The organism is Streptomyces sp. NPDC046900 (genome assembly GCF_040644975.1).
Taxonomy (GTDB): Bacteria; Actinomycetota; Actinomycetes; order Streptomycetales; family Streptomycetaceae; genus Streptomyces.
Map to the genome: position 1 here is coordinate 1 of NZ_JBEYXD010000028.1, position 102320 is coordinate 102320.

Here is a 102320-nt window from a genome sequence, read left to right on the forward strand (position 1 = left end):
TCAAGGAACGGACGCTTCCTTCGTACTCACCCTCTCGGGCTTTCCTCCGGGCGCTTCCCTTCGGTGTTTCCGACTCTATCAGATCTTTTTCTCGACCCGATTTCCTCGGTTGCTTTCCGGCCTTTCGGCCTTCCGCCTTTGTTGACTTTATCAGATCCCTTGGTTCTCTTCGGACCTGACCCCCTGTCAACCGGGGGTGTCTTCCTGGCCGTTGGCCGTTCCGACGTCCCAAACCTTAGCGGATCCCTCCGGCGATTCCCAATCGAGGTGAATCGACCGGCGCAAAGTCGCCATGACCCAGCGGAATCGAAATTCGGACACGCCGAAATTGATCCCGTTGCGAGATCGTGCTGGTTGGTTTGGTTGCCGCTGCTGCGGCGGAGGTGGCCCCGAGGACCGTTACGGCCTCGTGGCAACTCGAAGAACTTTACGGATCGAGCAAGGGGCAGTCAACCCCTCATCGCAAGATTTTTTCGAGCCTCTGCGACTGCACCCGTCCCCGCCAAGGAGCGGTCTCATGCCACAGCGGCTGCATAACCGTACGATACGGACATTCCGGTGTCAATCCGGCGTCTCGATGAGTCCCTGAATGGGTGAGTGCCCCGGCTCGTCTCAGTCGAGGTCCGTGAGCCTGCCGCCGGCGTCCGGCTGGGCGTGCTCCACCCGGCGGAGCAGCCGGGTCAGGGCCTCGCCGAGGATGGTGCGCTCCTCCGGAGAGAGGTCCTGCAGGAGGTCCTCCTCGAAACCGGAGGCCAGGCGCATCGCCTCCAGCCACTTCTCGCGGCCGTCGGCGGTCAGCTCCACGATCACGCGGACCCGGTTGGCTTCGTCGCGCTCACGGGTGACGAGCCCTTCGCTCACCATGCGGTCGATGCGGTGGGTCATCGCGGCCGGCGTCAGGCCGAGCCGCTTGGCGAGCTCACTCGGGCCCATGCGGTAGGGGGCGCCGGAGAGGACGAGCGCCTTGAGGACCTCCCACTCGGCGTTGCTGATGCCGAGTGCCGCGGTCTGGCGTCCGTAGGCGACGTGCATCCGGCGGTTGAGCCGGGACAGCGCAGAGACGATCTTCTCGACCTGGGGGTCCAAGCCCTGGAACTCGCGCTGGTAGGCGGCGATCTGTTCGTCGAGAGTCGGCTCGCTGCAGCCGGGGTTGTCGCCCATGGCCGCAGTATGGCACGCGGCCCCTTGGCGTCGAAGTCCTTCGAGGTGTATTGTTTAGATCCTAACTTTAGCTTCGAAGTCTTCAGGGCTAATCGCTTTCAGGATTAAGACGTACAGGTCGGTCCTGGGCGTGCCCTCTACTCAAGGCAGGTGAACGTGACCAGGGCGACGGGCGCGGCGATGCGCCGGATCCATGTGGGCAACGCGCTCAGCGCGTTCGGCCTCGGCTTCACCGTCCCGTATCTGTACGTCTACGTGGCGCAGGTGCGGGCTCTCGGTGCCATGACGGCGGGTCTCGTGCTCGCCGTCTTCGCCGTGGCCGCGCTCGTGGTGCTGCCGTTCGCCGGGCGGGCCATCGTCCGGCGCGGTCCGCTTCCGGTGCTGATCGCCGCCCTGATCACCGCCGCGGTCGGCGCGATGAGCCTGGGACTGGCCGGCAGCGCGGTGAGCGTGCTGGCGTCGGCGGCCGTACTGGGCGCCGGACAGGCCGTCATGCAGCCCGCGCTGGCCACGATGATCGTGGACTGCTCCACCGCGACGACCCGGTCGCGGGACTTCGCCATGCAGTTCTTCCTGCAGAACCTCGGCCTCGGGATCGGCGGTCTGATCGGCGGCCATCTCGTCGACGCCGAGCGCGCCGCCTCCTTCACGCTGCTGTTCTCGATCGAGGCCGCGATGTTCCTGCTGCTCGTCGTGATCATGGCGACGGTACGCCTGCCCCACGCGCCGAACGTCGGGACCGCCGCGCCGGCGTCCGGCCGGGCGAGCTGGAAGCAGCTGCTGGGCAACCGGGCCATGGTTCAGCTGTGCGTGCTGGGCTTCGTGCTGTTCTTCGCCTGCTACGGGCAGTTCGAGTCGGGGCTGAGCGCCTACGGCGTCGTGGCGGCCGGTATCTCGACGTCGGCGCTGGGTACGGCACTGGCGGCGAACACGATGATGATCGTGGTGGCGCAGTTCGCGGTGCTGAAGTTCGTGGAGCGGCGGAGGCGGTCCCGGGTGATCGCGGCCGTGGGTCTCATCTGGGCCGTCGCGTGGGCCGCCGCCGCGTTCGCGGGGCTGGGCCACGGCAGCCAGAGCATGGCCACGGCAGTGTTCGTCTCGACGTACGCGCTGTTCGGGCTCGGTGAGGCGATGCTGTCGCCCACGCTCGCGCCGCTGGTCGCCGATCTCGCGCCGACGGGTATGGCCGGCCAGTACAACTCGGCGTTCGCCCTGGTGAAGCAGCTCGCCCTGGCCGTGGGCCCCGCCGTGGGCGGTCCGCTGGCCGCGTCGCTGCCCGCGCCGTACGTGGTGACGTTCCTGCTGTGCTCGCTGGGCATCACCTTCCTGGCGATCCGGCTCGGACGCCGGCTCACGCCCGCCCAGGACCAGGCGTCGTCCGCGCGGAGCCTGGTGGTGGCACAGGGCGGTGCGTCGATGGAGCCCGTCGCGACGCACGCCTGACCGCACGGCGCCCAGATCGCCGGACGGGCCGGTCTTCCGCCCGTCCGGCGCTCACTCGTTCAGCCCGCGCCCCGCGGCAGCGCGAACTCGCACCACACCGCTTTCCCGCCCCCGGGCGTGCGCCGCGATCCCCAGTTGGAGGCGATGGTCGCCACGATGGCGATGCCTCGCCCTGCCTCGTCCGCCGGCTCCGCGCGGCGGCGGCGCGGCAGGCTGTCGTCGCCGTCCGTCACCTCGATGATCAGGCGCCGGTCCGTGCGCCTGAGGCGCAGCCTCATCGGCGGGATGCCGTGTTGCAAGGAGTTGGCGACCAGCTCGCTTGCCGCCAGGACGCCGAGATCGTGCAGATCCGTGGGGAACCGCCAGCTCGTCAGCACACCCGAGGCGAAGGCACGCGCGCGTGGAGCCGCCTCCACTCCGCCGAGCAGTTCCAGCGCGGCATTGCGGAAGAGGTCGCCGTCGGAGCCTGTACGCGCCGGGTGCTGGAGGACCAGGACCGCCACGTCGTCGTCGTGGCCCGCTGTGACGCCCGCCGAGCGCAGCAGGCGGTCGCAGATCACCTGGGGCGTGCCCGTGGCGCCTGCGAGCGCGCTCTCCAGGGACTCGATGCCCTCGTCGAGGTCGGCGTCCCGGCGTTCGACCAGACCGTCCGTGTAGAGGACGGCCGTGGAGCCGGGACCGAGCGGCACCGAGCCCGACGTGTGCATCCAGCCGCCGGTGCCGAGCGGCGGACCGGTGGGTTCGTCGGCGCGCAGGACCGCTCCGCTCTCGTCGCGGACGAGGATCGGCAGGTGGCCCGCCGACGCGTACACCAGCCGGCCCTCGTTCGGATCGTGGATGGCGTACACGCAGGTCGCGATCTGGTTGGCGTCGATCTCCGCGGCCAGGCCGTCGAGGAGCTGGAGCACCTCGTGCGGAGGCAGGTCCAGCCGGGCGTAGGCGCGCACGGCCGTGCGCAACTGGCCCATCACGGCCGCCGCGCGGACGCCTCTGCCCATCACGTCGCCGATCACCAGCGCCGTGCGGCCGCCGCCGAGGGTGATGACGTCGTACCAGTCGCCGCCGACCGCGGCCTCCGTACCGCCCGGCTGGTAGGTGGCGGCGATGCGCAGGTCGTCGGGCTGTTCCAGCTCCTGCGGCAGCAGGGAGCGCTGGAGGGTCACGGCGGTCTCGCGCTGCTCGCGCTCGCTGGCGCGCAGCCGTTCGGCGGCCTCGGCGTGGTCGGTGACGTCGGCGGCGAAGACGAGCACGCCTCTGGCCTTGTCGCCGGGCACGTCCACCGGGGTGCACGTGAACGTGTACGAACGGCCGTCGGCCGCCTTGCGGGACTTGACCGTACGCGGCTTGGAACTGCGCAGCACCTGGTCCAGGAGCGGCAGGAGGCCGAGTTCGTCCAGCTCGGGCAGCGCCTCACGGGCGGCTCCGCCGACCGGCCGGGGTCCGAAGGCCGCCGCATAGGCGTTGTTGACGTACGCGATGCGATGGTCGGGACCGTGCACCAGTGCGACGAGGGCCGGGATGCGGTCGATGACCTCGCGCACCGGAAGCCCGTCGACGGCGGGTACGCCCGGCATGCCGTCGGTGAGCCGCTCGACGCGGGCAGCGGGCACGGAGCCCTCCTCCCGCCGGTCCTGAGCGACCGCCTGCTCGGTCCGCGCTGCTGCGCGGCGCTGCGTTCCGGGGAGCCGGGCGCTCCAGCGGGTGAAGTTCACCGATTCCTTGCCTCGTCGTTGTCGTCGCCGACCGGCTCCGGACCGGGTCGGGGGTCCGGGGCCTGCCCCCGGGGGTACGGCACAGTGGGGAAAGCCTGGTGGAATGCGTCCGGGCGAGGGTCGGCCCGCCCTGGGTCGTGGACCAGTCTGTCCGAACAGACCGACATCCGTCAGACGTCGGTCCCTTCGGCCGAGTTCCTCGGTCCGGTCAGAACGACTCCTTCGGGTCACCAGAATGCTTTCCACCGGCCGCCAGTTCGAACTCCGCACGGGGATGTTCGAGTGAACCGAGGGAGACAATCTCCCTCTTGAAGAGCCCGGCCAGCGTCCATTCGGCCAGTACCCGCGCCTTGCGGTTGAAGGTGGGCACCCTGCTGAGGTGGTACACGCGGTGCATGAGCCACGCAGGATAGCCCTTCAGCTTGCGCCCGTAGACGTGTGCGACACCCTTGTGCAGCCCCAGGGACGCGACCGAACCGACGTATTTGTGCGCATACGGCTCCAGGGCCTGGTCACGCATGGCGCGCACGATGTTGTCGGCGAGCACCCTGGCCTGGCGCACCGCGTGCTGCGCGTTGGGGGCGGTCTCCTTGCCGGGCTCCGCGGCGGTGACGTCGGGAACGGCGGCCGCGTCCCCCGCCGCCCACGCGTGCGTGACGCCATCCACGGTCAGCTCCGGGGTGCACTTCAGACGACCGCGCCCGTTCAGGGGGAGATCGGTGGCCGCGAGGATCGGGTGCGGTTTCACGCCGGCGGTCCACACGACGGTGCGCGTCGGGAAGCGCGCGCCGTCCGACAGCACGGCCACCCGGTCGGCGCACGACTCGAGGCGTGTTTCGAGGCGTACGTCGATGTTGCGGCGACGCAGTTCCGTCACCGTGTAGCGGCCCATCTCCTCACCGACCTCGGGGAGGATGCGGCCGGTGGCCTCCACAAGGATCCACTTCATGTCCTCGGGCTTCACGTTGTGGTAGTAGCGCGCCGCATAGCGGGCCATGTCCTCCAGCTCGCCGAGCGCCTCCACGCCGGCGAAACCGCCGCCCACGAAGACGAAGGTGAGGGCCGCGTCGCGAATCGCGGGGTCGCGGGTGGAGGAGGCGATGTCCATCTGTTCGATGACGTGGTTGCGCAGGCCGATGGCCTCCTCGACGGTCTTGAAGCCGATGCCGTACTCGGCGAGACCGGGGACCGGGAGCGTGCGCGAGATGGAGCCGGGGGCGAGGACGAGTTCGTCGTACGACAGCTGCTCCGTCTGCCCCGTCTCCTCGGTGGCGAGCGTGGCGACGGTGGCGGTGCGCTTGGCGTGGTCGACGGCCATGGCCTCGCCGATGACCACATGGCAGCCTTCCAGGACCCGGCGCAACGGGACGACCACATGGCGCGGCGAGATGGCGCCGGCGGCGGCCTCGGGCAGAAACGGCTGGTAGGTCATGTACGGATCGGGCGAGACCACCACGATCTCCGCCTCGCCCCGCGCGAGTTCCGTCTTCAGTCTCCGCTGCAGGCGCAGGGCCGTGTACAGACCGACGTAGCCACCGCCGACGATGAGGATGCGCACACACTTCGGGAGGTCGGGGGGCGTCCCCCGATGGATTGCAGCCGTCACCATCCCATGACGCACCCGACTCTTGAGTTTGTCCACAGCCCCAGCAAATTGTGTGACCGGACGACGGAGCCAGGCAGAGTTGGCCGAATTACCCGAGTGCGGAGAAGAACCGCAGGTCAGCGGGTGGGGGCGGGGTGAACTTAGGGGGCGCAACCGGGACGTAACCGCCCCGTACTCCGATCGGGGGGCGCTCCGTGCGGAACCTGCCCCTTCTGAATTGACCCCTGCTCAACTATGTTCGTGTCGACGGAGTGTAGGGGGGATGCACTCGAGGGGTCCGCGACGGGCGGATCCGCTCACGTACGACGCCTGTTCCGTACGCTCCGGCTTCCAATGGCGGGGAGAGTCTCCGGGGGGAGACGTCATTACCGGGGGATCGCTTATGCATATTCAGGACTCTCATTGGTCGTCCGCGTCCGCCGTCGCATCGGCGGGCGTGGTGAGCGCGACGGGGAACGGACGCGGGGACAGTTCGCGGACGACGCCGTTGCGCGTGGACGCACAGCGCAATCTGGAGCACGTACTGCGCGCGGCGCGCGAGGTGTTCGGCGAGCTGGGGTACGGCGCGCCGATGGAGGACGTGGCGCGGCGCGCCAGGGTCGGCGTCGGCACGGTGTACCGGCGCTTCCCGAGCAAGGACGTCCTGGTGCGGCGGATAGCCGAGGAGGAGACCTCCCGGCTGACCGACCAGGCCAGGGCGGCGCTCGGCCAGGAGGACGAGCCGTGGTCGGCGCTCGCGCGCTTCCTGCGGACGTCGGTGGCGTCGGGTGCGGGGCGGCTGCTGCCGCCGCAAGTGCTCAAGGTGAGGGTCCTCGAAGAGGACGCCCAGGGGACGGACGAGCTGCGGGTTCCGCTGCAGCGCTCCCAGGCCACCGAGCTGCGGCTCGTCGAGCAGCAGCCGGAGCCGGACGACGCGGGTGCGGCGACGCTGCTGGAGGTCGTCGGACAGCTCGTGGAGCGGGCCCGCACGGCGGGTGAGCTCCGGGCGGACGTCACCGTCTCGGATGTGCTGCTGGTGATCGCGACGGCGGCGCCGTCACTGCCGGACGCCGTCCAGCAGGCGGCGGCCTCGGCGCGGCTGCTCGACATCCTCCTGGACGGCCTGCGGTCCCGTCCGGCGTAAGGCGGACGGGGTGGAGGTGCCGGGGCCGCTCCGGCGACGGCCTCCGATGCGCGGGCGGGGCAGTACGCGGCCCGTGTGACGAGGTGTGGCTCCGACACGACGGCTGCCGGGCATACGGGCGGCCGGAGGCCGGGTCCGTCTGCCGGACGTCGTGACGGCCCTCGCCGTCCGTTCCGCTGATCTGCTGTGTGCGGCGCCCGCGTTGGCCGCTCCCCGGTCGGAGTACCGGTGGGGCGGCCGCGCGGGAGGCCGCGCCGGCGAGTGGCTCGGTACGGGTCCTTCCGGGAGCGAGGCGCGGCATGCGGCGGCGAGGCTCACGGCCGGGGCCGGGTCGCGGCTCAGCCGCCAGGAGGACGGAGCCGGCTCACTCCGTGGCTGCCCGCGCCAGCTCCCGCAGGACATCGTCCGTGGTGAACGCCGCACCCTTGGCGCGTTCGGCGCCGAACCGGGCCGGTCCCAGGGCCTCCAGGGCCGCGGCCTGCGTGCGCTCGGCCCGGGTCCGCTCGGGTTCGGGACGTACGGACGCTCCGCGCCAGTGGTCGGCCGTGCCGAACAGCCGGACCGCGCAGGAGTGCGCGCCCATGCTGCCCAGAACATTGGCCGCCATCTCCAGCAGCCCCGCCGTCACCGACTCCGCGCACCCGCTCACCAGGGCCTGGCGCAGCCCCTCGGCCAGCTTGGGCAGTCCGGACCGCGGCCCGGACTCGGCGATGGTCACGAGCGCGTCCACGCCGTTCAGCGCGGCGGTGAACTGCGGCGGCGGTGTGCCCCGCGCTGCCTCCCCCCGCGCCTGTTCACACCAGTCCCGCGCCCGGGCGGTCTCCTCGTCGTCCAGCGCCATGTGCGCACGCAGCAGGGACACGAACGCGCGGGCGTCCTGCACGCCGTACCGGTCGGCCGCGTCGGTCGCCTCGTCCAGTGCCGTGGACGCGTCCGCCCGCTTCCCCTCGCGATAGGTGATCTCGCCGAGCCGGGCCAGCAGGAACGGTGTCTCCGCGTACGCCCCCACCTCGTGGGCGAGCCGCAGCGCCTCCTCGTACTCGCCCTTCGCCTCCTCGAAGGCGCCCCGTCCCATCGACGCCTCCGCGGCCGCGCTGCACACCTGGGCGCGCATCCAGCGGTCGCCGACGCGGCGGCTGATCACCCGGAGCTCGGCGATGTCGTCGTTCACGCCGTGCAGACCGCCCGCGGAGTCGACGAGGACATGCGTGCGAAGCATGAGCGCGACGCCGGTCTCCCAGTCGCCGCCGTATGTGCGGCAGTTGGCCAGGGTGGCGTTCATGGCGTGCCGGACGTCGTACGACTCGCCCAGGTAGTAGACGGTCAGCGGCCAGACGATGCCGGGCAGGCAGGCCGCGTCGGCGCCGCCCCGCTCGAACCAAGCCCGTACCCGGGCGACGTACCGCTGCGACCGCTCGTCCCGCATCGAGTCCGCCGGCCGTGACTCGCTGAGCAGGAACATGTGCAGCAGCCGCAGCTTCATCCGCAGCGGGTGGAGAGGATGCCGCTCCTCGGCGTCGCTGTCGGCGAGGAACGCGTGGACCGGATCGACCGCGCCGAGCTCTTCGAAGACGTCGGCGACCGGACGCGCCGTGGAGGTGGAGCCATGCGTACGGAGACGGGGCTCGGCGGCGGAACCGGCCGCCACCGGCAGGGGCGTGGCACGGTCGTGTGCTGTCCTGGCGTCCAGGGCCGCTGCCAGGCGCAGCACGAGGTCCGTCCATTCGGTGCCCTCGCGGCGGAAGTTGCGCAGCCACCAGAACCAGCCGGTGGCGAGGGCGATGGCCCCGGCCTCCGCCTCGTCACCCGCGACGATCGAACGGTGCAGCCCGGCCCGGATGTTGTCGAGTTCCGTCTCCAGGCGTCCGATCCAGGGCAGTTGCTCGGCGGAGCGCAGCTTGGGGTCGGCCTCCTCGACGAGCGACCGCACCCAGGCCCGGTGCCGGCGCTCGGCCGCGGCACGCAGCTCGGGGTCCTCCGCGGCCCGCTCGGTGGCGTACTCGTGGATCGTCTCCAGCATGCGGTAGCGCATGCCGGCGCTCCCGTCGCCTTCGTAGGGGGTCGCGACGATCAGGGACTTGTCGACGAGCGACCCGATGAGCTCCGCGGCGGGCCCGGTGCACACCGCCTCGGCCGCGGCGAGGTCCCAGCCGCCGGCGAAGACGGAGACCTCGCGCAGCACATTGCGCTCGCGCTCGTCGAGCAGGTCCCAGGACCAGTCGACGACCGCGCGCAGGGTCTGCTGGCGGGGCAGCACCGTACGGCTCCCGGAGGTGAGGAGCCGGAAGCGGTCGTCGAGGCGGTCGGCGATCTGCCGGGGGGTCAGCACCCGGAGGCGGGCGGCGGCCAGTTCGATGGCCAGCGGGAGTCCGTCGAGACGGCGGCAGATCTCGTCGACGGCCGCCTGGTCGTGGACGGCGCGCGTGTCGGGGCGCACGGCGGCCGCGCGCTCCAGGAAGAGCCGGCGCGCGGGGTCGGGCGGCAGGGGCTCGACGGGGCGGACGGCCTCGCCGGGCACGCCGAGGGGTTCGCGGCTGGTGGCGAGGATCGTGAGCCCGGGGCAGTGCGTGAGGAGGGTCTCCGCCAGCTCGGCCGCGGCGTCGATGACGTGCTCGCAGTTGTCGAGTATCAGGAGTTCGCTGCGTGGTGCGCAGTACTCGATCAGCAGGGCGACCGGGTCGTCCTGCGACATCGCCATCTCGTTGGTGATCAGCACGGTCTCGCGCAGGCCGAGGGCGCTGACCACAGCGGCGGGGACCGCCTCCGGCCGGTCGAGCGGGGCCAGCTCCGCCAGCCACGCCTGAGGCAGCCCGGCGGCGGCCTCCTCGGCCAGACGGGTCTTCCCGGAGCCGCCCGGTCCGGTGAGGGTGACGAGGCGGGCCGTGCGCACATCGGAGCGGATGGCGTCGAGTTCGGGTTCCCGGCCGACGAAGGAGTTCAGGCGGGGACGGAGGTTGCCGGTGCGGACGGCACGGGAGCCCGCCGGAGAGGGGCCGCTACGCGCGGGCGACGGCGTGGACGTGGACGGCTGCTGGGACAGCAACTCGGCATGAAGGGCCTGCAGTTCCGTCCCCGGATCGGTTCCCAGTCCCTCCGCGAGCGCGCGGCGCACGCTCTCGTACGCCGCCAGTGCCTCGGCACCGCGGCCCGTGGCCCGCAGGGCTCGTATGAGGAGGGCGTGCAGGGGTTCGTCGTACGGATGGGCGGCGGTCAGTTCCGTCAGCTCGGGCACGACGTCGGGGGCGCGGCCCAGGCACAGGTCGGCCTCGACGCGGGCACGGGTCGCCGTCAGGCGGAGAGCCTCGGGACGGGCCGCGGCACCGCGGTCCGCGAGGTCGGCGAGAGCGGGACCGTGCCACAGGGCGAGGGCCTCGCGCAGATCGCGGGCTGCTGTGTCCGCCTCACCGCGGGCGAGGGCCGAGGTGCCGCGCTGGACGAGGTCCTCGAAGACGAACAGGTCCACGGCCTCGCGGTCGGCGACGAGCCGGTAGCCGCCCGGCTCCGAGCCGACGGCCTCCCGGCCCACGGCGCGGCGGAGCCGTCCGACTAGGGCCTGGAGGGCGGCCGGTGCGTCGAGCGGCGGGTCGTCGGCCCAGACCTCGTCGATCAGGGTGCCGCGGGCGGTGGTGCGGCCGGGGCGCAGGGCGAGCGCGGTGAGCAGGGTGCGGACACGGGGGCCGCCGAGGGGTACGGGGACTCCCCGTTCGTCCTCGGCTTGGGCGACGCCCAGAATCCTGTACCGCACCGGCCCATTCTCCCTGGGACGGCGGTACGAGGCACACGGTTTCCACGGCGAGCCGCAGGGCGGCCGGCGGACGGCGTAGCCAGGTACTCCGACGACGCGGCTGGGGGCCGCACCAGGCACTGCTCGATCGTGGGCCCACGCCCCGCCTCGACGCGCACCCCCGCGGCGGGCCAGCCACTGGGACCACCCGAGCCCGGGCCCGGCCGTCCCGACGACGCGGCGAGGCGCCACGCCGGCAACCGCCCGGGGCTTGGCCTGCGCCCGCCCTCAAGGCGCGGCCCTGTGGACAGATGCCATCCGAGCGCTCCGAGAACACCAGGGCACCACACCACCCGGCTGCCCCACCGACGAGTCAAAGCACCCCGCCCGACCGTCGCCCTACGCCCCCGCCCCCAACGCACGCCCCTGTGGCGAGATGCCCGCCGGGACCGCGCGGGCCCTGGCCGGGGTGCCTGTCCAGCAGGTGCCTCGGCGGGCCAGCAGGCGGCGCAGCCACAGTTCCAGGGAGACCAGGTCCGCGAGCCCGTCCAGAGGGAGCGGCTCGCCGTCCGCGGCGGCGCGGACCGCCTTGCGGACCACGCGCGCCTCCACCAGTCCCGCCTCCGCCAGCAGCGGTGTGGCGAACAGGGCCGTCAGGGAGTCGGCGGACACGCGCAGGCCCGTGCGGGCCGCCGCCGAGGACGCGTGCGAGGGGGCGCCCCAGCCGGGCGGCAGACCGCGGACGCCCGCGCCCTCGAGGACGGTGCGCAGAATCGCCGCCCGCGCTCCCGGCTGCACCCGCAGGGCCTCAGGAAGCGCCCGGCAGGCGCGGACGACCTGGTTGTCGAGGAACGGCGTGTGCAGCCGCTGGGAGCGGATCTCGACGGCCTGTTCCAGCACCCGTAGATCCGCCGCGTGTCTCGCCAGCGCGGCACGCGCGCGGAAATCGCCCGGCCGCTGCCCGGGCCCCACCCCCGTCCGAACTGCGGCTCCTTGCAGGCGAACCGATACTTCAGCCAGGGCCTCACCGGTCAGCCAGCGCGCCGCCGGCCCAGGTCTCGCCCAGGTGAGCGCGGCGAGCGAGGCGCCCACGGCGCCCCCCGGCTCGTCGAACCGCCGCTCCATCAGCCGGTCGGCGAGTGAGTCGACCCCGGCCCGGTACGGCGTGCGGGCCAGCTTCCGTGCCGCGCCGTACACGCGCGCGGGGACCATCACCGAGCCGTCCGCCTTCGTCAACGCGGCCACGGGGCGCACGAGATGGCGCCGCTTGCGGTCCATCAGCAGGTCCGCGAGCCGGGCCGGGTGCGCGTCGAGGACCTGGCGTGCGCCGTAGCCCGTGAAGTGGTCGGCGCTGCCGGCGGCCAGCCGGGCGCGGTGCCTGACCGCCGTCACCAGGGACGGGCCTGGTTCGTCCGTCAGCGGCCCCTCCAGGTCGGCGTAGGGGAGCACTTCCTCGCCGCCGGTGACCACGACGTGGTGCAGGCGGGGGTTGGCCGCCAGCGTGCCGGCCCGCTCGAGCTCGGCCTCGCGGCCCCTGACGGCAAGGTCGTTGAAGGTGACCGCCAGCAGGCGCTCGCCCGCGCCGGTGCCGTGCCCGAGGACCGTGCCGGGCATCCCTGGCAGCCCGGCCGCGAGCAGCGCCAGCGTGCCGGAGGCGGGTCCGCCGGAGAGGTCGGCGCCGATCCCGGGGACCGGCACCCCGCGCGCGGCACGGCGTTCCGCCGGCCCCATGCCGGGGACGGGCCCGGGGTCGATGTCGGTGCCCGGGACGTGCCGAGGGGCCGCCAGCCGAGCGCGTACGGCGTCGACGAGGGCGTCGCGCACCGCGTCCACCGCGGCGGCCGGATCCGCGGGGGGCGCCGCCACCGCGAGCGAGGCGACCGGCTCGTACCCGGCGATCTCACGCGATCCCGCGCGCAGGATGAGCGCGTGGCCCGGCGGGATGCGCCGGACGCCGTCGTACGGGGTCGAGTCGTGCACCGCGGCCGGGACCTCGGGGGCGGCGAGGAGGGCCGCCAGGTGCCCGAAGTCCAGGTTGGCCTCGATGAGGTCCGCGAGGGGGAGCGCCGCGGTCGCGTACGCCGTGCCGCCCGCCCATGGGGTGTAGAACACCGGCCGTGCGCCCGCGAGGTCGCCGCACACCGTGATCCTGCGCCCCACCTGTACCACGGCGGTGTAGCCGCCGGACCAGGCGGTCAGATGGCGAAGGGCGCCTCCCCGGGCGGCGAACAGGCTGAGGCGCAGCTCTTCGTCGGAGGCACCGCACGTGCCGAGAACCGCGATCCGGGTCTGTGCGTCGGCCTTCACGACGCGCACCTCGTCGGGACGCCAGTCGCCGACCACCCACAGCGGATCGGGGTCTCCCCACAGGAGTTGGGAGCCCACCGGGTGCAAGGTCTCGCCGTCGTATCCGGCGGCGCCGGGCTCGGCGACGCCCGCGGCGGTGCTGCTCCATCCCACCAACCACCGCATCGACGCCTCCACAGGCTGTGGACAACCAGTGCACCGCAGGAACGCGTCCATGCTGCCACGAAGAGTGCCTGGAGGAGGGGGTCTGCCACGGCTTGCGCGCCCCGGAATGCGCCCTTGCGGAAACTTCCGCGAGCCGGTGAACTCCCGCTGCGGACACCGTGGTCGGACGGAGGACATCGGGTAGGAACGACGTGAATGCGCCCCCGAAACGCTCCCTGAAAACGCCCTTCGCGCCCCCAAGAGCAGTGGTAGGAGGCTTGATCGCCCCTGAGAACCAGGGTCGCTTTTCAGCCAAATCGACTGTGTGAGAGCAGCGTTGCGCACGCTCCGTACAGGCCTCCCGCAACGCACAGTCCGGGAGGCGGAGTTCGCCTCCCGGACCGGTCCGCCGCCCGCGGGGATGGAGGCGGCGGTATCCCCCAGCCCACTGGATCCAGTACAGCGGGCCGACCCACGCAGAGCCCATGGAACCGCCGTCCCGGTGGCCGGAGTAGAGCGCACGGACGGGCGCACAGCCACACGCCGGTAGCACGCCGCAACCCTCCGTGCTGAGGTGCGGACCACAATCCCGCCATCCGGATTTAAGCCCCTTAACGCTTGGGATGTGGCGAACTACGCTGGGTTTACGAATGCCGCGCGGTTATGCCATCGCCGCGGCAGCCGTCTGTGTCGAGGGGTGGCGCATGTCCAGGGAGCAACGCGGGCCGAACGAAAAACTCGGCGCCGTTCTCGCCCTCGCGGGAATCAGCAACGCGGGCCTCGCCCGGCGCGTCAACGACCTTGGCGCCCAGCGCGGTCTGACTCTTCGCTACGACAAGACCTCGGTGGCGCGCTGGGTGTCGAAGGGCATGGTGCCGCAGGGCGCCGCGCCGCACCTCATCGCCGCGGCCATCGGCCAGAAGCTCGGCCGCCCCGTACCGCTCCACGAGATCGGTCTGGCGGACGCGGATCCCGCACCGGAAGTGGGCCTGGCCTTCCCCCGGGACGTAGGACAGGCGGTGAAGTCGGCGACGGAGCTGTACCGCCTCGACCTCGCCGGGCGCCGGGCCGGCGGCGGCATCTGGCAGTCGCTGGCCGGATCCTTCGCGGTGAGCGCCTATGCGACCCCTGCTTCCCGCTGGCTGATAACCCCGGCCGACAGCTCGGTGGCGCGCGATCCCGGCCCCGGCGAGGGGTCCGGCGCACCGCTGAAGGTCGGCCACAGCGATGTCCAGAAGCTCCGCGAGGCCGCCGAGGACGCGAGGCGCTGGGACTCCAAGTACGGGGGTGGCGACTGGCGCTCCTCGATGGTGCCCGAGTGCTTACGGGTGGAGGCGGCACCGCTGCTGCTCGGCTCGTACTCGGACGAGGTGGGCCGGGCGCTGTTCGGGGCGAGCGCGGAACTGACCCGGCTGGCCGGGTGGATGGCGTTCGACACCGGGCAGCAGGAGGCCGCCCAGCGCTACTACATCCAGGCGCTGCGCCTCGCGCGCGCGGCCGCCGACGTGCCCCTCGGGGGCTATGTCCTGGCGTCCATGTCGCTCCAGGCGACCTACCGCGGCTTCGGCGACGAGGGTGTCGACCTCGCCCAGGCCGCTCTCGAGCGCAACCGCGGTCTGGCCACGGCGCGCACCATGAGCTTCTTCCGTCTCGTCGAGGCACGGGCGCACGCGCGCGCGGGCGACGCCCAGGCGGCCGGCGCGGCCCTGAAGGCCGCGGAGGGCTGGCTGGAGCGGGCCCGCGAGGGCGACAACGACCCGACGTGGCTCGGCTTCTACTCCTACGACCGTTTCGCGGCCGACGCCGCCGAGTGCTACCGGGACCTCAAGGCACCCCGTCAGGTCCGCCGCTTCACCGAGCAGGCCCTCTCCCGGCCGACGGAGGAGTTCGTCCGTTCCCACGGGCTGCGCCTGGTCGTGTCGGCGGTCGCCGAGCTGGAGTCCGGCAACCTGGACGCGGCGTGTGAGCAGGGGGTGCGTGCGGTGGAGGTCGCCGGGCGCATATCGTCGGCGCGAACCACGGAGTACGTGCGCGACCTGCTGCACCGGCTCGAGCCGTACGGCGACGAACCGCGCGTGGCGGAGCTGCGGGAGCGGGCACGGCCGCTGCTGATGGCCCCCGCCTGAGTCCGCCCGCGCGCATCGCCGGGCGTCTCCCGGGTTTGAGGGCATTGTCAGTGGCGCAGTGCACTATCGAAGACCGGGAGGTGAAGCAGGTGCGGGAGATCGCCTATGACTGCGACGTGCTGGTGATCGGAGGCGGAATCGTCGGCCTGTCGACGGCCTATGCGATCACACGTGCCGCTCCGGGCACGCGGGTGACGGTCCTGGAGAAGGAGCCGGGCCCGGCCCGCCACCAGACGGGGCGCAACAGCGGGGTCATCCACAGCGGGATCTACTACCGCCCCGGCTCCCTCAAGGCGCAGTACGCGGTGCGGGGCGCCGCCGAGATGGTCAAGTTCTGCGCGGAGTACGACATCGCGCACGCCGTGACGGGCAAGCTGATCGTCGCCACCGAGCGGGAGGAGCTACCGCGTCTGCACGGACTGATCCAGCGCGGCCGGGAGAACGGCATTCCGGTGCGGGAGCTGGGCGCCGCCCAGATCTCGGAGTACGAGCCGGAGGTGCAGGGCCTTGCGGCCATCCATGTGGGCACGACCGGGATCTGCGACTACGTGGCGGTCGCCCGGCAGCTGGGCGAGGCGTCGGGGGCGGAGATCCGGTACGGCGCGCAGGTGGTGCAGATCGACCGGCGCCCTTCCCTCGGGGTCGCGGCGCGCACAGACGACGGAACGGTCCTTCGCGCACGCGTTCTGGTCAACTGCGCCGGGCTGCACTGTGACGAGGTGGCCCGGCTGACCGGTGACGACCCGGGCATGCGCATCGTGCCCTTCCGGGGCGAGTACTACACGCTGCGGCGGCCCGAGCTGGTGCGCGGCCTGGTGTACCCGGTGCCGGACCCGGCGTTTCCGTTCCTCGGGGTGCATCTGACACGCGGGATCGACGGAGAGGTGCACATCGGGCCGAACGCGGTGCCTGCGCTGGCGCGCGAGGGGTACGGCTGGGGGGTCGTGCAGCCGCGGGAGCTGGGCGGGACGGTGGCCTGGCCGGGCGCGTGGCGGATGGCCAGGCGGCACTGGCGCTACGGGGCGGGGGAGCTGCGGCGGTCGGTGTCGAAGGCGGCGTTCACCCGGGCCGTGCGCAGACTGCTGCCGGGTGTCGGCGAGGACGACCTCGTACGGACCGCGGCCGGGGTGCGGGCGCAGGCCGTGCTGCGGGACGGGACGCTGGTGGACGACTTCCTGATCCGTGAGGGCGCGCGGACGGTCCATGTGCTGAACGCTCCGTCGCCCGCCGCCACCGCTTCGCTGCCGATCGGCCGGGAGGTGGCACGGCGGGTGCTGGCCGGGCTGGACCAGGGGTGAGCCGCCCGGCGCCGAGCCCGGACGGCGGTCCGGTTCACGGGCCCGTGCTCGCGGGTGCCGCCACGGCGCCCACGCCTGCCCTCATGTGCACCGGACGGCACGATCGCCCGCGGCCGTGGACGGACTCGACCGACCGGGCCGCATCGGCCCGTAAAATTGGTCCCACTGTGTCTGAGTCCATCGACTTCGCTTCCGAAGACCACCACGTCATCGCCCCCTGCGGACCTCTCACCCCTGCCGCCGGAGCGTCCCCTCGGCCTGCCCGGGCCAAGGGCGAGCCGCGCTTCCCCGACGGGCCGATGGCCGATCCGGCCGGGTCGCACTTCGAGCGCCGGATCCGCAGTTTCCAGCCACGGCGCAGCCGGGTGACGGCCGGGCAGGCGGACGCGCTGCAGCGGTTGTGGCCCGCTTGGGGGCTGGACATCGACGGGCAGCGGATCGTCGATCTCGCGGAGCTGTTCGGGAACACGAACCCCGTCGTGCTCGAGATCGGCTTCGGCATGGGCGAGGCCACCGCGCGGATGGCCGCGGCGGACCCGGCCACCAACATCCTGGCCGTCGACGTGCACACCCCCGGCCAGGGCAACCTGCTGAGTCTCGCCGACCGAGGCGGGCTGACCAACGTCCGGGTGGGCAACGGCGACGCGATCATCCTGCTTCGCGAGATGCTGGCGCCCGCCTCGCTCGACGGGCTGCGCGTCTACTTCCCCGACCCCTGGCCCAAGAAGCGCCACCACAAGCGGCGCCTCATCCAGCCCGAGTTCCTCGCACTCGCCGCCACCCGCCTCAGGCCCGGCGGGCTGGTGCACTGTGCGACGGACTGGGAACCGTACGCCGAACAAATGCTCGAGGAACTCACCGCACATCCGGAGTTCGAGAACACACAGCCCGACGGCGGTTTCGCGCCCCGTCCCGACTTCCGGCCGCTGACCCGTTTCGAGGGCCAGGGGCTGGACAAGGGTCATGTGGTGAACGACCTGCTCTTCCGGCGTGTACAGCACCGGGACCAGCCTTCCGCGGGCGACTGAGCCGCGGGCCCCTCACCAGGCCCCGTCGCGGGCGGCGCCCCTTCCTCGTTAGGGTCGATGCCGTGGCCACGTTTCCCCCGTACCCGTCGCATCCGGCCGGCGACTCCGGTGGAGGCACCCTGGGGCCCCCGCACTGGTGGCAGAGGCGGTGGGTGCGCTACGGCGCGTCGATCACACTGCTGACGCTCTCCGGGCTCGTCATCCTCGCCCTCGTACGGGAGCAGACCGGCACCAAGGGCTTCCTGGTGGGGCTGGGCCTCGCGGTGCTGCCCGTGCCCCTGCTCGTGGCCGCGTTCCGCTGGCTCGACCGGGTCGAACCAGGGCCGTGGCGCAATCTGCTCTTCGCCTTCGCCTGGGGCGCGTGCGCGGCCGCGCTCATCGCGATCGTCGCGAACAGCTTCGCGACCAAATGGATAGCGACCGCCACCGCCGACCCGCACGGCGCCGACACCCTCGGTGCGACCGTCATAGCGCCCGTCGTCGAGGAGTCCGCGAAGGCCGCGGCCGTGCTGCTGGTCTTCCTCTTCCGCAGACGGGACTTCACCGGGATCGTCGACGGCGTGGTGATCGCCGGGGTCACCGCGACCGGCTTCGCCTTCACCGAGAACATCCTCTACCTGGGCACCGCCTTCGGCACGGACGAGCTGAGCGGGCAGCGGGGGCTCGCGTCCGTGACCGCCGCGACCTTCTTCGTCCGCGTGGTGATGTCCCCCTTCGCCCATCCCCTGTTCACCGTGCTCACCGGCATCGGCTTCGGCATCGCCGCCCTCACCTCGGAGCGCAAGCAGCTGCGCCGGGTCCTGCTGCCGCTGATCGGGCTGCTGCTCGCGATGGGCATGCACGCCATGTGGAACGGGTCCTCGGCATTCGGCGACTACGGGTTCTTCGCGGTCTACGCGTCGTTCATGGTGCCCGCGTTCGCGCTGCTGACCTGGCTGGTCGTCTGGACGCGGCAGCGGGAGCTGCGGACCGTGCGGGAGGAGCTGCCGGTGTACGCGGTCACCGGCTGGCTGGGCCCGGTGGAACCGTTCGTCCTCGGCTCGATGCGGGCCCGGCGGCTGGCCCGGGAGTACGCACGCCACCACTTCGGGAAGCCCGCGGCACGTTCGGTGGCGCGGTACGAGGCGTACGCCACCTCGCTCGCGTTCCTGCGCCACCGGGGCCGCCGGGGCCGGGCCGACGCCGATTTCGTCGTACGGGAACGGGAACTGCTGGACGAGCTGTGGGCGCGGCGGTCGGTGGCACGGCCGGCGCTCGCGTACGCCGCGCGGGCCACGACACCGGTGGCCCCGCCGGTGGTGACACCGCAGGTCCCACCGATCTACGGGTACGCCCCGGCGTACTGGCCGGGGCCCTACGGTCCGGCGGCGCCGTATCCCACCTACAACCCGTACCGCTCGTAGCGGTCGCGGAAGGCTCGGCGCCGCCGGACCCGCGGGGACGACGGGGGAGGCGGGCGGCCCTTACGCCGACGCCACCGTCAGCTTCGCCGCCTCGTCGTCCGTCAGCGTCAGGTCCCCCACCGCCAGCAGGGCCGGCAGCTGTTCCAGCGTGCGGGCGGAGGCGATCGGGGCCGCCACCGTCGGCCGGCCCGCGAGCCACGCCAGGGCCACCGTCGCGATCTCCGCGCCCCGCTCCTGCGCGACCTCGTCCAGGGCCGCCAGCACGCGCAGTCCTCGCTCCGACTTCAGGTACTCGCCGGCCCGCCCCGCACGCGCCGAGTCCACCGTCGTACCCGGCCGGTACTTGCCGGTCAGGAATCCGGCCGCGAGGGAGTAGTACGGGACGGCCGCGAGACCGGCGCGGGAGGCGACGCCCTCCAGCGCACCCTCGTACGTGTCGCGCGAGACCAGGTTGTAGTGCGGCTGCAGTGCCACGTACCGCGCGAGGTTCTCGCGGTCGGAGAGGTCGAGGGACTCCTGGAGGCGTTCGGGGGAGATGTTCGAGGCGGCGATGGCACGCACCTTGCCCGCCTTCACCAGCTCGTCCAGTGCGCCGATGATCTCCTCCACGGGCACCTCGGGCTGGTCGAAGTGCGTGTAGTAGAGGTCGATGTAGTCCGTGTCCAGACGGCGCAGGGACGCGTCGGCCGCCGCCCTGATGTTGGCGGCGCGCAGGCCCTGGTACTCCGGGTGCTGGCTGACCTTGGTGGCGATGACGACGTCCGAGCGGTTGCCGCGCGCCTTGACCCACTTGCCGATGATGGTCTCCGACTCGCCGCCCTTGTTGCCCGGGGCGAAGGCCGAGTAGGAGTCAGCGGTGTCGACGAAGTTGCCGCCCGCCGCCGCATAGGCGTCGAGCACCGCGAAGGACTGGGCCTCGTCGGCGGTCCAGCCGAAGACGTTGCCACCGAGAGAGAGCGGGAAGACCTCGAGGTCGGAGGAACCGAGCTTGCGAAGAGAAGTCATGCTCAATGCCAACGCCCGTACCGGACGGGCGCCTTCCGGAACCGCCGCAAAATTCGCGTAAACAACCGGATCGACGTATTCCGACCCGGGACGACCACGACCGGCAGTCCTGACGTGGGGGGGGTTACGTCAGGACTGCCGGAGCCGGGGAGGGAGGGCCGCGGAGGGCCCGCCCGAACCGTCAGGGGTTGAGACCCCTGCTCTGCAGCCATGCCATCGGGTCGATCGCGTCGCCGCCGCCCGGGTGGACCTCCAGGTGCAGGTGCGGCCCGGTCACGTTGCCCGTCGCGCCCACGCGGCCGATGACATCGCCCGTGGCGACCTTCTGGCCCGCGCTGACGTTGATCGACGACTGGTGGCAGAACCACAGCTGCGTGCCGTCGTCGAGGGTCAGGATCGTGCGGTAGCCGTACGATCCGGCCCAGCCGGCCTCCGTGATGGTGCCGCTGTGGATCGCCTTGATGAGCGTGCCCGTGGGAGCGGCGAAGTCGAGGCCCGTGTGGTACCCGGAGGACCACATGGCGCCGGCGTCACCGAAGCGGGAGGTGAGGGTGTAGGAGGAGGTCGGCAGCGTGAACTGCTTGGCCAGTTCCGCCAGCCGTTCCGCCTCGGCCTTCTTCTTGGCCTCTTCCGCGGCCTTCTGCTTGTCCGCGGCGGCCTTCGCAGCCGCGTCCTCCTGCGCCTTCTTGGCCGCGGCGGCGGCCTTCTGCGCGGCGGCGTCCTCGGCGGCCCGGGCGGCCTCGACGGCGACCCGGTCCTGTTGGGCCTCGGCCTGCTGGATGATCCGGGTGCGCAGCGCCTCACCCGCGTCCTTGGTGCCCGCGGCGGCGTCGGCGGTGGAGACACCCGCGGTGCTCAGAGGAGTGGCGGAGCCCTTGGGGGCGGCGGTGTCCTGGCCGATGAGGGCCTTGGCCGATTCGGTGACCGAGGAGAGGTCCGGCATGGATATGGACACCGGCGGTTTGCCGGTCTGCGCGGTGGCCATGCCGCCCGCGCCGACGGCGGCCATCACACCGACGCCCAGAACGGTGGAGCTGCGTGCGAGTCCTCCTCCGCGCTGCTTGCCGACGCGGTGCCGGCCGCGGACCGGACGGAGGGACTCCTCAGTGGGGTTCCACTCCTCCCAGGAGCCCTCCTCGGCGCCGGGTGCGAACCCGAACGTCTGAGTGGCGTTGGGAGCGGACGAGGTGCTCTGGGCAGGCGGGTTGGACGCCACGTGGGCGCACTCCTTTCCTTCCGTCTCGCCTACCGGGTTAGCTGACGGGTTCGGAGAGGAAGGTCTCCTACGCGCGTATACCGGCCGCGCTTCCGCGGCGGTATCCGCCCGATTCACCCCAAGTTGATGGTTCCCCGGTTCCCTTGCGGGATTCGGCATGCGCACGGAGCCGCCTCTTGTGACGGCTGGGACGACCGCGCTGCGTTATCGAACGTTAATAGACGCGGAGCCCGGATTCCAAGCTGTTGAACAGATCCTTGACGTACTTGGCCAGGACTTTCATGCCATGACCGACCCAAAACGGGCGAGTTGACCACGCCTCATGCGCCTCACAAGTGTTGACGGTGTATCAGTTGTTATGCGCAGGGGCACCGCTCGACCACCGAGCGTCACCCGTCAAGGGCGCTCGGGCCGGCGCACGGCCAGCAGGGCCATGTCGTCGGTGGCGCGGCAGCCGGTGTGGCGGGCGACCTCCTCGGTGGCCGCGGCCAGCAGTGCGCCGGGGCCGGGGAAGACGCGGCCGGCGAGCCGGGCGGCGGGATCGTAGAACTCGCCGTGCGCGTCCCGTGCCTCCGAGACGCCGTCGGTGTAGAGCAGCAGCGTCGCCCCGGGTGGGAACTCCCACTCCTCACTGCGGTCGGGCCAGACCCCGAGGTCTCCCATGCCGAGCGGCAGCGCCGGCTCACGGGCCTCCAGTACCCGCACCGTGCCGTCCGGGAGCAGAAGGAGGGGCGCGGGGTGGCCGCGGTTGACGATCCGGACGACCCCGCCGCCGTGCGGGATCTCGGCGAGGACCGCGGTGGTGAACCCCTCGCACGCGTCGAGTCCGTCCCGCCGGGTGCCCTCGCGCGACAGCGCCCGCTCCAGACGCTGGGCGACCGCCTCCGGGGTCGACTCCTGCTCGGCGGCCTCCCTGAAGGCGCCGATGACCACGGCGACCGCGGCCACGGCTCCCATGCCCTTGCCCCGCACGTCGCCGACCACGAGCCGTACCCCGTGCGGGGAGTCCTGCACGGCGTACAGGTCGCCGCCGATGAAGGCCCCGGCCTGCGCGGCCTCGTACCGGGCCGCGACGTCCAGCCCGCCGGTCCGTGGGGCCGGCTCGGGCAGCACGGCACGCTGGACGGCCTCGGCGATCCCCCGGGCGGAGGCGAGGCGTTCGTTCTTGCGCCGGACGAGCAGGTTGATGAGGACCGCCAGGACGGCGACGGTCACGACGGTGCCCATCTCGGTGACCACGTCGGGCCGCCCGGGAAGGCCGGACCTGAGGTGGACGGCGAGGACGGCGAGCACCGCGGCCACGCCGGTGAGCACCGTGCCGCGCAGCGTGTAGAGCGGCGCGGCGACGAGCGGCGCGGCGGTGAACAACGGGCCGGCCGTGACATCCGACGGGGCGAGGAAGTCGTAGCCGGTCCCGACGGCGATGAGCAGGGCGGGCAGGGCGCTCAGGAACGCACGCGCGCAGAAGAAACGACGGTTCTCGCGCTCGGCACGACGCGATGACGGGGCGTCCCCGGCACCGGCGGCCGGCACGGGTTCGCCGGACGGTCGGCCGCCGGGCTGGTCGTGGTCGTCGTACGACTCCTCGAGCCACAGCGGGCCTGCTTGCTGCACCACGCGTCCAGGCTTCACGGAAGGGGAGCGAAGGGCGACCCCTGTGGGCCGGCCGGGGTATGGACCGGGAGCGAACCGGTGGCCACGCGTCGGGCGGAGGAACCACCGAGGGCCGGAGCCCTTTCGGACTCCGGCCCTCGGCCATCAGTAGCGGGGACAGGATTTGAACCTGCGACCTCTGGGTTATGAGCCCAGCGAGCTACCGAGCTGCTCCACCCCGCGTCGGTGATACCAGTGTAAGCCATACGCGCGACGTGAAGCGCACGGGTTTACGCCCACGCGCTTTCACCAGGTCATTCCGGCCCGTCCACGCAGTCGTGGCAGGTGTCTCAGGGGCGGGTCGAGGGGGACAGCAGATGCGCGTTCGGGGCCTTCGCCAGGTCCTCGTACTGCGGCAGGAGCACCACGTCCGCCCCGGCCTCCGTCAGCACGGCGGTCCCGTCGGCCGCCTGCACGAACGTGTCCGGCTCACGCCAGGCGGTGACCACGCGCCGCACCCCGGCGTCCAGGATCAGCCGGGCGCACGGCGCGGGCCGGGAGGCGCGGCGGGCGCACGGTTCCAGGCTGCTGTACACCGTGGCGTCCGCGAGCCGCGGATCGGCGGGGTCCAGCTTCGCCAGGGCCGCCTCCTCGGCGTGGACCACGGGGTCGCCGCCCTCGCGGGAGTGCCCGCGCGCCAGCTCCGTACCGTCGGCCGCGACGACCACCGCTCCCACGCTGAAGGCCGTGCGGGACGGCGGGCACTGCGCGGCGAGCTCGCAGGCCGTCTCGAGCCAGCGCCGGTCCGCGGCGGAGGCGAGCGCGCCGGTGCCGGGCGCCGTGGGCACGTACCGCAGCAGCACGACGTCCCCGACCGGCCGCGTCTCCACCAGCCGCATCCGCCCCGGCGGGTAGGCGCCCGGCCCGAACATCCGCGGTGCGCCCGGTTCGCCCACGAACAGCGGAGCGACGACGAGCTGCAACTCGTCCGCGAGACCCTGCCGCAGCAGCTGGGTGTGCACGCGCCCGCCGCCCTCGACCATCAGCCGCCGTACGCCCTTGACGTCCCCGAGATGAGCGAGCACCGCGCGCCAGTCCACGTCCGGCCCCAGAGCGACCACCTCCACGTTCGCCGGCAGCAGCCCACGCAGCCGCTCGGCGCCCGAGTCCGTCGTGTAGACGGCCTTCTCGCCGCCCGTGTGCCAGAAGAGTGCGTCCGGGTCCAGGGCACCGGACGCGCTCACCGTGACCTTCAGCGGGTACTCCGGCAGCCCTGCGGCGACCCGGGCCGCGCGTCGCTCGTCGGAGTAGACCAGCAGCCGCGGGTTGTCCGTGCGCAACGTGCCCGCGCCGACGAGTATGGCGTCGCTGGCCGCCCGCACCTCGTCGACCCGGTCGAAGTCCTCCGGTCCGGACAGCAGGAGCCGCTGGGGGCCGGTGTCGTCCAGGAAGCCGTCGAGGGAGACGGCCGCGGACAACAGGACGTAGGGGTGGGCCATGGATTGCGCTCCGGTGGTCGGGATCCGGTGGTTCCGGGTCGAGGGTCGAGGTCCGGCGGAACCGGGGGCGGGATGTGTGGTTCAACTTTTAAACAATAACTACACTGGCGGCATGACGACCCGCTGGCTCACCCCCGAGGAGATGCGCGCCTGGCGCGCGTACCTCGCCGCGTCGTGGCTCCTGGAGGACACGATCGACCGGCAACTCCAGCAGGAGGCCGGCATGCCGCACCTGTACTACTCCGTCCTGGCCAACCTCTCCGACGCACCCGGCCACCAGATGCGGATGACCGACCTCGCCGAGACGCTGAAGATCACACGCAGCCGGCTGACGTACGCGGTCACCCGCCTCGAGAAGGACGGCTCGGTCCGCAGGGAGGGCTGCCCCACGGACAAGCGCGGCAGCACCGCGGTCCTGACGGACGCCGGCATGGCTCTCCTGGAGCGTACGGCGCCGGGCCACGTCGAGACGGTACGGGCAGCCGTGTTCGACCAGCTCACGCCCGAGCAGGTGGCACAGCTGGAGGCGATCTGCACCCGGATCACCGACACGCTCCAGGGCGACGACGAGCAGTCGCCGTGCGGCGGAGTGCCCTGGCGCCGGCGTTCGTCCACGGCGTGAAGCCCAGCCACTCACCGAGGCGCTGAACCACCGGTCCGAAGGCCCGCGGGCCTGGAGTCGCGGATCCGAGCAGGTCCGAATCATGGCCGGCCCCGCAGGCCCGAAACAGGTTGCTTGAATTTTGAAGCACGACTAGAGTCTGCCGACGAGGTTGTGTTTCAAATCTGAAGCATGGGGTGCACCCTCCGCACCCGACCCGCAGGACCGGAGAAGGACGACAGACATGCGCGAGCTTGGCGAAGGCACCGTCCCCAGCGACAGCAGCAACCCGACCGACGTCCCCGCCGCCACGGTGCGCACCCGCGTGACGGTCCCGCTGCGCTTCGGCGACGGTTACACGGTCACCGCCGACCTCGTCACCTTCCACGGCCTCGTCGACGGCATGGAACACGTGGCCGTGATCCTCGGCAAACCCCCGGCCGACCGGCCCCCGCTGGTGCGGCTGCACTCCGAGTGCCTGACCGGCGACGTCTTCGGCTCGGCGCGCTGCGACTGCGGCCCCCAGCTGCGGGAGGCCGTGGAGCGCATCGCCGACCAGGGCGGCATCCTGCTCTACCTCCGCCAGGAGGGCCGGGGCATCGGGCTGTACAACAAGCTCGACGCCTACGCCCTCCAGGACCAGGGCCTGGACACCTACGAGGCCAACGCCGCGCTCGGTCTGCCGGAGGACGCCCGCGACTACACGGCCGCAGCGCAGATGCTCCGCGCCCTCGGCGTCGACGCCCTGGACCTGCTCTCCAACAACCCCGACAAGGCGGCCCAGCTGCGTTCCCACGGCCTCACGGTCACCCACCACGTCCCGACGGGCGTCTTCACCACGGCGCACAACGTCCGCTATCTCCGCGCGAAGGTGGTGCACACCCAGCACACCCTGCCCCTCACGGAGCTGACCGCGGGCTGACGCCGGTGCCATGAGCCCGCGTCGGGGTCGATACGCCCACGGGTGGGCCGGGTTCATGCACGTGCCGTCGAACGAGTCGAACAGGCTCGTGCCGGGCGCGTACGGCAGGGAGCCCGACGGCCGTCCGCCGTGCATGAGCGCCCGCGCCCAGCCGGTCAGCCGGTCAGCCGGTCAGCCGGTCAGCCGGTCAGCCGGAGACTCCGACAACGGCCGAGCCCCCAGCTCTGAATGCCTCTGAGCTGGGGGCTCTTGGGTAGGCCCTGTGGGACTCGAACCCACAACCAATGGATTAAAAGTCCACTGCTCTGCCAATTGAGCTAAGGGCCCACGCGATGTTGCCTCCCTGAGCATAGCCGGAGGAGGCCGGGACTCCGATCGGGTATCGGTGACCCGGCCACACCGGCGGCCGAGATCCTGCGGATGGCCCCGCCCGTCCGCCGCGTCCCTAGGGGTCCACCACCTCCACCGTTCCAGTCCTCGCCGCCTCCCGCGCGCGGGTGCGCTCGTGGTGCGGATTCAGGAACCAGTGCCGGGCCGACGCCAACCACCAGGTCGCCGCGAAACCGAGCACCACCAGGACAGCCACCGGTGCGTAGTTGAAGGTCTCCCAGGTGACCGGGGAGACCTGCGGGAGCATGAAGAGAACCGTGATCACCCCGACCCACACCACCGAGACCACCCCGATCACCTGCGACCAGCGTCCCAGGTGCCACGGCCCGCGTTCGAACGCCTCGCCCTTGCGCACCCGCAGCAGGGTCGGGACGACGTAGGCGACGTACAGTCCGATCACGGCGATCGAGGTGACCGCCGCGTAGGCCGTGTAGTTGATCAGGTACGGCAGGCCGAGGACCAGAGCGCCCAGCGCGGCGAGCCACACGGCGGCCACGGGGGTGCGGGTGCGCGGGCTGACCGTGTGCCACACATGCGAGAACGGCAGCGCGCCGTCGCGCGAAAAGGCGTAGATCATCCGGCTGTTGGCCGTCACCGACGCCATGCCGCAGAACAGCTGGGCCCCGACCACCACGAGCAGCAGCAGCTTGCCCGCGGTCGCGCCGAGAGCGTCCAGCAGGATCTGAGCGGGCGGCGCGCCGGTCGGTGAGGCGAGCTCCTTGTCGTACGACTGGATGGCGAAGGTGAAGCCGAGCAGCAGCACGAAGCCGGCGATCCAGGAGGTCCAGATGGACCGGACGATGCCCCTCGGGCCCGCCGTCGACGCGTCGTGGGTCTCCTCCGTCATATGGGCGGAGGCGTCGTAGCCGGTGAAGGTGTACTGGGCCATCAGCAGACCCAGCAGGACGACGTAGACCCCGCCGCCCCAGCCCGTGTTGTTCACGAACTTGGTGAACACGAAGGACGCCGACTGATGGTGGTCCGGTACGAACGCCAGTGCGCCGACGATCACCGCGACGCCCAGCACGTGCCACCACACGCTGACGTTGTTGAGGAAGGCGACGATGCGCACGCCGAAGGTGTTCAGCAGGCCGTGCAGGAACAGGATGGCCGCGAAGAGCAGAACCGTGCGGCCTGGGGTGATCTCGAAGCCGAACTGGAGATTGAGGTAGGCGCCGAGGAAGGACGCGGCCCCGAAGTCGATGCCCGCCGTCACCGCCACCTGGCCCAGCACGTTGAACCAGCCCGTGAACCAGGCCCAGGCCGCCGCCGAGCGCGGAGGCGCGAGGCGGTGGGCCCAGAAGTACAGGCCCGCGGAGGTCGGGTACGCCGAGCAGATTTCGGCCATGGACAGCCCGACGAACAGGGTCATCAGGCCGACGGCGACCCAGCCCCAGGTCATCACGGCCGGGCCGCCCGTGTTCATGCCGAACAGGTACAGGGTCAGACAGCCCGAGAGAACCGAGATGATCGTGAAGGAGACCGCGTAGTTGGAGAACGCCGACATGCGGCGGGCGAGGACCTGGGTGTACCCGAGCTGGGCGAGCCGTTCCTCGTCGGACACGGTGGCGCCCGGTTTCCCTGAGGGATCACGTGCGCTGATGGGCGAGGGAGATGTCATGCCCCCAGCAATGCCCATGCCCGGGGCGTGACATGCGTCACAGTGTGGCCGAAAAGTGGGGCTAGAAAATCCCCTTGTACTGCTGCCAGCCAGTGCCGATCTTCACCCGCGCGGCGAACGACCCGTTGCCGTAGCCGGACTGGCGGTAGAGGTTGCCGGCGGTGTCCCGGGCGACGATGTCCGCCTTGCCGTCGCCGGTGATGTCGCCGACGCCGACCACGACGTTGTAGGAGTTGCCCCAGTTGGTGAAGAGCCGGACCCGGGACGCGAAGGTGCCCTTGCCGGTGCCGTAGTAGTGGTACAGGACGTTGGACTTGTCCTGCGCGATCAGGTCGCCGATCCCGTCGCCGTTGAGGTCACCGACACCGACGACCTTCTTGTACGTCTTCCAGTTGTCGTACAGCTTCACGCGCGCGGACAGGCCTCCGGTGCTGGTGCCCTTGTACAGGTAGACCGCACCGGTCGACGCGTTACGCGCGAGCAGGTCGGCCCGCCCGTCACCGCTGATGTCCCCGGGCGAGGTCAGCACGTCGTACTGGTTCCAGCCAGTGCCGAGGGAGGTGTGGCTGCTCGACGGCGTGTACGGGTCGCCGCACTTGCCGGCGTAGCGGCGCAGTTCGCCGTTCGGCATGCGCACCAGCATCTCGGCACAGCGGTCGGTACCCATGTCGCCGAACGGAACGGCGACGGTCCCGGCCGGCCAGCCGGAGGCCGAACGCTTCCAGTCGAAGGTTCCCTTCCCCTCGGTGTAGTGCAGCGTCAGGGCGCCGTTGGAACCAAGGGTGACGAGTTCGCCGTAGCTGTAGCCACCCTGGTCGTGGAAAGCCTGCCGACCGCCGCTCAGCGCGATGGTGCCGCCCGAGGTGTACATGCCCCCGCCGTCGGCGGCCGTGGCGGTCAGCGTCCAGGTGTACTTGCCGTTGTACGCGTACGTACCCGAGTCCGTCTTCCCGTTCCAGTCGACGTCGATGTCGGTGCCGCTGCCGGTGAGAGTGCGCACGGTCCGGCCGATGGAGTCCTTCACCCTGAAGGTCCAGGTGGCCGGCTTGGTGAGCTGCCAGGTGCTCTTCCAGGAGTCGTCCTTGGCGCTCGCCAGTTCGTCGTCCATCTCGGACTCCATCGCGGCGAGCGGCTGCGTCGGGACCCCGCTCTGCACGATCCGGATCATGTGGTCCTGGTCGACATAGGCGATGTCGCCGCCGAACTTGTCCACCGTCCAGGTCAGCCGTCGCTGGTCCGCGGTGTTCCCCGCAGGGAGGTCGGCGACGGCGCGCGCGGGCGCGGCCGTACCGGAGTGGTAGTCCGTCAGCATGAGCTTGCCGGCGCTCCGGTCGTGCTGGACGAGGTAGCCGTCGCCGACGAGCACGGGGCCCGAGGGGACGGTGATGTTCTTCTTCGCCGTCCGGTCGTACACGCCCGCGGCACCGGTGGGGCCGCAGTTCCAGTAGATCCAGCGGCCGATGACCTGGAGTTCCTTGACCGTGCACGGCGCGCCGGTGGCGACGGTCTGGACCGTCTTGCCCTTCTCCAGGTCGTAGGCGGTGACCACACCGTTGCCCGAGCCGGGTGCCCACAGCGCCTGGCCCCAGAGGGAGGCGGCCGTGATGGAGCGCGTCAGCCGGACGGGGTGGTGGTAGTACCCCTGCACGGCGTCGACGTACTGCTTGCCGGTCGAGGTCGCCTGGTACACGTAGTAGCGGCCGGTGGCGTCGACGAGCCTCGCGCCGGTGACGACCGGTTCCGCCGCCCCGTTGGACGAGTTCTCGTCCAGGGCGATGTGGGCGGTCAGCTTGCCCGTGCCGTCGTCCATGAAGTAGCCGACGTACGAGTTGCCGAAGGAGCGCATCGGCACGCAGCCCGAGCCGTCCGCGTCGCACGGCACGCGCTGCGCATGGCTGCCGACGGCGAAGGTGCCGGCGTACCCGCGAGTGGTCCTCTGCAGCACCGTCGAGCCGTCGGCCGAAATCCGACGGCCGATCACGAACTGATCACCGCTCGGGGTGTTCTCCACGGTGGTCAGGAAGCCGCCCGCGTAGTCGATGCCCCACACGCCGTCGGTCTGGACGGGTGTGGGAGTGGTGTCCGCTGCGACCGGTCCCGCGGTGGTCAGCGAGCCGGCGCCCAGAGCCGCCAGGCTCGCGAGAGTGAGGGCGATCCGGCCACGCCGGGTCGCCGAAGAGCGTGCGTTCACACGCCGAACCAAGGGTCCCTCCCCAGGGAAGCGAGAACGGCATGGCGGCCCGGGGCCGTTCCCCCCGACCCGGTGCACGGCCGCGCGAATCCCCCCGGCCGCACCGCTCCATGCCAAGTCGAGGGATGTTAACAACCGCCTCACAGGTAAAGGAAGCGAAAAAGTGAACGTGTGTCGCGTCTCCCGGAAACGCGGAAGGGCCCGCACGACCTGAGTCGTGCGGGCCCTCCGCCGGTCGGTGACCCGGCGTCAGCCGTTGCGCTTCCAGCGCGGCTTGTCGTCGCGGCGGCCGAAGGAGCCGGTGCCGCGGTGGTCGTCACGACGGCCGTACGGGCGGTCATGGGTGCCGGAGCGGTACCCGGGCCGGTCGCCCTGGCGGTCGCGGTTGAACGGGCGGTCGCCGCTGCGGTGTCCGCCGCGGTCGTCGCGCCGGTCGAACGAACGCCGGTCGTTGTCGCGGCGGAAGCCGCCACGGTCGTCACGCCGCTCGAACGAACGCTGGTCGTTGTCCCGGCGGTCGCGGTCGAGGGGGCGACGGTCACGGTCGTTGTCGCGACGGAAGCCGCCACGGTCGTCACGCCGCTCGAACGAACGGCCACCACGGTCCCCGTCCCGACGGTCGAAACCACGGTCCCGGTCGCGGTTGAAGCCGCCCCGGTCGTCCCGGCGGTCGCGGTCGAAGGGGCGACGGTCACGGTCGTTGTCGCGACGGAAGCCGCCACGATCATCACGCCGCTCGAACGAACGGCCACCACGGTCCCCGTCCCGACGGTCGAAACCACGGTCACGGTCGCGGTTGAAGCCGCCCCGGTCGTCCCGGCGGTCGCGACGCTCGTACGACGACGAACCGGACGTACGCTCCCCGCGCTCGGTCACGTCGGTGCGCTCGACCCGCTCGGCGTCCTGAGCCGTCGGCTGCTCCGGAACGAAGATCTCCGCCACCGGCGCCTCGCCGGCCTCGGAAGCCGCCGGGTTCTCCTCGGCCGCCGCGATCGCCGCCTCCGGGTCCTCGCCCCGCTCGCGCGCCGCGCGGGCGAGCAGCCGGTCGGCCTCCTCGCGCAGTTCGGCCGCGCGCCGCGTGGCCCGCTCCAGCTGCTTGGCCAGCTGGGCCACCTCACGCTCGGCCTGCTGCGCGGCGGTCCCGGCGGACTCGGCCTGGAGCTCGGTCATGGACCGGGCACCGGTGATCTCGGCGACCTCGGGGTCGAACACGGCGCCGCCCTGGATGATGTGGCGCGAGGCGTCGACACCCGCGTCCTCCATCAGCCGGAAGATCGTGCGGCGCTGGTGCGGCAGGGCGAGAGAGACCACCGTGCCCGTACGGCCGGCGCGGGCCGTACGCCCGGCACGGTGCAGATAGTCCTTGTGGTCGCCGGCGGGGTCCACGTTGAGGACGAGGTCGATGCCGTCGACGTGGATGCCGCGGGCCGCGACGTCCGTGGCGACGAGGACGTTCACGTACCCGTCCTTGAAGTCCGCCAGCGTCCGGGTGCGCGCGCCCTGGGTCATGCCGCCGTGCAGCGCGTCCGCCTTGGCACCGGCCTCGCGCAGCTGTTCGGCGACCCGGTCGGCGCCGAGCTGCGTGCGCACGAAGATGATGGTCCGCCCCTTGCGGGAGGCGATGGCGGCGGTGACCGGGGCCTTGTCCTTGGGCTTCACGATGAGGATGTGGTGCGACATGGTCGTCACGGCGCCCTGGGCGGCGTCGACCTCGTGGCTCACCGGCTCGTGGAGGTAGCGCTCCACGAGAGTCTGGATCTCGTTCTCCATGGTCGCGGAGAACAGCATGCGCTGGCCGTCGGCCGGCACCTGGTCGAGCAGCTCGGTGACCTCGGGCAGGAAGCCCAGGTCGGACATCTGGTCGGCCTCGTCGAGCACCGCGATCTGCACGTCCTCGAGGGAGCAGGCACCACGGTTGATGATGTCGCGCAGTCGGCCCGGAGTGGCGACGAGGATGTCGACGCCGCGCTCGAGGGCGTAGATCTGGTTGCCCATGGAGGTACCGCCGCAGACGACCTTCATCTTCAGCCCGAGGACGTCGCCGTAGGGCTGAAGGGCGTCCGCCACCTGCATGGCGAGCTCACGCGTCGGGGTGAGGATGACCGCCCGCGGCCTCTTCTTCTCGGTGTGGCCGCCGGCCAGCGTGGCCAGGGTGGGCAGACCGAAGGAGAGAGTCTTGCCGGAGCCGGTCCGGCCACGGCCGAGGATGTCCTTGCCGGCCAGGGCGTCCGGGATGGTCGCGGCCTGGATCGGGAAGGGGACGGTGACGCCGTTCTGGGCGAGCTTGCGGACGATGCCCTCGGGGAGACCGAGGTCCCCGAAGGTGACCTCGGGAGCGGTGTCCTGGTCCTGGGTGTCCTCGGACACGACAACGTGGTCAGTACTGGCAAAAGACATGCGAAATGCGAACCTTCCGGAGTTCACGGCACGCGCCCAAACATCCGTGAAGTCGCAATCGACCGCCTCTATGCGGTCCGGCCACGGCAAGGGAGAGTACGCGCCACACGCGGCGCGTCCTGTTGGCGCCGGGCAAATGGGATCAAACGATCTACCACCATACGCACTCGCACCCGCCGAACGCAAACCAAGCATCGCGCATCCCGGGTGACACTCACCACACGGCTGCTCCGCCTCACCTGTTCGGCGGCTAAACGGCCGGAGCCCCCGCCTGGGGCGCCGGTTCGCGCTGCATCAGCTGCGTGGTCTGCTCGTGCGCCGAGGACGACGGCTCGGCGGTGGTCGGCGTCGGCGACGGCGGATCCGGCTGGCTCGGCGGCGGGGGATCCGGCGGTGTGTCCGTGGAGCTGGGCTCCCCGTTCGTCGGTGCGGGCGGCACGCCCCCGTCACCCCCGTCGCCGTTCTTCGACGTCCCCTTGGCGGTCGGCTGGTCGCCCTTGCCCTTGGCGCCCTTCCTGGATTCCGACGCGGAAGGCGAGGCGGAGGTACCGGACGCCGATGCGTCCGGCTCGTGCTTGCCGCCCTTGACCGCCGCCCCGCCCCGGCCTCCGCCGACGCCCTCGCCCACCACCGTCCCGCCGTCCAGCGCGGCCCCGCCGTGCCGTCCTGTGGAGTGCGACGGGGAGGGGCTGCCGGCGTCGTCCCCCACGCTCATACAGCCGGCGGCCGCGGCGACGGCCAGCGCCGTGGCGACCAGGCGGACGGGTACGTAACAGGCGCGCACGGGCAGCCACCCTCCGGTAGGGGTCTCCCTGCCGGGAAGGGGCGAGGAGTCCCCCTACCCAACTCCCTTCGCCCGCGGGAGGACACGCGCCCTGCGGCGACAACGTCACGCCCCCTTGGCACCGCGGGCCCAGCCGCCGTCACCCGTACCCGAGTGCGTGCAAGCGGGCGTCGTCGATTCCGAAGTGGTGCGCGATCTCATGGACCACGGTCACTTCGGTCTCGGCCACCACGTCCTCGCGTGTGTCGCAGATACGCAGAGTCGGCCCCCGATAGATCGTGATCCGGTCCGGCAGCACCCCCGCGTACCACTCGCCGCGCTCCGTCAGCGGAGTGCCCTCGTACACCCCGAGCAGCTCGGGGTCGTCCGCGGACGGCTCGTCCTCCACGAACACCGCCACGTTGTCCATCAGCCGCGTCAACTCCGGCGGAATCCGGTCGAGCGCCTCGGCGACCAGTTCCTCGAACTCCTCACGCGTCATCTCCAGCACAAGGCCATTGTCCGGTACGACACCGCCATAGGAGAGCCGGGAGCCGTGCTGCATACCGGCCGGGAAACTTGGGCATACGCGACCAATGGCCCGCGTCCCCGCCGCAGCAGTACACCGCATTCGAAGGGCGTCAGGCACGCTCGCCCGGTACTACCGCTCGCTCCGTCCCCGCCCCTCCGCCGAACTCGTCCCGCCGTCAAACCCCTGGCTCCGGGCCCTCGGCATGATCGCCGTCGTCCTGCTGGGCACCTGGCTCGGTCTGCTCGTCGTGGGCAACGTCCGTGTCCCGGTGGGTCCCATGAACACCACCATGACCCTGCGCCCCTCGCTCACCGGCGGCACCAAGATCAATATCTCTCCGCTCGGAGCCCTGGAGCTGAACAGTCACAAGGCCCCCCTCCGCCTCGACGTCAACGTCGACCAGCTCGACCCGGTCCGCGCCCAGGCCCTGGTCGACCATCCAGAGCGGATCTCGGGGCTCCAGGAGGAGATCACCCACGACGTCGAACACGGCACGCTCGACCTCGCCGTACGGTCCTGCATAGCCGTGGTCGCCGGAGCGACCGCCCTCGGGCTGGCCGTGTACCGCCGCCCGGGCCGCGCCCTCGCCGCCGGCGGTCTGGCGCTCACCCTCCTCGCCGCCTCCGGGGCGACGGCCTACGCCACCTGGAACCCCAAGTCGGTGCTGGAGCCGAAGTTCTCCGGCCTGCTCTCCTCCGCCCCGTCCCTGGTCGGCAACGCGCGCAGCATCGTCACCGAATTCAACGTCTACCAAGAGGAGTTGGCCCGCCTGGTGACGAACGTGACCAAGCTGTACGACGTCACCTCCACCCTCCCGGCATACGAACCCGATCCCACGACCATCCGGGTCCTGCACGTCTCCGACATCCATCTCAACCCGGCGAGCTGGAAGATCATCGCGTCGCTGGTGGCGCAGTACAAGATCGACGTGATCGTGGACTCGGGCGACACCATGGATCACGGCACGGCGGCGGAGAACGGCTTCCTCGACCCGATCGCCGACCTGGGCGCCCCGTACATCTGGGTCCGCGGAAACCACGACTCCCGCACCACCCAGCGCTACCTGGAGCACATGAAGAACGTCCACGTCCTGGACGACGGCAAGGCGGTCACGGTCGCGGGGCTGCGCTTCGCCGGGATCGGTGATCCGCAGTTCACCCCCGACCGTTCGGTCGTGCCGGGCGGCGACCGATCCGAGGAACTGGCGGGCGCTCGTCTGGCCGCCGCCCTGAGCGACCAGAAGGCCGCCGGCACCCCCGTCGACATCGCGATCGCCCACGAGCCCACGGCTGCGCGCCAGACGGACGGCGAGGTACCCCTGGTCCTCGCCGGGCATCTGCACCACGAGGGGACGGAGATCATGCGGTACGGCACCCGGCTGCGTATCGAGGGTTCGACGGGCGGTAGCGGGCTGCGTGCGGTCGAGCACGAGTACCCGGCGCCCATCGAGGCCTCGGTCCTCTACATGGACAAGGACACCCGCCGCCTCCAGGCCTGGGACGAGATCAGGCTGGGCGGCCTCGGGCAGACGACAGCGGAAGTGGCCCGCCACCTGGCCGAGGAGAATAAGCCGGGAACAAGCCCCACGCCGGGCGCCACGCCCCCGTCCGCCACGCCCGGAGGCAGTCCCGCTGCGAGCCCGGCCCGTACCGGTGCGAGCCGCACGCCCGCTGCCCCGTAAACCGTTTTGGCGAACCCTCCCCCCATCCCATATGCTTCTCACGTCCCCGACGCGCTGTGAAGCGCCCAGGCGGGCCGATAGCCCTCATCGTCTAGCGGCCTAGGACGCCGCCCTTTCAAGGCGGTAGCACGGGTTCGAATCCCGTTGGGGGCACGCACCACGGTGTGCGACACTGTCGTACGCATGCTTGGTCCTGTGGAGCAGTTTGGAGTGCTCGCCACCCTGTCAAGGTGGAGGCCGCGGGTTCAAATCCCGTCAGGACCGCTGGGGTTTCACGTGAAACCCCTTGGCTGGGTAGCTCAGTTGGTACGAGCGTCCGCCTGAAAAGCGGAAGGTCGCCGGTTCGACCCCGGCCCCAGCCACCGCCGCCCTATCAGGGCAAACACCCCCTCCGGGATCTTCCGGAGGGGGTGTTTTCGTATCGGTTACGCCAACGGCCTCAACCGTGCCCTTCGTGCATGCCCCTCGACGGCAACCGTTGAGGGCAGCACGGGTGCACCTGGCGGGCCCTGGTCCGCGATAGCGCCCATCAGGGCAAAGTCCCCTCCGAAGATCTTCGGAGGGGACTTCTTCGTGTCCGTGACATCACCCAGTGATATCAACACATCACGTAAGTGCCTCGTCCGGTCGGTCCAGGTCCCCGCGCTTTTCGTCGAGTGACGGGGATCCATCCCCACCTCTCTCAGGGGGTTGCTCCCGGCCTCTCGGCAGGTCAGCGCCCCCAACACGGTCTGCTGGCGCGACGTGCTCACGCACCGTGACGCTGCTCGAGTTCTGACTTGCATGGCCTGGTCGCCTGCGCTCCGATGGAAGAAGAGGCGAGCATACGGCCCTCGATTATCGATCTTTCCTTGCGGGGCACGGACGGTGAGAGACGGGTGACAGCTCACGGGAGCGAACAGCCTCCGACGCCCCAGCCTGACCTGGGCGGCCAGTTGGAGCAGATCGCTGATCAGTTGGTCTCGCTCGCCCGTGTGCAGGAGCGGCTGCACAGTTTGTACGAAGTAGCTCTCAGCCGCGACGTGGATCTGCGGGCTGTGTTGCGGACGATCGTGACGACCGCCATGGATCTCGTCGGCGCCCGGTACGGCGCGTTGGGTGTGCTGGACACGGACGGGGAGGGAAACGGCGGACTTGCCGAGCTCATCGGGGTCGGGCTGAGCGAGAAACAGCGCGCGGATATCGAAGGGCTTCATTCCCCCGAAGGGCGCGGGTTGCTGGGGCATCTGATCCACGCCCCTGTGCCGCTGCGCGCGGACAGCATCCCGGAGCACCCGGCCTCGGCCGGCTTTCCTCCCGGCCACCCGGAAATGCGCACGCTGCTCGGAGTGCCGATCCACATCCGTGGTCAGATCTACGGCAACTTGTACATCGCTGATCGTCTCGACGGATGCCCCTTCAACGCCCAGGACGAAACCATGGTCGTTGCTCTTGCGGGCGCAGCCGGCCTGGCCATCGACGACGCTCGCCTGTTCCGCCAACTCCGGGATGATGCGGAGGAGTTCCAGCGGCTGCTGGTCCCGCGTCTGCCGGACCTGAGCCCCTTTGAGGCTGCTGCGGTCTACCGTCCCGCCCCGTCGCCGGGCCTTCTCGGCGGTGACTGGTACGACGCGCTCCTGGTGTGCGAAGACACCTGCGTAGCTGTCATTGGTGACGTTCTCGGGCATGACGTCCCTGCAGCTGCCGCCATGTCGCAGGCACGGCAGATGCTCCGGGCGCTTCTGTACGACAGCGACTCGCCCCCCAGCAATATCCTCGCCCGACTCGATCGCGCTCTTCAGGCAATCACGGACGTCCCTGTCACGACCACTTGCCTGGTGCGGCTGGAGCCGGCAGCGCCTGGGCTCTGGACACTGCGGTGGAGCTCCGCCGGTCACTGTCCGCCCGTGTTCATCGCCCCGGATGGACAGGTGCGATGCCTGTCCATCGACTCCGATGCGCCTCTTGGCGTCGACCTCACGATGCCACGCCGCGACCACACCCACCCTGTACCGGCCGGCTCGACCATCGTCCTCTTCACCGACGGGCTGATCGAGTGCTCGCAGCAGCCCATCGACACCGGGTTGCAACGTCTTGTCGCCCTCGCTGCGGAATGCGCGCAGATGCCACTGCGCACGTTCGTGCAGGCCTTGTCCGATCGACATCCCAGTGACGGACACGACGACCTCGCGGTCCTCGCCCTGCGGCCTCCGGTGTCGGCCTGATCATCGCGCGGCGCGGTCACGACTTCTTGAATTTTTGAGCCAACCGGTAGCCCCAGGGCCTGTCGGTACGGCACTTCAACGCAGCAGACGAAGCGGCTGAGCGGGATCGCCGGCGCCGCACTGCACACTGGGCCGAACCACGCAAAGGCATAGCGGGTGCCACACGCGTGGTGCTGTCGCTGGTTCGGGTGCGGGGCGCCTCATGGCGTCCCGGCATCACGCCTCGGCCCGTTGGGTGATGGCTGCCTCGGTGCGGTCTCCCAGGAACTCGTACCACCGGCGTTCCAGGCAGACGTAGCGCACATCCGCTTCGACGAGGCTGAGGAAAGCCGACACGGTCTCGCTGAGACGTTGCTGCAGCCCCCGGTCGGCCAAAGTTCCGTCTTCGGCGAAGGCCTGGTAGCTGTCGGCCAGGCTGAACATGTCCGGGTAGACCCGGGTGCCCAGGTGTTCCAGGGGAATCCTCAGGGTCCACAGCCCGCGGTTGCCGCCGACCAGGGACGGCGAGGCGGAGACGAGCATCGCGTGCTTGGTCTTGAAGGGCTGCGGCCGGACACGGGAGACCCAGTCGATCGCGTTCTTCAGCACTCCCGGCACGGAGGCGTTGTACTCCGGCGAGGAGATGACGAAGGCGTCGCTCTGCTCCAGCCGGTCGCGCAGGGCGAGAGCGCCGGGCGGCAGCCCTTCGGTGGCCTCCATGTCGCCGTCGTACAAGGGCATGTCGAAGTCGCGCATGGCGGCGAGGTCGACGGTGGCACCGGTGTCGGAGACGAGCCGGGCCACGAGGGCGGCGAGGCGGGCGTTGGTCGAATCGGCTCGCAGTGCCGCGCCGAAGACCAGGACCCGGAGCGGGCCCGGAGCAGTGTCCATGGGCATGGGGCGGTCCTTCCGTCGTGGGCACGCGCCTCCAGTGGGGCGCCCCACTGACCAGTGTGATTCCGGGAGGGCCGCGGTGCGACAGGGCCGGAACCGACCGCCCGGAGCCGACCGGGTCGATGATTCGGCGCCCGCTCGGGGTCGGCGGGGCACCAGGGCAAGGCAAATCCCCTCCGAAGATCTTCGGAGGGGACTCTTTCGTGTCCGTGGCATCACTCGTTGGCATCAACGCGTCACGAACGTGCCGCGATCAGCCGCTCCAGGGCCCGCCCCCTCCCCGCCTACTGCATCACCTGCAGGTGAGGGTGGTCGAAGGACTCCGGGCACAGGTAGATCTGCATCGTGTAGCCGCGACCGATGTTGATCATCGTGGGTTCGTGGGAGTGCGGGTAGAGCGGTCGTTCGCTCTGGGGTGGTTCTTCCTGGGGGCACCAGCTTCCCGTGCCCCCGTCCCATTCGGAGCTGTCCACCGTCAGGAGGGGCTGCATCGTGCTGCCGCATTCTTCGCAGAGCATCGGCCAGGGGTCGCAGAAACTCCAGTTGCCCCACCCGCCGAGCTTCCATCCGGGAGCGACAGCGAGGTCGAACTGGTAGCCGTACGGGCGGCCCTCCTCCCAGGAATGGATTCGTTCGCGAAGGTCCGCATCGAGCTCGTGCGGGGCCGGGTACTCGCGGACCGGCTCGGGGTGGAGGAGACAGGGTTCCGGCAGGGCCTCGTCGCCGCTGACCACGGCCGGCGGAGGGGCGTCCCGCGCCGCGCTCACCGTGTCGGCCAGGCGCCAGCGCAGCTGCACCCCGGGCATGCAGTCCTCGCCGTGGTCGAAGGAGCACCAGAGCACCTGGAGCAGGTCGGTGCCGGGCGGTCGGCGCAGCGACGGAACGTCGCGGGCGTACAGCTGCAGCACGGGCAGCAAGGGGACAGGACCGTCGACGGGCAGCCGCACACCTGTGAAGCCCATGCCGTTCACAAAGGCACGCTCGTCCGGGGTGAGGAAATCGGTGTTCGGTGTCCGAGGGCGTGCCCAGCCCTCGGTCAGAATGCGGCGCCGTTTCCGAAGGTCGTCCGGGGTGTGGCCGACCAGCCAGGGGCCCGTGTGTTCCGGGCACGTCGGCCATGGTTCTTCGACAGGCCACAGCAGCGGTCCGCCGACCGAGCTGTCGGCCGCCGTCGGGGCACCGGGCCGCGGATGCAGACGGACGGCGGTACGCGCAAGCGGCGCCAACTCCGGGAAAACCGCGGCGACATCAACGGGACGGGGCGGTGTCGTACGGGACATGACGTGAGGCTAGCGGCCGGGTCCGACATCGCCGTTCCTCCGGCAATCGACGGTCCCAGATCCCGCGCACGGCAGGCGGAACGGCCCGCAGACCGCGGGTTGGGACCGGACGCCGGCGCCGACCCGGCTCCCGTCCGCGGCCTCAGTCAGCCGTGCTCGGTGAAGGCCGCGGTTACGGCCTCGCGATCGGCACCGCCGGCCAGCAACAGCCGAAGGAGGATCCGGGCCTTGTAAGGATCGAGGAGGCCGCCGTTGATGAGGCCGCGGCGTTGCAGGTCGGCCTCCGAGCCGATGGCTCCATAGGTGTGCCGCAGAACGGATCCGCTGCCGGTGCGGGAGGTGAGCACGACGGGCATGCGGTCGGCCAGAGTCCCCAGAAGATCGGCGAGTTTGCCCGGGACGTGACCGACGCCGAAGCCGGCGATGACCAGTCCGTGACGTGCCTCGGCGACGGCGGCGAGGGTGTCCACGTCCTCGTCGAGGGTGACGGTGTGCAGCGCGACTCGAGTGTTGTCCAGCGCCTCAGGCCGCGGGTACGGGGCGCGGAGGCGTACGGGAGCAGTGAGTATTCGGGTGTGGCCTTCGATGACGTGGCCGATCGGGCCGGTGTTGGGGGAGGAGAATGTGGCGGTGCTCGTGCTGTGGGTCTTGCGCACCCAGCGGGCTGCGTGGATCTCGTCGTTGAAGACGACCAGTGCCCCCAGGCCGCGGGCGGCGGGCGAGGCAGCGGTGCGGGCGGCGGCGAGCAGGTTCGCAGGGCCGTCGGGTCCCGCGAGTGTCGGGTTGCGCATGGCTCCGGTCAGCACGAACGGCTCGGCGTGCGGCCAGACCAGGTCGACAAGGAAGGCGGTCTCCTCCAGAGTGTCGGTCCCCTGGGTGACCACCACCCCGCAGGCTCCGGCCTTCACCGCCTGTGACGCGGAATCCACCAGGTCCAGGATGTGCGCGAAGGTCAGATTCGCGCTGGGGACGGCTTCGATGTCATGGATGTCCAGGGGCATTCCGAGTCGGGCGAGCCCGGGCACAGCCGCGGCGAGGTCCGCTCCGTTCAACCGGCTGACGACACCTTCGACGCCCGGGGTGCGGCCCGCCATCGAGATCGTGCCGCCGAGCGTGAACAGTGCAACGCCCATCCCCTGTGCCTCCCGCTCGTATGCGGGCAACGACCGATCGCTGCCCTCGGTTGCCCTCGGGAGTGGATCACGTCTGCCGATCCTCTGCCAAGGCGCCTTCTCGATTGCTTGCGCAGGCAGGGTGGGCAAGGGCCGGACACCTCGTAAACCGCCACACTCCAGAACGATGTCGCGCCGGTCCTCCGATCCTCTGACCAGGACCACGCTGCGGCGCGACGACGACGGCGGCGATGACGACAGCGACGACAGGGCGTGTCAGACGTGCGCGAGGAGGCGCTCCAGCGGCCGGGGAACGCGCTCGAGGTCCAGGTGCGCGACCAGCGCCTGTGCGTAGAGCGCCTTGCGCCCGCTGTGGGTGCCCATGAAGCGCCGCAGCTGGTGCTCCACGGGTCGTTCCCGCTGTGCGGGCTGGCCCTGGAAGGTGTGGAAGGGGCGCATCTCGCCCTGAGCCTCGATCACCTGCTGCACCCCCTCGGCCCCGAGAGCGCGGATCAGTTCGTCCTCCAGGTCGGCGACGCACACGTGGAACCCGAGTGTCTCCAGTCCGGCGTGCGTGAGACCGGACCCGAGCCCGACCCGCTCCAGATGACGCCGGAAATGCCGCTCCTCGCCGATGTCGCAGAGACCGGCCAGCGGGAGGCCGAGTCCCGGAGGACCACACACGTCCAGGAAACGCCCGATGCTCGTCGCGCCTCCGAGCGGTACCACCGCGACGCCCTCCGCGCCGAGGTCGCGGCCGTGGCGCGTGGCCAGCGCCTCGAGCGCGACCTGGTCGCTGCTCCCCTCGACGAGCACGATCGTCCGCACGCGCCCGGCCAGTTCCCGCGCCACCATGGCGGCCACATCCGCCCCCGCTCCGCCGGCCGCCCACGCGACCAGCGCCCGGCGGAATCGCCTGAACTCGTCCACGAGACCTCGCCTCCCGACGCGATCCTGACACGGCCGAGATCCCGTACGCATGCACGTTTTTCCGGGGCGAGGATCCGAGAAATCGAGGGAAGTGCGGCTGCGCGTGAGCGGTCAGGCTCGGGTGGGCTGGTCGAGGGGGACGCACTCGCACGTCGGCATGGTCACTGTGTCCGGCGGCCACCAGGACTACCCGCATGCGGCGCAACTCCAAGATCCAGAAGCAGCGAGACGAACAAAAAGGGCTGGCGCGGCCCCGCCCACCGGGCAGTAGCCTGCGGGCCACCCCGGAGAGGCGGACCCGATGGCCTTCGACGCAGAACGATCGGCGCGCATCGCTGCGATGCGGGAAACCGCCCGGCCCGTCTGAGAGGCAAGTGGCGACACAGACGTCCTGCAGCAGTTCCTCAAGGACAACGGGTGCCATGGAGTGGAAGCGGTGTTCGTCACCATGGGCCTGTTGAACTGCGATCTTGCCGAAGCCCAACGGGCCTTCTTCAGCGCCCCGTGCCGCGACGCCGAACTCCGGTTCCAGAACGACTTCCTGGACCTGCTCTCCAGGGCCGCCGACGACACCTGACAGCACCGGCGGACGGGGGTGCGTTGACTGGGCCATCAAGACTCCACCGACCTCGGAGCACGGTGCGCGTGGCCAGGCCCGCCACACCGGCCACATGACTCCGTGCAGCGTGCGCAAGGGCGCCGGCGGTTCCGACGACCAGCAGACCGCACCCCTCAACAGATCCCGCCCCTAAGCCATATGAGATCCCCGCGCGTCATGCCGATCATGTGATCGAGTCGGCTGACCGCCCCGGTGAGTGTGCTTGGCATGTCCCGGCTCTGACGCTACGTTCTGGCGCGTCGGGGCAGAGTCAGCCGTGCGGGTGGGGAGAACATGGGCGGGGACCGGACGAAGGTCATGGGGGACGTCGAGCTCGAGAAGGACCGGGCTCGCTTCGGGCTCCTCGCGGTGATCGTCAGCAATCTCGCGATCGCCGGCGTCGCGATCTTCGGGGTGTGGCGCCTGAACGGGGACACGTCCGTCATCGTCGGCGTCCTCACCGCGGCCTTCACCGCCGTCAGCAGCATGACCACGGCGTATCTGGGCATCAAGGCCGTCTCCAACACCGCGAAGTCGATGGTCCAGGAGCGGACCGCCCAGCCCCACCCGACGCCCCCGGCACCCCAGCAGCCGGCCTCGGTGCCTCAGCAGTCGGGCGACCACTGAGCCGGCGGGGGCACGACGGCCACGCCCCGTCCCCGTAGAAATCGCACGCATGGTCGGGCGAAACGCGGCGCCGAACCGCCGGAGACAAATCGTTAGCCACGAATTTCGCCGAGGTGAGATCCTGGATCGCGTATGTCTACGCATCCCGCCCCCGCCCTCGGCACCCTTGCCCCCCGCCTGACCGAGCTGTCCCTGCGCGACGCGCACCGGCTCGGCCGCAGGCTCGAAGGCGCGCGCAAGATCCGCAAGCCCGAGGCCAGGGCCGCCGTACTCGCCGAGATCGAGGCGGAGGTCGCCAAGGCCGAGGGCCGGATGACCGAGCGCACCGCCCGTGTCCCCGCCGTCAGCTACCCGGAGCAGCTCCCGGTCAGCCAGAAGAAGGACGACATCGCCGCCGCCATCCGCGACCACCAGGTCGTGATCGTGGCCGGTGAGACGGGGTCCGGCAAGACGACCCAGATCCCGAAGATCTGTCTGGAGCTCGGCCGGGGCGTGCGCGGCATGATCGGCCATACCCAGCCCCGCCGGATCGCGGCCCGTACCGTCGCGGAGCGGGTGGCGGAGGAGATGGACACGCCGCTCGGCGAGGCCGTCGGCTGGAAGGTCCGGTTCACCGACCAGGTGAACCCGGACGCCACGTTCATCAAGCTGATGACGGACGGCATCCTGCTCGCCGAGATCCAGACGGACCGCGAGCTGCGCGCCTACGACACGATCATCATCGACGAGGCCCACGAACGGTCCCTCAACATCGACTTCCTGCTGGGCTACCTCGCCCAGCTCCTGCCCAGGCGCCCGGACCTCAAGGTCGTCATCACCTCGGCCACGATCGACCCCGAGCGCTTCTCCCGGCACTTCGGCGACGCGCCGATCATCGAGGTCAGCGGGCGGACCTATCCCGTCGAGGTGCGCTACCGGCCCCTCCTCGAAGAGGAGTCCGACGACGCCGACCGCGATCAGATCACCGCGATCACGGACGCCGTGGAGGAGCTGATGGCCGAAGGCCAGGGCGACATCCTGGTCTTCCTCTCCGGTGAACGCGAGATCCGCGACACGGCGGACGCGCTGACCAAGAAGCAGTACAGGTTCACCGAGATACTGCCCCTGTACGCCCGGCTCTCCCACGCCGAGCAGCACCGTGTGTTCCAGCCGCACACGGGCCGCAGGATCGTCCTCGCCACGAACGTGGCGGAGACCTCCCTCACCGTCCCGGGCATCAAGTACGTCATCGATCCGGGCTTCGCGCGCATCTCCCGCTACAGCCACCGCACCAAGGTCCAGCGCCTGCCCATCGAGCCGATCTCGCAGGCGAGCGCCAACCAGCGCAAGGGCCGCTGCGGCCGTACGTCGGACGGCATCTGCATCCGGCTGTACGGCGAGGAGGACTTCGAGGCCCGGCCGGAGTTCACCGACGCCGAGATCCTGCGGACGAACCTCGCCTCCGTCATCCTCCAGATGACCGCGGCCGGCCTCGGCGACATCGAGAAGTTCCCCTTCATCGACCCGCCGGACCATCGCAACATCCGCGACGGCGTCCAGCTCCTGCAGGAACTGAGCGCGCTGGACCCGGCCCAGAAGGACCCGCGCAAGCGCCTCACCGACACCGGCCGCAAGCTCGCCCAGCTGCCCGTCGACCCGCGCCTCGCCCGCATGGTCCTGGAGGCGGACAAGAACGGCTGTGTCCGCGAGGTCATGGTCATCGCCGCCGCCCTGTCCATCCAGGACCCGCGTGAGCGGCCCGCCGACAAGCAGGCCCAGGCCGACCAGCAGCACGCCCGCTTCCGGGACGAGACGAGCGACTTCCTCGCCTACCTCAATCTGTGGCGCTACGTCCGCGAGCAGCAGAAGGAGCGGGGCTCGTCGTCGTTCCGCCGGATGTGCAAGCAGGAGCACCTGAACTTCCTGCGCATCCGCGAATGGCAGGACATCTACACGCAGCTGCGCACGGTCGCCAAGCAGATGGACATCCATCTCAACGAGGAGGAGGCCCCCGGCGACCGTGTCCATGTCTCGCTCCTCGCCGGCCTCCTCTCCCATATCGGGATGAAGGACGTGAAGGAGTCCAAGGACTCCGCGCCCGGCGCCCGCAGGGACGGCGGACGGAACGAGTACATCGGCGCCCGCAACGCCAAGTTCGCGATCTTCCCGGGCTCGTCCCTGTTCAAGAAGCCCCCGCGCTTCGTGATGTCCGCCGAGCTCGTGGAGACGTCGCGTCTGTGGGCGCGGGTCAACGCGAAGATCGAGCCGGAGTGGGTGGAGCCGCTGGCCGGCCACCTCCTCAAGCGGACCTACAGCGAACCGCACTGGGAGAAGGACCAGGCGGCGGTGATGGCGTACGAGAAGGTCACGCTCTACGGCGTACCGATCGTCGCCCAGCGCAAGGTGAACTACGGCCGCATCGATCCCGAGGCCAGCCGCGAGCTGTTCATCCGTAACGCGCTGGTGGAGGGCGACTGGCGCACCCACCACAAGTTCTTCGCCGACAACCGCAGGCTCCTCACCGAGGTCGAGGAGCTGGAGCACCGCGCCCGGCGCCGGGACATCCTGGTCGACGACGAGACGCTCTTCGACTTCTACGACCAGCGGGTGCCCGAACACGTCGTCTCCGGCGCGCACTTCGACTCCTGGTGGAAGCGCAAGCGGCAGGAGCAGCCCGACTTCCTCGACTTCGAGCGCGAGATGCTCATCAACGAGAAGGCGGGCGCGGTCACCAAGGACGACTACCCCGACTCCTGGCTCCAGGGCCGGCTGAAGTTCAGGGTCACCTACCAGTTCGAACCGGGTGCGGACGCCGACGGCGTGACCGTCCACATCCCGCTGCAGGTTCTCAACCAGGTGACGGACGAGGGCTTCGACTGGCAGATCCCCGGACTGCGCGAGGACGTGGTCACCGAGCTGATCCGGTCCCTTCCGAAGCCGATCCGCCGCAACTACGTCCCCGCACCGAACTATGCGAAGGCGTTCCTGGAGAAGGCGTCCCCGGACGGGGCCGACCGGACGCAGCCGCAGGAGCCGCTGACCGTGACCATGGCGCGCGAGCTGAAGCGCATGGTCGGTGTGCCCTTCGAGGCCGAGGACTTCGACTGGTCCAAGCTGCCCGACCACCTCAAGATAACTTTCCGGATCGTCGACGAGCGACGCCGCAAGCTCGACGAGGACAAGGACCTTCAGGCGCTGAAGCTCCGGCTGAAGCCGAAGGCCCGCAAGGCCCTCTCGCAGGCCGCGGCGGCCACGGCCGAGCGGCAGGGTGGTGAGTCGCTGGAGCGCACGGGCCTCACGGACTGGACGATCGGCACGCTCACCCGTGTCTTCGAGACCCGTCGCGCCGGGCAGCCGGTCAAGGCGTACCCCGCGCTGGTCGACGACGGCGACACGGTCTCCGTACGCCTCTTCGACACGGAGGAGGAGCAGGCGCAGGCGATGTGGAAAGGCACGCGGCGCCTGATCCTGCGGAACATCCCGGTGAACCCGGCGAAGTTCGCGTCCGAGAAGCTGACCAACCAGCAGAAGCTCGGGCTGTCCGCGAACCCGCACGGCTCGATCCAGGCCCTGTTCGACGACTGCGCGATGGCGGCCGCCGACAAGCTGATCGGGGACTTCGGGGGGCCGGCGTGGGACGAGGAGTCGTACCGGAAGCTGTACGACAAGGTGCGCGCGGAGATCGTCGACACCACGGTCCGTACGGTCGGGCAGGTGCAGCAGGTGCTGGCCGCCTGGCAGGCCTGTGAACGCCGTCTGAAGGCCGTACGCAGCCCTGCGCTGCTGCCGAACCTGGCGGATGTGCGGGCGCAGCTGGACGCCCTCGTGAAGCCCGGCTTCGTCACCGAGGTGGGTATTCGGCGGCTGCCCGACCTGATGCGCTACCTGGTCGCCGCGGACCGCCGGTTGCAGCAGATGCCGACCAACGTCCAGCGGGACACGACGCGTATGGCGAAGGTGCAGGAGATGCGGGACGAGTACGCGTGGCTGCTCGAGCAGCTGCCGCAGGGCCGGCCCGTCCCCTCCTCGGTGCTGGAGATCCGCTGGATGATCGAGGAGCTCCGGGTCAGCTACTTCGCGCACGCGCTGGGCACTGCGTACCCGGTCTCCGACAAGCGCATCGTGAAGGCGATCGACGCCGCGGCGCCGTGACGACGCGGTGACGCGGGGTGAGTTCGACCAGGGGCTCACCCTCCTGTACAGTTCTTTTTCGCAGCGCCCCGCAAGGAAGAGCGCCGCGAAACCTGGTCCTGTGGAGCAGTTTGGAGTGCTCGCCACCCTGTCAAGGTGGAGGCCGCGGGTTCAAATCCCGTCAGGACCGCCCGATGAAAGGCCCCGTGTCGTCAGATGCGGGGCCTTTCGCATGCCCGCCGTCGGCCGGCCGCCTTCGCGGGGAGGGGCCAGGCACGATGGCACAGGCCTCAAGCGCCCGTCCGGGAACGCCCGCCGGTGCCCGGCTCCGGCCCGGCCCGGAGAGGGCTCCGCGGCGGTGGCACGGACAGGCGGCACGCGGCTCTGAGCCCTCGTCAGAGCCGCCGTTGCCGAGCGCCTGCGGGCCGTGCGCGTTCCAGAGTGTCTTGACGGCGTCACATTCCACCGGTACCCAGAAAACAGGGACCCCGGTTGCCCGGGCCCAGGGGGAGGTGGCGTATGGCGGCGTCCGCTCGGCACGAGACGCGTGCCTTACTCCGTGCCCATCTGTCCGCCGCGGCCGGCTATCGCCATCTGACGCGGCACTGCCCGGTCTGCCATCAACTCCTGCGCCTGGCGATGGAACCCGCCCAGCGCGGCGAGGAAGACCCTGAGGCGACCGCCGAGGACGACACACCCTCCACAGTGTGAGCCGCGCCCGCCGAGCACCCCGGGACACGGTGACGCGACTGCCGAGCGGAAGGTTCGAAGCAACTGCGGGTGGGCACTTCTGGACTACGGTCCGCTCAACGCACCATCCGGACCGCTGTGTTCCATTAGCAAAGAGACCGTGATCGCAACAAGGACCCGGTCATGTGACGGGAGTCACCGCATGAGTTTTGTGAGGTGCGGTACTTACTCCCCTCCTACAATGAGTCAATTTAATATGTGCAATTGCACTGCTCTCGGAGGTCCTCCACAGCGGATCCGACACCCCTCCCCAGACTTCGACAAGGCCGCTCACAGAGGGGTCCCGGGCACCCCGACAAGGGCACAAAAAAGATCGCGCTGGACTCGGCGGAGTCCAGCGCGATAGACGACGCACCCTTGGCGTGCCTCTACTGACCTTGGGCGAGGGCGCTGTTGGGGCAGCACCCGCGTCGCTTGGAGCTGTGGTTCGGACGTCGCGGCAGATTGGGGGACCTGCCGATATGTCCGGCTATTCGGCTGTTCAGGCCTCGCTGCGCTGCTGCGGGATGCCCGCGAGCAGCGCGCGGACCTCGGCCTCGCGGTAGCGGCGGTGCCCGCCGAGCGTACGGATCGAAGTGAGCTTGCCGGCCTTCGCCCACCGCGTGACCGTCTTGGGGTCGACGCGGAACATCGTGGCGACCTCAGCCGGGGTCAGCAGCGGCTCGGCATCAGGGGTGCGAGCGGTCATGAGCGGCCTCCTCGGGAGAACCGAACCTTCGGTTCTTTCCTCTAAATTCTGCACCTTGACCCGCGTTGCCCGAAATGGCGGACGCGAGTCGAGTCGGTTATAGGACGAACGGCTTGTCCTCGGCACTACAACTACACCATCCGTCCAGCCGCGTCGGCCAAACCGATGGAATTGCCCTCCCAGGTGTTCATCAGCGACGGAAGCCGATGGACCATGCCATAGCGGACAGTCACGCCACTGTGACGATCAGTCACAGGGCGATCAGGAGTCACCAGACCCCCCAAAGAGTGCAATGCGGAACTTCCGCCCATAAGTGGACAGAGGGAACCTCCCCCGGGCTCCTTGTCCTATTTTGGCATGAGGAGGGCCGTAAGGCGCAAGGTCCTTGTAAGTGCCGTCCGTCACGCTTGACGGCAAAAGCCCGGATCGAGACCTACGCCCCCGCTGCTGACGTGCGGTACGTCAACCATGGGCCAAGGGTTGGCACTTCACCATGTCTTGCGAGTCACAATTCGCGCACCGGTTCGCCGAGGTTCCGGCCGGAACGCGCCCCTCAGTTCGCCGAGCGGCGGCCCCGTACGGCCCGCCAGCGCTCCACCAACCGTCCGTAGGCCTCCCCGGCCGTGGCCCCGTCCCCCAGTCGCAGGGCCTCGATCCCCTCGGCGACGTCCGCCGCGGAATGGTCCCCGTCCAGCTCGGCGGCCGGCAGGACATGGACGAGCCCGCCGTAGTCCAGCTCGACCAGCGAACGCGGGTGGAACTCCTCCAGCCACCGGCCCACATCGACCAGGCCGTCGATCAGGGGCCCCTCGTCGATGGCCTCCTTGAGGGTCCGCAGGGCCCGTGCGGTGCGCCGCCGGGCCTGCACCATGGGCGTGCGGTAGCGCAGCATCGGCGGGACCTCGCCGGTCCCCTTCTCGTATCTGCGCTCGTCGTCCGAGACCAGGACGAACCAGTTCAGCGGCACCTGCCAGGTCGCGGTACGGATCCAGGGGCGGGCGTCCGGGTTGTCCTCCAGCCAGCGCTCGTAGTCCTGCGTGGCCTGGCGGCGCACGACGGGCGGCAGGACCGCGTCCAGGACCGGGCCGGGCAGCTCCTCCGCCAGCTCCCCGAGCGCCTGCCAGCCGCGCAGCCGGGTACGCCACGGGCAGATGTACGGGGCCCCGTCGACCTCGGTCACGAAGGCGTCGCCGCTCTCGTGCACCGGCACCGGCACCGGCGGGGTGGGCAGCAAATCGGCCAGGGAGCGCCGCAGTTCGTCCTGATACGAGGGGCGGTGGGGGCGCCGGGCATACCGCTCCCACTGGCCGCGCTCCGGCTCCGGGAAGGCGGCCAGCGGTTCGTACACGCGCAAGTACGACGCGTACGGGACGATCACCGAGGACACCTTGGGCACGCCTGCTCCCTCCCCATCGGACCTGACCCGAAACCCGGCCGGGCGGCACCCGGCGGGTGTGGAAAACCATTGCAAATCGTCCCACGAACCCGTCCGGGCGTACTCCGAGGGAAGGTGATCCAGAGCACTGCGAGGTTCGCGGGCGCCTCCACGCTCTACGCTCATGCCACGGGCCCCGCCACCCGCATGGGACCCACTCCTCAACCGCCGCTACCCACTCGGGAGTCACCACCGTGACCGACGTAACCGACGGCGTCCTGCACACCCTGTTCCACTCGGATCAAGGGGGTCATGAGCAGGTCGTGCTCTGCCAGGACCGGGCCACCGGCCTCAAAGCCGTCATCGCGATCCACTCCACCGCCCTGGGCCCCGCCCTCGGCGGCACCCGCTTCTACCCGTACGCGACGGAGGAGGCAGCCGTCGCCGACGCGCTGAACCTCGCGCGCGGGATGTCGTACAAGAACGCCATGGCCGGTCTCGACCACGGCGGCGGCAAGGCCGTGATCATCGGTGACCCCGAGCGGATCAAGACCGAGGAGCTGCTGCTGGCGTACGGCCGCTTCGTGGCCTCGCTCGGTGGCCGGTACGTCACCGCCTGTGATGTCGGCACCTATGTCGCCGACATGGATGTGGTCGCGCGGGTGTGCCCGTGGACCACCGGGCGCTCCCCGGAGAACGGCGGTGCGGGTGACTCGTCCGTGCTGACCGCCTACGGCGTGTTCCAGGGCATGCGGGCCTCCGCCCAGCACCAGTGGGGCGACCCCACCCTGCGCGGCCGCAAGGTCGGCGTCGCGGGCGTCGGCAAGGTCGGGCACTACCTGGTCCAGCACCTGCTGGAGGACGGTGCCGAGGTCGTGATCACGGACGTGCGGCCGGACGCCGTGCGCCGGGTCACCGACGCGCACCCCGAGGTCTCCGTCGCGGCCGACACCGATGCCCTCATCCGCACCGCGGGCCTCGACATCTACGCGCCCTGCGCCCTCGGCGGGGCGCTGAACGACGACTCCGTGCCGGTACTGACGGCGAAGGTGGTGTGCGGCGCGGCCAACAACCAGCTCGCGCACCCGGGCGTGGAGAAGGACCTCGCCGACCGCGGGATCCTCTACGCACCGGACTACGTCGTCAACGCCGGCGGTGTCATCCAGGTCGCCGACGAACTGCACGGCTTCGACTTCGACCGGTGCAAGGCCAAGGCGTCGAAGATCTTCGACACCACGCTCGCCATATTCGCACGCGCGAAGGAAGACGGTATTCCGCCGGCCGCGGCGGCCGACCGGATCGCGGAGCAGCGGATGGCTGAGGCGCGCAGGCCGGGCCTCGGCGGGGAGACCACGCAGGTTTGAGCGGTACCCGCCGATGGGAGGTTGGAGAGAACTCTCACTCTTATCGGCGGGTCGGCCGCCAATAAGTGGTTAAAATCGGCCGTGACCAGCGAGGACGGGGCGCCTCGCAGGTTCTGTGCACACGCCCGTCCTGCGGGCGACGTACCGTATGGGCGTGGGCTCAGGTACCGTGGAAGCCCTACGGACCGGTCTCTCCACGGAGAGCCCGTTCCGGTTCATGAACGCGTGTCAAGACTCTGGGGCCGTCGAGCCCCGTCGTTGAGGGGGTCGAGCCATGGGGCGCGGCCGGGCCAAGGCCAAGCAGACGAAGGTCGCCCGCCAGCTGAAGTACAACAGCGGTGGGACGGACCTCTCACGCCTGGCTGAGGAGCTGGGCGCATCGACGTCGAACACGTCGCCGAACGGCGACCGATTCGAGGAAGATGAGCACGACGACGAACTGTACGCACGGTACGCGGACCTTTACGCGGACGATGACGAGGACGAGGACGACGATTCCTCGCAACACCGTCGCGGCGCTTGACCCTGCACTGAAATCCCACCCGGTCCGTGGCCCAGCCACGGACCGGGTTCTGTGCTGTCCGTGAGGACTCAGCCCGCGTAGTCACCTACCAGGGCCGCGCCCGTCGCGTGGTCACCCCGGTCGGTGATCTCGCCGGCGACCCATGCGTCCACGCCGCGGTCCGCCAGTGCGGAGAGTGCGACGTCCACCGAATGCTCGGGGACGATCGCGATCATGCCCACGCCCATGTTCAGGGTCTTCTCCAGCTCCAGCCGTTCGACATCGCCGCTCTTCCCGACGAGGTCGAACACGGGTGCAGGGGTCCAGGTGGAACGGTCGACCACGGCGTGCAGGCCGTCCGGGATCACACGGGCCAGGTTGGCGGCGAGTCCGCCCCCGGTGATGTGACTGAACGCGTGCACCTCGGCGGTACGGGTGAGCGCCAGGCAGTCCAGGGAGTAGATCTTCGTGGGCTCGAGCAGCTCCTCGCCGAGGGTGCGGCCGAACTCCTCGATGTGCTGGTCGAGGCCGAGCTTCGTCCGGTCGAGGAGCACGTGTCGCACGAGGGAGTACCCGTTGGAGTGAAGTCCGGAGGCGGCCATGGCGATCACGGCGTCACCCTCGCGGATGCGCTCGGCGCCGAGCAGCCGGTCGGCCTCCACAACGCCCGTACCGGCGCCCGCGACGTCGAAGTCGTCCGGACCGAGCAGACCCGGGTGTTCGGCCGTCTCACCGCCGACCAGGGCGCAGCCTGCCAGCACGCAGCCTTCGGCGATGCCCTTCACGATCGCTGCGACGCGCTCGGGGTGCACCTTGCCGACGCAGATGTAGTCGGTCATGAACAGCGGCTCGGCACCGCACACCACGATGTCGTCCATGACCATGGCGACCAGGTCGTGCCCGATGGTGTCGTAGACACCCATCCGGCGCGCGATGTCGACCTTGGTGCCGACACCGTCGGTGGCGGAGGCCAGCAGCGGGCGCTCGTAGTGCTTGAGGGCGGAGGCGTCGAAGAGGCCGGCGAAGCCGCCGAGGCCGCCGAGGACCTCGGGCCGCCGCGTCTTCTTCACCCACTCCTTCATGAGCTCCACCGCGCGGTCGCCCGCCTCGATGTCGACGCCCGCGGCGGCGTAGGAAGCACCCTCGGAGGTTCCCGTCGACGGGGTCGACTGATCGGACACAGCAGACATTGCCTGGATCTTTCGGGGTCGGTGGAAGTGCTCAGGGGCGACGGATGGCGTCGGCCGCGGCCGTGGCGGCGGGACCGGCCGCCAGCTCCGTCTCCAGCAGCTGCTTGCCCAGCAGCTCCGGGTCGGGCAGCTCCATCGGGTACTCGCCGTCGAAGCAGGCCCGGCACAGGTTCGGCTTGGCGATGGTGGTCGCCTCGATCATGGCCTCGAGCGAGATGTACGCCAGCGAGTCCGCGCCGAGGGACCGGCCGATCTCGTCGACCGACATGCCGTTGGCGATCAGCTCGGCGCGGGTGGCGAAGTCGATGCCGAAGAAGCACGGCCACTTCACGGGCGGGGAGGAGATCCGGATGTGGATCTCGGCGGCGCCGGCCTCGCGCAGCATCCGCACCAGCGCCCGCTGGGTGTTGCCGCGCACGATCGAGTCGTCGACGACGACCAGGCGCTTGCCGCTGATGACTTCCTTCAGGGGGTTCAGCTTCAGACGGATGCCGAGCTGGCGGATCGTCTGCGAGGGCTGGATGAAGGTACGGCCGACGTACGCGTTCTTCACCAGACCGGAGCCGAACGGGATGCCGGACGCCTCCGCGTAACCGATCGCGGCGGGCGTGCCGGACTCGGGCGTCGCTATGACCAGATCGGCCTCGACGGGGGCCTCCTTGGCGAGGCGGCGGCCCATCTCGACGCGGGAGAGGTAGACGTTCCGGCCGGCGATATCGGTGTCCGGGCGGGCCAGGTACACGTACTCGAAGACACAACCGCGAGGCTTCGCTTCCGCGAATCGCGACGTCCGCAGACCGTTCTCGTCTATCGCGACGAACTCGCCCGGCTCGATCTCGCGGACGAAGCTCGCACCCGTGATGTCGAGCGCGGCGGTCTCGGAGGCGACGACCCAGCCGCGCTCCAGACGGCCGAGGACCAGCGGCCGGATGCCCTGCGGGTCACGGGCCGCGTACAGCGTCTGCTCGTCCATGAAGACCAGCGAGAAGGCGCCCCTCACCTGAGGCAGGACCTTGGTCGCCGCCTCCTCGACGGTCAGCGGCTTGCCGTCGTCGTCCACCTGACCGGCCAGCAGGGCCGTGACGAGGTCGGTGTCGTTCGTGGCGGCGACCTGGGTGGCGCGGCCGTTCTCCTTGGGAAGGGCCGCGACCATCTTGGCCAGCTGCGCCGTGTTGACGAGGTTGCCGTTGTGGCCGAGGGCGATCGAACCGTTCGCCGTGGCCCGGAACGTCGGCTGGGCGTTCTCCCAGACGGAGGCACCGGTGGTCGAGTACCGGGCGTGTCCGACCGCGATGTGGCCCTGGAGCGATCCGAGGGAGGTCTCGTCGAAGACCTGGGAGACCAGGCCCATGTCCTTGAAGACGAGAATCTGGGAGCCGTTGCTGACCGCGATACCCGCGGATTCCTGACCTCGGTGCTGGAGGGCGTAGAGCCCGAAGTACGTCAGTTTTGCGACCTCTTCACCCGGAGCCCAGACACCGAAGACGCCACACGCGTCCTGGGGGCCCTTCTCACCGGGGAGCAGATCGTGATTGAGTCGACCGTCACCACGTGGCACGGGTCCGAGTGTAGGCGAGATCGTGCACTGGTCCGAATCCAGGCATCCGCGCCTCTCCGTCACAGGCCCGGTCGGAGGGGCCGCCTCACGGCTGGGCGAGCGCGCTGACCCCCTTGTCGTTTTCGCTGGTCAGCGTGATGCTGCGGTGATCGATCCGATAGGTGAGCGGCCGGTCGAAGATCTTGCTCAGCGTGTTCTCGGTGTCCATGAGTGAGGCGTCGCACATCCTGCGGGTGGTCCTGGGGACGCCCAGCGTGAGGTGACCGTCACGTACGGTCGCCTTCGCCGTGAACCGGTTGCAGCCGAGGCTTCCCGACGCCGTGCCGGCCTTCTCGTCGAGGGTGAACCAGGCCTTGCCCGTCGCCGCCGCGGGCAGCGAGGAGGCGGTGTCGCCGTCCACCAGGGACGTGACCTGCCACCTGGTGCCGGACAGGGACGCGTCGCTCTCCTTGGTGAGGCGCACGCGGTCGCCGTTCTCGGCGGTGAGCGTCAGCCGTCCCCCGTCTACCGCGGCGGTCAGCGCACCGCCCGCGAGCGTGTGGGAGAAGGCCGCCTCGAAGGCCATCGGGGCCTTGTCGCAGGCCATGTCGGTGGACCGGGCCGAGCCGAAGTCGACGCGGTCGCCCTGGACGGCAGCAGAGGCGCCGAAGCTGTTGCACCCGTAGTTCCCGTGCGCCTGTCCGGAGTCGTCGATCTGCAGGTACGCGCCGATCGGGGCCTTCTGGGTGGTGTCGCCCGTGGTGAGGCTGTCGACGCGCCAGTGGATGCCGGTGACGGGCGGTTTGCCGTCCGGCGCCACAGAACCGCTGCCGCTGCCCGAACCGGTGTCGGTACCGCAGGCCACCGCGAGCGGGAGCAGGGTCAGGACGGTGAGGGTCAGTCGGTGCTTGTCCATGGCGGTGGGACGGCTGGGGTGCAGGGGCGGTTCCACGGGAGGCCCCCTCCCAGGACGTCCCCTCACGCCATGAGGGGCAGCAGGTCGCTGAGGTCGGCCCGTTCACCGCTGGCCGCGACCCGCGCGTCGGCGCGGGCGGCGGCCCAGTCCGTGCGGCCGGTCGCCAGCCTGACCCAGGTCAGGGGGTCGGTCTCGACGACGTTGGGCGGGGTGCCGCGGGTATGGCGCGGTCCTTCGATGCACTGCACGACGGCGTACGGCGGAACGCGCACCTCGGTCGAGGCGCCGGGCGCCTTGACGGCGAGCGCGTCGGCGAGCAGCCGGGTCGCGGCGGCGAGGGCCTGACGGTCGTACGGGATGTCGAGACCCGGGACGGCGGCGTTCAGGTCGTCGGTGTGGACGACGAGTTCGACGGTACGGGTGACGACACAGTCGGCCAGCGGCATGGCGCCCGCGCTGGTGGCCAGCAGCCGGGTGCCGGGGTAGGCGTCGAGGCCGGCGGTGAAGTGCTGCTCCACGTCGGCCAGGAAGGCGTCCAGGTCGGGGTGCTGCTCGGCGAGCCGACGGGCATCCGCGGCGATGGCCGCCGAGTTCGCCGCGGTCGCGAACGGCCAGTCCAGTGCCGTGGCGTCCTGCCGCACCGGCTCGGGCCCGTCCAGGAGCCGGCCGACCCCCGCCAGCGCCGTTCCGATGTGCGCGACCAGTTCCCGCACGGTCCAGTCCCCGAGCCGGGTGGGAAGCCCCAACTGCTCCGGCGTCAGCGTCCCGACGGCCTGTCGTGCGTTCCCGAACTGGGCGAGCACGGCGGTGCGGGTCTTGACGGGGTCGTACGTCCGGGTGCGCTTCTTGGCCGGGGGCATAGGGGCGAGCCTATGCCTTCACCGCGTAGCCGCTCAGGCCCTTTTCGACCAGGTCGACGGGCTGACGGGCGGCGGCCGACGGCGCCGGCGACTCGGCTGGGCTGTCCCCGACGGCGATGCGGCTGTGGGGCTCCTCGACCAGGGCGTTGCGGACTGCGCTCGGCACGTCGGCGGCGGCCACGGCGGGCAGCGAGGTCTCGGGTGCCCCTTCCGAGCGCGTGGAACGCACGCTCCCTCAGGACCGGTGTATCGATGACGATTCCGCGCACCGGACGGGCGAACGGCTCACCGGGCAGGCCGACCGGCGGGTCGCGGGCCTCGGCCATCTCCAGGACCGCCGACGGACGGCGTCCACCGCGGCGTCCCCGGGCCGGCGCTCGCGCACAGCGCGGGCGGTGTCCCCGACATGCTCCGTCAAGGGGGAGAAGACCGGGCCCCGACACCGCCATCGGCGCACCGGCGCGGCTGACAGGAGCGGCCCATGCCGACCGGGGTACGCGTCTGCCTTTCGTCCACGCGACACAGGTTGTCTTCTGGAGCGGCGCCGGACTGATGGACCTCGTCACCCTGCCGCCCCTGCGGCTCCCGAAATTCCCCCGCCCCGACAGCGATCCGGTCCCGGGCCGGGAGGCCGAGCCGGTCGCGGTAGGACGAAGGCCCCGCCCGGCGGACCGGGCGGGGCCTTCACCGTCGTACGGACGGGGGCTACTTGAGGAGCGCCGGGATGGTTCCCTCGTGCGCCTCGCGCAGTTCCGCCAAGGACAGCTCGAACTCGCCCTGGAGCTCGACCGTGTCCCCGTCCACGACACCGACACGGGTCGCGGGCAGGCCGCGCGCGCCGCACATGTCGTTGAAGCGGACCTCCTCGGAGCGCGGCACCGCGACGATCGCACGGCCGGCCGACTCGGAGAAGAGGAAGGTGAACGCGTCGAGTCCGTCCGGCACGATCAGCCGCGCACCCTTGCCGCCGAGCAGCGCCGACTCGACCACGGCCTGAACGAGGCCGCCGTCGGACAGGTCGTGCGCGGAGTCGATCATGCCGTCGCGGGAGGCCGAGATGAGGATCTCGCCGAGCAGCCGCTCGCGCTCCAGGTCGACCTGCGGGGGCAGACCGCCGAGGTGGTCGTGGACGACCTGCGACCAGGCCGAACCGCCGAACTCCTCACGCGTGTCGCCGAGGAGGTAGAGCAGCTGCCCCTCCTCCTGGAAGGCGACGGGCGTACGGCGTGCGACGTCGTCGATGACACCCAGCACCGCCACCACCGGCGTCGGGTGGATGGCCACCTCGCCGGTCTGGTTGTACAGGGAGACATTGCCGCCGGTCACCGGGGTGCCCAGCTGCTGACAGGCGTCCGCGAGGCCGCGCACGGCCTCCGCGAACTGCCACATCACGGCCGGGTCCTCGGGCGAGCCGAAGTTCAGGCAGTCGGAGACGGCCAGCGGCTTGGCCCCGGTGGTCGCCACATTGCGGTACGCCTCCGCGAGCGCGAGCTGCGCGCCCGCGTACGGGTCGAGCTTCGCGTAGCGGCCGTTTCCGTCGGTGGCGATGGCGACGCCGAGCCCGGACTCCTCGTCGACGCGGATCATGCCGGAGTCCTCGGGCTGGGCGAGGACCGTGTTGCCCTGCACGAAGTGGTCGTACTGCGAGGTGATCCACTTCTTGGAGGCCTGGTTGGGCGACGAGACCAGCTTCAGGACCTGGTCCTTCAGCTCCTCGGACGTCTCCGGCCGCGGCAGCTTGTTCGCGTCGTCGGCCTGGAGGGCGTCCTGCCACTCCGGACGGGCGTAGGGGCGCTCGTACACCGGGCCCTCGTGCGCCACCGTCCGCGGGTCCACGTCGACGATCTTCTCGCCGTGCCAGTAGATCTCGAGGCGGTCCCCGTCGGTCACCTCACCGATGACGGTGGCGATGACGTCCCACTTGGCGCAGATCTCCAGGAAGCGGTCGACCTTCCCGGGCTCGACGACCGCGCACATGCGTTCCTGCGACTCGCTCATGAGGATCTCCTCCGGCGAGAGCGTCGAGTCGCGCAGCGGTACGTCGTCCAGGGTGACGTGCATGCCGCCGGAGCCGTTCGAGGCCAGCTCGGAGGTGGCGCAGGACAGGCCTGCCGCACCCAGGTCCTGGATGCCGACGACCAGCTTCTCCTTGAAGGCCTCCAGGGTGCACTCGATGAGCAGCTTCTCCTGGAAGGGGTCGCCGACCTGCACGGCGGGGCGCTTGGAGGGCTTGGCGTCGTCGAAGGTCTCCGAGGCGAGGATCGAGGCGCCGCCGATGCCGTCGCCGCCCGTGCGGGCGCCGTACAGGACGACCTTGTTGCCCGTGCCGGACGCCTTCGCGAGGTGGATGTCCTCGTGCCGCATCACGCCGATGGCACCGGCGTTGACCAGCGGGTTGCCCTGGTAGCAGGAGTCGAAGACGACCTCACCGCCGATGTTGGGCAGGCCCAGGCAGTTGCCGTAGCCGCCGATGCCGGCGACGACACCCGGCAGCACACGCTTGGTGTCCGGGTGGTCTGCCGCACCGAAGCGCAGCGGGTCGACGACGGCCACCGGCCGCGCGCCCATCGCGATGATGTCGCGCACGATGCCGCCGACACCCGTGGCCGCGCCCTGGTAGGGCTCGACGTACGAGGGGTGGTTGTGCGACTCGACCTTGAAGGTGACCGCGTAGCCCTGGCCGACGTCCACGACGCCGGCGTTCTCGCCGATGCCGACGAGCAGCGCGTCGGACTCGGGGGCCTTCTCGCCGAACTGGCGGAGGTGGACCTTCGAGGACTTGTACGAGCAGTGCTCGGACCACATGACCGAGTACATGGCGAGCTCGGCGCCGGTGGGGCGACGGCCCAGGATCTCGACGATCCGCTCGTACTCGTCCTTCTTCAGGCCGAGTTCGGCCCAGGGCAGCTCGACGTCGGGGGTCTCGCTCGCATGCTCGACCGTGTCCAGAGGCGTCCGGCTCATGCGCCCACCAGCTTCTTGAGGATCGAGGTGAAGAACGGGAGCCCGTCGGTACGGCCGGTACCGATCAAGGACTCGACGGCGTGCTCCGGGTGCGGCATGAGACCGACGACGTTGCCGGCCTCGTTGGTGATGCCGGCGATGTCCCGCAGGGAGCCGTTGGGGTTGAAGTCGAGGTACCGGAAGACGACCCGGCCCTCTGCCTCCAGCTTGTCCAGCGTGTACTCGTCGGCGACGTACCGGCCGTCCATGTTCTTCAGCGGGATATGGATCTCCTGGCCGGACGCGAAGTCACTCGTCCAGGAGGTCTCCGCGTTCTCCACCCGCATCTTCTGGTCGCGGCAGATGAAGTGGAGGTGGTCGTTGCCGAGCATCGCGCCCGGAAGGAGATGGGCTTCAGTGAGGATCTGGAAACCGTTGCAGATGCCGAGGACCGGGAGCCCGTCCTTCGCCTGCTCGATGACGGTCTCCATCACCGGGGAGAAGCGGGAGATGGCACCGGCGCGCAGATAGTCGCCGTACGAGAAACCGCCCGGAAGGACCACCGCGTCGACCTGCTTGAGGTCCTTGTCCTTGTGCCAGAGGGCGACGGGTTCCGCGCCCGCGAGACGGATCGCGCGTTGCGTGTCCCGGTCGTCCAGGCTGCCCGGGAAAGTGACGACGCCAATACGAGCGGTCACTTCGCGGCCTCCGCGACTTCCTCCACCTTGACGGTGAAGTCCTCGATCACGGTGTTGGCGAGGAAGGATTCCGCAAGATCGTGGATGCGGGCCAGCGCGGCGTCGTCGACCGGACCGTCCACTTCGAGTTCGAATCGCTTTCCCTGACGTACGTCGGAGATGCCTTCGAAACCGAGCCGCGGCAGTGCGCGCTGCACCGCCTGGCCCTGGGGGTCGAGGATCTCCGGCTTGAGCATGACGTCGACTACGACGCGTGCCACTGGCACTCCCGGTGTGTGGTGCTGAGCAGGTTCCTTCAGACTACCTGCACAAAATTTCTACTCGCGTAGATTCGTAGCATCCTACGTGACCCTCATCACGATCCCGCATCGGCGCGGGGCCCCTGCACGGAAAATCCTCGGAAAACCCGCAGAAGAGCGGTGACAGACATTGCGCGCGGACACGCGGAGGTATTCAGTCGGTCTTCACAATGCAATGCCGGGCACTGTACAAAGGAATTGGCAATAGCCGATACTTTGCCCAATTACTGCCGGACAGTCGACATCTCCTCGACATCTGCCGGACGTCTGTGCACGTCATGGTCTGTGATCGCGGAGGTGCCGCACGAAGGGACCGATATTCGTGGCGCAGCGTGTCGTGGTCACTCTCTTTGACGACATCGACGGCTCAGAAGCGGCGGAAACGATCGTCTTCGGACTGGACGGCAAGTCGTACGAGATCGACCTCAATCAAGCCAATGCCAAGAAACTGCGTAAGGTGCTGGCACCCTACGTCGAGGCCGGCCGCAAGAAGGCGAAGTCCGGGAAGGCCTACACGCACACGGCGTTGACGCCGGACCCGGCCGCCGTCCGCGCCTGGGCGCGCTCCAACAAGATGGAGGTCCCGCCGCGCGGCCGCATCCCGAAGAAGGTCTACGAGGCGTTCGCAGAGGCGCACTGACGCACTCGCCGCTCCGGCCGGGCACGGGCCGGAGCGGCCCCGCGCGTTCACCGGAGCCGCTCCCCCTGCGTCCCGTGCGCCGCTGCCTCCCGCACCCACCGCACGAAGGCCCCATCGGACCCCGCGTCCAATCGACTTGCGTTTCACCCCCGGTGATCAGCTAGAGTCTGGGACACGCCGAGGGGCAAGGCCGGAAGGCAGGGCCCCGAGGAGCCATGCGGGTGTAGTTCAGTAGCAGAACACCCCCTTTCCAAGGGGGAGGCGCAGTGTGCAATCCCTGTCACCCGCTCTACGGCATCGGTCCGAGCATCCTTGTGGATCAGGTAGGCTGGTGCTCGCACCGATCGGTGAAAGCCGGTCGGGAGCAATGCGGACGTAGCTCAGTTGGTAGAGCGCAACCTTGCCAAGGTTGAGGTCGCGAGTTCGAGCCTCGTCGTCCGCTCCAAAAAGGAAAGTCCCCGGTCGATCGACCGGGGTTTTTCTCGTATGCGCCCGCCGGGTCCGTCGGCCTCTGACATGCGTCGTGCGGAGTGATGCGCGGGATCACCTTCTCGGTGGCCTGCACCGGGCTCTTCACATTTCTCGGGGCCGACGGCACGGGCAAGACATCCAGCCATCACGGCTGGAGGGGCTCGCACCACCCACCGGCCGCGCGGTGCGGATTCTGGGACGCGATCCATACGAGGAGAGGCGGCCGTCCGCCCCAGGGCCGGCGTGATGCTTGCGAGGACGGCTTCTCCTCCGAGCCGGCGGCGCCGACCGAAAGCCGCCGATACACCTGGAATTGGTGAGGTGCAGCGGTTCGCCCAAGAGTCGCAGCGAGAGGTTCCCGAGGTGGTGCGCGGCTACCGCGAGGCCGACCTGAACGCCGAACCGGCGGGGCCCTGGGCGCGCTGACGGCCGCGGGCGGACCCAGGGGCGGGGCATGTTCCGGCCGAGCACCGAGGTGCGCCTGCCTTCGGCTCCCTCGTCGTCGTCCGCTTGCCGCACTGTGAGTGAGGTCACTTCATGACGTCCCCACGGGCGGTCCGGCCGTGAACGCCTCGTCCGGGGAGCACGCCGCGCGCCCCTAGGACGTCCCGTGGTCGCCCCACAGGCCGCGACCAGGCCCGAGGCGCGCGACAGCACGGGCACACCGTCCCCACGGCCGTCCTGGATCTTCGGATGCCCGGGACGGACGGTGTGAGGGTCGCCACATCACTGCGGGCCGAGATCTCGGGGTGCCAGGCGCTGATCGTCCACGGCCACGCACGGCCCCGTCAGCTGAGACGGGCGCTGCGGGCGGGTGTGCGCGGACTCGTCCAGGAGACCGTTCGCGCCCAGCGGCTCGCGGAGATCATCCGCACGGTACACGCGGGAAACCGCTGCGTGGACCCCTAGTTGGCCGCCGACGCGATCTCGGCACGGGGCTCGCCGCTGACCGCGTGGGAGGCCGAGGTGCTCGAATTCGCCGCCGACCGCGCACCGGTGGCAGAGATCGCGGAACGGGCCGCGTTGTGCCCGGGGACGTGCGGAACCATCTGTCGTCGGCCGTCTCGAAGCTCGGCGTGGAGAACCGTCATGTGGCGGTGCGTCTCGCACGCGAACGAGGTTGGGTATAGTTGCTCTCGCGCAAGCGCGCAGTGCGGACGTAGCTCAGTTGGTAGAGCGCAACCTTGCCAAGGTTGAGGTCGCGAGTTCGAGCCTCGTCGTCCGCTCCAGAAAAAAAGCCCCCGGCCCAGGCCGGGGGCTTTTTCGTGGACGTCCGGATCCCGAGGACAGGCACTCGGGGGCCGGGGACGGATGTGCTCCGGGGGCCCGGCGGGTCGCCGGGCCCCGCTCGGTCAGGACCAGGCGACGCCCGTCAGGCGCTCGTACGCCTCCGTGTACTTCGCCCGGGTCGCCTCCACGATCTCCTGCGGCAGCGGCGGCGGAGGCTCCTCGCTCGTGCGGTCCCAGCCGGAGGCGGGGGACGTGAGCCAGTCCCGTACGAACTGCTTGTCGAAGGAGGGCTGGGACCGGCCCGGCTCCCACCGGTCGGCCGGCCAGAAGCGCGAGGAGTCCGGAGTGAGGACCTCGTCGGCCAGGACGAGCGTGTCCCCGTCATAACCGAACTCGAACTTGGTGTCCGCGAGGATGATCCCGCGGTCACGGGCGATGCCGCGGGCGCGGCCGTAGACGGCGAGGGTCGTCTGCCGCAGGTTGGCGGCGGTCTCGGCACCGACCTGGCGGGCGACCTCCTCGTACGAGACGTTCTCGTCGTGGTCGCCGACCGCTGCCTTGGTCGCGGGCGTGAAGATCGGCGCGGGCAGCTCCGAGCCGTCGACGAGGCCCTCCGGGAGGGCGAGGCCGCAGACGGTACGGGACTCGTTGTACTCGGCGAGGCCCGAACCGGTGAGGTAGCCCCGGGCCACGCACTCCACCGGGATCATCTGCAGGGACTTGCAGACGAGGGTGCGGCCGGCCCAGTCGGCGGGAGCGCCGGGCGGCAGTTCGGTGCTCAGGACATGGCTCGGGGCCAGATCGGCGAGTTTGTCGAACCACCAGAGCGAGAGCTGGGTGAGGATCCTGCCCTTGTCCGGGATCACGGTCGGCAGCACCCAGTCGTATGCGGACGTACGGTCACTGGCGACCATCACGAGGTCGCCCGCCTCGTTCTGGTACAGATCGCGCACCTTGCCGGTGTGCAGATGCACCAGGCCCGGCACCTGGACGGGCTCGGGCTTTTCGACGAATCCGGACACGGTTCCTCCCCGTGGTTCTCTCCAATTGGCTCGATTCTCCCGTATGCGGATGGCGAACCGGTGCCCGGGGCCGGTACAGGGCGTGGTCAGTCCCGTTTGCAGATGCGGTCGAGGAGGTTCGCCGTCGCCTGCTGGATGCGGGCGTCCACGTGGCCGGGGCGGTCCAGCGCCGGGGACCAGGCGAACGTTCCGGACGCGAAGACCAGGGCGCCGGACGGGGCACGGTACAGAGAGGTCTCCTGGTGGCGCAGCGCACCGTCGCTGTCCCGGTAGGGGGAGTGGGCGAGCAGGATGCGGCCCTGGTGGTCGGGCAGCGGCGCGCGCGGGAAGTAGCGGTCGGCCTCCCCGGCCACCATCCCCGACAGTTCGGCCCCCTCCTCCGCGCCGGTCGCCTCCCACAGCCAGTGGTCGGCGTTGCGCACGACGAGGGGGTGCGGCTCGGGCACCCGGCCCGCGTACTGGATGCCGATCATCTCCTGCTCGGGGCGGTCGATCTCCCGCCACAGAGCGGGCTTTCCGGGACCTCGGCGCTTGCGGCAGGTGAGCAGGCGGTCGGCGACGCCGGACGGGGACGGACCCAACTCCACTTGCCAGTACATGGTGTTGGCGGAGAGGAAGACGACCGAGGTGCCGGTCTCCCGGGCGAGTTCCACGGTGCGGCGCATCTGCGGCGACCAGTACTCGTCATGGCCGGGGAAGACGAGGCCGCGGTAACGGGTGGGGTCGATGCGTCCGGCGTGCAGATCGCGCGCGTCGGCGTAGGAGAGGTCGTAGTGGTAGCGCTCGGCCCAGCGGATGAAGTCGTACGCGTGACCCACGTGCAGCGGGAGGCCCGCACCCGCGTAGGGACGGTCGAAGGAGACCGTGGTGGCGGCGTCGGCCTCACCCAGCAACCGGCCGTTCTCGTCCCAGGCGTGGTAGAGGCTGGCACCGGTGCGGCCGTCCTCCGGGTAGAGGTTGTACGCCTGCCAGGTGATGTCCGGGAGCAGCAGGAGAAGGTCCGCCAGGCGGCTGTCGCGCACGGTGAAGGGCACATGGGAGCGGTAGCCGTCGACGGTGGTGAGGACGGCGACGTATGCGCCGATGCTCCAGTAGGACGGGATCTGCATCCGCCAGGACAACCACCAGTGGTGGCAGGAGACCGTGCGGTCGGCGGTCAGCGGGGGCGGCTGGACGATGCCGGAGAGCCTGGGGCTGGTGGTGATCTTGGACGCCCCGTCACCGCCGTAGTGCCCGATCCGGTACACGTCGACGGCGAACTCCTGGGGTGGGTCCACCGTGATGTGGAAGTCGATGGCTTCGCCCGGCGCCACCGCGCCGCTGGAGGTGAAGCCCTTGATCTGGCGGTGTACGTCGTCGGCGGAGCGCGGGCCGCCGGTGCGGGGCGCCGGAATCCGCGCCCCTTTGTGGCCCTGGGACGGGACCTGGGCGGGGGCCGCTTCCACGTACCAGGGGACCACGTGGCCCGTGTCGTCGAAGTAGGTCTCACTTCCCCGGAGCCAGGGGACGGGGCCCTGGCCGAAAGGATCCGTCACGGCATGTGCGAGAGCGCCCGACTCCCAGCGGCGGATGTGCTCCGACCCCATGCGATGTCCCCTCCCTCGTCCCCGTGAGCCGTCGTAAGCCCATGCGTCGTACCCGATCGGTCCCAGCACATCACATTACGCACGCACTCCGTCACCGTTCGTCGCGAATTGACGTGAACGGAATGGGATTCTCCGGCCATGGGTCGGGGTTGCGGCTGCGTGACGGGATGTGTTCCGCAGGTGGGAAGAGGTGAGGGACGGGCGGCGATGCGTGGGGCGGAGGCGGGGAGCGGCCGCGTGGGGCCTGAGGCGGGCGGGGTTTGCAGGGGCTGAGGGAAGGGGGAGGGCGGGCTGATTGGGGGGGAATGGTCACAGAGCCCACCACTTTGCCGCGACGTGAACGGTGGCGGGTCGAGCGCCGCAGGACGAGCGGTCGTACGAGCCCTGCGGTGACGGGTGGCGAGTGACGGGCTGTGGGCCCTGGTGCCGCCCGCCGTCGGGCATCGCGGGGTCCGGGCCGTCCGGGCCCTCAGACCAACCGGACCGGCTTCTCGGGGCGTATGCCCAGGTGAAGGAGCCAGGCACGGAGAGGAACCGGGTCGCCCTCCCGGACGAGAGTGAGGACCCGGGGTGTCAGATCGGCCGCCCGCTCGCCCCTGACCAGAAGGGACGGGCCGTCCAGCCAGTCGAGCCCCGGTGCCGCGCCGGCGGTGTCCATCGCGGCGCAGCAGACCATCGCGGTGACGTGGTCGACAAGCAGTTCGCGACCGGTGCGGGGCGGCTGGAGCGGGAACAGCGGGAGCAACGCGTCGTCCCACAACGTACGGTCCGGCCCCGTGGGCTGCCCGGTGCCACCACCGCCCGGTGCCGCCTCGGGGACCGCCTCCTCCCGTGCCATCGCGGCGCTGAGCCCGGCGACGAGGGCGGCGGTCCGCACGCTGCCGACCACACCGTCCTCCTCGTCGGTGACGGGTGCGCCGGTGAGGGGTGCGTTGACCGGGGCTTCCGCGACACAGTCGGCAGTGGCCTCTGCGCTCGGCCCGTTCTGGTCGTGGGGAACCGGCCCTTCGCCGTCATCGAGGGCATTCTCGCTGGTCTCGCTCTCCACGTGGGGCGCGTGGACAGCGGAGTCGGCGGAGGCCGCCGCCCGGCGCGGACCGCTGCCGCCGTCGGCAACCTGCTCGTCGCCGTCCCGGAGGATCTCTTCGGCCGGGGCACCCTCGACACGGGGCGCACCGGAGTCGATGGCGGCCTCCCGACGCGTGGGGCCGCCCTCGTCGGCGGGTGGCTCCCCGCCGTCCCGGAGGGGCTCTCCGCCGTCCCGGAGGGGCTCTCCGGCTGGGGCACCGCCGGTGGGCGCGGCATCCATGACAGCGCTTTCGCTCTCGACGCTTCCGCTCTCGCCTGTCGGCGCGGCTGCACGGCATGCGCCTTCCTGGACCGTCAGGTACTCCAGCACCCGCTCCAGCGTGGGGCCGTCCGCGCGGGGCGCGGCCGGGTGCACGGTGTGGCGGACGCCCAGGGCGTCGAGAACGCGGTGAAGGCGGGCCGCGTCCGTGCGCCACTTGCGGTCCACGACCTCGTCCGGGTACTCCTGCCAGCCCACCGGGGCCCAGCCAGGGCCCGGCGCCGCCGGGCCTCCGTGGAAGAGGCGGGCCGCCAGCAGCGACGCGGCCTCGTCCACCGCTCCGGGCTCCTCCAGCAGGTCGCAGGCCGGCCTCTCGCCCAGCCGGGAGGCGAACCCCTCGGCCAGCCGGTCCCGGCGTGAGAGCTCCGTGAGCGCCGCCACCACCCCCGCGTCCAGACGGGACGGCCAGCGGCCCATCCGCCAGGCCGGCAGGGCGACCCGGGTCAGCAGCCGGTCCCAGCCGGCGTAGGCGAGACCCACCTGCTCCTGGGCGACGATCCGCAGACCGTAGTCCACAGCCTGTGCACGCTCTGCCGCGGCCGCCGCCACCCCCCGCTCCATCTCCTCCGCATGTCCCCGGCAGCTCCGCAGCAACAGCCGGGCCACCCAGCCGACCCCGCCGAGCACCACGCGGACGAGCGGACCGCGCTCCGGGGCGGAGGTCACGGCGACGGCGGCGTCCAGTCCTCGGACGAAGCGTCGCGCCGCGGCTATGTCCGGGTGCGCCGACGGCCCCGTACCGGCGACGACCGGGGCGAGCACCGCGCGCAGTTCGCCGACCCGCATCCACCACAGGAACGGTGAGCCGATGACGAGCACGGGCGCGGTCGGGACCCTCTGGTGCCGAGGGGCCGACAGACCACGTATGCCTCGGACGCCGGATATGTCGTCCCCCGTCCGCGCCGGAGGGCCATGGGCGGGGTGGGTGCGGTCCTCGAGCCAGCTGTCGCAGTCCGGAGTGAGCGCTATCGCGGACGGGGCGGGGACGTCGAGGCGGTCGGCCAGGTCGCGAACCATCCGGTACAGGTCGGGGGCCGCGGCCTCCGTGATCGGGACCGTCGGGCTCACGGCCGGGCGGGCGCGGGCGACGACCAGGGCGATACCCGCGGCGGCGAGCAGGGTCGCCACGGCGATGCCGATGACGATCCAGCGCACGATCCCCCAGTGCGCACCGGTGATGTGGCCGGTGGAGCGACCGGCCAGGAGCACGACGGCCACGGCGGCGGGCAGCAGAGCGACGGCCAGCGCCCTACTGCGGATCCGCAGCACGGCAAGGGCCCGAGAGCGCGCAGCCTGCGCGCCCACCTCCACACCCATCCCGGTCACGACCGGACGTCACCCCCTCTGTCCCACCTCTGTGCCGCGTCCCGCCTCTGATCCACGCGCCATGCGCCGCGACGGTCCCCGTCACAGAGACCGTCGCCGGATGCCCGTGCGTTGCTCACTCCCCCACTGTGGCACCCGTCACCGACATCGCAATGCCGGTGGGCCAAGTGCCGGAACGCTTGCGCCGCACCCTAGTTGGGGCTCCGCCCCTCGTCAGCCGGATGGGTCACCGCTCACTCGATGGAATGGCTTTGGGGAAAGCTGGATGACGCAGGGCAAGGACCAGGCCCCGAATTGCACACCGGCGCGCAGCACTGGGCACCGGGCCCGGCACAGGTCCGGATCCCTTCCCCTGCACGCCGAGGGCCCCGCATCCTCAGACGGATTCGGGGCCCTCAGGGTTCATCGCCGGGCCGGATCAGGGCTCGGGCGTCAGCTCTGCTCCCGCGCTGCCTTCGCCGCGATGTCCGTACGGTGCTGGGAGCCCTCGAGTCCGATACGGTCCACCGCCGTGTAGGCCCGGCGGCGCGCCTCGGCGAGGTCGGCGCCGGTCGCCGTGACGGACAGCACGCGGCCGCCCGCGCTCACCACCGCGTCCTCCTCGCGCCTGGTGCCGGCGTGCAGGACGTACGCGTGGGGGGCGTCCTGGGCCGCGACCTCCGCGAGCCCGGTGATCGGGTCGCCGGTGCGCGGGGTGGCCGGGTAGTTCTGCGAGGCCACGACCACGGTGACAGCCGCGTCCTCGCTCCAGCGCAGGGGCTCGATGTCGGCGAGAGTGCCGTTCGCCGCGGCCAGCAGCACACCGGCGAGCGGTGTCTGCAGCCGGGCGAGCACGACCTGGGTCTCCGGGTCGCCGAAACGGGCGTTGAACTCGATGACCCGTACTCCGCGCGAGGTGATCGCCAGACCCGCGTACAGCAGGCCGGAGAAGGGAGTGCCGCGGTGGCGCATCTCGTCGACGGTCGGCTGCAGAACGGTCTGCACAACCTCTTCGACCAGCTTCGGGTCGGCCCAGGGGAGCGGTGAGTACGCGCCCATGCCGCCGGTGTTGGGCCCCTCGTCGTTGTCCAGGGCGCGCTTGAAGTCCTGGGCGGGCTGGAGCGGGACGACCGTCTCACCGTCGGTGACGGCGAACAGGGACACCTCGGGGCCGTCGAGGAACTCCTCGATGACGACCCGCTCACAGTGGGCCGCGTGCTTCTTCGCGGCGTCCAGATCGGCGGTGACGACGACGCCCTTGCCGGCCGCGAGGCCGTCGTCCTTCACGACGTACGGGGCACCGAAGGCGTCGAGCGCCTCCTCGACCTCGTCGGCGTCCGTACAGACGTAGGACCGAGCGGTGGGTACGCCCGCGGCCGCCATCACGTCCTTGGCGAAGGCCTTGGAGCCCTCCAGCTGCGCCGCCTCCTTGGAGGGGCCGAAGACGGGGATCCCCGCCTCGCGCACCGCGTCGGCGACGCCCGCCACGAGCGGCGCCTCCGGACCGATGACGACCAGCCTGACGCCGAGCTCGCCGGCCAGCGCGACCACGGCGCCTCCGTCGAGGGCATCGACCTGGTGCAACTGGGCCACCTCGGCGATGCCGGCGTTGCCCGGGGCGCAGTGCAGCCCGGTGACGTCGGGGTCGAGGGAGAGGGAACGGCACAGGGCGTGTTCGCGGGCGCCGCTACCGATGACGAGGACCTTCACGGGGTCAGCCTAACCGGCGGGGACAGGTGACTTTGTGGGGGCCGCCGAAGGAGGACGGGGCGCGGGGTTGTCGTTTCCTCCAAGGTGTCGCGCGGCCCGACGGGTCCAGCCGTCACCACATACCCGGTCCGGGCACTACTCGTTCGAGAACTCCTCCATCACCGTGGCCCCCAGTTCACGGACGATCAGTTCGTGGCCCGAGAGGGCCGACTCCTCGAGGTCGGGGTCGTCGTCCTCCGGCATGTCGTCCTCGGGGGCCACCACGTGCCGCTCGGGGGCGGCCGGCGCGGACGGAGCCGGAGCGGGGGCCGGCGAGGCGGGCACGGCGGGGGTCACCGGTGCCGCCGGAGCGGACTGGTGAGGCGCGGGACGCGCTGCGGCGGGGGCTCCACCGCCGTAGCCACCGCCTCCCCCGGCCTGGAAACCGCCGCCGCTCGCGACGGCCGGCGGTGCCGAACCACCCGAGGGGTCGACGATCGCCTCGATCTTCCACTGCACGTTGAACTGCTCGGCCAGACACTGCCGCAGGACGTCCTCGCTGCCGCTGCTGAGGAAGTTGTCCCGGGCGCCCGCGTTCACGAAGCCGAGTTGCAGGGTCGTCCCGTCGAAGCCGGCCACCTGGGCGTTCTGGCTCAGCAGGATCCAGGTGAAGCGTCGGCGGTTCTTCACCGCCTCCAGAACGTTCGGCCAGAGCATGCGCGGGTCGAGCCCACCGGACGCCGGTGCGGCAGCCGACGCCGCGGCGGCTGCCGGAGCACCTGCGGCGGGGGCGGCAGGCGGCGCGGACGCGGCGGCGGGCTGCCCCCCGCCCGCGGAGGCCGCCGTGGGCCAGCCGCCGGGTCGTCGCCCGCCACCTGCGGGCGCGGCGGTCGGCCACGCACCGGGAGCGTTGGGTGCAGAGGGGGCGGAAGGCTGCGGCTGAGCCGCCGCGGGGGCGGGTGGCGCGGAGGACGCGGTCTCCTGGGGCGCGGGCGGCGGTCCGGACACCGGCATCGCGCCGCCGTCCTGAGAGCCCGGGCCCCCGGCGTTCTGTGCACCTGGAGTCGGGGCAGGCCCTGCCCCGCCTGCCCGTACCGCGGCACGGGCGGCCGCCGGGCCGCCGGGCGTAGCGGGTGCCGCACCCTGCGGCACCGGCCCCCCGGCCATCCCACCGTGCACCTCGGGCCCCGGCACGTATCCCATGGCGGGCGCCCCGCCACCGCCGGAGAAGTTGACGCCCCGCTCCAGGCGGTCCAGTCGCGCCATGACGGACCGCTCGTCGCCGTACGCGGCGGGGAGCAGTACCCGGGCGCAGATCAACTCGAGCTGCAGCCGGGGCGAGGTGGCTCCGCGCATCTCGGTCAGCCCCTCATTGACGAGGTCGGCGGCGCGGCTGAGCTCCGCCGGGCCGAAGACGCCCGCCTGGGCCTGCATGCGCTCCAGTACGTCGGCCGGGGCGTCGATGAGCCCCTTCTCGGTGGCGTCGGGCACGGCGGCCAGGATCACCAGGTCCCGCAGCCGCTCCAGCAGATCGGCGACGAACCGCCGTGGGTCGTTGCCCCCTTCGATGACCCGGTCCACGACCTCGAAGGCGGCGGCCCCGTCCCCGGACGCGAAGGCCTCCACGACGGAGTCGAGGAGCGACCCCTCGGTGTAGCCGAGCAGCGAGGTGGCCATGGCATACGTCACGCCGTCGGCGCCCGCACCTGCCAGCAGCTGGTCCATGACGGACATGGAGTCACGCACGGACCCGGCACCCGCGCGCACGACGAGCGGCAGGACCCCGTCCTCGACGGGGATGTCCTCCTTCCGGCACACCTCGGCGAGGTAGTCCCGCAGGGTCCCCGGCGGGACGAGCCGGAAGGGATAGTGGTGCGTGCGCGACCGGATGGTCCCGATGACCTTCTCGGGCTCGGTGGTCGCGAAGATGAACTTGAGGTGCTCGGGCGGCTCCTCGACGACCTTGAGGAGCGCGTTGAAGCCGGCCGGCGTGACCATGTGGGCCTCGTCGATGATGTAGATCTTGTAACGACTGCTCGCGGGCCCGAAGAAGGCCTTCTCGCGAAGGTCACGGGCGTCGTCCACACCACCGTGCGACGCGGCGTCGATCTCGATGACGTCGATCGACCCCGGACCGTTCCTTGCCAGGTCGCGGCAGGACTGGCACTCGCCGCACGGCGTCGGGGTCGGCCCCTTCTCGCAGTTCAGGCATCGGGCCAGGATCCGGGCGCTGGTCGTCTTCCCGCAGCCTCGCGGCCCGCTGAACAGGTACGCGTGGTTGACCCGGTTGTTCCGAAGCGCCTGCTGCAACGGGTCGGTGACATGCTCCTGCCCGATGACCTCGGCGAAGGACTCCGGGCGATAGCGGCGGTACAGCGCGAGAGACGACACGCATACGAGGTTATAGGCGCCCAGTGACAAAGCGGCTGCCCGCGCCGCTCCTCCGACCGCGCCGCCGGGGGCCTGCGCCCGCGTACTTCCCCGTGACGCAGAAGACCCCCCACGCACCCGCCAGAGCCAACCTACCCTTGCTGCCTTCCGGCCCTGGGGGAGTTCAGTCAGATAGCGCCGCGTGAGGGGCTGAGCCCAAGCCTACCTGATCGCAGGGGGCCCGAACGAGTTCGCTAGCACTCCCCGGCGTCATGTAATGTTTCCGGCGGAGGATTCGCCTAGAGGCCTAGGGCGCACGCTTGGAAAGCGTGTTGGGGGCAACCCCTCACGAGTTCGAATCTCGTATCCTCCGCCAGTGCCTCACCGGGCACGATGTCGAAGGGCCCCACCATTCGTGGTGGGGCCCTTCGACATGTGTGGTCTCATTTTTGGTCTCATTCGGCCCCAGAGGAGCCCCACAGCTTCTCGCCGACCTGGTCCGCCACCTTGCGGAGCATGGGCCCGGTCACATGCATGTAGCGAGCCCGCATCCGCGCGGCGCCGCCCGGCTCCCAGCCCATGATCGCGTCTACGATCACATCCGGGACACCAAGCAGGAGGAGGACGGTGGCCGCCGTGTGGCGAGCGTCATGAAGGCGCCCATCCCGCACGCCCGCGTCCTGAAGCAGCCGCTTCCACACGTGGTAGTCGGTGTTCGGACTCAGAGGTCCGCCGGTGGGCAAGGCGAAGACATAACCCTTGTCCTCCCAGTCGACTCCGGCCTCCGCTCGCTGCCGTTCCTGCTCTTCCTGATGCTTGCGGAGAAGCTTGATCAGCGGGTCAGGCAGGCCAATCGTGCGGCGGCCGGAGCGGGACTTCGTACTCTTGTGCTCGCGCCGGATCTGCTCGCGCTTCGGGCAGTAGCCAGGTTTCCTGCCGCACGGCTCGTCGCCACAACCGTGCTGGTACCTCGGCCGGAGCCGATTCCGCCGGATGCGGAGGTACCCGGCGTCCAGGTCCACGTCCTCCCACTGGAGCGCGAGTGCTTCCCCCTGGCGGAGGCCGAGCGCGAGGGCCACAACCCACCGCGCGCTGTTACGGAGCTTGGATGCCTCCAGGAGCAGGCTTTGTACCTCCTCGATGGAGTACGGCTCCACCTCCTCCTCCTCGAGCCGAGGAGCCCGGGCGATCTCGGCGACGTTCCGGGAGACATGCCCGCGCCGCCTGGCCTCGGCGAGCGCCACACGCACGGTGCGGTGCGCATGATGCGCCGTCCCGGCCTTGCTGCCCTCGCGCTGCATCTTGGCGTAGAACGCCTCCAGGTGCTCCGGTTCCAGGCGGTCAAGCCGGTGCGCCCCGATGCCGGGGACCAGATGCACGCGTACGTCCACCTCGTAACCGGCGTACGTGTTCTCGGAGACGTACTTCTTGGCGATCTCGTACACCCAGTGCTCCAGCCAGTTCCCAAGGGTCCACTTCTCGCCCGGCTTGCTGAGGCTTCCTGAGTCGCGCTTGCGCTCGATCTCCCGGACAGCCTTGACGACTTCCGCCTTGGTCTTGCGGCCGACGTGCCGCCGGTCCGGTTTGCCGTCCGGCCGGATGCCGACAGTCACACGGCCGTGCCACCGGCCATCCGCCCCCTTGTAGATCGAAGCCGCTCCGTTCGGCTCACGGCTCCGCTTCGCCATCACGCGCTCCTCATCGAGGAGGCAGAGGCGCCACGCAGACGATCGACATACACAGCGAGGGCATCCGCGGGGATCCGGCGCAGGCTGCCGACCTTGACTGACTCCAGTTCGCCCGAGGCGATGAGAGCGAAACATGTGGTGCGGCCGATGCCCAATCGGCGGGCAGCTTCCTCGACAGTGAGGAGGAGGAGCGTTGGATCGGCAGTTACCGGGGCAAGTATGGCTGCGGCTGTGATCACTTCTCCTCCTTGGAATCGAGGCCGAGCAAGATCAAGACGTCACGGGCCGGCACAATCGCGGAGCCCCCGCAGACAGGGCATGGGAAGCGCGGCTCAGTCGAGTGACGACCGGACCCGCCGCACTCCAGGCATGCCGTCCACTCGTTGCCTACGAAGGCAGCCCAGCAAGCGACGCAGTCGACGCAAGACAATTCGCGGCACACCGGGCAGTCGGAGCCCGGCACCCTCCGCAAGAGGTCACGCATGATCGGATCCCTCCACGGCGGCCAGCTCCTCACGGGCGGTTTCGCGGTTGAGCTGAAGGTCCCGGGCGATGGTGGCGGCGAGGGCGGATTCGCCGGGGGTATGGCCGTGTCCGGCGTACTGCCAGTCGGCCAGAACGAGGACGGTGTCCGGCTCGACGTCGTCTAGGCCGAGGGCGGCGCGTTCCTGGTTGGCGCGGTAGTCGGCGCGTGTCTGGCGGAGGACACCGAGGGTGGTGGAGTAGCGGCGGGACTTGGAGCTGAAGTGGCCGCGGAAGCCGAGCATGTGGGCCCAGGCCCAGAGCCGCCGGTCGGGGTAGACGTCGTCGAGGTCGCGGCAGGCGGTGATCAGGCGGCGGGCGTGGTCTGGGACGCCGTGGCGGTCGAGTTCGGCGAGTTCACCGATCCGGCGGTCGAGGGTGCCAGTGTTCTCCGCAGCCTTGGTGGCGTACTTGGCCACGTAGGAGGCGACGGCCTGTTCAGTCAGGTCGGAGCCGTCGCCGAAGGCCTTCACCGGCCGCACGTCGAGTTGCTTGCCCCAGCGCAGGCGCCATCCGTTGAGGTAGCCAGCCTCCTCGTTGGGCGGCACGGTGATCGTGGTGTACGGGTGCACGGCGGCGGCGCGGATGGCGTCGGTGAGCAGCTCGGTGCTGGCCCAGGAGGGCGGCGGGGAGTCCGGCCCGTCGGGTCCGTCGAGGCGGATCACGGCATGGAAGTGGATCGCGCCCCGTTTCTGGAACTCGGCGACCTTGCCGTAGGAGAGGCGGCAGGTGTCGGCGAGTTCGCGCTGTGTCAGCCCGGCACGCTTGGCGATTTCCCGGCGCAGCCGGTTGGCGAAGCGCATCCACAACTCGCCCGCGTGGTTGTTGAAGAGCACCGTGCCCGCGTAGTCGTACGACCACGGATCGAGCGGAGTCCCAAGAACGGGATCGTCCTCGGTGTGGCGCGTACCGCAACGGCACCGGCCGCGATCAGGCCGGTTGTGGACCGGGCCGAACGAGGGCGCGGTGAAGGTGGCAAAGACCCTCGGGTGATCCCGGACGGTGGCCGGGATGTCCTTGCCCTCGTCCCCAGCCAGCCCGGTGCGGATGAGGTGGTAGGTGTCTCCGGCGTAGGTCCAGGCGCAGGAGGGGCACCGGGAGGCCCGCCGGTTGCCGCAGGCGACGCGGAGGCGTCCGCCGGGCTCCTGCTCGGTGCTGTAGTGGTGCAGGGTTTCGCCGGTGGTCTTGTCCTTGTGTAGGGCCCAGCCGCGCAGGTGGATGGGGTCAGCGCAGCCGCCGGTGCGCTTGATCTGGTCTTGCCAGCGGTCGAAGCCGGGGAGCCCGGCCACCCTGAGGAGGTCTCCCAGAGTGATCGGGTCCAGGCCCGCGATAGGCGCGGTGTCGGTCATGCGGCTTCCTCCTGCTCTTCGGCGGTGATCTGGTCGAGGACGCGGGCGGCTTCCTCGGCGGCCCCGGCCAGGGCGCGCAGTGCGTCAGCGGTTCCGGGGCGGGCGATGAACGTGATGTCGATGAGGTCGCCGCCGATACGGAGGCTCACGAAGGCCCCACCGCGGTCGGTGCTGGGGAAGACGTTCACGCGGCTGGTGGTGTCCGGCTCGATGTGAGCAGAGGTGGTGAGGGTCTTCACGCGGCCACCTCCCACACGGCGGCCTGCGACCGGCGTAGGGACGTGGTTCCCGTGCCGTGGCAGGCCGGGCAGTGGGCAGTGATGGTGCGCAGGTGCCCGCGGGCATCGCGTCCGCCGACGGTGACCTTGACGGCGGCGAAGCCGTCGCAGTCCGGGCAGATCCGCGCGGCGCAGGTGGTGGCCAGGGTAGGGCCGGTCATGATGGAGGTTCCTTCCGGTTCAGTGGAGCTGGCAGGGACGGCGCCCGGAGCGGACGAGACTTGGCGGTTGAGGCCGCTCCGGGGGCCGGTCAGCGTCGCCGCGTCTCGGAGGCGAGCAGCGAGCGCAGGACGACCGCGCACACGGCGACCGAGACGCCGGTGATGGCGACCGCGAGGAGCATGGAGACCAGCACGGCGCCGACGACCAGGACCACGGCGGTGCCGCCGCCGACGAGGGCGAGCGCGGTACCCGGCGTGAGCTGGACGACCGGCCGGGACGGCGCCGGGGCCGCCGGGACGGGCGGCGGGGTGGGGGCCGCGGGGATGACCGTGGTCGGCTCTACGACAGCGGGCGGGGTCACGTGGCCGGTCGGGGTGGGCATGGTCGGGATCTTCGGGCGGAGCATGAGTGGACTCCCTTCTAAGCCGGGTTACTTGATGAGGCTGATGGCGGGGGCCAGGACGCTGTCGGCGAGGAGGTAGCCGCCGAGGAGGAGCACGGCGATGAGCCAGGCGGGTGGGCGGATGAGCTTGACGCCGAGGTAGCCGACGACGAGCAGGGCGAGCCAGAGCGGGACCTGCACGGGGTGCCTCCTAGCGGACCTGGCAGCGGTGGGTGCGGGCAGCGAGCTGGGCGGCGGACTGGGTGGTGTAGTCGGCGGACCAACCGCAGCCGTCGGCGGTGCACACGGCGGCGTGTTTGGTCTGGCCGTGGCGGTCGCGGTGGGTGCCGATCTGCACCGGGCCGATGCTCATCACGGAGTGGAAGAAGTCGCGGGCGGGCACAGGGGTATCTCCTTGCCTTCTCAGGCGAGTTGGGCGGCGATCGCATCGGCGAGGTGGGGCGGGACGCCGAGGCGGGCGCGCAGGGTGTCGGTGTCGATCGGGTCGCCCGTCCGTGCTTCGTGGTCGGCGGCGACCTTGCGGGCGTGGTCGACCAGCGCGGCCGGGACCGCCACCGCCGGAGCAGGAGCCGAAGCAGGAGCCGGGTCGGCGGCAGGCAGGGCCGGGGTCGTCTCGGGCTCCAGCGCGGGAGCCGGTTCGGTCTCGGGCGCGGGATCGATGTCGTGTGCGGGGGCCGGGTCTGCGGGCGCTGGCGGAACCTCCGCCCGGTCCCCGGCCGGGTCGGGTGCGGGTGCGGGTGAGTGAGCAAGGAGCGTGCCGCCAAGGAAGGCCACGGCGGGCCATCCGGCCACGCCGAGGCGGAGCAGGGCAGGCGGGTTTGCCAGGTCGAGGAACCCGGCGGTGGCGACGTTGGCGCCGAGGGAGGCGATCAGGGCAACGAGGAACCAGCACCAGGCCAGCCGGGACGGCCCATTGGCCCGGAGGCGCCTCCAGGCGGCGACCAGGAGCAGGTCAACGCTGATCGGGTAGGCCCAGGCCTTCCAGCCTGACTGTCCGGCCGCCGCGGCAAGGTCGTGCAGGTGAGCGAAGGACAGGGCTCCGGCGATGACGGCCTGGACGAGGACGGCATCAGGGCGCAGTACGGGGCGCATGGCGGTTCCTCCTTCCGAAGGTTGGGCCGGGGCGGGCGGATTGGTGTCCGGCCGCCGCCCCAGCGATGTCTAGTCAGTGGGGGCTTCGCCGGTGCCCCAGCAGGTGAGGCACAGACCGCTCTGCCGGTCGTCGGTGATCCGGCCCTTGCGAGCGCCGACCCGGACGGCTTCGGTGATCTCGCCGTTGCCGTCGCAGTCCGGGCAGTTGACCGGCTCAGGCTCCGGCGGAGCCGACCTGCGGCGGGTGGCGGGCCGTTTCGCGGTGGCCATGGTCACCACCCCTCGCCGGGGTACTCCGGGCCCTCGTTCGGGTCGTAGCCGGGCGGGAAGGTGCCGGGCGGCGGCTCCGGTAGTGACACGGCCAGGCACGGGCCCACGGTGTCGATGAAGTCCTCGTCCGCGCCGGGCACCTCGGCGTAGAGGGCGAGTTGGCCGAGCATCACCACGGTGCGGGCGAAGTCCTCGCAGTCGGGGCACATAGCGGGTGATCTCCTTGTTTGAGGCATGGCTCGGGTAGGGACCTGGCGCGAAGGCGGTCGCGCCGACCGGGATGCGGAAGTGATCAGGTGATGGCCGGGATGGACTCCACGGCCGGGGCATCGGCCGGAGCCGGGATGCCCAACACGGGCCGGAAGGAGGCCAGGGCGGGCAGGTCCGGGGTGAGGTCGGCGTGCCGGTTGCAGATATTGACGGCCTGCCGCAGGGAGGTGTGCGGGGCGCGGATACGGGCCCAGCCGCCGGTCGAGTCGCCGGTGATGGCAACGCCCGGCATGTCGGTGGGGATCTGGATCGCGGCCAGCACGGCATCGGGGGCGATGTCGGCGAAGGCCATCTTGGCGGAGGATTCGTCGTTGACGCGGTGGGCGGTGCGGCCGGTGAGCTGGGCGCGGAGCATGGTGATGCCGTCGCCGAGTTCGGAGCCGAAGCGCTGCCCGCAGATCTCCAGGTAGATGCCGGCAGCGCGGCCGAGCTGGGCGAGGCGGACCAGGGCCTTGACGATCCGGTCCCGGCGCGGGTCGTTCTTCTTGGCGCTGAGGGTGAGTTCGGCGACCTCGTCGACCAGGACCACGATCGGGATCGGCCGCTGGTGGTCGGGCAGGCTCCAGATGTCGGCGGCGATCTCCGCATCCGGCACGTCCGCAGTGATGCGCTGCTCAGCCCGGATGAGCTGGTAGACCTCTTGCATGTGGGACACCAACGCGTCGAGCAGCTCGGCGGCGGTGTCGGCGTTGTCGGCCAGCGCGGAGAACCGGCGCGCCAGCGGGAACAACTCCACTCCTTCCTTGCAGTCGATGCCCACCAGCGCCACGTTCTGTGAGGCGAGAGCGGCCACCAGGTTGCGCTGGTAGACGGACTTCCCCGACTCGGTGGCGCCGAGGGTGAGGGCGTGGGGGACGGCCCGGTAATCGCGGTAGTGGACCGAGCCGTCTTCGCGCAGGGCGACCGGGACCCGCATCGGGCGGGTATCGGTCTTGGCGGGCATCTGCACCCGCTTGAGCACGTCGTAGCCGGTCATCCGCACCTCAACGACACCGGAGCGGAGTTCACGTGAGGTGACGCCATACAGGGCAAAGGAGTGCCGCAGCCGGTCACACGAGGCCGCCACGTCGAAGGCATCCTGACCAGGCCGGAGCCCTAACCGCAGGACCAGGCCGGTACGGGTCGGCCGTATCCGCAGGATCCTCGGAGCGCGAGGACCGGGGGCGGGCCGGTTGGCGGCCCGGGCCAGGGCCAGGCGCCAGCGGGACGGCGGAACGGTCAGCCCGCAGGCATCCATGACGGACGCGTAGCGAACCAGGACCCGCAGCGACGCCAAGGTGACGCCGAAGGTCATCCAGTACCAGGCGGGGCGCCGCCACCGCAGGAGACCCGCAGCGACGACGACCAGCGCCAGCGTGACCGTGAACCAGGTCATGATCAGGCCGCCTCCGGCTCCGCAGCAGTGGCGGTGAGCGACGTGACGGCGACCGCACGGAAGCTGATGCCGTGCCGCTTCTGGCCGTTGAACTCGTTCTCCCACGGCACGGCCACCAGGCCCGTGAGCGCGACCGGGGTACCCATGGCCAGCTCACCGGAAATGTCCGGCTCAGCCACGGTCACCGTGACGACCTCCGCGTTGCCGTTCATCACGAACAGCACGTCCACGGTCACGAGCGTGTGACCGGTGTCCCGGTCGGTGGCGATCACACCGTTGCGCTTGTCCTTCATCTTCGTCTGCGGGGGCTGAGCGACCATCAGGGTCGCACCGTTCGTGTCGACGGGGATCTGACGCATCGTCTGTTCTCCTTCGAGGCAGGACCCGAGCATCCATAGCGGATCAACGGGCTTTGACAGTACGGACGTTCGCTAGTTTGACCACAAACCCACGAACTCAAGGTAGGGCGGTCGACACGGGGAGTGCAAGGGGTTTGCCCACAAACTCTCAAACCTGAGAGGATGGCATCCATGGACCCGCGACCGACCGCTGCACAGCGCCCCATTCACCTCAAGATCGCCGACGACTTGCGCATGGAGATCGAGAGGGGAGAGCTGCGAGAAGGGGACTCGCTGCCCACGCTTGAGCAGATTCGCGAGCGGTGGCGGTGCTCCACGAACTCGGCACGCGGAGCCATCAACCTGCTCAAGTCGCAAGGGCTGATCGTCACGGGGCGCGGTAAACCCGCGGTCGTTCGCACGCCACCAGGAAAGGTCGTGCGCTCATCCGATCGTCACCAGGCAGAGAAGGATCTCGCCGCGGAACCAGAGGAACAGCGTCGGACCGTCGGTGAAGCGGAAACGAACCTTGGCATGTCGATCACTCATCAGCGGTTCACGTCCGCTTACGACACGATCGAGGCTGGGACGGAGTTGGGTGATCTCTTCGGCATCGCCCCCACGGCCTCGGTCCTGAGGCGCCACTACGAGGCGACCGACGAACAGACCGGTCACCTTCTATCGTTCAGCACCTCGTACATGCCGGTCGCCCTGGTCGAGGCGAACCCGGCCCTTCTGGACGAGCGGAACGAGCCTTGGCCCGGCGGAACTCAGCACCAGCTCGCGACCGTCGGCATTGAGGTCATGACAATCCTGGACAAAGTGACAGGGCGCATGCCGACCACAGTCGAAGGCCAGATATGGGGACTCCCTGATGGGGTACCACTCCTCATCTGTCGGCGAATCTCGCTTGACGCCGAGGATCGCAACGTTGAGATCTCCGACGCGACGTATCCGGCCGACCGCACGGAGCTGCGGTTCATCACACCGTTGCAGCAGTGGACACAGAAGCCCGACGATTGGAATCTTGGGAGGTAAACCATGCTGAGTGCCACGGATCAGGAGTTCCTGCGCCAGGCGATCGAAATCTCACGCCGCGCGCTTGAGGATGAGGGCAAGACCCCCTTCGGAGCGATCGTCGTCATCGGCGACGAGATTGTCAGCGAGGGCACGAGCAGCGTTGTCGAGCTGACCGATCCGACCGCCCACGCGGAGGTGATGGCACTCCGAAACGCGGGGGCCAAGCTTGGTAGGCACCTCTTCGAGGATGCCGTCATGTACATGAGCAGCGAGCCTTGCCCGATGTGCCTCGCAGCCTGCTACTGGGCACGCGTGCCTCGAATCGTCTTCGGTGCGTCGAGCCGCGATGTGGGCGAGTTGGGCTTCGAGGATCTTCAGTTCTACCGAGAGATGGCCCTGCCCGCTGCCAGTCGCTCCATCATCGAGGACCACGCCGACGGCGGCCTGAGCAAGCGGGCCCGGAGTGTCCTTCAGGAGTGGGCGGACCATCTGCCGGAGCCGGTCGTGCCGAAGCCCTGATCAATGCCCCTGGACGCCCTGGGCGGCTGCGCGGTGGAACTTTCCCTACTTCATCAAGGCTCGCTTCGCTCGCTGGTCCGGGGCCAACGACGCTCGTGGCTCATCGCCAACCCGACCGCCGCACCCTCCGCCCAAGCACATCAACGGCCGCGCTGGCCCGCATGCCACCGCCACCACGATCCGGCCTCAGGAAGGGGAAGACGCAACGGCAGCTCGACCCCAACGCCCCACTAGCGGGGCCACCGCGCACCCCTTTCCACCCGGTTGCCTACACCAGTAGATCGGGTCAAGACCCGAGGGGCCGCGCCAAGCGCGGCGGCGCCGGCCGGTCGCCGCCGCGCCGCCTCACTTGTCTTCGCCACCGGCCGCACGTCGCCGCCCGTCCGTCGCCGCACGCAGCGGCCACATTCCAACACGGGCACGGGGACGAACGGTGGTCCCCAACGGTGCAGGCCAAAGACGCTTTGTGTCACCGAAAGCGGCCGGATCGTGGCGGCGGCATGCGGGCCGACGCTGCCGGATGCGCTGGCGTCTGTACGGCCCGCTGATCCACGCACCAGGCCGCCGGACGGACGGCGGGCGCGGCCATGAGAGAGGGAGAACCCCTCTGTGGCTGGGGCGGTCGGCTCCGCGACTTTAGCCAGCCACTTTGGCGCGAGCCTCGAAGATCATGGCCCCAACGTCGTGCTTTACCGGGCAGGTCCACAGACTGCCCGACGCGCCGGAAGCTTACGGGGCCATGATCACTCGCGCCAAAGCAGCTCCCGACCAAAGTCGCTACGCCGACCGCGCGTCTGGCACACCGCACAGGGTTACCGGACAACACGAGCCGCGGCCTGTTCCCATCCCTGGTACAGCGAACCCGCCGCACCGCCCGCACGGATCGTCCTCTCTCCTTCCTATCTGCTCCCCTAGCGCCTGACACATCGTTAAAGTGTCGATCTACGCATCGGCATGTCAGGGAGCAGGCTAGTGACGGAGCAGGACCTCGACGAGCCCGGACTCGACCAGGAGTCCGACCTCAAGCATCTCAACGTCACGGAACTTTCCGAGGACGAGGTCGTCAGCCAGATCGACGAGTACGAGATCGTCGCCTCACCTAACGATTTCAACACCCGGACGATCAATAGTTTCATCGAAGAAGGCGCGATCAAGATCCCCCCCTTCCAGAGGAATTACGTATGGGATCGGAAGCGGGCATCAAAACTAATCGAGTCCCTCATCCTCGGCCTTCCCGTCCCGCAAGTATTCCTTTACGAAGAAGGAAACAATGACTTCCTCGTAATCGACGGCCAGCAGAGGCTGATGACCGTTTTCTTCTTCGCTAAGGGAAGGTTCCCACGCAAGGAAAAACGCAGCACTATCCGTAGGCTCTTCAATGCGGAAGGCGGGATTTCTGAAGAAATCCTCCAGGATGATGACTATTTCGAGACTTTTAAGCTCAGCCTCCCCAGTATTCCCGGGGAGAAGAAGAACAAATTTACGGGGCGGACTTACTCTACGCTCGACGAATTCAAGCGCCAATTCGACTTGCGGACAATTCGGAATGTGATCGTAAAGCAGGTGAGCCCTGCGGATGACGACTCTGCCATGTTCGAGATGTTCAACCGATTGAACACTGGAGGCGTGAACCTCAATCCTCAGGAAATCCGCGCCAGCTTGTATCATTCGAATTTCTTTCAGGGGATTTTCGGCCTGAACGAAAACGCTAAATGGCGCGATCTTCTCGGGTCTTCAGAGCCCGACTCCCGCATGAAGGATATGGAGATTATCCTCCGCAGTCTTGCTTTGCGGGAAGGGACCGACGGCTACGCAGGCTCCATGACTGGTTTCGTCAACCGATTCTGCAAGAAGTCAAAGAAGTTCGGCCCTGAAAAGATCAAGCAAACCGCAGATGAATGGTCCTGGTTCATGGAACTGAACCGCGACTGCTCTCGGAGCACGTATCAGGCGGGGTCTGCCCGCTTCAGCCCCCTGCTCTTCGAAGCCGTATATGTAGCTGCATTGGGACTACAAAAAGAAGGGGTGGAAATTCCTCCCCTCCGACCTGAGTGGATTGAGCACATCGGAAGGGACAAGCGCTTCACCCAGTACGCCCAAGAGGGGTCGACCAAAACTGCTAATGTAAAGGGAAGGCTAGCCGAGACCAAGCAGCTTCTTAATGAGCTCATCGGCAGCGCCTCATGAGCAGGGTCGCGAGGATGTACGCCGATCACCGGAGCGTACTTGACTACCTAAGCGACCAACAACAGGCATCCCACCACGCCACTTTGCAAATCACCTTGCCGAAGGTGCTCCTCCTTGCTGCAGCCAGTGAATTCGAAGATAGGGTGTGCCAGGCCCTCAGGGATCATATTGCCGAAAACACTTTGGACTCGAAGATCGTTGATCTGGTTGACCAGACTGCAATCCGCAGAAAATATCATACACTCTTCAATTGGGACACTCGAAACGCAGGGCAGTTTTGGTCCCTTTTCGGTTCTGAGTTCAAAGCAGGGATGAAACAATATTGCCGCGAAGACTCGGAATTGACTAACCAGATAAGCGCCTTCATGGAACTCGGATCGCTCCGCAATAACATGGTCCACAACAACTATGCGAGCTTCGTCCTGGACAAGACGCTGGCTGAGGTGTATGGGCTTTATGAGCTTGGCGACTTGTTCGTTCAACGTATCCCCGAGTTACTGAAGCTTTCCTTCAAAGAGGCCGAAGAGTGAAGGGGCGGTCGTTCTCATCTCTGCGTAGCTGTGCCGGCCGCTCTCAACTCGACCGTCCTCCGATTCGGCCCGAGGAAGGCTGCGAACTGGACGATCAGAACGAAAGTACTCCCGCACCGGCAGCCACCTGCCTTAGTCTGCAGCCATGCGTAGAGGAGCGATCACCCGGGGGTCCGTGCTCAAGGTTATTGCCGAGCACGATGAAACAGGACGCGAGGCTTTCCTGTCGAAGTACGGCTTCGGCGAGGCCCGCTCGTACGTTCTGGTCTACGAGGGGCGAGAATACGACTCGAAGGCCGTTGCCGGAGTGGCACACAAATGGGACCAAGGGCGGGCGCTGGCTCCCAATGAGTTCAGTGGTGGTAAGGAGCACGCAGCCGCTTGGTTGAGGCGCCTAGGCTTCCAAATCAGAGCCGTCCAGAACCCCGACTGGGCACGCGATGAGATCATCCTCGCTTGTGATCTGGTCATGGGAAATAGCTGGAAGGGTCTGGACGCACAAGATCCAAGGGTCGTCGAACTGTCTGCCTTGCTCCAGCTGCTGCCTATCCATGCGGATGCGGACCGCAACGACAGGTTTCGTAACCCCAACGGTGTGGCCCGCAAGACGTTCGACATTGCTACCCGGCATCCTGACTACCGTGGCAAGCCCACGAACGGTGGTGCCCTGGATGTGGAAGTCCTCCATGAATTCCTCGCGCGTCCAGACCGGATGACCGAGGTGGCGCGTCTTATCCGCGAAGGCATCAGCACTGGCGGGCTTCAGGATCTCACCCAAGCTGACGACGAGGAGTTTGACGACTTCAGCGCGCCCGAAGGGCGGTTGCTGCTGCGTCGGCACCGGGCGCGGGAGCGGAACAAGGGGCTACGCAAGAAGAAGATCGACTCGGTCCTCCGAAAGGGCGGCAGCCTGGCGTGCGAGGCATGCGGCTTCGACTTCGAGGAGGTCTACGGCGAGCGCGGAGCCGGTTATGTGGAGTGCCATCACGTCGTACCTCTGCACGAAGCCGGCGAAGGAAAGACCAGGCTCAGCGATCTAGCGCTCATCTGCGCGAACTGCCATCGCATAATCCATCGTCGTGCACCTTGGCCCACTCCTGCCGAGCTGAAGGCCGCCATTGAACACCGCGGCGCATCGCGACTTCGTGGTGCCGCCACCGTCGGGAGGCAGGGCGGCGAAGCCGCAGTGCGTTCCCCCGTTCAGGAGGGCCAGCAATGACCGATCCAACAGACCCCGTGCTGCTCTTCGACGAGGATGGCCGCATGTTCATCCTGCATGAGCCAGCTCTGGCTGATGAACTGCTCGAGTCAGCAGACGAATTTTTAGAAGGCTATGACGGCCTCGGACGCCCAGTCTGCGCGTACGGAGAGCCCGGACACGTTGCCCTAGCTCTGGCCTCGACAGAAGCGCAGGGCGACGAGGTCCGTGCACGAGTCGAGCGCTATTACGATGTATTTGCGGCCCGGCATCCCACACGAGTCCCTCCCCAAGAAGCTGACCTATCAAATTTTATTCGCGCCGTGGCAGAAGACTGGGTCGAGGAGTAGGACGCCGAGCATAGAGGTGCAGGCCCCAGATGTTGCTTGCCAGGTAGCGGTCAGTCATGTCCCTCGACTCCTGGCCTGACACCTACCGCCCGAGCCGCTGCCACGCACCAATGTCGCGACCGCTGCGACACCCAAGGTCTCACGGGGCCCCGCACCCACTAAGCCTTCACTAATTGAGGATACGGGTCGGGAAAGAGCGGCGAGAGATCAGCGGCAACTGCCCGTTTGGCCCCGAGATCCTGAGCTGCTTGCCCTGCTGAGCCGAAACTCTGACGGCGGACGCGGTGGCATTATTGAGCGTGATCAGCTGCGATAGCTCTTGCCTTGTGATTCCAGTAACTACTTCGTTCCCGCAGACCAACACGGTGAAGACGAGCGGCGCTGCCTCTGAGATGATTCTTTGCTTGTCCTCCCCGGAGAACGTGAAGAAGTAGTCTCCTGGCCCCTTTCCGTCGTTGTACTTGATGAACAAGTGGCGATCATGGTTCACCACATAGTGTCCGTACTTAACACTAGCTCGGTTGAGTGCCGTGAACATTTCCGAGTCAGCAATTGCCACTAGAGCTGCACCGTGCATGAAGTCCTTGTGATCAATCATCGTCTTCCCCGTCTGAACAGCTTTTCTGTGACTGCGCGTTGGGCAAGGCCGGGCGTGCGCCGCTCCTTGGCGACAATGCCCGTCGTGGCCTGCGTCAAATCAAGCGAGCGTTTCCAAACAAGCCTGGGGTGGCCGGGAGATTTCTGCCGCGGCCACCCGGCGTTCCACTTCTCTAGCCAGCTTGCGGCCAGCGTTCACGGTCATACGGCAGGAGCCATCCGGCGATATCCCCGCCGATGCGCCTTACTTCGGGCTCAGGCGTGTCAGGCCTGAGTGGGAGGGCGTACACCCCTGCCCACTTCTCCGTCTTGGGAAGGTCTGCCAGGTACTCAGCGACGTGGCTGCCCAGTCCCTGGGTGTCACTAGGCCTGCACACGGAACCGACGTAACAGACGGCGCCGCGCTCGTCGACCGCCACATACACCGCACACGAGGCGAGCGGCATGGCCTCGGGGCTGGGCATCAGCCGCTCCGGCATCGGGCACAGCAGGTAGGGCCCGCACAGATCCGCGAGCGCCGTATAGGTGCCCTTCTTCATCACGCGGCCTCGTCCTCGTCGTCCTCATCCTCGTCGTCCTCATCCTCGTCGTCCTCCCCCTCGGCCACGAGGGACGACGAGGAGCTGCTTTGCGCCTCCACCGCCTTCTCCCACCAGTCCTGGGCTTCTGCAGCAAGGTTCTGCAGCTTGTCCATGAGGAGCCGGGCGTGGGACTTCCCTTCCCGCTCAATCAGCGGCACGCCGTCGTCGTCCACCAGACCGGCCAGGTTGCGCATCTCCGCCTCCAGGCTGCGAAGGGCATCCTTGGTGGCCAGCACGCCGCGCTTGTAGTGCTCGTGCACTGCCTTGTCAGGGCTCAGAGGCGGCGGAGTCTGTCCGCCCTTCGGCGCGAGTTTGGTGCGCAGGAAGTCGTTGTCGATGGGGAGGTCGTTGCCCTCGCCATCCTTGCGCGGCTGGCCCTGGTCATCGACCTGGCGGGGCGGGAGCCCGGACCGGTCGTCTTCGATCACCTGGCGCAGGTGGCGAAGTCCCTGCTCCGTGTCGGCCAGCGCCTCCATGACAGCCCCGGCTCGACGGCGGTCACCGCCGGCCCCCACGTCGTGGCGCGGCCCGCTGATGGCGTTGTGCTTAGCGAGGACGTAGGCGGCGCGCACCCACAGTTCGATACCGGCAGGCCGTTCGTCCTTGACTTCCTCGATCTCCTTGAGAGCTGCCTGATAGAGCTGCTCGGGGGAGCGCTTGGTCGGGCGCCACGGCGTCTTCTGCAGGTCGGCGGGAAGGGCCTCCGTAAGTACCTTGCGGAAGCGGTCAAGCTCGCCGTCAGACGAGGCACCCCTCTTTTCCCTGACGATGAGCTCAACGGCCAGGGGCAGCTTGGTCTTGGTGGTGACACGAGTGCGCTTACGGCCAGTCGGTTCGTTGGTGAGGACCAGGGCGATCGGCTGGCGGACAGCATTGTGGATCTGCTTGTCATCGGTGGTGAACAGGTGCACCGCACGGGCCGCGCGGTCGTCTCCGAACGCGACGATCTTGCGCGCCTCAGCCTCCTTGGGGGTGAGGCGACCTCCCAGCCAGTCTGCCTCCGCATCGCTGGGAATGACGCCTGCGGCGCGGGCAGAGAGCAGGCATTCTTCGGCGAGGGCGGTGTGTTTGGCGGCGTCGGTCCAGGGTTCCTTGGTGTTGAGGTGGTCCTGGGCCACGCGGGCCTTGATGGCCTGCGACAGGTCGACCGCTCCGGCAACGTCCGGCACCACGCCGATGATGAGTTCGAAGTCCGTTACCGCACAGCGGATCGCGCCCTTCTCGGTCGCGGAGATGTCCTCGGCAGGCTTGCTGACATAGCTGTTGATCTTGTCGATGTGGGCCTGCATCGAACTGGCGTTGCGAGGGAGGGAGAAGAGAACCTCGTCAGCAGTCGCGCCCACGTTGTACAGGCCGTGGCTGGTCCGACTGGAGCCCTCGCGGACGAAGATGTGCGTGGTCGGTGTCTCGTCCGTGTCGTCGTAGAACACGGTCGTAGCCACGCCGATCGGCGGGTCCATGATGCCCTGTTCAGCAATGTCCGGCTGCGGACTGTTGCGGTTGCGGGTCGTCTCGATCGCCCAGTCAACCTGTTCGATAAGCGCGTCGCGGCTCTCGACGCGGATAGCCAGCTCGCCCTCACCCTCCTGCACGGCCGGCACCAGGGTGGCCGGCGGCGCACCCTTGGCCTGGGCGAGCGCGAACTGAACATGGTCCAGGTTGCGCGGGTTGAGCGGATCGGGCACGAGCCGCGACGTGTAAACCGAGCCCGAAATCACGAGCAGGTACGCGCCCGGGATCCGACGGCGCTGGGGGTTATCCACCTGGGGCAGCACCGCAGCCGGATCGGTCCAGATCGTCGAGATAGCGCCGGCCACGCGATCCGCCATCCCCCGCTTCTTCAGGGCGGCGCGAAGATCCTTGTGCAGGGCGGGGTCGGGAATGGGAGGAACGCGACGGAGAGGCTTGGACAACTCGGTCCGTTCGCCGTTGACGGTCGGCTCGCCGCTGGTTGAGGGGTTGGGTGCCATGAGAGGGCCTCCTTGCGGGCTCCCTGCACCGCGAGAGTCGTTCTCCCGCGGCTTCACTACACGCGGGAGCCAGGCACGCCGAACACCAGCCCTCGCACCCACGCCCGCGGATCCGGCCCGCATCGGTGGGAGCGGCACGAAACGCATCCAGACTGCGCTAGTCCGGCCTCGACACTCGCGTACGAGCGGTGGGGGTGGGCCTCGCTGCACTCCACAGAAGTCGGCGCTTCACAGGAGGGCGCAGTCACGCGTGTCTCGCGTCACTGCGCAGCAGTCTCAGCCCTCATGAAGATGCTGTGCAAGTCAAATGCCGCTATTTACAAGATCCTTGACGTAACATCAGGTTCAGCGCTATAGGCCCGCGGACTGCCCTCAGGGCGTGGGTACGGCTCATGTGGATCGATGTGCGCGCGGCAAGGCCACCCGGATTTTGGTCGGACCTACCGGGGCGGCGGCCCCTACCCTTCACTCAAACTGCCCGATCCCGGCCGAACGCACGTCGCTACTTCGGCAATGCCCTGCCGACGCCAGCTCCGGCCGTGGGACCGGTGACGCCGGGGGTGCTGCACCGTGGGCCATTCGTGGACTGGTAGCCCGAGCCCGAGCGGACGCAGGGGTGTGAGCTGCACATACGTGAGGTACGTCAGCGCCCTCCGGAGCCGTTGCAGTACAGCAACGAAGTACAGCAACCCCGTCGACCGGCGCTAACCGTCCACGCCTTCCACGGCCCGTCTGAACAGCGCGACAGACCTCAGTGACCGCCCCGCCCATAGTTCGCATCGAGGGGATCAGTCGGCGGAAGTGTCTTGACTCGGTCATTGAAACTCCAGCCCAAAGCCGCTCCACCGACCTTGCGTCGTCAGATCGTCCTAGCACCACACGCTGCCAGGCCCGCCCAACCCGGGTGACGGCATCTTTCCTCCCGCCTCGCTCTCGACCACGATGCTGGCATGGACGCATCGGCATGGGTAGGGGCGGTGTTCGGCTTGGTCGGCACCGGGGTGGGAGGAGGACTGTCCATCTGGTCGTCCGCCATAGCTCAGCGACAGCAAGCGGTTCGTGCGCGCGAGGAACGTCAGCAGGTTCGCGCCTCCACAGCGGTTGAGGCGGCGCTGGCGGAGCTGCTCGAAGTCCAGCGTGATGCTCGACGAGCTGGCCCTCTGGATGAGGCCCGTCAGCAGCTACTTCATGAGCGCGTACTACATGTGCAGGTCCTGATGCAGCGTGTGCCCGACGCCGCTCTCCGTACTCGAGTACGGGAAAACACCCTCTTCATGCCTCTCGCGCCGCCTGACGACACAAGGACCAGCCAGGAGAGGCGGGCTGACATCATGTTGCTGTGCGCTGACGCCATTGCCTGCCTCGGCGCCTATTTGCGTACTGAACCGCTACCACCACCCGCAGAAAAACTTCAAACGCTGCGTAGCCTGTGGCCGTTCGATGACATTGATCCTGATGGAAGCGCGTTCATGTACGAAGCGGACAGCTAAAAGCTGTAGCAGGTACGGGCGCCGTCCTCACCGATGGACGGCGCCCGTAGGTTTGACTCAGCCATTGTGACTCCGTCGACCTCTGTCAAGCTGCTCCCATGTTCCTAAAAAGGAATCCGTCCCCTTGCAGGAACTCATCGTACGTGCCGACTACGGGACCAGTTAGTGACGGCACTCGCACACGGGAACGCCTCGGCTGAGCCGTACCAGTAGAGACCAGCAAATAGCTCATGGTGTCGTCCATCACGAATACAGGATCGAAATACTCGAGACCAATACCCGGATTTGCTTGATTCATCGCCCTGCCAACCGCCCCGTCGGTAAATCCCGATTTAGAGTAAATGACGCCTCTCTCAACTCCCATATCGAGAAGCTTACCAACGAACCCATCGATAACTTCGATGTCTATCGGGCGGGTTTTATACTTCACTTCAACGGCAACGCGGATCGGCTGCTTCGCCATATCTCCGTTCAGGAGCACATCAACCTGCCGTGGGATACCACTAATGCGACCCACTATATGCTTATTGTGCGCTACTGAGGCGCTGTCACCCAGCGCCTCCAATAGTTCCTTAACCCTCAACTCGTATTGGCGCCAAAAGGCTTGATCCCGAGCAATATTTTGGGCTGACCGAGCCCTTCGACGTGCCACGACATGAACCGTATAGCGATCAGCCTCCTGGGGTGGCCGGTTGCAGATATTAGTGGCCGCCTCGCGCACGCTACCTCTACGGCCCTGCGACTCATCACTGGACTATCTGTGGCTCGACTTGTGGCGCTACAAGCCCTGCGAGTCAACCTCCCCACGACCGCTGGGCAAGATCCACCGAGCCGGCCATACTCCCGTGCATGTCTGTGGACCCCAGCGAACGCGATGAGTCGCGAGCGCCGGACGGGACCCCGTGGTGGGAGCTCTCGATCCGGCCCGGTACGAAGAAGCAGCGGTTCGGCCAAGAGTGCCGCCTGGCCGCCTGGCTCTGGTTCAGGAAGAACGTAGGCGACACGTTCACGATGCGGGAGCTACGCGCCGCTCTGGGGCCTGACATAGCAGAAACCTCGGAACACCTGAACCGCAGGCTAAGAGAGTTGCGCAAGTGCGACTGGATCATTCCTTCGCAGCGGAACGACGCCACTCTCGCCCACGATGAGTACCGCCTTGAGGCCAAGGGGGGAAAGCTGTGGATCGACAGCGAGCGGGCGAAATATGAGAAGTTCGCCCCAAGTGCCCGGGTCCGTAGATTCGTCATGGAGCGTGACGGTTCTCGTTGCAGGATCTGCGGAGCGGGTGTTGACGAGGAGTACCCCGGGGAGCCTGGGACGAAGGTCAGGCTCACCATCGGCCACCTGGTGCCGCAGGAGCGGCTCAAGTCTCGTGGTGCTCGGGACGACATCGACAACTGGCGCGTTGAGTGCTCTCGATGCAACGAAACGGTTCGGGATGAAATGCCGGACCCCGAACAGTACGACGAAGTCCTTGCCGGATTGAAGCGCCTCACCAACAAGGAGGCGAGCGAACTCCTCAACTGGATGCGAAAAGGTGAACGCCCCCGGTCAAGGGTCGACCAGGCTTACGACCGCGCGCGTAAGCTGCCCCACAGCGACCGGGCGGCGTTGATCGATCACCTTGCCAAGCGCCTCGGTGAAATTAGCTGATCTGAGAACGCAGCTCGGCGAATCGTGCGTGCCGCTCATGGTCTTCTTGACCTATGAAACCCTTGAAGCCCACGAGCCGGTACGCACGACCGCCAAGCTGATCTTCCTCCTCAATCACGAAGTCTCTTGCAAGCGTGGCCATACGTCGTTCAAAGGTGGAGGAATCAATTTTCTCTCCGGCCAGCTTTACCAGCTCTTTCTCCGTAAGCGAAGTTGGCGCGTTCTTCAAGGCCAGGTAGAGCCGGTCATGCATGGCCTCGTTCTCCACCTCGGACAGTTCCTTTGGCTGACCTTTTCGGTTCAGCGCATCAGCGATCGACTTACCGACCGCTCTAGCCACCGGCGGGGGAAAGGCATTTCCGATCTGCCGATACTTCGCTGTCTTACGGCCTGTGAATTCCCAAGCGTAGTCCGGATCATGTCCCCAGCCCTGAAGCCGTGCCACCATTTCCGCCGTGAGCTTAGGCAGGAAGTCAACAGGGTCTGACTCGTCCGGTGCTGCATTGGCAACACCCATCGCATCTACACCGAGTGCGCGCCAAGCGGCCTTGGCACGAGTCGGGCCAAGATCGGCTCCGCCGTGCTTCTTAGAGCCGCCCACAATAGTGGGTGCAATGTCGTTCGCCTTTTCTCTCCACGACTCAGCGCCCGGCCAGCCATTCGCTGCCATCAGGTCAAACAACGCTGTCCCGACAGTGTCCTTGCAAGGCGTCTTTTCGGGCCACTCGAACCACGGAGCATCTTCATTGCGCAGCGCGACCAAGACGAAGCGGGGACGCAATTGCGGTACACCGTAGTCATTAGCGTGCAACAGCTTCCAGTCGGACCAGTACCCGAGTTCCTTTAGCCGGTCCTTCACGTGCTGACGGTACGCGGAGAAACGCGGCATTGAAAGCCCTCGCACGTTCTCCAAGAGGACAGCCCTCGGCTGCATCGTTCCTGCAAGTTCAACTGCCCACGCGAAAAGGTCCCGCTCGTCAGTGGCACCGAGCTGTTTGCCGGCAATTGAGAACGGAGGGCAGGGAACCCCGCCAGCTAGCAGGTCAGCGGGCGGGATCTCCTTAGGGTCCCAGGTCCTCTCATCAGCCACGTCGCCGTGCCGCACGTCCCAGTGCGGGCGGTTCTTCTTGAGAGTGTTCACCGCGTTCTCATCGAGCTCGACGGCGAGTGCATGGTCGAAGCCTGCCAGCTCAAGGCCGAGCGACTGCCCCCCAGCGCCCGCGCAGATTTCCACGGCCGTCAGATCAGCCACGCTCGTACCTCCAGGTCGTGATTGCACAGGTCTACCATCCTGACGCATCCAACACCCAGGGTCTGACACTCACTCTTGGCTACGGTGGTAACCGATGGCCCTCAACAGTGACCCCGCATCGCCGACGCCGCCGACTCCCGGCCGCTCGCGCAACATGGCTGCGATCAAGCGGCGGGATACCAAGCCCGAGCGAACCATCCGGTCCCTCCTGCATGCCGCAGGGAAGCGGTACCGCGTTGATGTCCGCTTGCAGCTGGAGGGTGCACGGCCGCGACCAGACATCGTCTTCACACGCTCGCGATTGGCTGTCTTCGTGGACGGGTGCTTCTGGCACTGCTGCCCCGAGCACGGTCGGCAGCCGGGCGTTAACGGCGGCTACTGGGGGCCGAAGCTAGAACGCAACGTCGCCCGGGACAGGGCCGCCGACGAGGCTCTGATAGCCGCAGGGTGGACAGTCGTCCGTGTGTGGGAGCACGAGGCTCCAGAGGAGGCTGTGAAGCGCATCCTCGCGGTTCTGGACGCCGCTGCCCCGGCTAATCGAGGCGGCCGAACTGGATGAGGTCCTGCACCGCGTCCTCTTCCCTGCGCAACACGATCCGGCCGTCGCCGTTGCTGTAGGCCAGCACGGAGCTCCCGGGCGATAGCCCCGCTTCGGCGAGCACCCCAAGGGGGAGGACGACCGAGCCGTCTTCTGCGATCGTCAGCTGGATAGGTTCCCTAAGCACGGGACAGAGCCTTCTATGCCGCGGCCGCCGCCGCAAGCAACGGGTGACGTTGCAGGTCAGGACCACCCGTCCAAGCGTGTTCGATTTTCCGAGGCCCGAGCAGGGCCGGTCCCGGTCCTGGTCTCACTTCTGGTCTCATTCGCAGGCGTACCGCCGCGTCCGGATGAGTACCGCCGCAGGCCGAGCCCCAGGACGACGAGCCTACGTAGACGCAGGTGAACGGCTCCGTACGAGCCCCCGAGGGACACGAGCACACTTGGAAAGCGTGTTGGGGGCAACCCCTCACGAGTTCGAATCTCGTATCCTCCGCCAGTGCCTCACCGGGCACGATGTCGAAGGGCCCCCTGGAAACAGGGGGCCCTTCGACGTTGCGCTCACCCCTCGTTGTCCTGGTCTTTGTCCGCAGCGGGGTTTTCCGGGGCAGCACGGAGGAACATGGGCCGCCCTGCCTGCCAGGGTGAACAGCACGGCCGGAACACTGCCGCCGGCGGCCAGCAGCATGGTCACGCCGATCGCGGACGGCGAGGTCGGCTGATGGCCCGTTTGCTCAGCCGACTGTGATCAGCAAGCCGGGCCATGCATCTCGGCCCAGATGGTCTTGCCCTGCGCCGCGTGGCGGACGCCCCAGCGCTGAGCGAACTGGGCGACGAGCATCAGGCCGCGTCCGCCCTCGTCGAAGACGCGAGCCCGCCGCAGGTGTGGGGAGCTGTCGCTGGCGTCGGAGACCTCGCAGATGACTCTGCGGTCGTGAATCAGTCGCAGCTGGATGGGGGGCTGGCCGTAACGGATGGCGTTGGTGACCAGTTCGCTGACCACCAGCTCGGTGCTGAAGGCCAGCTCGTCCAGTCCCCAGGCGGCCAGCCGCTGGGAGGCGTTCGTGCGCGCCTGGGCAACCACGGCAGGGTCGGAGGGCAAATCCCAGGTGGCTACCTGGTCGGCGGGGAGGGCCCGGGTGCGGGCAACGAGCAGGGCGATGTCGTCGGGACGGTCGGGAAGCAGCCTCGCGAGCACGGCGTCGCAGAGGGCGTCCAATGACGCTGCGGGTTGGGTGAGGGCATGGCGTAGTGCGTCAATCCCCTCATCGATGTCGCGGCCGCGGAACTCAATGAGGCCGTCGGTGTAGAGGGCGAGGAGACTGCCCTCGGGCAGGTCGACCTCGGCCGCTTCGAAGGGCAGTCCCCCCAGGCCGAGCGGCGGGCCCGCGGGTAGGTCAAGGAGATCGACCGTGCCGTCCAGACCTACTACGACGGGTAGGGGGTGTCCGGCGCGGGCCAGGCGGCAGCCCTGGGAAACCGGGTCATAGATCGCGTATAGACAGGTGGCACCGAGGCCGCCCGCGATTTCGGCAGCGGCGCCGATGCCCTCGGTGGGACCGGCTTCGGCACAGGTGCGGGTGACCACGTCGTCGAGGTGGGTGAGCAGCTCATCGGGCGGAAGGTCGATGTCGGCCAGGGTGCGTACTGCTGTGCGCAGCCGGCCCATGGTGGCGGAGGCCTGGACGCCGTGGCCGACAACGTCGCCGACGACCAGCGCGACCCGGGCGCCGGAGAGCGGGATCACATCGAACCAGTCGCCGCCCACGCCGGCCCCGCCTCCAGCGGGTAGATAACGGGAGGCGATCTCGACAGCCGCCTGGTCGGGCATCTTCAGCGGCAGCAGGGTGCGCTGTAGGGTCACAGCGGTGGTGCGCTCGCGGGTGTAGCGGCGGGCGTTGTCGATGCATACGGCGGCCCTGGCCGTGATCTCCTCGGCCAGGAGTATGTCGTCCGGTACGTACGGCTCGGGGCGCTGGCTACGGGCGAAGAGGACGATGCCGAGGGTGACGCCGCGGGCTTGTATCGGCGCCACCATCATGGAGTGCGCACCGAGGTCGCGTATACGGGCAGCGCGGGCGGGGTCGTGGGTCGCCCACCGGGCCATGGCGGAATCGGTCATCTCGTATGCGGCGGGTCGGCCGGTGGCCAGGCACTCGGCCGGGGGTGAGAACCTCGGGTAGGTGGTCGCCTTGCCCGGCCTCACCAGGGACTCCGGGATCTTGACTATGGATGCCAAGGCGGTCCGGTGCATGGTGACCGGCCCGGACAGCGGACCGGAAGGTGGCTCGTCGCCGCGGTCGATGAAGGCGAGCAGGTCCACAGCTGCGAGGTCCGCGAGCCGGGGGACGGCCACCTCGGCCAGTTCCTGTGCGGTTCGGGTGATGTCCAGGGTGCTGCCGATACGCCGGCTGGCCTCGTTGATCAGCGCGAGGCGCTCGCGGGCGACGGCCTGCTCGGTGAAGTCGAGCGCGGCCAACTGGACGCCGTGCACCCGTCCTGCCGGGTCCTTGAGCGGGGCGAAGTGGGCGATCCAGGCGTGCGGGTGGGGCTCTCCCGGAACCCGGACGTAGTGCTCAGAGTGCTCCGGCTCACCAGCCGCGGCCACACGGTCGACGCACTGCTCGGGGGCCTGGAACGCGGGATCTGTCATGTGCTCGGTGATCCGCAGCCCACGAACCTCCTGCTCGGTCGCGGCGAGCTGCCGGGCCATGGGCTCGTTGATGCGCAGGAACCGTCCCTCGGTGTCGAAGATCGCCAGAGCGAACTGGGACTGGTCGAATGCCCAATGAAGCAGCGGGTCCGTCTCGCGGTCCTCGTCCTCCGGCAGTGGGGTGGCCTCCAGCAGCCAGCCGGCCCGCCCGTCACCAGTGGGCAGCGGGCGCGCCCGCAGTCCGCATTCCACCCAGTGGCCGTCGCGGTGGCGCAGTACTACTCGACCGAGCCAGTCGTGCTGCCCCGCGAGCCGCTTGCGGGCGGACGCGGGAAGGCGCGCCGCGAGCAGAGCTGCTGCGGGCCGGCCCACAGCCTCAGCGGCTGAGTATCCGAGCAGCAGCTGCGCGCCGGGACTCCAGCCGGTCAGTGCCCCGTCCGGCGCCGCCATGGCCATGGCTGCGGTGGAGGGGGCACTGTGACCGCAGATGCTGGCTGGAGTGTCCATGATCGATCATCTCGCCTTTCAAACCCCATATCGACAAGGATCTCCCAGAGCGGCAGCAGCCGCATCGACAGGTACGCCGCTCCCGGGCAGGTCAGGCCGCACAGGCATCCGTGGACCGTTCGCCGGAGCGGATCGACAGGTACTGCGAGCCGGGATCACAGTCGTGGACCAGGCCGAGACCCAGTGGGTGGCTGCGCTCCGACGGCCTGCCCGGTGCTGAGCGGGAGGACCAGGTCGTCCAGGTGCGCCGGCAGGTGTGTGGTGGCGTCGCTGCGGGAGGAGATGATCGAGGACGGTGCGTCCTGTTACCCCGGGTCCTGGTCGTCGTCGGGGAGGATGCCATCGGCGTGGAGCACGCAGATTCTTCAGCACCGAACGGGGGCGGTTCACGCTCGCGAGGGGTGTGGCCTCGCCAGGCGGCGGGTCATGAGCAAGATCATCGACCAGGGGACCATCGCCTCGGCGCTGGTGATGCGGCGCTCGAAGTCGCGCGCCAGGCGGCGGGTGCGCATCAGGTGGAAGAAGAGGCGTTCGACGATCCATCGCTTGGGCAGCACCACGAAGCCGCGCATTCGAACTCGTGAGGAGTTGCCCCCGACACGCTTTCCAACTGTGCGTATGGCCGTACGGGGCCGTTCATGGACGTTCGCGCGGCAGGCGGCGTAGGTCCAAGTGGGCGAGGGTGAGCGTGGTTGCCTCCGGGTCGTCGTCGGGGTCGGGCAGGCCGAGGGCGGCGCGTTGCTGGGCGGCGCGGTAGTCGGCGCGGACGTGGCGCAGGGCACCCGGAAGCACCAGCAGCAGCCGGATGCACCTGCGGGCAGTGAATCGACAGGCCCGTCCGACTGCACTGCTCCGCCAGCGCATTCGCCTCCAGTGATCCCCACACGGCGATTACGAGAGCCGTTGGCCTGGACGCACCCGCCGATAGCAGCGCCAGGAGATCACCGACACTGCTTCCAGGCCAGGTGGTACACGGTTTTGATGCTGCCGTCCGTCGAGTCCATCTCCATGAAGCTGGTGGCGCTCGGGCTCGAGGTGCCGCGATCGACCCGCAGTTCAGTGTTGATGTCGAGGTTGCGCTTCTCCCCGCAGGGGGCGAAGTCCCGGGCGGCGACGTCCACGGTGTCGGTCGTCTGCCAGTCGTTGTTGAACCCGCCATTGAAGTGATGGGTCGAGTTGGTGGTGTGGGCGTTGCCCTGGAAGTGGTAGCTGGCCCGCTGGGTCCCGGACGCACCCGGCGCCAGTGACGCGAAGCCGCTGTAACTGGCAGACACGATCGCGTAGGTGTAGCGACGAGGGACGTGCACGAGCAGGTTGAGCTGACAGTTCTTCTTCCGGTCGGTCGGCGCCGAGCCGGGCCCCACCTGGGCAAGATACTTACTGTAAGTGACGGTGAAGGCGGTCTTGTCAGGGGACAAGGCCACGGCGGCCGTCCCCGCCGGACAGCCGGAACCGTTGACCGCCACGCTGTCGATGACGATCCCGTCCGGCGGCGGGGGCGGGTTGCCGCCGAAGGCCGACGAGCCGAACAATGATGTGGCGACACCAGTCGCGGCCAGCGCGCGGAGCACCATGGGCTTCCCTTCAATCGTCCACGGATCCAAGGCGGGCGTCGCTTTTCGAGCCCGACCCCCGGTTTTTCCGTGGGCATCGCACCACACGTTGCGTGCCCGCGCACAGAACGTGACGCTCCGGTTACTCAAACGGCCCTTCAGGGTGGAGACCTCGTTCACCCACGCACGGGGACAGAGCGGCGCGAAGTCTCAAACCACTGCCTGACATCCATCGTTGACATCAACGAACACGGACAGCGGCCGTACCTCCTGGATAAGCGGCGTACGGCGCGCAGCAGTAAGTCGCCGACACAGCCTGGCGCCATGCCCTGCCGCTTCCGTTCAGTGGTGGCGCCGAGAAAGGCACTGGCTGACAGCAGCAACAGGACGGGGAGCGCGATGTCGGCGATTCAGGATGGACCCGACCAACGCAGAGACGGAGGACCTGCACGGTTTCCGCTACGCCCACGCGGGCTGAGTGTTGTCAGTGGTCGTGGCGATCGCAGTGGTCATGACGCCCGTTGTGCCCGTCGCGGTCGTGCCCGTGGTGCTTGATCGTGGTGGTGTCGGTGGCGGTGTGGGTGGTGGTGTCACCACCTCCAGCGACGGTAGCGGTGTTGCTGACCCGTGCACGGGCGTTGCAGGAGACGTCGACCTTCAAGGTGACGGACGGGTAGCTGTGCCCGGCAGGCAAGACGTCGCTGCGGGTACAGGTGAGGGTGGCCAGAATGCAGTGCCATCCCTCGCCGGTGATCCTGGCGGCCCGAAGACCTGCGGGGAGGATGTCGTGGACGGTGACCGTGGTGCCATTGGTCGGGCCGGCCGCGGTGACGTTACCCACAGTGATGGTGTACACGCCGTCCTCACCGCGGGTGAAGCTGCCCGCGTGACGCTTGGCGATGGTCAGGGAGGGTTGGGCGACTGGGATGACCGTAAATGTGAGGCCGGTGCTAGCGGTGCTGTCGGTGGCGCTGGGGTCAGTGTGGCAGTGCCCCTGGGTCCGGTGAGGCCGGTGGTGGTAAAGGTGTCGACCACCGGCACCGTCCCGTCGTTGGCCTGGGCGACGTAGGCGCGCTGATCCGTGGCGGTCCAGGCTGTGGCCAGGACGATCGCCGGGACGGCCAGCCCGGCTCCCACAACCGCCCCCGTCCTGCGGGCCCGCACCCTCAGCCGCAATCGAAACATGCCGCCCGTACCTCCCGTGCCGCGGCTTGCTCCAGCCCGCCCTCTCCCATGCCTGAACACCGACATCTCCGCTTCCAAACCGTCGACAACAAGCCGCAGTTACTCATCGTGACATGAACATCACTCTATGCTTCCGCGAGTGGCCGCGCGGATACGACACGACGGTGATCGCGGCGAGCACATGAGACTCGACAAACACAGCGGGTGGGCGCGTGGTGCGCCGAGGCCAGAGCGCCGACGAGGATGCCGCCGACGCAAAAGGAGCGGTGACGCGCTCGATGACGACCCCATGCGTCGCCCACGGAGCAGATCAGCCGGCTGCGGGGGCGGGGCTCGGTCGGAGTGGTCACCGGCGGCGCCGGAGGGACTTGGAGAGCAGAACGCACAGAGCGGTGAGGACGAGGGCTGAAAGCACGGCGACCACAGCGGTGGGGAACTGCCCTTGCTGGGCGGCCGACGCGGCAACCGCTCCGGCGCTACCAAAAGTCGTCGGGAAGGTGATGGCGGCGCGCGTGCTGTGCTCGACCAGGCCGCTTTTGAGCGTGAGCTTCACGGTCCACGGGCCGTCCGGCAGCCGTGCGTCCAGCGGGACGACCGCCTCCGCAAGGTCGCCCGGAGCCAGTGTGGTGCCCGGCTTGGCCGAGAACGGTCCAGCGCGCAGTCCGCCTGGCCCGTGGAAGAGGGAGAGTGCCCCGCTGATGTCCAGGGCACGGCCCCCCGTGTTGTGGATCCGGGCGCGAACCTCCCCCCGCCCGTCGCGAGCTCGGGTCGGATAGAGCCGCTCGATCTTGAAGTCCGAGGGTGGCTCACCACCGGGACCGACGTCGATGTACATGCGGACGCCCACCCGGCCCAGCATCGTCAGATTGTGCGAGCGGTCCGTGCCGGTGCCCGTCTGCGCCCAGATGACGCCGTATCGCTCCCCGGCGGCGGCGTCCCTGGGCACCCGGATGGTGGTGCGTACCCGCGCCGTTCCGGAGGCCGCCAGCTCAAGGTCCGCCGTGTCGAGTGACGTCCAGCCGGTCAGCTCGTTGGGGGTGCGCTGCGGCGCGAAGGTGAACTTACCCTTCGCGATGGTGGCCGCCGCGGCGTAGACGTTGACGTGCATCGGTGTGGACGACTCGTTGATGACCTCCACCCGCCGCTCGATGGTCGAGCCGGGCGCGACGTGGTCGACGATGTAGGCATGCGCCCTGGGATCGGCACGGCGGCTTTCCGGAGCGTCGAGCAGCTTGATACCGATGGTCCTGCCCGCAGCCGGGTGCCGGCCGGAGGGCGCCCCATGTCCCACTGCCGGCATCACCCCGGCCGCCTGTACGAAGGCCAGCATCAGCAGCAGAACCCAGGACCGGCGCCCACCCTTCATTCCGTCAGGCAACGGACTGGGTCAGCGTTCCGGTGTAGCCCCCGCCGACGGCGCCGGCGGGCACGTGAACGGTGACTGTCGGGTTCCAGGTCGCGGTGTTGTCTCCGACACCGGCGCTCCCGGTGACTACCGTCTGCGCGGTGTTGCTCAGCGTCACGTTCGTTGGAGTGGCGGTAATGGTACCGGTCGTCGTTACCGTCCCGACCGTGTAGGTAGCGTTGGTGGCGGGGATCGTCGACGCACCGCTCGTGAAGTCCGTCTCCGCCGCGGTTACCGACCAGGAGGCCGAGAGTAGCGCGCGGTCGTCGGTGACGCTCACGGCGCCGATTCGCCCGCTGATCTGGGTGCCGGGCGCTCCCGAGCCGATGTTGGTGCTGACCGGTGCCGACAGCGACAACGCGCCGGACGTGACGGCGAAGCTGACTGCGGTGCTGGGGTCGTCCGCCGCGACGGCGAGGCCCGGCTGGACCAGGACGAGAGCAGCGGCTGTGGCCGCGACAGATAGGCTTCGTGCACGCACGATGACTCCCGAAGTAGCCGCCCGCCAGCGGAAATGCTGGCTGACAGCGGACATGCTGGTTGACGTGACGCAGGCAATCGGGCGCGGCCTGTTCACACAAGCCGACGCGCGCCGCACTCCGCCACACGAATGACCACATTTCAGCCGGAGCGAAGCCCAGCCCGCCTCGCCGGCACTCTCAGATCGCCTGGCCGCGATGACGAAGGACGGCAGCGAACGGCATCGCAAACTGACCCGCGACCAGCTCAACATGATCCTCGACGCGGTCAACGGCCTCGCCCTCGACTTCCACTGGGGCGAGGTACTCGGACGCTTCGACGCGGGTGTGATGCGTTGTGGGAAGGCTTCGGTCCTCATCCTGAACGACGAGAAGGACGCCGTCTTCCGGGCCGGGAGGCGGACTTGCCCGTGAGACACCGACGCACCGGCTCCTCTTACGTGCCGTCCAGCAGTTGCCCACATGCACCGCGACCAGACGGCGCTGGAGCACCTACGCGGCCCTGTCGGTCAGCTTTGACAACACCAGTGCTGGTGCTTCGCGGACCCTGACGGCAGAAGATGACGGCAACGGAGCCGTACGCGTGGGGATCTTGGCGGTAGCGGAGGGACTGCCTTGAGTCCTTGTAGTAGCCGGGCCCTCTCTGGGCCCTCCGAGCATGACCAACGACGACGGACGACGACCGACAACGAACCCCCGGCCGCATGTCAGTTGGGGTGCGCTGTCCTCTGACCAGGTACGAAAAACGGGCCCCAGACCCAGGGCAAGAAGACGCCGACCGAGGCTGGCAACCGTGTGCCCCCGTACGCGTCGCCCGGACGGGTGCGGGGGCACCGTCATGCCCTGCAGATGTCAGCCCCGGGAGGCCCTGCGACGCCGCAGCACCAGGTAGCCGCCCGCGGC

At 69.4% G+C, this 102320-nt stretch carries 84 protein-coding genes, 10 tRNA genes, 1 other RNA gene, 4 pseudogenes and 1 riboswitch; of the genes and pseudogenes, 37 read left to right on the forward strand and 62 right to left on the reverse strand.

Translation table 11 applies throughout. The features are described from left to right. Positions 1–612: 612 nt before the first annotated feature. Positions 613–1161 carry a MarR family transcriptional regulator gene (locus tag ABZ904_RS25310; RefSeq protein ID WP_359397552.1) on the reverse strand — a complete coding sequence of 183 codons (549 nt, stop codon included), beginning with the start codon at positions 1159–1161 and terminating at the stop codon, positions 613–615. Between the two features lie 180 nt (positions 1162–1341). On the opposite strand from ABZ904_RS25310, the gene ABZ904_RS25315 reads away from it, so the two are divergent. Continuing rightward, positions 1342–2604 carry an MFS transporter gene (locus ABZ904_RS25315; protein ID WP_361825694.1) on the forward strand — a complete coding sequence of 421 codons (1263 nt, stop codon included), beginning with the start codon at positions 1342–1344 and terminating at the stop codon, positions 2602–2604. A gap of 59 nt (positions 2605–2663) precedes the next feature. Here the strand turns inward: ABZ904_RS25315 and ABZ904_RS25320 are convergent, their stop codons facing one another. Together ABZ904_RS25320 and ABZ904_RS25325 are read right to left on the reverse strand one after the other, a co-directional pair. After that, positions 2664–4316, reverse strand: coding sequence for an ATP-binding SpoIIE family protein phosphatase (locus tag ABZ904_RS25320; protein ID WP_361825611.1), 1653 nt, complete (start codon positions 4314–4316; stop codon positions 2664–2666). Between the two features lie 208 nt (positions 4317–4524). Further along, positions 4525–5925, reverse strand: coding sequence for an NAD(P)/FAD-dependent oxidoreductase (locus ABZ904_RS25325; protein WP_359397548.1), 1401 nt, complete (start codon positions 5923–5925; stop codon positions 4525–4527). 379 nt (positions 5926–6304) lie between these two features. Between ABZ904_RS25325 and ABZ904_RS25330 the strand changes: the two genes are divergently transcribed. Further along, on the forward strand, positions 6305–7045 hold the full coding sequence (locus ABZ904_RS25330) for a helix-turn-helix domain-containing protein (RefSeq protein WP_359397545.1): 741 nt from the start codon (positions 6305–6307) through the stop codon (positions 7043–7045). Between the two features lie 364 nt (positions 7046–7409). Here the strand turns inward: ABZ904_RS25330 and ABZ904_RS25335 are convergent, their stop codons facing one another. Together ABZ904_RS25335 and ABZ904_RS25340 are read right to left on the reverse strand one after the other, a co-directional pair. Next, positions 7410–10790, reverse strand: a complete 3381-nt coding sequence (locus ABZ904_RS25335) for a BTAD domain-containing putative transcriptional regulator (RefSeq protein ID WP_360999106.1) — start codon at positions 10788–10790, stop codon at positions 7410–7412. 378 nt (positions 10791–11168) lie between these two features. Continuing rightward, on the reverse strand, positions 11169–13241 hold the full coding sequence (locus ABZ904_RS25340) for an asparagine synthase-related protein (RefSeq protein WP_360999108.1): 2073 nt from the start codon (positions 13239–13241) through the stop codon (positions 11169–11171). Positions 13242–13924: 683 nt separating this feature from the next. Between ABZ904_RS25340 and ABZ904_RS25345 the strand changes: the two genes are divergently transcribed. From ABZ904_RS25345 to ABZ904_RS25360, 4 genes are all read left to right on the forward strand, one after another. Further along, positions 13925–15346, forward strand: a complete 1422-nt coding sequence (locus ABZ904_RS25345; protein WP_359397538.1) for an MFS transporter — start codon at positions 13925–13927, stop codon at positions 15344–15346. An 80-nt stretch (positions 15347–15426) separates the two neighbouring features. Next, positions 15427–16644, forward strand: a complete 1218-nt coding sequence (gene lhgO, locus ABZ904_RS25350; RefSeq protein ID WP_359397562.1) for an L-2-hydroxyglutarate oxidase — start codon at positions 15427–15429, stop codon at positions 16642–16644. A 167-nt stretch (positions 16645–16811) separates the two neighbouring features. Continuing rightward, entirely contained in the window at positions 16812–17672 is an 861-nt protein-coding gene (gene trmB / locus ABZ904_RS25355; protein WP_359397536.1) for a tRNA (guanosine(46)-N7)-methyltransferase TrmB, read from the forward strand. Between the two features lie 62 nt (positions 17673–17734). Continuing rightward, entirely contained in the window at positions 17735–19075 is a 1341-nt protein-coding gene (locus tag ABZ904_RS25360; protein ID WP_360999110.1) for a PrsW family intramembrane metalloprotease, read from the forward strand. 60 nt (positions 19076–19135) lie between these two features. Here the strand turns inward: ABZ904_RS25360 and ABZ904_RS25365 are convergent, their stop codons facing one another. From ABZ904_RS25365 to ABZ904_RS25385, 5 genes are all read right to left on the reverse strand, one after another. Beyond that, positions 19136–20080, reverse strand: a complete 945-nt coding sequence (locus ABZ904_RS25365; RefSeq protein ID WP_360999112.1) for an aldo/keto reductase — start codon at positions 20078–20080, stop codon at positions 19136–19138. A 181-nt stretch (positions 20081–20261) separates the two neighbouring features. Continuing rightward, a complete protein-coding gene (locus ABZ904_RS25370; RefSeq protein ID WP_360999114.1) occupies positions 20262–21296 on the reverse strand; it encodes a M23 family metallopeptidase in 1035 nt (344 codons plus the stop codon). 11 nt (positions 21297–21307) lie between these two features. Beyond that, positions 21308–21464: riboswitch (cyclic di-AMP (ydaO/yuaA leader) on the reverse strand. A 228-nt stretch (positions 21465–21692) separates the two neighbouring features. After that, a complete protein-coding gene (locus ABZ904_RS25375) occupies positions 21693–22913 on the reverse strand; it encodes a PP2C family protein-serine/threonine phosphatase (RefSeq protein ID WP_361825615.1) in 1221 nt (406 codons plus the stop codon). 145 nt (positions 22914–23058) lie between these two features. Beyond that, positions 23059–23132: transfer RNA gene (locus ABZ904_RS25380), tRNA-Met, on the reverse strand. 107 nt (positions 23133–23239) lie between these two features. Further along, complete coding sequence (locus ABZ904_RS25385; protein WP_359397523.1) at positions 23240–24388, reverse strand: dihydrofolate reductase family protein; 1149 nt, start codon at positions 24386–24388, stop codon at positions 23240–23242. A 112-nt stretch (positions 24389–24500) separates the two neighbouring features. Between ABZ904_RS25385 and ABZ904_RS25390 the strand changes: the two genes are divergently transcribed. Then, a complete protein-coding gene (locus ABZ904_RS25390) occupies positions 24501–25010 on the forward strand; it encodes a MarR family transcriptional regulator (RefSeq protein ID WP_360999119.1) in 510 nt (169 codons plus the stop codon). Positions 25011–25233: 223 nt separating this feature from the next. After that, entirely contained in the window at positions 25234–25911 is a 678-nt protein-coding gene (gene ribA / locus ABZ904_RS25395) for a GTP cyclohydrolase II (RefSeq protein WP_359397518.1), read from the forward strand. Positions 25912–26165: 254 nt separating this feature from the next. Here ribA and ABZ904_RS25400 read toward each other — a convergent pair. The 6 genes from ABZ904_RS25400 to ABZ904_RS25425 all read right to left on the reverse strand — a co-directional run bounded on the left by ABZ904_RS25400 (position 26166) and on the right by ABZ904_RS25425 (position 33784). Next, positions 26166–26238 (reverse strand) — tRNA-Lys (locus ABZ904_RS25400). A gap of 118 nt (positions 26239–26356) precedes the next feature. Further along, a complete protein-coding gene (locus tag ABZ904_RS25405) occupies positions 26357–27922 on the reverse strand; it encodes an amino acid permease (protein ID WP_359397516.1) in 1566 nt (521 codons plus the stop codon). 61 nt (positions 27923–27983) lie between these two features. Beyond that, entirely contained in the window at positions 27984–30113 is a 2130-nt protein-coding gene (locus ABZ904_RS25410; RefSeq protein WP_359397514.1) for an FG-GAP-like repeat-containing protein, read from the reverse strand. 249 nt (positions 30114–30362) lie between these two features. After that, a complete protein-coding gene (locus ABZ904_RS25415; RefSeq protein WP_359397512.1) occupies positions 30363–32510 on the reverse strand; it encodes a DEAD/DEAH box helicase in 2148 nt (715 codons plus the stop codon). Between the two features lie 250 nt (positions 32511–32760). Further along, positions 32761–33294 (reverse strand): hypothetical protein, encoded by a 534-nt coding sequence (locus ABZ904_RS25420; RefSeq protein ID WP_361825618.1) that lies wholly within the window; start codon positions 33292–33294, stop codon positions 32761–32763. A 139-nt stretch (positions 33295–33433) separates the two neighbouring features. Beyond that, positions 33434–33784, reverse strand: a complete 351-nt coding sequence (locus ABZ904_RS25425; RefSeq protein WP_359397560.1) for a metallopeptidase family protein — start codon at positions 33782–33784, stop codon at positions 33434–33436. Between the two features lie 85 nt (positions 33785–33869). Between ABZ904_RS25425 and ABZ904_RS25430 the strand changes: the two genes are divergently transcribed. From ABZ904_RS25430 to ABZ904_RS25450, 5 genes are all read left to right on the forward strand, one after another. After that, positions 33870–35486, forward strand: coding sequence for a metallophosphoesterase (locus tag ABZ904_RS25430; RefSeq protein WP_359397509.1), 1617 nt, complete (start codon positions 33870–33872; stop codon positions 35484–35486). Positions 35487–35566: 80 nt separating this feature from the next. Then, positions 35567–35639 (forward strand) — tRNA-Glu (locus ABZ904_RS25435). 36 nt (positions 35640–35675) lie between these two features. Beyond that, positions 35676–35750 (forward strand) — tRNA-Asp (locus ABZ904_RS25440). A 24-nt stretch (positions 35751–35774) separates the two neighbouring features. Beyond that, a tRNA-Phe gene (locus ABZ904_RS25445) sits at positions 35775–35848 on the forward strand. A 573-nt stretch (positions 35849–36421) separates the two neighbouring features. Further along, entirely contained in the window at positions 36422–37690 is a 1269-nt protein-coding gene (locus ABZ904_RS25450) for a GAF domain-containing SpoIIE family protein phosphatase (RefSeq protein WP_360999125.1), read from the forward strand. 216 nt (positions 37691–37906) lie between these two features. On the opposite strand, the gene ABZ904_RS25455 is transcribed toward ABZ904_RS25450, so the two are convergent. From ABZ904_RS25455 to ABZ904_RS25470, 4 genes are all read right to left on the reverse strand, one after another. Continuing rightward, positions 37907–38566, reverse strand: coding sequence for an NAD(P)H-dependent oxidoreductase (locus ABZ904_RS25455; RefSeq protein WP_359397504.1), 660 nt, complete (start codon positions 38564–38566; stop codon positions 37907–37909). A 281-nt stretch (positions 38567–38847) separates the two neighbouring features. Beyond that, positions 38848–39843 carry a hypothetical protein gene (locus ABZ904_RS25460; protein ID WP_359397502.1) on the reverse strand — a complete coding sequence of 332 codons (996 nt, stop codon included), beginning with the start codon at positions 39841–39843 and terminating at the stop codon, positions 38848–38850. 146 nt (positions 39844–39989) lie between these two features. Beyond that, on the reverse strand, positions 39990–40976 hold the full coding sequence (locus ABZ904_RS25465; RefSeq protein ID WP_359397500.1) for an asparaginase: 987 nt from the start codon (positions 40974–40976) through the stop codon (positions 39990–39992). Between the two features lie 255 nt (positions 40977–41231). After that, entirely contained in the window at positions 41232–41885 is a 654-nt protein-coding gene (locus ABZ904_RS25470) for an ATP-dependent endonuclease (RefSeq protein WP_359397498.1), read from the reverse strand. Positions 41886–42321: 436 nt separating this feature from the next. Here ABZ904_RS25470 and ABZ904_RS25475 point away from each other — a divergent pair, with 436 nt between their 5' ends. From ABZ904_RS25475 to ABZ904_RS25495, 5 genes are all read left to right on the forward strand, one after another. Then, complete coding sequence (locus ABZ904_RS25475) at positions 42322–42462, forward strand: hypothetical protein (RefSeq protein WP_359397495.1); 141 nt, start codon at positions 42322–42324, stop codon at positions 42460–42462. 339 nt (positions 42463–42801) lie between these two features. Then, the gene (locus ABZ904_RS25480) at positions 42802–43110 is read left to right on the forward strand and encodes a hypothetical protein (RefSeq protein ID WP_359397558.1); all 309 of its coding nucleotides are present in this window, start codon (positions 42802–42804) and stop codon (positions 43108–43110) included. 132 nt (positions 43111–43242) lie between these two features. Continuing rightward, on the forward strand, positions 43243–47241 hold the full coding sequence (gene hrpA, locus ABZ904_RS25485) for an ATP-dependent RNA helicase HrpA (protein WP_361825622.1): 3999 nt from the start codon (positions 43243–43245) through the stop codon (positions 47239–47241). 94 nt (positions 47242–47335) lie between these two features. After that, positions 47336–47410: transfer RNA gene (locus tag ABZ904_RS25490), tRNA-Asp, on the forward strand. A 329-nt stretch (positions 47411–47739) separates the two neighbouring features. Then, complete coding sequence (locus ABZ904_RS25495; protein ID WP_359397490.1) at positions 47740–47931, forward strand: DUF6274 family protein; 192 nt, start codon at positions 47740–47742, stop codon at positions 47929–47931. Positions 47932–48451: 520 nt separating this feature from the next. Here ABZ904_RS25495 and bldC read toward each other — a convergent pair. Next, entirely contained in the window at positions 48452–48658 is a 207-nt protein-coding gene (gene bldC, locus ABZ904_RS25500) for a developmental transcriptional regulator BldC (protein ID WP_003949541.1), read from the reverse strand. Between the two features lie 553 nt (positions 48659–49211). Then, positions 49212–50054, reverse strand: coding sequence for a hypothetical protein (locus tag ABZ904_RS25505; RefSeq protein WP_361825624.1), 843 nt, complete (start codon positions 50052–50054; stop codon positions 49212–49214). A 233-nt stretch (positions 50055–50287) separates the two neighbouring features. Between ABZ904_RS25505 and ABZ904_RS25510 the strand changes: the two genes are divergently transcribed. Together ABZ904_RS25510 and ABZ904_RS25515 are read left to right on the forward strand one after the other, a co-directional pair. After that, on the forward strand, positions 50288–51397 hold the full coding sequence (locus ABZ904_RS25510) for a Glu/Leu/Phe/Val dehydrogenase dimerization domain-containing protein (RefSeq protein ID WP_359397486.1): 1110 nt from the start codon (positions 50288–50290) through the stop codon (positions 51395–51397). Between the two features lie 274 nt (positions 51398–51671). After that, positions 51672–51920 carry a DUF3073 domain-containing protein gene (locus ABZ904_RS25515; protein ID WP_359397483.1) on the forward strand — a complete coding sequence of 83 codons (249 nt, stop codon included), beginning with the start codon at positions 51672–51674 and terminating at the stop codon, positions 51918–51920. A 68-nt stretch (positions 51921–51988) separates the two neighbouring features. On the opposite strand, the gene purM is transcribed toward ABZ904_RS25515, so the two are convergent. From purM to purS, 8 genes are all read right to left on the reverse strand, one after another. Continuing rightward, positions 51989–53089: a phosphoribosylformylglycinamidine cyclo-ligase gene (gene purM, locus ABZ904_RS25520; RefSeq protein ID WP_359397480.1), complete on the reverse strand. Its 1101-nt coding sequence runs from the start codon at positions 53087–53089 to the stop codon at positions 51989–51991. A 31-nt stretch (positions 53090–53120) separates the two neighbouring features. Further along, positions 53121–54647 carry an amidophosphoribosyltransferase gene (gene purF / locus ABZ904_RS25525; RefSeq protein WP_360999136.1) on the reverse strand — a complete coding sequence of 509 codons (1527 nt, stop codon included), beginning with the start codon at positions 54645–54647 and terminating at the stop codon, positions 53121–53123. 85 nt (positions 54648–54732) lie between these two features. Further along, positions 54733–55578 (reverse strand): META domain-containing protein, encoded by an 846-nt coding sequence (locus ABZ904_RS25530; protein ID WP_361825627.1) that lies wholly within the window; start codon positions 55576–55578, stop codon positions 54733–54735. A gap of 26 nt (positions 55579–55604) precedes the next feature. Next, positions 55605–56402 (reverse strand): sterol carrier family protein, encoded by a 798-nt coding sequence (locus tag ABZ904_RS25535; RefSeq protein ID WP_359397470.1) that lies wholly within the window; start codon positions 56400–56402, stop codon positions 55605–55607. 10 nt (positions 56403–56412) lie between these two features. Beyond that, positions 56413–56631 carry a hypothetical protein gene (locus ABZ904_RS25540; RefSeq protein WP_361825629.1) on the reverse strand — a complete coding sequence of 73 codons (219 nt, stop codon included), beginning with the start codon at positions 56629–56631 and terminating at the stop codon, positions 56413–56415. A gap of 476 nt (positions 56632–57107) precedes the next feature. Beyond that, complete coding sequence (gene purL, locus ABZ904_RS25545) at positions 57108–59366, reverse strand: phosphoribosylformylglycinamidine synthase subunit PurL (RefSeq protein WP_359397464.1); 2259 nt, start codon at positions 59364–59366, stop codon at positions 57108–57110. After that, positions 59363–60043 (reverse strand): phosphoribosylformylglycinamidine synthase subunit PurQ, encoded by a 681-nt coding sequence (gene purQ, locus ABZ904_RS25550; protein WP_361825631.1) that lies wholly within the window; start codon positions 60041–60043, stop codon positions 59363–59365. The genes purL and purQ overlap by 4 nt, the downstream gene beginning before the upstream one ends. After that, positions 60040–60303: a phosphoribosylformylglycinamidine synthase subunit PurS gene (gene purS, locus ABZ904_RS25555; RefSeq protein ID WP_019982969.1), complete on the reverse strand. Its 264-nt coding sequence runs from the start codon at positions 60301–60303 to the stop codon at positions 60040–60042. The genes purQ and purS overlap by 4 nt, the downstream gene beginning before the upstream one ends. A 361-nt stretch (positions 60304–60664) precedes the next feature. On the opposite strand from purS, the gene ABZ904_RS25560 reads away from it, so the two are divergent. The 6 genes and pseudogenes from ABZ904_RS25560 (at position 60665) to ABZ904_RS25585 (ending at position 62682) form a co-directional block, all read left to right on the forward strand. Further along, entirely contained in the window at positions 60665–60982 is a 318-nt protein-coding gene (locus ABZ904_RS25560; RefSeq protein ID WP_359397457.1) for an Lsr2 family protein, read from the forward strand. Positions 60983–61199: 217 nt separating this feature from the next. Then, positions 61200–61271 (forward strand) — tRNA-Gly (locus ABZ904_RS25565). An 80-nt stretch (positions 61272–61351) separates the two neighbouring features. Continuing rightward, positions 61352–61427 (forward strand) — tRNA-Gly (locus ABZ904_RS25570). Between the two features lie 88 nt (positions 61428–61515). Then, positions 61516–61705 (forward strand): annotated as a pseudogene (locus tag ABZ904_RS25575) (ABC transporter ATP-binding protein); the annotation flags it as partial. A 423-nt stretch (positions 61706–62128) separates the two neighbouring features. After that, positions 62129–62583 (forward strand): annotated as a pseudogene (locus ABZ904_RS25580) (response regulator transcription factor); the annotation flags it as partial. Positions 62584–62606: 23 nt separating this feature from the next. Next, positions 62607–62682: transfer RNA gene (locus ABZ904_RS25585), tRNA-Gly, on the forward strand. Between the two features lie 123 nt (positions 62683–62805). On the opposite strand, the gene ABZ904_RS25590 is transcribed toward ABZ904_RS25585, so the two are convergent. The 6 genes from ABZ904_RS25590 to ffs form a co-directional block, all read right to left on the reverse strand. After that, on the reverse strand, positions 62806–63705 hold the full coding sequence (locus ABZ904_RS25590; RefSeq protein WP_360999148.1) for a phosphoribosylaminoimidazolesuccinocarboxamide synthase: 900 nt from the start codon (positions 63703–63705) through the stop codon (positions 62806–62808). Positions 63706–63791: 86 nt separating this feature from the next. Further along, on the reverse strand, positions 63792–65291 hold the full coding sequence (locus tag ABZ904_RS25595) for a N,N-dimethylformamidase beta subunit family domain-containing protein (protein ID WP_359397452.1): 1500 nt from the start codon (positions 65289–65291) through the stop codon (positions 63792–63794). 469 nt (positions 65292–65760) lie between these two features. Then, positions 65761–67965: a hypothetical protein gene (locus tag ABZ904_RS25600; RefSeq protein WP_361825633.1), complete on the reverse strand. Its 2205-nt coding sequence runs from the start codon at positions 67963–67965 to the stop codon at positions 65761–65763. Between the two features lie 432 nt (positions 67966–68397). Then, the gene (gene purD / locus ABZ904_RS25605) at positions 68398–69654 is read right to left on the reverse strand and encodes a phosphoribosylamine--glycine ligase (RefSeq protein ID WP_360999155.1); all 1257 of its coding nucleotides are present in this window, start codon (positions 69652–69654) and stop codon (positions 68398–68400) included. 135 nt (positions 69655–69789) lie between these two features. Beyond that, the gene (locus ABZ904_RS25610) at positions 69790–72024 is read right to left on the reverse strand and encodes a DNA polymerase III subunit gamma and tau (protein ID WP_361825636.1); all 2235 of its coding nucleotides are present in this window, start codon (positions 72022–72024) and stop codon (positions 69790–69792) included. A 97-nt stretch (positions 72025–72121) separates the two neighbouring features. Next, positions 72122–72218: signal recognition particle sRNA small type (ffs, locus tag ABZ904_RS25615), an RNA gene on the reverse strand. A gap of 73 nt (positions 72219–72291) precedes the next feature. Between ffs and ABZ904_RS25620 the strand changes: the two genes are divergently transcribed. Then, a tRNA-Ser gene (locus ABZ904_RS25620) sits at positions 72292–72379 on the forward strand. A gap of 79 nt (positions 72380–72458) precedes the next feature. On the opposite strand, the gene ABZ904_RS25625 is transcribed toward ABZ904_RS25620, so the two are convergent. From ABZ904_RS25625 to ABZ904_RS25685, 13 genes are all read right to left on the reverse strand, one after another. After that, positions 72459–73691, reverse strand: coding sequence for a site-specific integrase (locus ABZ904_RS25625; RefSeq protein ID WP_361825638.1), 1233 nt, complete (start codon positions 73689–73691; stop codon positions 72459–72461). Further along, positions 73691–73927, reverse strand: coding sequence for an excisionase family DNA-binding protein (locus ABZ904_RS25630; RefSeq protein ID WP_361825697.1), 237 nt, complete (start codon positions 73925–73927; stop codon positions 73691–73693). Before ABZ904_RS25630 ends, ABZ904_RS25625 begins: the two co-directional genes overlap by 1 nt. Before the next feature lie 240 nt (positions 73928–74167). Further along, the gene (repSA, locus tag ABZ904_RS25635) at positions 74168–75562 is read right to left on the reverse strand and encodes a replication initiator protein RepSA (RefSeq protein ID WP_361825640.1); all 1395 of its coding nucleotides are present in this window, start codon (positions 75560–75562) and stop codon (positions 74168–74170) included. After that, complete coding sequence (locus ABZ904_RS25640; protein ID WP_361825642.1) at positions 75559–75801, reverse strand: hypothetical protein; 243 nt, start codon at positions 75799–75801, stop codon at positions 75559–75561. Before ABZ904_RS25640 ends, repSA begins: the two co-directional genes overlap by 4 nt. Next, positions 75798–76001, reverse strand: a complete 204-nt coding sequence (locus ABZ904_RS25645) for a hypothetical protein (protein ID WP_361825644.1) — start codon at positions 75999–76001, stop codon at positions 75798–75800. Before ABZ904_RS25645 ends, ABZ904_RS25640 begins: the two co-directional genes overlap by 4 nt. An 89-nt stretch (positions 76002–76090) precedes the next feature. Beyond that, positions 76091–76408, reverse strand: a complete 318-nt coding sequence (locus ABZ904_RS25650; protein ID WP_361825646.1) for a SpdD-like protein — start codon at positions 76406–76408, stop codon at positions 76091–76093. A 24-nt stretch (positions 76409–76432) separates the two neighbouring features. Further along, entirely contained in the window at positions 76433–76585 is a 153-nt protein-coding gene (locus ABZ904_RS25655) for a hypothetical protein (protein ID WP_361825648.1), read from the reverse strand. Between the two features lie 10 nt (positions 76586–76595). Beyond that, positions 76596–76787 carry a mobile element transfer protein gene (locus ABZ904_RS25660; protein WP_361825650.1) on the reverse strand — a complete coding sequence of 64 codons (192 nt, stop codon included), beginning with the start codon at positions 76785–76787 and terminating at the stop codon, positions 76596–76598. A 20-nt stretch (positions 76788–76807) separates the two neighbouring features. Further along, positions 76808–77497, reverse strand: coding sequence for a DUF2637 domain-containing protein (locus ABZ904_RS25665; RefSeq protein WP_361825652.1), 690 nt, complete (start codon positions 77495–77497; stop codon positions 76808–76810). Positions 77498–77566: 69 nt separating this feature from the next. Next, complete coding sequence (locus ABZ904_RS25670) at positions 77567–77767, reverse strand: hypothetical protein (protein WP_361825654.1); 201 nt, start codon at positions 77765–77767, stop codon at positions 77567–77569. A gap of 2 nt (positions 77768–77769) precedes the next feature. Beyond that, a complete protein-coding gene (locus ABZ904_RS25675; RefSeq protein WP_361825656.1) occupies positions 77770–77976 on the reverse strand; it encodes a hypothetical protein in 207 nt (68 codons plus the stop codon). Between the two features lie 83 nt (positions 77977–78059). Then, positions 78060–79412, reverse strand: coding sequence for an FtsK/SpoIIIE domain-containing protein (locus ABZ904_RS25680; RefSeq protein WP_361825658.1), 1353 nt, complete (start codon positions 79410–79412; stop codon positions 78060–78062). A gap of 2 nt (positions 79413–79414) precedes the next feature. After that, entirely contained in the window at positions 79415–79771 is a 357-nt protein-coding gene (locus tag ABZ904_RS25685) for a hypothetical protein (protein WP_361825660.1), read from the reverse strand. 162 nt (positions 79772–79933) lie between these two features. Here ABZ904_RS25685 and ABZ904_RS25690 point away from each other — a divergent pair, with 162 nt between their 5' ends. From ABZ904_RS25690 to ABZ904_RS25715, 6 genes are all read left to right on the forward strand, one after another. Further along, positions 79934–80788 (forward strand): GntR family transcriptional regulator, encoded by an 855-nt coding sequence (locus ABZ904_RS25690; RefSeq protein ID WP_361825661.1) that lies wholly within the window; start codon positions 79934–79936, stop codon positions 80786–80788. A 3-nt stretch (positions 80789–80791) separates the two neighbouring features. Continuing rightward, positions 80792–81289 carry a nucleoside deaminase gene (locus ABZ904_RS25695; RefSeq protein WP_361825663.1) on the forward strand — a complete coding sequence of 166 codons (498 nt, stop codon included), beginning with the start codon at positions 80792–80794 and terminating at the stop codon, positions 81287–81289. A 972-nt stretch (positions 81290–82261) separates the two neighbouring features. Next, positions 82262–83476, forward strand: coding sequence for a DUF262 domain-containing protein (locus ABZ904_RS25700; protein WP_361825665.1), 1215 nt, complete (start codon positions 82262–82264; stop codon positions 83474–83476). A 14-nt stretch (positions 83477–83490) separates the two neighbouring features. Continuing rightward, positions 83491–84006, forward strand: coding sequence for a HEPN domain-containing protein (locus tag ABZ904_RS25705; protein WP_361825667.1), 516 nt, complete (start codon positions 83491–83493; stop codon positions 84004–84006). A 145-nt stretch (positions 84007–84151) separates the two neighbouring features. Next, entirely contained in the window at positions 84152–85225 is a 1074-nt protein-coding gene (locus ABZ904_RS25710) for an HNH endonuclease (RefSeq protein ID WP_361825669.1), read from the forward strand. Continuing rightward, positions 85222–85554 (forward strand): hypothetical protein, encoded by a 333-nt coding sequence (locus tag ABZ904_RS25715; RefSeq protein ID WP_361825671.1) that lies wholly within the window; start codon positions 85222–85224, stop codon positions 85552–85554. The genes ABZ904_RS25710 and ABZ904_RS25715 overlap by 4 nt, the downstream gene beginning before the upstream one ends. Before the next feature lie 169 nt (positions 85555–85723). Here the strand turns inward: ABZ904_RS25715 and ABZ904_RS25720 are convergent, their stop codons facing one another. From ABZ904_RS25720 to ABZ904_RS25730, 3 genes are all read right to left on the reverse strand, one after another. Next, positions 85724–86152: a hypothetical protein gene (locus tag ABZ904_RS25720; RefSeq protein ID WP_361825673.1), complete on the reverse strand. Its 429-nt coding sequence runs from the start codon at positions 86150–86152 to the stop codon at positions 85724–85726. A gap of 172 nt (positions 86153–86324) precedes the next feature. Continuing rightward, positions 86325–86690 (reverse strand): hypothetical protein, encoded by a 366-nt coding sequence (locus ABZ904_RS25725; protein ID WP_361825675.1) that lies wholly within the window; start codon positions 86688–86690, stop codon positions 86325–86327. After that, positions 86690–88702 carry a hypothetical protein gene (locus tag ABZ904_RS25730; RefSeq protein ID WP_361825677.1) on the reverse strand — a complete coding sequence of 671 codons (2013 nt, stop codon included), beginning with the start codon at positions 88700–88702 and terminating at the stop codon, positions 86690–86692. The genes ABZ904_RS25725 and ABZ904_RS25730 overlap by 1 nt, the downstream gene beginning before the upstream one ends. Positions 88703–89652: 950 nt before the next feature. On the opposite strand from ABZ904_RS25730, the gene ABZ904_RS25735 reads away from it, so the two are divergent. Beyond that, the gene (locus ABZ904_RS25735) at positions 89653–90192 is read left to right on the forward strand and encodes a hypothetical protein (RefSeq protein ID WP_361825679.1); all 540 of its coding nucleotides are present in this window, start codon (positions 89653–89655) and stop codon (positions 90190–90192) included. A gap of 85 nt (positions 90193–90277) precedes the next feature. Here ABZ904_RS25735 and ABZ904_RS25740 read toward each other — a convergent pair whose 3' ends face one another. Then, entirely contained in the window at positions 90278–90913 is a 636-nt protein-coding gene (locus tag ABZ904_RS25740; RefSeq protein ID WP_361825681.1) for a restriction endonuclease, read from the reverse strand. Between the two features lie 128 nt (positions 90914–91041). On the opposite strand from ABZ904_RS25740, the gene ABZ904_RS25745 reads away from it, so the two are divergent. Beyond that, positions 91042–91845: an HNH endonuclease gene (locus ABZ904_RS25745; protein WP_361825683.1), complete on the forward strand. Its 804-nt coding sequence runs from the start codon at positions 91042–91044 to the stop codon at positions 91843–91845. Here the strand turns inward: ABZ904_RS25745 and ABZ904_RS25750 are convergent. Further along, positions 91838–93097 carry a DNA cytosine methyltransferase gene (locus ABZ904_RS25750; protein WP_361825685.1) on the reverse strand — a complete coding sequence of 420 codons (1260 nt, stop codon included), beginning with the start codon at positions 93095–93097 and terminating at the stop codon, positions 91838–91840. The two genes, ABZ904_RS25745 and ABZ904_RS25750, sit on opposite strands and share 8 nt — an antisense overlap. 94 nt (positions 93098–93191) lie before the next feature. On the opposite strand from ABZ904_RS25750, the gene ABZ904_RS25755 reads away from it, so the two are divergent. Beyond that, positions 93192–93656: a very short patch repair endonuclease gene (locus tag ABZ904_RS25755; protein ID WP_361825686.1), complete on the forward strand. Its 465-nt coding sequence runs from the start codon at positions 93192–93194 to the stop codon at positions 93654–93656. On the opposite strand, the gene ABZ904_RS25760 is transcribed toward ABZ904_RS25755, so the two are convergent. The 8 genes and pseudogenes from ABZ904_RS25760 to ABZ904_RS25795 form a co-directional block, all read right to left on the reverse strand. Next, positions 93631–93822 (reverse strand): hypothetical protein, encoded by a 192-nt coding sequence (locus ABZ904_RS25760; RefSeq protein WP_328725698.1) that lies wholly within the window; start codon positions 93820–93822, stop codon positions 93631–93633. The two genes, ABZ904_RS25755 and ABZ904_RS25760, sit on opposite strands and share 26 nt — an antisense overlap. 561 nt (positions 93823–94383) lie before the next feature. Further along, entirely contained in the window at positions 94384–96795 is a 2412-nt protein-coding gene (locus tag ABZ904_RS25765; RefSeq protein WP_361825688.1) for a SpoIIE family protein phosphatase, read from the reverse strand. A gap of 386 nt (positions 96796–97181) precedes the next feature. After that, a pseudogene (locus ABZ904_RS25770) lies at positions 97182–97364 on the reverse strand (IS5/IS1182 family transposase); the annotation flags it as partial. 67 nt (positions 97365–97431) lie between these two features. Next, positions 97432–97587, reverse strand: a complete 156-nt coding sequence (locus ABZ904_RS25775) for a hypothetical protein (RefSeq protein WP_361825700.1) — start codon at positions 97585–97587, stop codon at positions 97432–97434. A gap of 149 nt (positions 97588–97736) precedes the next feature. After that, positions 97737–98528, reverse strand: coding sequence for a DUF4360 domain-containing protein (locus ABZ904_RS25780; protein WP_361825690.1), 792 nt, complete (start codon positions 98526–98528; stop codon positions 97737–97739). Between the two features lie 304 nt (positions 98529–98832). Next, positions 98833–99525: a hypothetical protein gene (locus ABZ904_RS25785; protein WP_361825699.1), complete on the reverse strand. Its 693-nt coding sequence runs from the start codon at positions 99523–99525 to the stop codon at positions 98833–98835. Between the two features lie 354 nt (positions 99526–99879). Beyond that, positions 99880–100899: a peptidase gene (locus ABZ904_RS25790; protein WP_360999165.1), complete on the reverse strand. Its 1020-nt coding sequence runs from the start codon at positions 100897–100899 to the stop codon at positions 99880–99882. A gap of 4 nt (positions 100900–100903) precedes the next feature. Beyond that, positions 100904–101473 (reverse strand): hypothetical protein, encoded by a 570-nt coding sequence (locus ABZ904_RS25795; protein ID WP_361825692.1) that lies wholly within the window; start codon positions 101471–101473, stop codon positions 100904–100906. A 238-nt stretch (positions 101474–101711) separates the two neighbouring features. On the opposite strand from ABZ904_RS25795, the pseudogene ABZ904_RS25800 reads away from it, so the two are divergent. Further along, positions 101712–101813, forward strand: a pseudogene (locus ABZ904_RS25800) (alpha/beta hydrolase); the annotation flags it as partial. Positions 101814–102320: the final 507 nt, after the last annotated feature.

What these genes read in the sequence shown, in the direction of transcription:
- ABZ904_RS25310 (WP_359397552.1), bottom strand. Translation starts at nt 1,161, where the DNA reads ATGGGCGACAACCCCGGCTGCAGCGAGCCGACTCTCGACGAACAGATC.
- ABZ904_RS25315 (WP_361825694.1), top strand. Translation starts at nt 1,342, where the DNA reads ATGCGCCGGATCCATGTGGGCAACGCGCTCAGCGCGTTCGGCCTCGGC.
- ABZ904_RS25325 (WP_359397548.1), bottom strand. Translation starts at nt 5,925, where the DNA reads ATGGTGACGGCTGCAATCCATCGGGGGACGCCCCCCGACCTCCCGAAG.
- ABZ904_RS25330 (WP_359397545.1), top strand. Translation starts at nt 6,305, where the DNA reads ATGCATATTCAGGACTCTCATTGGTCGTCCGCGTCCGCCGTCGCATCG.
- ABZ904_RS25340 (WP_360999108.1), bottom strand. Translation starts at nt 13,241, where the DNA reads ATGCGGTGGTTGGTGGGATGGAGCAGCACCGCCGCGGGCGTCGCCGAG.
- ABZ904_RS25345 (WP_359397538.1), top strand. Translation starts at nt 13,925, where the DNA reads ATGTCCAGGGAGCAACGCGGGCCGAACGAAAAACTCGGCGCCGTTCTC.
- ABZ904_RS25365 (WP_360999112.1), bottom strand. Translation starts at nt 20,080, where the DNA reads ATGACTTCTCTTCGCAAGCTCGGTTCCTCCGACCTCGAGGTCTTCCCG.
- ABZ904_RS25385 (WP_359397523.1), bottom strand. Translation starts at nt 24,388, where the DNA reads ATGGCCCACCCCTACGTCCTGTTGTCCGCGGCCGTCTCCCTCGACGGC.
- ABZ904_RS25390 (WP_360999119.1), top strand. Translation starts at nt 24,501, where the DNA reads ATGACGACCCGCTGGCTCACCCCCGAGGAGATGCGCGCCTGGCGCGCG.
- ribA (WP_359397518.1), top strand. Translation starts at nt 25,234, where the DNA reads ATGCGCGAGCTTGGCGAAGGCACCGTCCCCAGCGACAGCAGCAACCCG.
- ABZ904_RS25405 (WP_359397516.1), bottom strand. Translation starts at nt 27,922, where the DNA reads ATGACATCTCCCTCGCCCATCAGCGCACGTGATCCCTCAGGGAAACCG.
- ABZ904_RS25415 (WP_359397512.1), bottom strand. Translation starts at nt 32,510, where the DNA reads ATGTCTTTTGCCAGTACTGACCACGTTGTCGTGTCCGAGGACACCCAG.
- ABZ904_RS25430 (WP_359397509.1), top strand. Translation starts at nt 33,870, where the DNA reads ATGGCCCGCGTCCCCGCCGCAGCAGTACACCGCATTCGAAGGGCGTCA.
- ABZ904_RS25455 (WP_359397504.1), bottom strand. Translation starts at nt 38,566, where the DNA reads ATGCCCATGGACACTGCTCCGGGCCCGCTCCGGGTCCTGGTCTTCGGC.
- ABZ904_RS25460 (WP_359397502.1), bottom strand. Translation starts at nt 39,843, where the DNA reads ATGTCCCGTACGACACCGCCCCGTCCCGTTGATGTCGCCGCGGTTTTC.
- ABZ904_RS25465 (WP_359397500.1), bottom strand. Translation starts at nt 40,976, where the DNA reads ATGGGCGTTGCACTGTTCACGCTCGGCGGCACGATCTCGATGGCGGGC.
- ABZ904_RS25480 (WP_359397558.1), top strand. Translation starts at nt 42,802, where the DNA reads ATGGGGGACGTCGAGCTCGAGAAGGACCGGGCTCGCTTCGGGCTCCTC.
- hrpA (WP_361825622.1), top strand. Translation starts at nt 43,243, where the DNA reads ATGTCTACGCATCCCGCCCCCGCCCTCGGCACCCTTGCCCCCCGCCTG.
- ABZ904_RS25495 (WP_359397490.1), top strand. Translation starts at nt 47,740, where the DNA reads ATGGCGGCGTCCGCTCGGCACGAGACGCGTGCCTTACTCCGTGCCCAT.
- bldC (WP_003949541.1), bottom strand. Translation starts at nt 48,658, where the DNA reads ATGACCGCTCGCACCCCTGATGCCGAGCCGCTGCTGACCCCGGCTGAG.
- ABZ904_RS25515 (WP_359397483.1), top strand. Translation starts at nt 51,672, where the DNA reads ATGGGGCGCGGCCGGGCCAAGGCCAAGCAGACGAAGGTCGCCCGCCAG.
- purM (WP_359397480.1), bottom strand. Translation starts at nt 53,089, where the DNA reads ATGTCTGCTGTGTCCGATCAGTCGACCCCGTCGACGGGAACCTCCGAG.
- ABZ904_RS25535 (WP_359397470.1), bottom strand. Translation starts at nt 56,402, where the DNA reads ATGCCCCCGGCCAAGAAGCGCACCCGGACGTACGACCCCGTCAAGACC.
- purL (WP_359397464.1), bottom strand. Translation starts at nt 59,366, where the DNA reads ATGAGCCGGACGCCTCTGGACACGGTCGAGCATGCGAGCGAGACCCCC.
- ABZ904_RS25595 (WP_359397452.1), bottom strand. Translation starts at nt 65,291, where the DNA reads ATGGGGTCGGAGCACATCCGCCGCTGGGAGTCGGGCGCTCTCGCACAT.
- ABZ904_RS25625 (WP_361825638.1), bottom strand. Translation starts at nt 73,691, where the DNA reads ATGGCGAAGCGGAGCCGTGAGCCGAACGGAGCGGCTTCGATCTACAAG.
- repSA (WP_361825640.1), bottom strand. Translation starts at nt 75,562, where the DNA reads ATGACCGACACCGCGCCTATCGCGGGCCTGGACCCGATCACTCTGGGA.
- ABZ904_RS25645 (WP_361825644.1), bottom strand. Translation starts at nt 76,001, where the DNA reads ATGACCGGCCCTACCCTGGCCACCACCTGCGCCGCGCGGATCTGCCCG.
- ABZ904_RS25650 (WP_361825646.1), bottom strand. Translation starts at nt 76,408, where the DNA reads ATGCTCCGCCCGAAGATCCCGACCATGCCCACCCCGACCGGCCACGTG.
- ABZ904_RS25665 (WP_361825652.1), bottom strand. Translation starts at nt 77,497, where the DNA reads ATGCGCCCCGTACTGCGCCCTGATGCCGTCCTCGTCCAGGCCGTCATC.
- ABZ904_RS25670 (WP_361825654.1), bottom strand. Translation starts at nt 77,767, where the DNA reads ATGGCCACCGCGAAACGGCCCGCCACCCGCCGCAGGTCGGCTCCGCCG.
- ABZ904_RS25675 (WP_361825656.1), bottom strand. Translation starts at nt 77,976, where the DNA reads ATGTGCCCCGACTGCGAGGACTTCGCCCGCACCGTGGTGATGCTCGGC.
- ABZ904_RS25680 (WP_361825658.1), bottom strand. Translation starts at nt 79,412, where the DNA reads ATGACCTGGTTCACGGTCACGCTGGCGCTGGTCGTCGTCGCTGCGGGT.
- ABZ904_RS25685 (WP_361825660.1), bottom strand. Translation starts at nt 79,771, where the DNA reads ATGCGTCAGATCCCCGTCGACACGAACGGTGCGACCCTGATGGTCGCT.
- ABZ904_RS25690 (WP_361825661.1), top strand. Translation starts at nt 79,934, where the DNA reads ATGGCATCCATGGACCCGCGACCGACCGCTGCACAGCGCCCCATTCAC.
- ABZ904_RS25695 (WP_361825663.1), top strand. Translation starts at nt 80,792, where the DNA reads ATGCTGAGTGCCACGGATCAGGAGTTCCTGCGCCAGGCGATCGAAATC.
- ABZ904_RS25705 (WP_361825667.1), top strand. Translation starts at nt 83,491, where the DNA reads ATGTACGCCGATCACCGGAGCGTACTTGACTACCTAAGCGACCAACAA.
- ABZ904_RS25710 (WP_361825669.1), top strand. Translation starts at nt 84,152, where the DNA reads ATGCGTAGAGGAGCGATCACCCGGGGGTCCGTGCTCAAGGTTATTGCC.
- ABZ904_RS25715 (WP_361825671.1), top strand. Translation starts at nt 85,222, where the DNA reads ATGACCGATCCAACAGACCCCGTGCTGCTCTTCGACGAGGATGGCCGC.
- ABZ904_RS25720 (WP_361825673.1), bottom strand. Translation starts at nt 86,152, where the DNA reads ATGATTGATCACAAGGACTTCATGCACGGTGCAGCTCTAGTGGCAATT.
- ABZ904_RS25725 (WP_361825675.1), bottom strand. Translation starts at nt 86,690, where the DNA reads ATGAAGAAGGGCACCTATACGGCGCTCGCGGATCTGTGCGGGCCCTAC.
- ABZ904_RS25730 (WP_361825677.1), bottom strand. Translation starts at nt 88,702, where the DNA reads ATGGCACCCAACCCCTCAACCAGCGGCGAGCCGACCGTCAACGGCGAA.
- ABZ904_RS25735 (WP_361825679.1), top strand. Translation starts at nt 89,653, where the DNA reads ATGGACGCATCGGCATGGGTAGGGGCGGTGTTCGGCTTGGTCGGCACC.
- ABZ904_RS25745 (WP_361825683.1), top strand. Translation starts at nt 91,042, where the DNA reads ATGTCTGTGGACCCCAGCGAACGCGATGAGTCGCGAGCGCCGGACGGG.
- ABZ904_RS25755 (WP_361825686.1), top strand. Translation starts at nt 93,192, where the DNA reads ATGGCCCTCAACAGTGACCCCGCATCGCCGACGCCGCCGACTCCCGGC.
- ABZ904_RS25765 (WP_361825688.1), bottom strand. Translation starts at nt 96,795, where the DNA reads ATGGACACTCCAGCCAGCATCTGCGGTCACAGTGCCCCCTCCACCGCA.
- ABZ904_RS25790 (WP_360999165.1), bottom strand. Translation starts at nt 100,899, where the DNA reads ATGAAGGGTGGGCGCCGGTCCTGGGTTCTGCTGCTGATGCTGGCCTTC.
- ABZ904_RS25795 (WP_361825692.1), bottom strand. Translation starts at nt 101,473, where the DNA reads ATGTCCGCTGTCAGCCAGCATTTCCGCTGGCGGGCGGCTACTTCGGGA.